We start from the raw sequence: 115,343 nt of genomic DNA on the forward strand, positions 1-115,343 counted from the left end.
GCCGGCTTCCAGATCGCGGTGTTCGCGTTTGTGGGAATTGAGCTGGTCGGAACGACCGCTGCGGAAACCAAAGATCCGGAGAAGTCCCTGCCGCGCGCCATCAACTCCATTCCGGTGCGTATCATCATGTTCTACGTCTTCGCGCTGATCGTCATTATGTCCGTGACGCCGTGGAGCTCGGTGGTGCCAAGCAAAAGCCCGTTCGTTGAGCTGTTCGTGCTGGTAGGCCTGCCTGCGGCAGCGAGCCTGATTAACTTCGTGGTGCTGACCTCTGCGGCCTCTTCCGCGAACAGCGGCGTGTTCTCAACCAGCCGTATGCTGTTTGGTCTGGCGCAGGAAGGCGTGGCGCCGAGCGCGTTCGCCAAGCTCTCTAAGCGTGCCGTACCGGCAAAAGGGCTGACCTTCTCCTGCATGTGCCTGCTGGGCGGCGTGGTGATGCTCTACGTGAACCCAAGCGTGATTGGCGCGTTCACCATGATCACCACGGTCTCAGCGATCCTGTTTATGTTCGTCTGGACCATCATCCTCTGTTCATATCTGGTGTACCGCAAGCAGCGCCCACATCTGCATGAGAAATCGATCTACAAGATGCCGCTGGGCAAGCTGATGTGCTGGGTGTGCATGGCGTTCTTCGTCTTCGTGCTGGTTCTGCTGACGCTGGAAGATGATACCCGTCAGGCACTCATCGTCACGCCGCTGTGGTTTATCGCGCTGGGGCTGGGCTGGGTGTTTATCGGTAAGAAACGTATGGCAGGCGTACGGTAAAAGCAAAACGGCAACTTCGGTTGCCGTTTTTAGTTTTTGCACCCTCTCCCGTGGCAGAGGGGCGGGGTGGGGGCATCAGGCCGCAGCGGCCTTTTTTATTCCCCCGCTAATGCCCGCGGGAACAGAACGTTGTTCTCGAGACTGATGTGTTCCATCAGGTCGTCAATCATCTCGTTAATGCCGTTGTACATCGCTTTCCACGTTGTGCACGCTTCTGCCGGCGGCGTAACGTTGTGGGTGGTGTGTTTGATCACTTCCAGCAGTTCGCCCGCGTCATCATGCTCGCTTTCCATCACGCTGATGGGCCCCATCGCCTGGCTTCCCATACCCTGTTTAATCATCGGGAAGAGGATCTGCTCTTCCTTCATCATGTGGCTTGAAAGCTCTTCGTGCAGCAGGGTCAGGTACTTTGCCAGACCGCGCGGTACGGTAGGTTTGTCGGCATGGACGCGCTCGACTTTGGTCGCCTGAAGAATCAGTTCCGGCAGTTGCTCACGGTGACGGTCATGATAACGCACGATGATATGGTCGATGATTTCCGCGAGCGGGGCGGTTCGCCAGTCTTTGTCGACGGGCTGCTCGGCCAGCTGCGCCAGCTCTGCTTCAATAACCTCAACGTCCAGCTCTTTGCGTGAAGCCGCCCGCTCCAGTGTTTGCTTACCGCCGCAGCAGTAGTCCATATCGTATTTACGGAACAGCGCAGAAGCGCGAGGAATGGAGAGCGCCAGCTCGCCAAGGGGTTGGTCGCGAAAGGCCATAGCAGTTACCTCGTCATCAATAATATAAGATGCATATTAAATACATCTTTTTGTCAGCGCTATAACCCTTTAGAGGGAAGGGGGAAAGTGAGATGTGGATCACAAAAAACTCACTTTTAACCCTCTGAATGGGCTCAGGAAAGTGGTTTCGAAACTTTTTAAAGGTGGAGGAACAGTAAACAACCCGCCGCGCCTGCCGATATATCCACGTCAGACAAACCTGCATATAACAAAGGCAACGCATGTTTAAACGTATAAAAGTCATTACCCTTCTGATTTCGGTGCTGCTTGTGCTCGGCATCATGCAAGTGATTTCCGCTGGTATCTTTATCAACGCCCTGAATAACGATAAAGACAACTTCACCGTGTCGCAGCTCTCCAGCAAGAACGTGGCGGAGTTTACCGATGCGTGGATCAGTCTGAACCAGGCTCGCGTCACCCTGAACCGCGGGATGCTGCGCCTGCAAAGCAGCATGGCCTCACAAATTAACGGCGGTCAGCTGAATGAGCTGGTGACCACGGCGAAAAATCTGCTGACTGAAGCGCAGGTTCATTACGATAAATACTATGCCCTGCCGAACACGCCAGGCCTGGATGAGAACCTGACCAACCAACTCGAAGAGCAGTACCGCATTTACTCTGCAACGCTGACGCAAATGAACGTTCTGCTGAGCCAGGGCAATCTGGAAGATATGTTCAAGCAGAATGCCGAACAGAAACAAAACGCGATGCAGACGGTATATCGTGAATGGCGCGAAGCGCAGGCAATGCTTACCGATAAAGGCATCCAGGACAATGAAAGCGACTACAAGCGCATCCTGTGGATCCTTTCTGCGGTTATGCTGCTGGTGATTGTGGTGATTATCTCCAGCTGGATCGCCATGCGCCGCGTGCTGCTGCTGCCTCTTGAAGAGGTGATTAACCATATTCGCGCTATTGCGGCAGGCGATCTCACCCAGCCGATTCAGGCAGACGGTAATAATGAAATGGCCACCCTGGCGCGCAACGTGCAGGAGATGCAAACCTCGCTGGCAAACACCGTGGGCGTGGTGCGTGAAGGCGCAGATACCATTTACACCGGTGCAGGCGAAATCTCCGCTGGCAGTAACGACCTCTCTTCCCGTACCGAGCAGCAGGCCGCGTCTCTGGAAGAGACGGCAGCCAGCATGGAACAGCTGACGGCGACCGTGAAGCAGAACGCTGATAACGCGCGTCAGGCTTCCCGTCTGGCACTGGATGCCTCCTCAACGGCGAAGAAGGGCGGTAACGTAGTTGAAGGCGTCGTGCGGACGATGGACGAAATCGCCACCAGCTCCAGCAAAATTGCGCAAATTACTAACGTGATCGACGGCATTGCCTTCCAGACGAATATCCTGGCGTTGAACGCGGCGGTGGAAGCCGCGCGTGCGGGCGAGCAGGGCCGTGGTTTTGCAGTTGTGGCAGGCGAAGTGCGTACTCTTGCCCAGCGTAGCGCCCAGGCGGCGAAAGAGATTAAAGCGCTGATCGACGATTCCGGTGAACGCGTGAACGCGGGCTCTCAGCTGGTTAACGAAGCCGGGGAGACGATGGCAGAGATCGTTAATGCGGTCACCCGCGTCACCGACATTATGGGCGAAATTGCTTCGGCCTCTGACGAGCAGAGCCGTGGTATCGACCAGGTGGGCCAGGCGGTAGCCGAGATGGACCGCGTGACCCAGCAGAACGCCTCGCTGGTGGAGGAGTCTGCGGCCGCGGCGGCGGCGCTGGAAGATCAGGCTGCACGCCTGAACGAAGCGGTGGCGGTGTTCAAAATTACCCGCAACCAGGCGGTAAAAGCGGCGCCGGTAAAAACCTATGTGCCAAAAGCGCAGCCTGTCGCGGCGGCGTCTGAAGGGAACTGGGAAACGTTTTAAGGGCTTGCCCGGTGGCGGCTACGCCTTACCGGGCCTACGGTTTTGTAGGCCCTGCAAGCGCAGCGCCGCCGGGCAATACTCACATCTCCGATGCCGGAACAACCCTCGGTTTTTCCGGCTTCGCTCTCACCGCCATCACTACCCCCACCACCAACAGCACGATCCCACAGGTCGTGAACAGCGGCGGTACGCTCTGGCGCATCAGAAAGGTATAAAGCAGTCCGGCCAGGGTTTCGAAGACAATCAGCGGCCCTAATATCACCGTCGGCAGCTTCTGGCTGGCAATATTCCAGCACAGCGCGCCCACCCATGAACACAGCACGGCGATCGCAACCATCAGCCCAATAAATACCCACGGTCTTGGCCCGAAGGGCTGGGCGAAGTCCGGCTGCTGATGGCCCAGCCAGAGGCATGCGCCGAGATATCCTACGACGGATACGGGCAACGTGACCAGCGCCTGCGCCGTCGCCCACATCATCGGATGTTTGTCCGGATTCTCCCGCAGCCAGCGCGCGTTGCGCAGGGCATACCATGCCCAGCACGCCACGGAAATGAACGCCAGCAGAATGCCAGAACCGTAACGCCACAGGTCAACATTCGCCTGGCCATGACGCAGCTCGGCAATATTGACGCATACCAGCCCCAGGGCGGTGCATATGAGCGCCGGCGCCATTTTAGACCACGCCAGTTTGCCATCGCGCTGGCTGTAGAGCAGGTTAGCAAAGACGGGGATGACGACCGGCAGCGTGCCGATAATCATGGTCGATACCGGCGCACCGGTACGCTGAATGGCGCTCGCCAGGCAAACGTAATAGATAAGATTGCCCATCATGGTCAGCGCCAGCGCGGTGGCCCAGTCCTGACGGCTGAGCTGACGCAAGCGCGCGCGTCCCAGCCACGCCAGAGGCAGGGCAATCAGCCCCAGCGCCAGATAACGTCCGGTCGACTGCAATATTGCCGGATACTCGGGCACGATCAGCGGGCCGACGAAAATCAGACCCCACATCATCCCGGCCAGCAGGGCATACAACACTCCACTAATCATTTTTCCATCCACAGGTATTTACGCTGTATGCAGTGTAGGAGGGGAAAATACGCGCGTATTGTATGAGATTGCGCATTAGCGCCGGATGACTTGCTTCTGGTAGCGCACGGGCGTAATGCCGTAGCGGCGGGTAAACGCGCGGGTGAGATGCGACTGATCGGTCAGCCCGGTTGCGGCGGCGACCTCTGCGGCGGGCATGCCGTGCGTGAGGAATGCTTTGGCGCGCCAGAGGCGAATGGCCATCAGCATCTGATGCGGCGTCACGTGAAAATGGGCTTTGAACTGGCGCTGAAAATGATACGGGCTGAGTGAAACGACGCTGGCCAGCTCGTCAAGCGTCAGGGGGTGCATGTAGTTGTCGTGCAGGTACTCGCGTACGCGTTCGAAGCGGTGCGCGCCCTCCTGAATCACCGGCGCGTGATGGGCCAGAGGCTGGAAGGTCTCAATCAGATCCAGCAGTAATCCTTTTTGCGCAAGCGGATCGTCCGTGTGCCACAGGCCGTAAATCAGCCTGCCGATTTGCTGTGAGCGCAACGGGTCATGGCGGGTCACGTCGCTAAACCACCAGTGCCTGAGGCCGGTCACCTCTTCAAGCAGATCGGGTTCGATATAGACCATCCGGTAGCGCCAGCCGCCCTCGGTGGCGGATTCACCGGTGTGGATCTCGTCCGGGTTCATGGTGACGACGGATTTTTCCGCCGCGAGATGCTGGCTACCGCGATAGCGAAAGCGTTCGGCACCGGTTTCAATCGTGCCGATCCCGAAGGCTTCATGGGTGTGAGGCTCAAAGGCGTAGTCAGAAATATGGGCATGATAAAGCTCCAGGCCCGGCAGCTGCGCCAGATGGCGAAAGCGCGCGCTGTCTCTTTCATCATTAAACTGTTCCGGTACGCCTTGCACGTTGAACCTCCTCGTGGTCATCTTTTCATTATCAGAGATGACCGGCGTTTATGCACTAAACATCTTTGCCCGGACGGTCTTACGGTAATCCCCCGGTGAAACCGTTGTTTTATGCTTAAACTGGCGATTAAAGTGCGCAATATCCTGATATCCCACCGCATTGGCGATCTCCTGAATGCACAGATTGGTGGATTGCAGCATTGTCATGGCGGATTCAATTCTGGCGGTTAATAAATACTGCAGGGGGGATATGTCGGTGGCATTTTTAAAGCGACGGTTGAAGTTGCGCAAACTCATGCCAGCCATATCGGCAAGATTCTGCATGGATATATCCGAGGCGCAGTTGGCTTTTATCCAGGTTTGAATTTGAACAATATCTTCATCCGGATGCGGTTTGTTTTCTTCACTGTAACACTGGCGATCGAACTGACTACGAATTTCATGGAAAAATGTCCGTTGTGTATGTGTGGCCACACGTTTCCCGTATATCGTTTCGATAAAATGAATCGTCAGATCTGACAGGGCCTTAACGCTGGCGGCACAGTAAATATTTTCGGCCTGCGTGAGAAAATGTTTGGTTTGTAATTTTACGCTGGGGTAGTCGCGCGAGAATTGTTTGAAGTAGTGCCAGTGGGTGGTGGCGGGCTTTCCGTTGAGCAATCCCGACTCCGCCAGAAAACAGCAGCCCGTTCCGACGGCGGCGATACGGGTTCCTCGCTCAGCCTGCTCGGTCAACCATTTCAGAAGTTCAGGCTTTTGTCTGACCACTGCTCGAGGGTTGCGCCACAGGGCAGGAAGATAGATAACGTCATAGTGCCTGTCTGCGGCAAGCGTGGTATCGGCGGTAATGCTAAAGCCACTTTGCGTCAGGATGGGCTCGTTATTTATGCCAATAGTATGAACTTTCAGTATATTCTCCGGACGACAGAGCCTGAACGCAGATGTCTCCGTTTTGTGCGTGTCTGCGTGGGATGTTGTTTTTTGCTCGGCTAAATAGCTGCTGGCTGCGGCTTTCCACATTTCAATCGGCAGACTGAGACCGGAACTTAGCATGCGTTCACATAACACAAATCCAATTTGTGTATTTGTCATTTTCGATTAATACCTGTTTTGACTATTATTTTTGGTGACTCATCGTTGCCCTGGCCAAAAAAGTCAGCATTTTGGCTGGATTTTCATATTAGCTTTTGTCGGTAATTTGTAAACTAATATCTGAAATTATCGCACTTGCACAAAATAAATCTACGACCACTACAGGATGAATTATGGTGAAATTACCCGTAATAACGGCTTTTGGCGGCTATAGTCCAGCTGGTCGTAGTTCTTTTCATCATGCATTTCGCCGAATGATTATTGATTCATTATCGGAAGAGGAAAGGCAGGAGGCGTTATTATCGTTAGCTATTCTGATGGGCGTGCTTAAATATGATGAAGGTGGGTATTGCGACATTTCAGGTAAAAGATTTACGCCCGCTCAGGCTGCCGCGCAGATAAAAGACGAGACGCTGGAAGGAACCCTTATCAGAATAATTACGCGCGACTATTTTGATGTCGATGCTATCACCAGCCATGCAAAATTGAATATGGTTTCTGGCGAAGAAGGATTCAGCTTTAATATCTCAGCCAGACAATTACCGCATCCCTTACCGGCGGGATGGCAGGTTGAGGAATTAGCGGATCGGCGCGTGCGTTTTACCGTTCAGGGAGAGATGGACTGTAAAATTGAGGCGTTGTTGCGCACGGAGGTTCAGGCTGCAGGTATGCTGCCGCAGGGATTCCGGCCGGGTGACCATTACAATTCGCAGTTCCATCCGCGGGCGTTACAAATGGCGATTGTCGGGGCATCGGACGCCATCAACGCTCTGGGGATCCCGTGGCGCGAGATACAGGCAGCGATCGCGCCGGATCAGCTCGGGGTCTATTCGGGCAATATCATGGGACAGCTCGACGATTATGGCTTTGGCGGTATGCTCCAGTCGCGCCTGAAAGGCCAGCGCGTCAGCGCCAAACAGTGTCCGCTGGGCCTGAACAGCATGTGCGCTGATTTCCTCAATGCGTATGTGCTGGGTAGCGTTGGCCATACCAGCGCCACGCTGGGGGCGTGCGCCACGTTTCTGTATAACCTCAATGCGGCAGTCGAAGATATCAAAGCGGGGCGCATTCGCGTGGCCGTTGTGGGCAGCGCCGAAGCGCCGGTCACCTCCGAAGTGATTGAAGGATTCGACGCCATGGGCGCCCTGGCAACGGAGAGCAAGCTTAAGCATATTGATGAAACGGAAACGCCCGACTGGCGCAGCAGCAGCCGTCCTTTTGGCAACAGCTGTGGTTTTGTGATCGCAGAATCCAGCCAGTATGTCGTGTTAATGGACGACGAGCTGGCGCTGCAGCTTGGGGCTGAGATCCACGGTTCGGTAGGGAATGTCTTCATCAACGCTGACGGCTTTAAGCGGTCTATTGCTTCACCGGGACCGGGGAACTACATCACCATGGCGAAAGCCGTGGCTTCGGCAGTGTCGATGGTCGGAATGGAGGCGGTGCAAAAGGGATCGTTTATTCAGGCGCACGGTTCAAGCACGCCGAAGAATTGCGTCTCCGAAGCGGATATTTTTGACCGCGTTGCGCAAGCCTTTGCGATCCGCGACTGGCCGGTGACGGCGGTGAAATCGTATCTCGGTCACTCCCTGGGACCCGCTAGCGGCGACCAGCTCATCAGCTGCCTCGGCGTCTTCCGCTATGGCATTTTACCGGGAATTAAAAGCGTAACCCAGATCGCGCCGCAGGTGAATAACGCACGCTTATCCATTCCTCTTCAGGACTACAAATTAGAGGAAGGCCAGGGGCAAATTGCCTTTATTAATTCAAAAGGCTTTGGCGGTAATAATGCCACGGGGGTGGTTTACTCGCCAAAGCTTACCCATCAATGGTTGCGCAAACGCTACGGGGACGCGGTATTTGCGGATTATCAGCAGCGTAACCGCGAGGTGCAACATCAGGCGAACGCGTACGACGAGTCGGCTTCGCAGGGTGAACTCAACGTCATTTATCTGTTTGGCCAGCAGGGGATAAATGAGGAAGATATTGAGATTGCCAGGGATGGCATCACCATTCCCGGATTTGAAAAACCGATAACGTACGCGACGGAAAAAGAATACCCGGATTTTTAATTGTTATATCTGATTTTATTATTAATATATTTGAGCGGGCCGGGTAAGGGGAATCACCCGGCCGCGGGAGAAAACGGTCAGACCGTTACAGGATGGCTTTAATGCTCTGCGCCAGCGGTGTCGTTGCGCGCCCGATCAGTTTGCTCAGCGTATGGCTGTCGTCAAAGAGTCCGCCTTTGGAGGCCCCGACATCGGAATCCGCCAGCATATCGGCCAGACCGGCAGGCAGGCCGACGCTCTTCAGCGCGGCGGCAAAATCCGCTTCACTGAGATTCTGGTAGCTGACCGGCTTCCCGCTCTGTTTGCTGAGTTCAGCTGCCAGTTCGCTCAGCGTCCAGCCGTGGTCGCCCGCCAGTTCATACACCTTGCCCGCATGGCCCTCTTCAGCAATCACTTTGGCTGCCGCCGCGGCATAGTCTGCGCGGGTGGCAGAGGCAATTTTGCCTTCGCCTGCCGCACCAATAAACACGCCGTGTTCCAGCGCAGGCGGCGCGCTCGCCAGGTAGTTTTCGGTATACCAGCCGTTGCGCAGCAGGGCATAAGGAATCCCGGACGCCGCCAGCGCTTTTTCAGTGGCAACGTGTTCAACGTGCAGGCCGAGCGGTGATGTATCCGCATGCAGCAGGCTGGTGTAGGCGATAAATTTCACCCCAGCCGTTTTGGCGGCGTTAATCACGTTCTGGTGCTGGGTCGCGCGCTGGCCGACTTCGCTGGAAGAGATCAGCAGAAGCTTATCCACGCCGCTCAGCGCGGCGGCGAAGGCGGCTTCATCCGTGTAGTCAGCCTGACGAACCACAATCCCCTGCTGGCTTAAGGCTTGCGCTTTCGCCGGGTTACGTACGATGGCCACAATCTGGCTGGCCGGTACGGTTTTCAGCAGCTGTTCGATAACGAGATGGCCAAGCTGGCCGGTAGCGCCGGTAATCGCGATCATGATGAATCTCCTTCGTGTTTGTCTGGTGTTGTGGCACACTAGCACCATAGCTAACTTTTAGTAAGTACGTACAAAAAGGTAAGTATGAAAACAACGATACCGACGCTCAGCGAGCAAATGCGCGATGGCAATCTTTTCGCGGAACAGTGCCCTTCACGAGAGGTGCTCAAACACGTTACCAGCCGCTGGGGGGTACTGATTCTGCTGGCGCTGCGCCAGGGAACGCATCGCTTTAGCGATCTGCGCCGTAAAATGGGCGGGGTGAGCGAAAAGATGCTCTCCCAGTCGCTTCAGGCGCTGGAGCAGGACGGGTTTGTCGATCGCGTATCGTATCCGGTCGTGCCGCCGCACGTAGAGTATAGCCTGACGCCGATGGGTATTGAGGTCAGCGAGAAAGTTGCCGCGCTGGCTGACTGGATTGAGGTGAATACGCCGAAGGTGATGGCGAACAGGGACGATCGCGCGGCGTAAAAGCCGGGTGGCGGCTTCGCCTTACCCGGCCTACCCGTACTCTTTCATCCCGTAGGCCGGGTAAGCGAAGCGCCACCCGGCACAATCGCCGCTACTTGCTTAAATCCACCTGATAAATCGCGAACCCAATATCATCCGTCGCGACCTGTTTCATTGGATACTGCGCCTTCTCCTTGATAAACGTGGCTGCCTTGTCGGATGGCGACGTTTCAAAGCGAATATCCAGTTTCGTATCGCTGTGGATCGGTGCCAGACGCCAGTTGTTATCCACCGCAGGATGAATTTCGCCCGCCTTCTTCGACTCCGCGCTGATCCACGCCGCAAGCACCGAGCGGTTCTCGTCCGGCGAGGCAAAGGCGATATGGCTATCTCCCGTACCGGCAAACTTACCGCCGTAGGCACGGTAGTTATTGGTCGCCACCAGGAAGGTGGCATTCGGGTCGATCGCCTTGCCGTTGAAGGTCAGGTTTTTGATGCGATCCGCCTGCGGGTTAACCGCCTGGCACTCGCCGTCATATTTCGCCGGCTGGGTGACGTCAATCTGGTAGTTAACGCCGTCGATCACGTCGAAGTTATAGGTACGGAAGCCGTCCCAGTTAATCAGCGACTGCGGCTTACTGCTGTGCGGGTCAATCTGGTTAAACTGTCCGGCAGAACACTCCAGCCACTCTTTTACCTCTTTCCCGGTGGCTTTAACCACCACCAGCGTGTTCGGGTAGAGATAGAGGTCGGCGGCGTTACGGAAGGTCAGCTGGCCCTTTTCGACTTCAACATAGCTGGCCGGGTCATTCTTACGCCCGCCCACTTTGAATGGCGCAGCGGCTGACAGGACCGGCAGTTTTGCCAGATCCGGATCGCCCTGCACAAAGTGTTCGGCATAGGCTTTCTGCGCCATGTTGACGACCTGAACGGTCGGGTCGTCCTGCACTAGCGCGAGGAAGCTGTACATGTTATCGGCGGATTTGCCGATCGGCTTGCTGACGAATTCGCGCGTGGCGTCGTGATCGTGCTTCAGCACGTTGACCAGTTTTTTATCTTCAGCCGCCAGAGATTTTTTCGCTGCAGCGTCGTAGATCGGGCGCGCTTCGGCTTTTGACTGCGTCACCTTCCAGCTGCCACCGTCGTTATTCAGCACCAGATCCACTACGCCAAGATGGTCGCCCCACATACCTGGCATCACCGACGGCACGCCGTTGAGCGTCCCTTTCTCAATGTCAGCCCCTTTGATGCTGACGAAATCTTTACCCGGGAAGACCGCGTGGGCATGGCCGAACAGGATCGCGTCGACGCCAGGGACTTCACTCAGATAGTAAACGGAGTTTTCTGCCATGGCCTGATACGGATCGGCAGAGAGACCCGAGTGGGCGACAACGACCACCAGATCGGCGCCTTTTTTGCGCATTTCCGGCACGTATTTACGCGCGGTTTCGGTGATATCGTTGACGGTCACCTTACCGTCGAGGTTGGCCTTATCCCACGTCATGATCTGCGGCGGGACAAAACCGATATAGCCGATTTTGAGCGTTTGTTTTTTCCCGTCCCGATCGACAACCTCGGTATTTTTAATCAGGTATGGGGTAAAGAGCGGCTTTTGCGTTTTAACGTCGATGATATTGGCGTTAACGTACGGGAATTTCGCGCCAGCGAGCGCATCGTGCAGGTATGTCAAACCGTAGTTGAATTCGTGGTTGCCGAGGTTGCCGACGGTGTAATCCAGGGTGTTCATCGCTTTATAAACAGGATGGATCTCGCCTTTTTTCAACCCCCTGGTCGCCATGTAGTCCCCAAGCGGGCTGCCCTGAATGAGATCGCCATTGTCGACCAGCACGCTGTTTTTCACTTCGCCACGCGCCGCATCGATCAGGCTTGCCGTGCGTACCAGGCCGAATTTTTCCGTCGGGGTATCTTTGTAGTAATCGAAGTCCATCATGTTGCTGTGCAGATCGGTCGTTTCCAGAATACGCAGATCTACCGTCGCCGCCTGCACGCTCGCTGCAATCAGCGTCGCCAGAAGCGTTGCACTAAACTTAATCATCAGAGGAGTCCTTTTTTCGATGCAGACTACAAAAGAGTATGTATCTATAGCTTGTTGCTTACAGAAATGTGAATCCTGACAGAAAAAAGTAACCTGAAACCGGAATTGCTTCACAGATAGCGGAATTGTTCACATTACGATATAACTAAAACAAAGAGTTAACCTCACTGCGTTAACAAAGAGGTGGAAAATGCTAGAAAAAATTTGTCAGCTCGCACGGGATGCGGGAGATGCCATCATGCAGGTGTATGACGGTATTAAACCTATGGAGGTTGTCAGCAAAGCCGACGATTCTCCGGTCACGGCGGCGGATATTGCCGCGCATAAGGTGATCCTCAAAGGGTTACAGGCCTTAACGCCGGACATCCCCGTCCTGTCAGAAGAAGCGCCGCAAAGCTGGGACGAGCGCCAGCACTGGCAGCGCTACTGGCTGGTCGATCCGCTGGACGGGACAAAAGAGTTCATCAAGCGCAACGGTGAATTCACCGTCAATATCGCCCTGATTGAGAAAGGGAAAGCGGTGCTGGGTGTGGTTTACGCGCCGGTAATGAAGGTGATGTACAGCGCCGCAGAAGGGAAGGCGTGGAAGGAAGAGTGCGGCGTGCGCAAGCAGATCCAGGTGCGCGATGCGCGTCCGCCGCTGGTGGTAATTAGCCGCTCGCACAGCGACAGCGAACTGCAGGAGTACCTGCAGCAGCTGGGTGAACACCAGACCACCTCGATCGGCTCGTCGCTGAAATTCTGCCTGGTGGCGGAAGGCCATGCGCAGCTGTATCCTCGCTTTGGGCCAACCAATATCTGGGATACCGCCGCCGGGCATGCCGTTGCTGCGGCCGCCGGGGCGCATGTTCATGACTGGCAGGGCAAACCGCTGGACTACACCCCGCGCGAATCCTTCCTTAACCCCGGCTTCCGCGTCTCTATTTATTGAGCCAGCAGCTTATGCAGCAGGTCGACAACCTGCTGCACCTCTTCCTGGGTTAACGCGCCGTCTTTCGCCCACTGCACGCGACCTTCCTTATCCAACACAATAATCGCTGAGCTTTCTTCCTCCAGCTGCCAGGCCTTACGGGTTACGCCGTTGCTGTCGACGATAAACTGCGACCACGGATAGAGCTTTTTATTGCTCTCAAGGCTTGAGCGCACAAACATCCCGGAGCCCGGAATGGCGTCATCGGTATTAACAATAGTGGTCGTCTGGTAGCGGTCGTGCGGGAATTTCGCGGCCTTGATCGCTTCCACCAGGTTGGCATTTTTCTCTTTTGCGGATGTACGACCGGCAATATGTTGTACAACTCTCACTTTGCCCGCGAGCTGCGCGCTATTCCAGGGTTTGTAGCTAAACTTATCATTGTCGAGAATCAATTCTCCCCGGTCAGCAATGCCGACTGGCGGTACACGTTGTCCTTTTTCAATGTTGTGAGCACAAGCCCACAGAGGCAGCAGCAGGCAGGCTGCTGCAAGGATATTACGTAGGGTCATAGCGTTTCCTTATTGTTTGCAGGTGATCCGACCACTTGGTCTTACGCTTTAATCATAAGTGCGATCAATGTGGTTTTCCCGCAATCCCGATGCCAGTTTGCGGGTGAACGCACATATCCATGAAAAAACGACGGCTTATACTGCGCCCGGTCACGCTTTGCAAAGATTATTCTGAATAATTGTAATCAAACGGTAAATAAACTTATGCACACTGGGTAACACCGTAGTTCTGGTCTATAGTCATTGGGCATTAAAATTTGCGCTCAGGACAGTCGGGCCGATTGTGGCACCGCAAGAGCGTATGATTCGCAGGAGATACAAGAATGAAAATTTTCCAACGCTACAACCCGCTTCAGGTGGCGAAGTACGTGAAGATCCTGTTCCGTGGACGGTTGTATATCAAGGATGTTGGCGCTTTTGAGTTTGATAAGGGCAAGATCCTTGTCCCAAAAGTGAAGGACAAACAGCACCTGTCTGTGATGTCCGAAGTCAACCGTCAGGTTATGCGTCTGCAAACTGAGATGGCTTAACCAACGTGCTATGCAGTAGTTAAAAAAACGGCTCCCAATGGGAGCCGTTGATGTTTGTGGAGGCTGGAACCTTACGCCGATACCTTCTCTTCCGCATCCGGCAGCTTCGGAACCAGTACGGTCGGTTTGTTGTCGATGCGCGTCACCAGCAGCTGGTCGATGCGGTAGTTATCAATATCCACCACCTCAAACTTGTAGCCGGAGAACTTCACCGAGTCGGTACGTTTCGGGATTTTACGCAGCATAAACATCATAAAGCCGCCGATGGTCTCGTAGTTACCGGACTGCGGGAACTCGTCGATATCCAGCACGCGCATCACGTCTTCAATCGGCGTGCCGCCATCAATCAGCCATGAATTATCGTCACGCTGAACAATCTGCTCTTCCAGCCCCTGGCCAACCAGGTCGCCCATCAGCGTGGTCATCACGTCGTTCAGGGTGATAATACCCACCACCAGGGCGTATTCGTTCATGATAACCGCGAAGTCTTCCCCGGCGGTTTTGAAACTTTCCAGCGCTTCTGAGAGCGTCAGAGTGTCCGGCACAATCAGGGTATTGCGGATCTGCACGCCGCTGTTGAGCGCCAGGCTCTGGTTTGCCAGTACGCGGTTCAGCAGGTCTTTGGAGTCGACGTAACCGATGATGTGGTCGATATCTTCATTACAGACAAGGAACTTAGAGTGTGGATGCTGCGCCACTTTGTTCTTCAGGCTCTGCTCATCTTCATGTAAATCGAACCAGATAATGCTTTCACGGCCCGTCATGGAAGACGGTACGGTACGAGATTCTAGTTCGAACACGTTCTCAATCAGCTCGTGTTCCTGCTTGCGCAGCACCCCGGCCAGCGCGCCGGCTTCCACTACCGCATAGATGTCGTCAGACGTGATGTCGTCTTTACGCACCATAGGCAGCTTAAAGATGCGGAAAATCACGTTCGCCAGGCCGTTGAAGAACCACACCAGTGGACGAAACACGTACAGACAGAAGCGCATCGGGTTGATGATACGCAAAGCCACAGCTTCTGGCGCAATCATACCGATGCGTTTCGGGGTCAGGTCTGCAAAGAGGATGAACAGGCCGGTTACCAGCGAGAAGGAGAGGATAAAGCTGAGCTGTTCGGCCAGTTCAACGGACATGTACTTAACAAACAGGCTATAAAACGCCGGAGAAAACGCCGCATCACCCACGATACCGCCGAGTATAGCGACCGCGTTGAGGCCAATCTGCACTACGGTGAAGAACATGCCGGGGTTTTCCTGCATTTTCAGGATGCGGGTGGCATTGATGTTGCCTTCATCGGCAAGCAGCTTCAGTTTGATTTTACGGGACGCGGCCAGCGAGATCTCAGATATCGAGAAAAATGCGCTGACGGCAATCAGACAAAGTATTACTAAAATACTGTTTAACATAGTTTATCCGGCTTCTCGCCAGATCCTCAGAAGGGGAGTTGATACCATTTGTGTGAAAACACATTGAACATCAGCTCGTAGCGTTGAGCCGATTATTTCAGCGGGTAGTATAGCGTAAAGAGATGTAAATCTGCCAGAGGTCACATTTTGACGAAGATAGCCGGAGGGAGCGGCCAACGCGTGGTGGTTAGGTTATGAGACAACGCTGTCGCTGCCGTGTGCGCCACGCTGCTCGCGTGGCGCTGGAACGGAAATCAGGCCAGCTGTGGCGGCAGGCAGACGCCGATGCCCCCGATACCGCAATAGCCGTACGGGTTTTTATGCAGATACTGCTGGTGATCGTCTTCCGCATAGTAGAATGGTTTCGCGGTTGTGATTTCCGTCGTCACCTCGCGCGTGTCGCCCGCTTCACGCATGGCCTGCTGGAAACGCTCAAGGCTGGCGCGCGCGGCGGCATCTTGCTCCGGCGTGAGCGGATAAATGGCCGAGCGATACTGTGTGCCGTGGTCGTTGCCCTGACGCATGCCCTGCGCCGGGTCGTGGTTCTCCCAGAAGACCTGCAGCAGCTGTTCGTAGCTGATTACCGCAGGGTCATAGACCACGCGCACCGCTTCCGCATGCCCGGTTTCGCCGGAGCAGACTTCGCGATAGGTAGGATTCGGCGTGTAACCGCCCGTGTAGCCAGCCGCCGTGCTGTAAACGCCGGGGAGTTGCCAGAAGAGGCGCTCAACGCCCCAGAAGCAGCCCATGGCGAACAGGGCGATTTCCATTCCCTCCGGCACGTTGGTCATGGAGTGGTTATTGACGGCGTGTAAGGTCGCCACAGGCATAGGGGTGTTGCGTCCCGGTAATGCATCAGCTTGTGAAACCAGATGCTTTTTGTCGAATAAACTCACGATGGGGCCTCCCGGGGTGCGATGTTTCAGTTAAGGTTGTCACGAAGCGTTTAATTGAACACAATAAATGCGCTGAATCAGTCTAGATTTAATCATAAGAAATATTTGGGTGTTACACCCATTTTCAACCCGCGATTCGGGTTTTTGGCCACAGGCCGTATTTTGCCGCGGAGCGGCACTTCATTTGCTTCCAGGGTGGAAACAGGGATATTCAGGAGAAAACGTGACAAAAATCCGCCAGTTATGTTTAGTCAGTGTGTTGCTGACAAGCGGGATTGCCAGCGCGGCGAATGTCCGTTTGCAGGTTGAGGGGTTATCCGGGGCGCTACAAAAAAACGTGCGTGCGCAGTTGTCGACCATCCAGAGTGATGAGGTGACGCCGGACCGGCGTTTTCGCGCGCGCGTAGATGATGCGATCCGTGAAGGGCTGAAAGCGCTGGGGTATTACGAACCCACCATTGATTTTGACCTCCGTCCGCCGCCAAAGAAGGGGCGCCAGGTCCTTATTGCCCGCGTTTCGCCGGGTGAGCCGGTACTGATTGGCGGTACGAACGTCATCCTGCGCGGCGGGGCGCGTACCGACCGGGATTATCTGGACCTGCTCAGCACGCGGCCGAAAATCGGTACCGTGCTTAACCACGGTGACTACGACCATTTCAAAAAAGAGCTGACGAATGTTTCCCTGCGTAAGGGCTACTTTGACAGCCAGTTCAATAAAAGCCAGCTGGGGATTGCGCTGGAGAGACGTCAGGCCTTCTGGGATATCGACTACGACAGTGGAGAACGCTACCGCTTTGGCGACGTGACGTTTGAAGGTTCGCAAATTCGCGAAGAGTACCTGCAAAATCTCGTGCCGTTCAAAAAAGGGGATTACTACCAGTCGAGCGATCTCGGAGAGCTGAACCGACGCCTCTCCGCTACCGGCTGGTTTAACTCCGTAGTTGTCGCACCGGAATTTGAGAAGTCTCGCAAAACCAAGGTGTTGCCGCTGCATGGCGTTGTCTCGCCGCGCACCGAGAACACCATTGAGACCGGTGTTGGCTACTCGACGGATGTCGGACCACGCGTGAAAACCTCGTGGAAAAAACCGTGGATGAACTCTTACGGCCACAGCCTGACCACCAGCCTGAGCCTCTCTGCGCCCGAGCAGCAGCTGGATTTCAGCTACAAAATGCCGCTGCTGAAAAATCCGCTTGAGCAATATTACCTTCTGCAGGGCGGTTTTAAGCGCACCGATTTAAACGACACAAAGCAGGACTCTACGACGCTTGCGGTCTCCCGCTTCTGGGATCTCTCCAGCGGCTGGCAGCGCGCCATTAACCTGCGCTGGAGCCTGGACCACTTTACCCAGGCCAACGTCACCAATACCACCATGCTGCTTTATCCGGGCGTAATGATCAGCCGAACCCGCTCGCGCGGGGGGCTGATGCCGACTTGGGGCGACTCACAGCGCTACTCGATCGATTATTCCAACTCCGCCTGGGGCTCCGACGTGGATTTCTCGGTGATTCAGGCGCAAAACGTTTGGATCCGCACGCTGTACGACAAACACCGCTTTGTGATGCGCGGCAATCTCGGCTGGATTGAAACGGGAGACTTCGAGCGCGTTCCGCCGGATCTGCGCTTCTTCGCCGGGGGCGACCGCAGCATTCGTGGGTATAAGTACAAATCGATCTCGCCTGAGAACGAAAAGGGCCAGTTGACCGGTGCGTCAAAACTGGCGACGGGATCGCTGGAGTATCAGTACAACGTCAGCGGAAAGTGGTGGGGCGCCATGTTTGTTGACGGCGGTGAAGCGGTGAACGATATCCGCCGCAGCGACTTTAAAACCGGCGCGGGCGTGGGCGTACGCTGGCAGTCGCCAGTCGGACCCATCAAGCTCGACTTCGCCGTGCCTGTCGGCGACAAAGATGAACACGGATTACAGTTTTACATCGGTCTGGGGCCTGAATTATGAGTTTATGGAAGAAAATAAGCCTCGGGGTGCTGATTTTTATCGTGCTGCTGCTCGGTACGGTGGCGTTTCTGGTTGGAACGACGACCGGGCTGCATCTGCTGTTTAACGCCGCGAACCGCTGGGTGCCGGGGCTGGAGATTGGTCAGGTGACGGGCGGCTGGCGCGATCTGCGTCTGAAGAATATCCGCTACGAGCAGCCGGGCGTGGCGGTGAACGCCGGGGAGTTTCATCTCGCGGTGAAGCTGGGCTGTCTGCGTGACAGTAAGCTCTGCGTCAACGACCTGTCGCTTAAAGACGTCAACGTGGCGATAGATTCGAAAAAAATGCCGAAGTCTGCGCCGGTCGAGGAAGAGGACAGCGGCCCGCTGAATCTCTCCACGCCGTACCCGATCGCGCTCTATCGGGTGGCGCTCGATAACGTCAATATCAAAATCGACGACACCACCGTGTCCGTGATGGATTTCACCTCCGGCCTGCGCTGGCAGGAGAAAAACCTCACCCTGACGCCCACGTCGTTGCAGGGCTTGCTGATCGCGCTGCCGAAAGTGGCCGACGTGGCGCAGGAAGAGATCGTCGAGCCGAAGATCCAGAACCCGCAGCCGGAAGAGAAGCCGCTGGGCGAAACGCTGAAAGATCTCTTCTCGAAGCCTGTCCTGCCGGAAATGACCGACGTTCACCTGCCGCTGAACCTCAATATTGAAGAGTTCAAAGGCGAACAGCTGCGTCTGACGGGCGATACCGATCTGACGGTCTACAATATGCTGCTGAAAGTCAGCAGCATTGACGGCAACATGAAGCTCGACGCGCTGGATATCGACACCAACCAGGGCTCGGTGAATGCGTCAGGCAATGCCCTGCTGCGCGATAACTGGCCGGTGGACATCACGCTTAACAGTGCCCTCAACATCGATCCGCTGAAAGGCGAAAAGGTGAAGGTCAAGGTGGGCGGGGCGCTGCGCGATAAGCTCGATGTTGGCGTGAATCTCTCCGGCCCGGTGGACATGGTCCTGCGCGCGCAAACCCAGCTGGCGGAAGCCGGGCTGCCGCTCAATCTTGAGGTGGTCAGCAAGCAGCTTTCCTGGCCATTCACCGGCGAAAAGCAGTTCCAGGCCGATGACCTGAAGCTGAAGCTGAGCGGCAAGATGACCGACTACATGCTCTCGTTCCGCACCGCGGTGAAGGGACAGGGCGTTCCGCCCGCGAACATTACGCTGGATGCGAAGGGCAACGAACAGCAGGTCAACCTCGACAAGCTGACCGTCGCGGCGCTTGAAGGCAAAACCGAGCTGACCGCGCTGCTCGACTGGCAGCAGGCGATCAGCTGGCGCGGAGAGCTGAAGCTGACGGGCATTAACACCGCCAAAGAGGTGCCGGACTGGCCGTCGAAGCTGGATGGCCTGATTAAAACCCGCGGCAGCCTGTACGGCGGTACGTGGCAGATGGACGTGCCGGAAATTAAGCTCACCGGGAACGTGAAGCAGAACAAGGTTAACGTTGAAGGCTCGGTGAAAGGCAACAGCTATCTGCAGTGGGTTATCCCGGGGCTGCACGTGGCGCTGGGCCGCAACACGGCGGATATCAAAGGCGAGCTGGGGGTGAAAGATCTCAATCTGGATGCCACCATCGACGCGCCGAATCTGGATAACGCCCTGCCGGGGCTTGGCGGCACGGCGAAAGGACTCGTGAAGGTGCGCGGCACGGTAGACGCGCCGCAGCTGCTGGCGGACATTACCGCCAATAACCTGCGCTGGCAGGAGCTGAGCGTTGCCCGAGTACGTGTGGAAGGGGATGTGAAATCCACCGATCAGATCGGCGGTAACCTGAACCTGCGCGTGGAGCGCATTTCTCAGCCGGACGTGAACATTAGCCTGGTCACCCTGGATGCCAAAGGGAACGAGAAGCAGCACGATCTCCAGCTGCGCGTGCAGGGCGAGCCGGTCTCCGGCCAGCTTCACCTCACCGGCAGCTTTGACCGCAAAGAGGAGCGCTGGAAAGGTACGCTGGATAACACCCGTTTCAATACGCCGGTCGGGCCGCTGGCGCTCTCGCGCTCCATCGCCCTGGACTACCGCAACGCCGAGCAGAAGATCAGCATTGGGCCACACTGCTGGACCAACCCGAATGCGGAGCTGTGCGTGCCGCAGACCATCGATGCGGGCGCGGAAGGGCGGGCGCAGATCAACCTCAACCGCTTCGATCTGGCGATGCTAAAGCCGTTTATGCCGGATACAACACAGGCGAGCGGCGTCTTCAGCGGAAAAGCCGATGTTGCCTGGGATACCACCAAAGAGGGGCTGCCGCAGGGCAGCGTCACGCTGTCCGGGCGTAACGTTAAGGTGACGCAGGAGGTCAACAACGCGCCCCTTCCGGTGGCGTTCGATACTCTGAACCTGAGTGCCGATCTGCATAACAATCGCGCACAGCTGGGGTGGACAATCCGCCTGACCAACAACGGCCAGTTGGATGGGCAGGTCCAGATTACCGATCCGCAGGGACGGCGTAATCTGGGCGGTAACGTCAACATCCGTAACTTCAACCTGGCGATGGTGAACCCGATTTTCGCCCGCGGGGAAAAAGCCGAGGGCATGCTGAACGCTAACCTGCGCCTGGCCGGCAACGCGCAAAGTCCGCAGCTGTTCGGTCAGATGCGGCTTAGCGGCGTGGATATTGACGGCAACTTTATGCCGTTTGACATGCAGCCCAGCCAGATCGCGATGAACTTCAACGGCATGAGCTCGACGCTGAGCGGCTCGGTACTGACGCAGCAAGGGCAAATCAACCTGAGCGGCGACGCGGACTGGAGCCAGCTCGATAACTGGCGCGCGCGTATTGCCGCGAAAGGCAGCAAGGTGCGCATCACCGTACCGCCGATGGTACGCCTGGACGTCTCGCCTGATGTGGTCTTTGAAGCCACGCCAAGCCTCTTCACGCTTGACGGACGCGTCGACGTGCCGTGGGCGCGCATCGTGGTTCACGACGTGCCGGAAAGCGCGGTCGGCGTCTCAAGTGATGAAGTTATGCTCAATGAAAATCTGAAACCTGTCGAACAGAAGAGCGCGGGCATACCGATTAATAGTAATCTTATCGTGCACGTGGGGAATAACGTGCGGTTGAATGCGTTTGGGCTGAAGGCGAGGCTCACGGGCGACCTGAAGGTGGCGCAGGATAAACAAGGGCTTGGCCTGAACGGGCAAATTAATATTCCTGAAGGGCGTTTCCATGCGTATGGTCAGGATCTGATCGTCCGTAAAGGCGAGCTGCTGTTCTCCGGTCCACCGGATCAGCCTCTGTTGAACATCGAAGCGATTCGTAACCCTGAAGCGACGGAAAACGACGTTATTGCTGGCGTACGCGTTACCGGTTCCGCCGACGAACCGAAGGCGGAGATCTTCTCTGACCCGGCGATGTCGCAGCAGGAAGCCCTCTCTTATCTGCTGCGTGGACAAGGTCTGGACAGCGGTCAGAGCGACAGCGCGGCGATGACCTCGATGTTAGTGGGTCTGGGGGTTGCACAAAGTGGGCAGGTTGTGGGTAAAATCGGCGAGACGTTCGGCGTAAGCAATCTGGCGCTGGACACCCAGGGCGTGGGTGACTCCTCGCAGGTGGTGGTCAGCGGCTATGTACTGCCGGGTCTGCAGGTAAAATATGGTGTGGGGATCTTTGACTCACTGGCAACACTCACGTTACGCTATCGCCTGATGCCTAAGCTATATCTGGAAGCAGTGTCCGGCGTAGACCAGGCACTTGATCTGCTCTATCAGTTTGAGTTTTAGCAATGCGAATATTTGTCTACGGCAGTTTACGAACCAGGCAAGGCAACAGTCACTGGATGACCAATGCCCAGCTACTGGGGAATTACGATATCGAGAACTACCAGTTGTACAGCCTGGGCCACTATCCAGGCGCGGTTCCGGGCGAAGGAACAGTACAGGGTGAAGTTTATCGTATTGATAACGCGACGCTTGCCGAACTTGATGCCTTGCGCACCAGGGGCGGTGAATACGCACGCCAGTTGATCCAGACGCCGTACGGAAGCGCGTGGATGTATGTCTACCAGCGTCCGGTCGAAGGGTTAACGCGGATTGTAAGCGGTAACTGGTTAGACAGAGACCAGTACTGAAAAAAAACAGCGCCACCGTGAGGTGGCGTTGTTTTTTTACGCCTCTTGCCGGGTGGCGCTACGCTTACCCGGCCTACATGTTCACTGTAGGCCCAGCTGCGCGCCCGCCACAAAAAAAGCCCCGACGTGCGGGGCTTTCATCAATCGGCAGTAAGAATTACTTCTTAGCAGCGCGTTCGAAAGAGGAGATGATTTCCGCTTTCGCTGCTTCTGCGTTGTCCCAGCCGTCAACTTTAACCCACTTGCCTTTTTCGAGATCTTTGTAGTGCTCGAAGAAGTGAGTGATCTGCGCTTTCAGCAGCTCTGGCAGGTCGTTCACATCTTTGATGTGATCGTACTCTTTGCTCAGCTTGGTGTGCGGTACCGCAACCAGCTTCGCATCTTCACCGGATTCGTCGGTCATTTTCAGCACGCCAACTGGACGGCAGCGAATGACGGAGCCTGGCTCCAGTGGGTATGGCGTTGGGACCAGCACGTCAACCGGGTCACCGTCCAGAGACAGGGTATGGTTGATGTAACCGTAGTTGCACGGATAGAACATCGCGGTAGACATGAAACGGTCTACGAACAGGGCGCCGCTCTCTTTGTCCACTTCGTATTTGATCGGATCTGCGTTAGCCGGGATTTCGATAACTACGTAGATGTCTTCTGGCAGTTCTTTACCCGCTGGGACGTTGAGTAAGCTCATGTCGGTGTCCTTTAAAATGGATGGTAAACAAGTGGCAGGTATTATAGCCAACTCGCGCTGAATGTCTCCGCCTGTTTTCGCCTTCTCTCAGCGTTCTTCCCACTTTTCAGACCGATTCCATGACAGAAAAATCCATAAACTCAGCCGCATTTTTCATGGAGAAATGAAAGCGATTACAAACTTGTGATTAACGTTTTATTCACTTTTCTGAAGTGTGATGTAACGCAATTCGTTACATATTTCATGGGCTATAGTCATTCCGCAGAACATCTTTTAACCAACAATAACTCACCCTACGAGGACGTTCATATGTGGAAGCGCTTACTCCTGGTCACAGCAGTTTCGGCAGCCATGTCGTCTATGGCGATGGCCGCTCCCTTAACCGTAGGTTTTTCGCAGGTCGGCTCTGAATCTGGCTGGCGAGCGGCAGAAACCAACGTGGCGAAAAGCGAAGCTCAGAAACGCGGTATTACCCTGAAAATCGCCGATGGTCAGCAAAAACAAGAGAATCAGATCAAAGCCGTGCGCTCCTTTATCGCCCAGGGCGTGGATGCCATCTTTATTGCACCCGTCGTGGCAACCGGCTGGGAACCCGTCCTGAAGGAAGCGAAAGACGCTGAGATCCCGGTCTTCCTGCTCGACCGTTCCATCGACGTCAAAGAAAAATCCCTTTATATGACAACCGTCACCGCTAACAACGTGCTTGAAGGGCAGTTGATTGGCGACTGGCTGGTGAAACAGGTCGACGGCAAGCCGTGTAACGTCGTTGAGCTGCAGGGCACCGTCGGCGCGAGCGTGGCCATCGACCGTAAAAAAGGCTTTGCTGAAGCCATCGCGAAAGCGCCAAACATCAAGATCATCCGCTCTCAGTCCGGCGACTTTACCCGTAGTAAAGGTAAAGAGGTCATGGAGAGCTTCATTAAGGCTGAAAACAACGGCAAGAATATCTGCATGGTTTACGCCCACAACGATGACATGGTAATCGGCGCGATTCAGGCAATTAAAGAAGCGGGCCTGAAGCCGGGCAAAGATATCCTCACCGGCTCTATCGACGGCGTGCCGGATATCTACAAAGCGATGATTGACGGCGAAGCCAACGCCAGCGTGGAGCTGACGCCAAACATGGCGGGCCCGGCATTCGACGCGCTGGAGAAATTCAAGAAAGACGGCACGATGCCGGAGAAAGTGACGGTTACCAAATCCACGCTCTACCTGCCTGACACGGCGAAAGAAGAGTTAGAGAAGAAGAAAAATATGGGCTACTAAGCCTGTCTGAACATGCCGGGTGGCGCTGCGCCATCCGGCTTGATGCAGGGGGAAACCATGACCACTGAACAACACCAGGAAATCCTCCGCACAGAGGGCTTGAGCAAATTCTTCCCCGGCGTAAAAGCGCTGGATAACGTTGATTTTAGCCTGCGGCGTGGGGAGATCATGGCGCTGCTGGGCGAGAACGGCGCGGGAAAATCGACGCTGATTAAATCCCTGACCGGCGTTTATCACGCCGACCGCGGCACCATCTGGCTGGAAGGCAACGCCATTTCGCCAAAAAATACCGCCCATGCCCAACAGCTGGGGATCGGGACGGTCTATCAGGAAGTGAACCTGCTGCCGAATATGTCGGTGGCGGATAATCTGTTTATTGGCCGTGAGCCGCGACGCTTTGGCCTGCTGCGCCGCAAAGAGATGGAGGCGCGGGCGACAAAGCTGATGGAATCCTACGGCTTCTCCCTCGACGTCCGCGAGCCGCTGAACCGCTTTTCCGTGGCGATGCAGCAGATCGTTGCCATCTGTCGCGCGATCGATCTCTCCGCGAAGGTACTCATCCTGGACGAACCCACCGCCAGCCTCGATACCCAGGAAGTGGAGATGCTCTTTACCCTGATGCGCCAGCTGCGCGATCAGGGCGTAAGCCTGATCTTCGTTACCCACTTCCTCGATCAGGTATATGAGGTGAGCGATCGCATTACGGTGCTGCGCAACGGCAGCTTTGTTGGCTGCCGCGAAACCCGCGAGCTGCCGCAGATCGAGCTGGTGAAAATGATGCTGGGTCGTGAGCTGGAAACCAACGCCCTCCAGCGCGCAGGGCGCACGCTGCTGAGCGAGAAACCGGTCGCCGCGTTCAGCGATTACGGCAAAAAAGGAGTGATATCGCCGTTTAACCTTGAGGTGCGGCCGGGCGAAATTGTCGGGCTGGCGGGCCTGCTAGGCTCGGGCCGAACCGAAACCGCCGAGGTGATCTTCGGGATCAAGCCCGCGGACAGCGGCAGCGCGCTGATCAAGGGCAAACCGCAAACCCTGCGATCGCCGCATCAGGCCTCCTGTCTGGGCGTCGGCTTCTGCCCGGAAGATCGGAAAACGGACGGTATCATTGCCGCGGCCTCGGTGCGGGAGAATATCATTCTGGCGCTGCAGGCCCAGCGCGGCTGGCTGCGCCCGATCCCCCGTAAAGAGCAAAATGCCATAGCCGAGCGCTTTATCCGCCAGCTCGGCATCCGCACCCCGAGCGCGGAACAGCCGATCGAGTTCCTCTCCGGCGGCAACCAGCAGAAGGTGCTGTTGTCGCGCTGGCTGCTGACCAAACCGCAGTTCCTGATCCTCGACGAACCGACCCGCGGCATTGACGTGGGGGCGCACGCCGAAATTATCCGGCTTATCGAAACCCTGTGTGCAGACGGTCTGGCCCTGCTCGTCATTTCGTCCGAGCTGGAGGAGCTGGTAGGTTATGCCGATCGCGTCATTATCATGCGCGATCGCAAGCAGGTGGCAGAGATCCCGCTGGATAAGCTGTCCGTTCCGGCGATCATGAATGCCATTGCGGCATAAGGAGTGAATCGTGATGTCCCGTTCGCTTTCGCAAACCGGTGAGTCAAAGCGCCGCTTCAACTGGCCAACCGGCACGCCGCAAATCGCGGCGCTGCTGGTGGTACTGCTGGTTGACAGCCTTGTCGCACCGCATTTCTTCCAGATTATCGTGCAGGATGGTCGCCTGTTTGGCAGCCCGATAGACATCCTGAACCGTGCTGCGCCCGTAGCGCTGCTGGCCATCGGGATGACGCTGGTCATTGCCACCGGCGGGATTGATCTCTCCGTCGGCGCGGTGATGGCTATCGCCGGGGCCACTGCAGCCGCCATGACCGTGGCCGGACACAGCCTGCCGGTGGTACTGCTGGCGGCGTTAGGCACCGGCGTGCTGGCCGGATTATGGAACGGTATTCTGGTGGCGGTGCTGAAAATTCAGCCCTTTGTCGCCACGCTTATCTTAATGGTGGCCGGGCGTGGGGTGGCGCAGCTGATTACCTCCGGCCAGATTGTCACTTTTAACTCCCCGAGCCTGGCGTGGCTTGGTAGCGGCAACCTTCTGTTCTTCCCGACGCCGGTGATTATTGCCCTGGCCACGCTGGTTGTCTTTTGGCTCTTCACCCGTAAAACGGCGCTCGGCATGTTCATTGAAGCCGTCGGGATCAACATTCGCGCCGCGCGCAACGCCGGGGTCAACACGCGGCTGATGGTGATGCTGACCTACGTGCTGAGCGGTATCTGCGCCGCCATCGCAGGGGTGATCGTCGCGGCGGATATCCGCGGAGCCGATGCCAACAACGCCGGGCTCTGGCTGGAGCTGGACGCAATCCTGGCGGTGGTCATCGGCGGCGGGTCGCTGATGGGCGGGCGCTTTAACCTGCTGCTCTCGGTGATCGGCGCGCTGATCATTCAGGGCATGAACACCGGGATCCTGCTTTCGGGATTCCAGCCGGAACTCAATCAGGTGGTGAAAGCGGTGGTCGTGCTCTGCGTTCTGATCGTCCAGTCGCCGCGCTTTGTCAGCATCATTAAGGGGATCCGTGGCCATGATAAAACGTAATTTGCCGTTGATGATCACGCTGGGCGTGTTTGTGCTGGGGTATCTCTACTGCCTCACCCAGTTTCCCGGTTTCGCCTCCACGCGTGTGATCTGCAATATACTGACCGATAACGCTTTTTTAGGCATCATCGCCGTCGGGATGACCTTTGTGATCCTCTCCGGCGGGATCGATCTCTCCGTCGGCTCGGTGATCGCGTTTACGGGCGTGTTCCTCGCGAAGGCGATCGGCTTCTGGGGGATCTCTCCCCTGGTGGCGTTTCCGCTGGTACTGGCGATGGGCTGCGCGTTTGGTGCCTTTATGGGGCTGCTGATCGACGCGCTAAAAATCCCGGCGTTTATCATTACCCTCGCGGGGATGTTCTTCCTCCGTGGGGTCAGCTACCTGGTGTCGGAAGAGTCGATTCCCATTAACCATCCGGTGTACGACACGCTCTCCAGCCTGGCGTGGAAAATTCCCGGCGGCGGTCGTCTGAGCGCGATGGGGCTGCTGATGCTGGGCGTTGTGGTGATCGGCATCTTCCTCGCCCACCGTACCCGGTTTGGCAATCAGGTTTACGCCATCGGCGGTAACGCTACGTCGGCAAACCTGATGGGGATCTCGACCCGCAGCACTACCATCCGCATCTATATGCTCTCGACAGGCCTGGCGACGCTGGCGGGTATCGTCTTCTCGGTGTATACCCAAGCGGGCTATGCCCTTGCAGGCGTTGGCGTTGAGCTGGATGCGATTGCTTCTGTGGTCATCGGCGGTACGCTGCTTAGCGGCGGCGTGGGTACGGTGCTGGGGACGCTGTTCGGCGTGGCGATTCAGGGACTGATACAAACCTATATCAACTTTGACGGCACGCTCAGCTCGTGGTGGACGAAGATCGCCATCGGCATTCTGCTGTTTATTTTTATTGCCCTGCAGCGCGGCCTGACGGTGCTCTGGGAGAACCGTCAAAGCTCACCTGTTACCCGCGTAAACACATCGGTAACAGAGCGATAACACGCTGAATTTGCTTAAAGTCTAAACATTTTCCGGTAGCGGCCGATACTCTTTTTTTATGCCCAGAAATATCTCGCTACCGGAAATAATATCATGCTTAAAACGCTATCGATTCGTACCGGCTTGCTCTCTTTACTGGCCGTTATGACCCTTCTGCTGCTGATTGTCAGCGGCATTGGCATTTATGCCCTCACACAGAGTTCTTCTTCGCTGCAGCGCATTAATCACCTTCAGGGTGAGCAGATGGTGCAGCTCAATTCAGGCTATACGCTGATCCTGCGCGCGCGCAATGAAGCGGGCCAGGCCGTCCGCATGATGGAAATCGGCATGCTGGACGATGCGGCCAAAGCGGTAAAAAACATCAATCAGGAAGTTGCCCTGGCCCAGAAAACGCTGAAAGGCGTGATCGACGGCGGCGTGGCTGACGAGCAGGGACAACAGCTGCTCGACAAAGTGTCAGCCAGCCTGGCGACGTATAGCCAGAAGGGGATCAACCCGATGTTGAAAACCCTGAACGACCAGAGCGCGGACGGGTATTACGATCTGCTGGAGAAGACGCTGATCCCGGTGGCAAAACAGTTTGATAACGATATGCAGGCGTTTCAGAAATGGAGCGAAGCGCGTGGTCAGGCGGAAGTGAGTGCCGTACAGTCGAGTAAAACCCGCGTGCTGATCCTGATTATCGTCGCCGCGCTGCTGACGGCGGGCATTATCGTGCTCGCGTGGCTGGTGCTGCGCCATATGCTGCTCCAGCCGCTCTCGGCCTCCATTGCTCAGCTGGAGAACGTGGCGGCGGGGGATTTAACCCATACGCTTGCCGCGCCCGCGAGTCAGGAGTTTAACCGCCTCAACGCGGTGATAGAGGAAATGCGACAGTCGCTGATGAACTCGGTAATGCGGGTACGCGATGCCAGCTCGCAAATTGACACCGGCAGCCGCGAACTGACCCTGGGAAACCGCGATCTTGCCGAGCGTACGGAATCCACCGCCACGTCGCTGGAGCAGACGGCGGCCAGCATGGAACAAATCACCGCGACGGTGAAACTCAACGCGGATAACGCCGAGCAGGCGCACCAGCTGGCGAAGTCGGTGTCCGATACGGCCGATCACGGCAGCGAAATGGTCTGCTACGTGATTGAAAAAATGCGCGATATCTCCGGCAGCTCGGCGCGCATCGCCGACATCCTGAGCGTGATCGACGGTATTGCCTTCCAGACCAATATTCTGGCGCTTAACGCCTCCGTGGAAGCGGCGCGCGCGGGCGAGCAAGGGCGTGGTTTTGCCGTCGTCGCGGGCGAGGTGCGAAACCTTGCCAGCCGCAGCGCCGACGCGGCGAAAGAGATCCGATCGCTTATCAGTGATTCGCAGACCCACGTTAACGAGGGCAGCGAGCTGGCTCAGCAGGCTGGCGAAACGATGGATGAGATCGCAACAGAAGTGCTGCGCATGACCAAACTGATGCGCGAGATTGCGACCGCGTCCCAGGAGCAGAGCCGCGGCATTGAGCAGGTGAATATTGCGGTGAATCAGATGGACGAAACCGCGCAGCAGAATGCGGCGCTGGTGCAGCAATCCTCCGCTGCGACCCGCTCCCTTGAGGAGCAGTCGCGTCAGCTGATGGAAGCGATGTCATCATTCAAAGTGACGACTCAGACCGCTGCATAATATTACTCAACCCCGGTACGTTCTGTGCCGGGGTTTTATTTTTCCCGGAATTAATTGCCGCAATATTATCGTGAATTTCACCCATTAATATTTCCAGCGAGCTGGTTAAGGCTAACGCTTTTTCCGTCGGTTCAAGATATAAACCTTTTCGGAAAAATAATGGTTCATCAAAGAGTTGATTAAAACGCTTTAAGGCCAGACTTACCGCGGGGCGTGACATCTCCAGACGCAAAGAGGCTTTTGCCATGCTGCCGCAGCGGACGATTTCAATAAATACAGGGATAAGATTTAAATCAATGCCGGTATTAGCACGGGAATAATTGTTCATTGCGATTCTGCTCCACGAAATATCTGTCAAACTGTTATGGAAATAATGCAGGAGCATTGGTGAATATTAAAGCATGTTTTTTATAAACACTTATACGGTAAAATATATAAATGACAGGGGAGCCAGAACGGCTCCCCTGAAGAGAGATATTACGCGTCCGGGTACTCACGGATAAAACGTTCAACGTCTTCAACCATGTGGTTGTTGCCGACGAAGAATGAACGGCGCTGGTGAAGACTTTCCGGCACGATATCCAGAATACGCTCTTTACCGTCGCTCGCCTTGCCGCCCGCCTGTTCGGCGAGGAATGCCATCGGGTTGCACTCGTACAGCAGACGCAGTTTCCCGTCCGGATGGCTGGCGGTGCTTGGGTAGAGATAGATACCGCCTTTCAGCAGGTTACGGTGGAAATCAGCGACCAGAGAGCCAATATAGCGGGACGTGTAAGGGCGCTGGGTCGCTTTATCTTCTTCCTGGCAGAATTTAATGTACTTCTTCACGCCGTTCGGGAATCGGATGTAGTTGCCTTCGTTGATGGAGTAGGTGTTGCCCTTTTCCGGGAAGCGCATGCGTTCCTGGCTCAGGCAGAAAACGCCCAGTGAAGGATCGTACGTAAAGGCGTGAACCCCGCATCCGGTGGTATACACCAGCATGGTGGAGGAGCCATAAACGACGTAACCGGCAGCAACCTGATTAATGCCAGGCTGCAGGAAATCTTCTTCGGTCACCGGCGTGCCAACAGGCGTGACGCGGCGATAGATGGAGAAAATGGTACCGACAGAAACGTTAACGTCGATGTTTGAGGAACCGTCGAGCGGATCCATCAGAACAACGTATTTAGCGTGTTCACACCCTTCGAAAACAACAATTTCATCTTCTTCTTCAGAGGCGATACCCGCAACGATGTCGCGCGCGCGCAGTGCAGCTTTCAGTTTTTCATTTGCGAACAGATCGAGTTTCTGTTGAACCTCGCCCTGAACGTTCTCGGCACCGCTGGCACCCAGGATATCGACCAGACCGGCCTTGTTGATATCGCGGTGGATGATCTTAGCGCCCAGCTTTATTGCCGACAGCAAAGCAGTGAGTTCACCGGTAGCATGAGAGAACTCGTGCTGCTTTTCGACAATAAATTCACCTAACGTTTTCATAACACTTTCCCTGCATCTTTGTGAGTAGAGCGATTGTATGTTCACTAAAACGACTAAAGCCCAACAATCTTAACAAATATTCAAATAGTAGCGCAGAGGTGAATCGCGCCAGCAACATACGGATTTACCTGAAATGCGTTTCACAGCCGCTAACATGTGAGTAAAATGTGCGCCACATTGAAGAAGGATAGTGACGTATGCGCATTCATATATTGGGGATTTGTGGCACTTTCATGGGCGGACTGGCAATGCTGGCGCGCTCGCTGGGCCATGAAGTGACAGGTTCGGACGCCAATGTGTATCCGCCAATGAGCACACTTCTGGAAAAACAGGGCATCTCTTTAATTCAGGGTTACGATGCCAGCCAGCTGGATCCCGAGCCGGACCTGGTGATCGTTGGTAACGCGATGACCCGCGGCAATCCTTGCGTCGAGGCGGTACTGGAACGCAATATTCCGTTCATGTCCGGCCCGCAGTGGCTGCATGACTTCGTCCTGCGCGACCGCTGGGTGGTTGCCGTTGCCGGTACTCATGGCAAAACCACGACCGCGGGCATGGCAACCTGGATCCTCGAAGCCTGCGGCTATAAGCCGGGCTTCGTGATCGGCGGCGTACCGGGTAATTTCGACGTTTCTGCGCGTCTGGGTGACAGCCCGTTCTTCGTGATCGAAGCCGACGAATACGACTGCGCGTTCTTCGACAAGCGCTCCAAGTTCGTGCATTACTGCCCGCGCACCCTGATCCTCAACAACCTTGAGTTCGACCACGCGGATATTTTTGACGATCTGAAAGCGATTCAGAAACAGTTCCACCATCTGGTGCGCATTGTTCCAGGTCAGGGGCGCATCATCCTGCCGGAGAACGATATCAACCTGAAGCAGACTCTGGCGATGGGCTGCTGGAGCGAGCAGGAGCTGGTGGGCGAGCAGGGCCACTGGCAGGCGAAGAAACTCAACGCCGATGCCTCCGAGTGGGAAGTGCTGCTCGACGGTGAAAAAGTGGGTGAGGTGAAGTGGGGCCTGGTGGGCGAGCACAACATGCACAACGGCCTGATGGCCATTGCTGCGGCGCGTCATGTCGGCGTTCTGCCTGCGGATGCAGCCAACGCGCTGGGCTCGTTTATCAATGCCCGCCGCCGTCTGGAACTGCGCGGTGAAGCCCACGGCGTTACCGTGTATGACGATTTCGCGCACCACCCAACGGCCATTCTGGCAACGCTTGCCGCCCTGCGTGGCAAGGTCGGCGGTACCGCGCGCATTCTGGCGGTGCTGGAACCGCGTTCGAATACCATGAAGATGGGCATCTGCAAAGACGATCTGGCGCCGTCGTTAGGGCGTGCCGATGAAGTCTTCCTGCTGCAGCCGCAGCATATTCCGTGGCAGGTGGCTGAAGTAGCCGACGCCTGCATTCAGCCTGCGCACTGGAGTGCGGATGTGGATGCGCTCGCGGATATGGTGGTGAAAGCCGCTCAGCCCGGCGACCATATTCTGGTGATGAGTAACGGCGGGTTCGGTGGGATCCATCAGAAGCTGCTGGACGGTCTGGCGAAGAAAGCGGAAGCGGCAGCCGACGCGTAAAAAAAAGCCCGGTGGCGCTCGCGCTTACCGGGCCTACGTTCTTTTCTCCCTCGCCCCTCCGGGGTGAGGGGAACGAATTACTCTTCGTTCTCAGACAGCTCGCGCAGATACTGGAAAATCAGGCGCGCGGACTTCGGCGGCTTATTCCCTTCTTTCTCTTTCTTCGCGTTGCGGATCAAGGAACGCAGCTGCTGGCGGTCGGCATCCGGCCACAGGTTCAGCACTTCCGGCACGGCATCATCACCCTGTTCAATCAGACGATCGCGGATCTGCTCCAGCTTATGAAACAGCGCAACCTGCTGGTTGTGGCGGTTTTTCAGCTTGTCCAGCGCCTGGCGGATCGGATCGACGTCGCGCTGACGCAGCATTTTCCCGATAAGCTGAAGCTGGCGACGACGGCCTTCTTTTTTGATTTTCTGTGCCAGTTCAATGGCATCGCGCAGATCCTGGTCGAGCGGGATCTTGTCCAGCGCGTTTTTGCCCAGCTCTACCATTTCCGCGCCAAGCTGTTTTAACTCTTCGGCGTCACGTTTAATTTCACTTTTACTGACCCAGATGATCTCATCATCTTCGTCTTCGATGTCATCACCGGGAACGTCGTCGAGCCAGTCTTCGGGCTGCTTAGTCATGTCAGGCTCCTTAAAAAAAGAGGCTAATGTTACCAGTTAAGACGCGCACTGAAAAACGGTTCTCTGTTAGACTTCAGATAACTCTCTCTTACAGTATGGCATTTGCGATGAAAGTAACCTCACAAGTTGAAGCGCAGCGTAAGATTCTTGAAGAAGCCGTCTCCACCGCGCTGATGCTTGCTTCAGAAAAATCAGATGGCGCCGAAGTGGCGGTCAGCAAAACCACCGGCATCAGCGTGAGTACCCGCTATGGTGAAGTGGAGAATGTAGAATTCAACAGCGATGGCGCGCTTGGGATCACGGTGTATCACCAGAATCGCAAAGGCAGCGCGTCATCCACCGATCTCAGCCCGGATGCCATCGCCCGTACGGTGCAGGCCGCGCTGGATATCGCCCGCTACACCTCGCCGGATCCTTACGCCGGCGTGGCGGATAAAGATCTGCTGGCGTTTGACGCGCCGGATCTCGATCTGTTCCACCCTGCGGAAGTGACCCCGGACGAAGCGATCGAGCTGGCCGCGCGCGCGGAGCAGGCTTCCCTGCAGGCGGATAAGCGCATCACCAATACCGAAGGCGGCAGCTTCAACAGCCACTACGGCATCAAAGTCTTCGGCAACAGCCACGGCATGCTGCAGGGCTACTGCTCTACCCGCCACTCGCTCTCCAGCTGCGTCATCGCCGAAGAAAACGGTGACATGGAGCGTGACTACGCCTACACCATTGGCCGCGCGCTGGGGGATTTGCAGTCTCCTGAGTGGGTGGGTAAAGAGTGCGCCGAACGCACGCTGTCTCGCCTGTCGCCGCGTAAACTCTCCACCATGAAAGCGCCGGTTATCTTTGCCAACGAAGTGGCGACCGGTCTGTTTGGCCATCTGGTGGGCGCTATCGCGGGCGGCTCCGTTTACCGTAAATCGACCTTCCTGCTCGACTCGCTGGGCAAGCAGATCCTGCCGGAATGGCTGACCATCGAAGAGCATCCGCACCTGCTGAAAGGCCTGGCCTCCACGCCGTTCGACAGCGAAGGCGTGCGCACGGAGCGTCGTGACATAGTGAAGGACGGCATTCTGACCCAGTGGCTTCTGACCAACTACTCCGCGCGCAAGCTGGGGCTGAAAAGCACCGGGCACGCGGGCGGTATTCACAACTGGCGCATTGCCGGGCAGGGCCTCAACTTTGAGCAGATGCTGAAAGAGATGGGCACCGGTCTGGTGGTGACCGAGCTGATGGGTCAGGGCGTCAGCGGCATCACCGGAGACTACTCGCGCGGCGCGGCGGGCTTCTGGGTGGAAAACGGCGAAATCCAGTATCCGGTGAGCGAAATTACTATCGCCGGCAACCTGAAGGATATGTGGCGCAATATCGTTACGGTCGGTAACGATATTGAAACACGCAGCAATATACAGTGTGGTTCTGTATTACTCCCGGAAATGAAAATCGCCGGACAATAGAGATAGCGTTTTGTTAATAATAAAAAAGGAAGTGAGCAATGCGTAAACATCTGTTAGCGATCGTCGCGGCTTCAACGCTGGTTCTTGGCTCTTCTGCGTTTGCTGCCGATCTTGAAGACGACATGGGCATCCTCGGTCAAAACCTGAAGGTGGTGCAGAAAACCGACAATGCGGCGGAAATGAAAGACGCGCTGACCAAAATGCGTGAAGCGGCGCTGGACGCACAAAAAGCGACGCCTCCGAAGCTGGAAAGCAAAGCGGCAGACAGCGCAGAGATGAAAGACTACCGCCACGGCTTTGACGTGCTGGTCGGCCAGATCGACGGCGCGCTGAAGCTGGCTAACGAAGGCAAAGTGAAGGAAGCCCAGGCGGCAGCCGAGCAGTTTGTGACGACCCGTAACACGTATCACAAGAAATACCGTTAACCGATCGCGCATCTGACAAACAACCAGCGGGGGCCAGCGGCCCCCGTTTTTTTTACGCGGTAATAAGTAAACCCTATCGCCATCACATTTTTGCGTCACCACGCCTGAACGTTTCGTTTCCCCGATGCGCGTTTTGCCGCTGGAATACGTGATATTCATCACGCAAATACCGTCATTAATTCAGATTCACCGCATTTATGTGGCACAGATCACTGCTGCGGCTCGCCTTTCCACTTCGAAGTGGAAAACAACTCGCTACAAACAATTCCCCCCCAACGTTAGTTTTATTCCAGAGCCATTAACGGGGTAAGACCAGTGATTAACGGAGCGGTAATGAACGACGTTGGGGAACAGGCGGAGCAAACAGAACAGCTCGCGAACACCATGCTGCAGCAGGTTTATGCCCTGCTGTCCCGGAACAACATCATCCCCAATGCGGTACAGGAGCAGATGCTCACCTCCCACGTGCGCGCCATGGCGCACCGGTCCGTGACCGGCGAGCCGCTGCCGGAGGTTGAAGCAGAGCTGTTTGACGAAATTTCACCGGATTCAATGCGGCTCGCCCGTGAAGTGGTCGCGCAGTTTGGCAATCTTCCTGATGAAGAAGCCTGGCTGCTCTCCGTTCACTTTGAAGTCGCGAAAGACAACCTTTAAGGAGCAACACATGGAACAGATTACAGTCGTGATTGGCGATCGCCTGGGTAAAGGTCAGAAAGTGGCTGCCGGTGTGGAAAAAGCAGGTGGACGCGCGGTTGTCGTACCGGGCATGGCGGCAGACATGAAGCTCGGCGACATGATGAAAGCGGAAAACGCCACCTTCGGTATTTCCTTTTGCGGCAGCGGCGGCGCGGGTGCCATCACCGCCCAGACCAAATACGGCTACAAGGCCAAATACGGCATGCGTTCCGTGGAAGAGGGCGTGACCGCCATCAACGAAGGCTGCAACGTGCTGGGCTTTGGCTTTATGGATAAAGAAGAGCTGGGCGAGCGTCTGGTACAGGCGTGGCAGAAGAAATACGGCGCATAAGCATGAAAGAACAGTTCACAACCACGGTGAGAGTGAAGGGGAAGGGCGACGCCAAAGCGCGCGCCTTTGCCGACGCGCTCAACCACGTTCAGGCCGCGGTGATGAAAGCCTCACCGCATATCTTACTGCGTATTGAGCCACAGGATGTGCAGGTCGTTCAGGCGCAAGAAGCGGTGCGTAAAGAAGCGTTTCTGTTCTTCTTTCTGCGCCGGGAAAGACGCACCTACAGCGTGGAGCTGGATGTGACCGTCAACGTGACCGCTATCAATCTTGACCAGGTGGATTTCGTCACGCAACGCTGATTATTCATAAAAGGGCAGACTGATGTTCTTAATTATATTAATAAAATCGCTCATCATTGGCGGCCTGGTTGGCGTCGGTGTCGGAGCCGGGGCTGCACGCATGTTTCATGCGCCTACCACTCAGGGTATGGGCGCGTTTCGTACGTTGGGGGAACTGAACTCCTGTGAAGGGGATCCGGCGTCCCACTTCTCCTTTGGGTTAGGTTTCTTCTTTAACGCCTGGGCCTCTTCCGTGGCCGCAGGTGCCTTCACACAGGACGTTGACCACCGCATCATCCCGAACTGGGGTGCTGCTGCACTGATGATCAAAAACCGTAACGTCGGCGAAACGCTGCACGACCCGCGCAAAATGGCGATTGCCTGCGGCCTGATCGGCATGATTGTCGTGACCTTCCTTAACCTTACCGCCTCCTCCGTGCCGGCTGCCCTTCAGGTCACCGCCGTGAAGGTGCTGGTGCCGGCGGCAAACCTGCTGGTGAACACCGTGATGCCGGTGATCTTCTGGCTGGCGGCTATCGATGCGGGTAAAAAATCGGGCTTCTGGGCCACCATTTTTGGCGGCGCGGCGCAGCTGATTATGGGGAACGCCGTACCGGGCCTGGTGCTGGGGATCCTGATCGGTAAAGGCGTAGAAGAGAGCGGCTGGAACCACGTCACCAAAGTGATGATGGCGGCTATCGTCCTGCTCTTCGTGCTGAGCGGCTTCTTCCGCGGCTTCGACATGAAGATGATTGAATCCTTCCATCTGACCGTGCCGAACTGGCTCGACATGATCCACAACTCGCTCAGCGGTAAATAACAGGAGCCTCTAAATGGAACAGAATAAAGGTTTTTGGTATGCCGACTGGTCGTTCCCGATCTTCGTTGGCCTGCTCTCCTCCGGCGTGTTTGCCGGGACGCACATGTACTACCTCTACGGCATCGGCGCGTTTAACGAAGTGGCCTTCGTGGCGATGCTGAAAGCGGGCATTGATACCGGCGTTTACGGCGCGGTGGCGGCGTTTGGCGCGAGCTTCCTGTTCGCCCGTATTATCGAAGGGTCGCTGGTTGGTATTCTCGACATCGGCGGCGCGATCCAGACCGGCGTGGGCCTTGGCGTTCCGGCGCTGCTGCTGGGCGCGGGGATCATGTTCCCGGTGACCAACTTCATTGCTTCGCTGATCACCGGCCTGGTGATTGGCCTGGCGATTGGCTACGTCATCATCCTGGCGCGTAAGTTCACTATCAACCAGAGCAACTCCACCTACGGCGCAGACGTGATGATGGGGGCTGGCAACGCCTCCGGCCGCTTCCTCGGGCCGTTGATTATTCTCAGCGCCATGACCGCCTCCATTCCAATCGGCGTCGGTTCGCTGGTGGGTGCGCTGCTGTTCTACATCTGGCAGAAGCCGATTACCGGTGGCGCTATCCTCGGCGCGATGATTCTGGGCTGGCTGTTCCCGGTCGCCCTTTAATACCCGCGGGCGCTCCGACGCCCGCCTTTTCAGGAGATCCTCATGTTTGATTTACTCCTGCGCCGCGTGCGCCGCGTGCGCCTCGCCGACGATACCCTGACCGATATCGCGATTCAGGACGGGAAGATTGCCGCGACGGGCGACATTGACGCTCCCGCTCGCAAGACGGTTGATCTTAACGGTGAAGTGTTCGTCAGCGCAGGCTGGATTGACTCCCACGTACACTGCTATCCGAATTCCCCGATTTACCACGACGAGCCGGACAGCGTGGGCATTGCCACCGGCGTCACCACCGTAGTGGACGCGGGCAGTACCGGGGCCGACGACGTGGACGATTTCTATGCGATCACCCGCAGGGCCTCCACCGAGGTCTTTGCCCTGCTGAACATCTCCCGCGTGGGGCTGATTGCCCAGAACGAGCTGGCCAACATGGCCAATATTGACGCCGACGCGGTGAAGCAGGCGGTGACGCGCCACCCTGATTTTATCGTCGGCCTGAAGGCGCGCATGAGCAGCAGCGTGGTCGGTGAAAACGGCATCACGCCGCTGGAGCGTGCCAAAGCCATTCAGAAAGAGAACGGCGACCTGCCGCTGATGGTTCACATTGGCAACAACCCGCCGAACCTCGACGAAATTGCCGAGCTGCTGAGCTCCGGCGACATTATCACCCACTGCTACAACGGCAAGCCTAACCGCATTCTTACGCCGTCCGGCGAGCTGCGCGCCTCCATTTCCTCCGCCCTGAAGCGCGGCGTGCGTCTGGATGTCGGCCACGGTACGGCGAGCTTTAGCTTTGAGGTGGCGAAACGCGCCATCGCGATGGGCATCCTGCCGCACACCATCAGCTCGGACATCTACTGCCGCAACCGCATCAACGGCCCGGTGGGCTCGCTGGCAAGCGTGATGTCGAAGTTTCTCGCCATCGGCATGTCCTTACCGCAGGTGATTGACTGCGTCACCGCGAACGCCGCCGACGGCCTGTGCCTGGCGCGCAAGGGCCGCATTCAGCCGGGTCTCGACGCCGATCTGACGCTATTCACCCTCAAACATCAGCCGACGGTGCTGACGGATGCCGAAAACGACAGCCTGCAGGCTGAATACATTCTGGTGCCGCTTGCCGCGATCCGCGCGGGCAAGGGCTACATGACCGAACAAGGGAGCACGGAACATGCCTTCGATTTATGAGAAGTACAACTTAAAGCAGGTGATCAACACCTCTGGCCGCATGACGGCGCTCGGCGTCTCCACGCCGCGCCCGGAAGTCGTGCAGGCGGCGATGGACGGCATGAATCACTATTTCGAGATGAAGGATCTGGTCAACAAAACCGGGGAATACATCGCGAAGCTGCTGGACGTGGAAGGGGCGACGGTGGTTTCCTGCGCGTCGGCGGGCATTGCCCAGTCCGTGGCGGCGGTGCTGGTAAAAGACAGCGACTGGCTGCTGGAAAACCTGCACGTCACCCCGATTGAGAACAACGAGATCGTCCTGCCGAAAGGCCACAACGTGAACTTCGGCGCGCCGGTGGGCACCATGGTGGCGCTGGGCGGCGGCAGGCTGGTGGAGGCGGGCTACGCCAATGAATGTTCCGCCGATCAGCTGGCGGCGGCGATCACCCCGCGTACGGCGGCGATCATGTACATCAAATCTCACCACTGCGTGCAGAAAAGCATGCTCAGCGTCGAGCAGGCGGCGGTTGTCGCACGTAAACACGACTTGCCGCTCATCGTGGATGCCGCGGCGGAAGAGGATCTGCACGCGTACTACCGTTCCGGCGCGGACCTGGTGATCTACAGCGGCGCGAAGGCGATCGAAGGCCCAACCAGCGGTCTGGTGATCGGCAAAACCCGGTACGTTGAGTGGGTTAAGCGCCAGACGGCGGGCATTGGCCGCGCGATGAAGGTCGGCAAAGAGGGCATTCTCGGCCTGACCTGCGCCATCGAACACTACCTGACGGCCACTAAAGAGAGCGGCGCCGAGATGGTGGCGAAAATGACGCCGTTTATCGACGCGCTCAATACCCTGAACGGCGTGACCGCGCGCGTGGTCTGGGACAGCGCCGGTCGCGATATTGCCCGCACCGAGATTAAGTTTGACGAAGTCACGACCGGCGTCGGCACGGGCGATCTGGTGGCGAAGCTCAAGCAGGGCGAGTACGCCATTTACTTCCGTGGCTACAAGGCCAACGAAGGGATTATTGAGGCGGACGTGCGCAGCGTAAACGCTGACCAGCTGAACATCGTGTACCGCCGCATTAGTGAAGTATTAGGACAGGAGAAAAACGCATGAAACTGACCCCCAACTTTTACCGTGACCGCGTCTGCCTGAACGTGCTGGCTGGCTCAAAGGCCAACGCCAGCGCCATCTACGAGGCGGCGGAAGGCCACGTGCTGGTGGGCGTGCTCTCCAAAAACTACCCGGACGTGGCGAGCGCTGTTGCCGATATGCGCGAATACGCGAAGCTGATTGATAACGCGCTGTCTGTTGGGCTGGGCGCGGGCGACCCGAACCAGTCGGCGATGGTGAGTGAAATCTCCCGTCAGGTACAGCCGCAGCACGTTAACCAGGTTTTCACCGGCGTGGCCACCAGCCGCGCGCTGCTGGGGCAGAATGAGTCCGTAGTCAACGGTCTGGTCTCTCCGACCGGCACCGTTGGCATGGTAAAAATCTCCACCGGCCCGCTGAGCAGCAAAGCGCCGGACGGTATCGTGCCGGTTGAAACCGCGATTGCCCTGCTGAAAGATTTCGGCGGCAGCTCCATCAAATACTTCCCGATGGGCGGCCTCAAGTGCCGTGACGAGTACAAGGCGGTAGCGGAAGTCTGCGCCCGCCACGACTTCTGGCTGGAGCCGACCGGGGGTATCGATCTGGAAAACTATGAGGAGATCCTGCAGATCGCCCTCGACGCGGGCGTGAGCAAAATCATCCCGCATATCTACAGCTCGATTATCGACAAAGCCAGCGGCGATACGCGTCCGGAAGACGTGCGTACGCTGCTGGCGATGACGAAGAAGCTGGTTAAATAAAACAAAACTAAACCGCACATACCTGAAGGAGCCACCATGCACACCCGTACCCTGCTTGTCGCTTCACTCTCAATGTTCGCCACCGCCGCTGTCGCCCAGACGCAATACGCCTGGGTGGGTACCTATAATCCGAACGGTGAAGGGCTGTACCGTTTTACTGTTAACCCGCAAACCGGCGCGCTGAAAGATAAAACGCTGGTGAGCAAACTGCCGAATGCGGCGCAGTTGACCCTTTCACGGGACGGCAGAACGCTGTATCTGGCAAGTGAAGTAGAGCAGGGCGTGGTGCAGGCGCTGCGCGTCGGCGATAACGGTGAGCTGAGCGAGCTGAATAAGGTGGCCTCCGGCGGTGCGGGGCCGGTGTATCTCTCCCTGACGCCGAACGGCAAGCATCTTCTGGTGGCGAACTACGTCAGCGGATCGATTGCCATTTTACCCGTCAACGCAGACGGCAGCCTGGGTGTAGCCACGGACAAACGTCAGGATCAAGGCGAACCGGGCGCGGCGAAGCCGGAAGCTGCCGTCGAGGGCAGTTTCGCGATCAGCGATCATAACGGCCCGCATGCGCACATGATCGCCGCCGATCCGAGCGGGAAATACGTGTTTTCGACCGATCTTGGGCTGGATCGCATCTATCAGTACCGCTTTGACGATCGGACAGGAAAGCTGACGCCGAACGATCCGCCGTTTATCAGCGCCTCCTCAAAAGGGGCCGGGCCGCGCCACTTTGTCTTTACGCCAAAGGGCGATGCCCTGTGGCTGATTAACGAAGAGGCGTCTACGCTCACCCGGTATACCGTGAACGCCAACGGCACCTTAAAAGAGGGCAAAACGCTTTCAGCCCTGCCTGAAGGTTACAAAGGCACCAGCTTTGCTGCCGGTCTGGCGTTAAGCGCAGACGGCAAACAGCTGTATGTGGCTAACCGTTTGCATAACAGCATCGGGCACTTTACCGTAACGGCGGAGGGCACGCTGACGCATCAGGATGACGTGTGGACGCGTGGTGATTACCCGCGCACCCTGACGCTCGATAAGCAGGGACGCTGGCTGTACGTCATGAACCAGCGCAGCGACAACATTACCCGTTTCCGCGTGGCGCAGGACGGGAAATTGAGCTTCGAACCGGACTATACCCCGGTCGGCAGCCCATCCCAGATGGTCATTTCACCTTAAGCCGTAAGAGGACAACGACGTGCGATTTCCGAACCAACGTTTAGCGCAACTTTTCGAACTGTTGCAAAACGAGACGCTGCCGCAGGACGAACTGGCGCAGCGGCTGTCGGTTTCCACGCGAACCGTCCGTGCCGATATCACCGCCCTGAACGCGCTGCTGGCAAGCCACGGCGCGCAGTTTATCTTGAGCCGGGGCAACGGCTACCAGCTCAAAATTGACGATGCGGCGCGGTATCAAGAGCTGCAGGCCTCCCACCCGCGCGCGCTGCGTATCCCCCGCACCGGGCCGGAGCGCGTGCATTATCTGGTGGTGCGTTTTCTGACCTCGGCATTTTCTCTTAAGCTGGAGGATCTGGCGGACGAGTGGTTTGTCAGCCGCGCCACGCTGCAAAGCGACATGGCCGAAGTCCGCGAGTGGTTTCATCGCTATAACCTGACGCTGGAAACGCGTCCGCGCCACGGCATGAAGCTGTTTGGCAGCGAGATGTCGACCCGCGCGTGCCTGACCGATCTGCTCTGGGAGCTGGCCCAGCAGGACAGCCTGAACCCGCTGGTGACCGACGTGGCGCTGAATGCGGGCGTGGCGGAGCAGATGGTGCCGGTGCTGCACGACGCCCTGACGCGTCACCACATTCGCCTGACCGATGAAGGCGAGCTGTTCCTGCGCCTGTACTGCGCGGTGTCGGTACGGCGCATCAGCGAGGGCTATCCGCTGCCGGAATTCCACGCCGAAGACGTGGAAGAGAACGTGCGCGAGGCGGCTAAGGATATCGCCGTCACCATCCAGCAGCTGGCGGGCAAGGCGCTTTCGCCATCAGAGGAGAGCTGGCTGTGCGTGCACATTGCGGCGCGGCAGATTCAGGAGATCGCGCCTAGCGCCATTAACGCTGACGACGACGAGGCGCTGGTCAACTACATCCTGCGCTATATCAACACTCACTATAACTACAACCTGCTCAGCGACGCGCAGCTGCACGCGGATCTGCTCACGCACATCAAAACCATGATCACCCGCGTGCGGTATCAAATCATGATCCCCAATCCGCTGCTGGATAACATCAAGCAGCACTACCCGATGGCGTGGGATATGACGCTGGCGGCGGTGTCGAGCTGGGGCAAATACACGCCGTATGCGATCAGCGAAAACGAGATTGGCTTCCTGGTGCTGCACATTGGCGTCGGGCTGGAGCGCCACTACAACATCGGCTACCAGCGCCAGCCGCGCGTGCTGCTGGTATGCGACGCCGGTAACGCGATGGTCCGCATGATTGAGGCGGTGCTGCAGCGTAAATATCCGCAGATTGAGGTGACGCGCACGCTCACCCTGCGCGAGTACGAGGTTGCGGAAACCATTGGCGAAGACTTTGTGATAGCCACCGCACGCGTCAGCGAAAAGTCGAAACCGGTAGTAACGATCGCCCCGTTCCCGACCGACTATCAGTTAGAACAGATTGGCAAACTGGTGCTCGTGGACCGCACCCGCCCGTGGATGCTGGATAAATACTTCGATGCAGCCCATTTCCGCATTATCGACAAGCCAATCGATCAGCAGACGCTCTTCCGCGAGCTGTGTGAACAGCTTGAGGCAGAAGGCTTTGTCGGCGCGGAGTTTCTGGATTCGGTTGTTGAGCGTGAAGCCATCGTCAGCACCATGCTCGGCGACGGCATTGCGCTCCCGCACTCCCTCGGCCTGCTGGCGCAGAAAACGGTGGTCTACACCGTGCTCGCCCCGCAAGGCGTTCAGTGGGGCGACGAAACCGCGCACGTTATCTTCCTGCTCGCCATCAGCAAAAGCGAGTACGAAGAGGCGATGGCGATTTACGATATCTTCGTCACCTTCCTGCGCGAGCGGGCGATGTCGCGGCTCTCTAGCTGCGGAGATTTTGCCGGGTTTAAGGCGGTGGCTATGGAGAGTTTGAGTCGGTTTTGAGGTAAGGGCGGACGGATAACATCCGCCTTTGCTCAACGCAGATGATGCACTACCTGGTTACTGCTGCCGCGCCAGATCAAAGACGGGTCTTTTAAATCCTGCACGAACTTGCCGTCGACCAGCACGTTAATCAGATCCACCACTTCCATCTGCTGCGCATTCAGTTCATCCAGCCTGTAGCCTGTCCAGACCCAGATATCTTTTCCCGCACACTCTGCACGAATGCGCTTCACCAGCTTCAGAATATCCGGCACGTTTTGCGGGTGCAGCGGATCGCCGCCGGAGAGTGAAATCCCCTGGCGTTTGATGCGCGTGTCGTTCAGATCGCGGATGATTTTATCTTCCATCTCCGCGGTGAACGGCATGCCGGAGTTCAGACGCCAGGTGCTTTTGTTGTAACAGCCGGGGCATTCGTGGACGCAGCCTGAAACGAACAGGGTGCAGCGGGTGCCGGGGCCGTTGACGATGTCGACAGGGTAGTACTGGTGATAGTTCATAGCGAATAACTACACCGGGTGGCGCTGCGCTTACCCGGCCTACAAAAGAGAGCGGTCCGTAGGCCCGGTAAGCGCAGCGCCACCGGGCATTAACGTGGCAGAGGATTAACCGATCTGCCCATTCCCCAAATGCTTGACGCGACGCTTCACCTCTTCCTGCTTGCCGGCGTTAAACGGACGCGCGTCCGGGCTACCGAGATAGCCGCATACGCGACGGGTCACGGATACGCGAGCCGCATCGTGGTTGCCGCATTTCGGGCAGGTAAAGCCTTTACTCGTACACTCGAACTCACCGGTAAAGCCGCATTCGTAGCACTCGTCGATAGGCGTGTTGGTCCCGTAATACGGCACGTGCTGGTAGCTGTAATCCCACACGTCCTCCAGCGCCTTAAGGTTGTGCTGAATGTTCGGGTACTCGCCGTAGCAGATGAAGCCGCCGCTGGCGATCGGCGGATACGCCGCTTCGAAGTCGATCTTGTCGTACGGGTTCACCTTTTTCTCCACGTCGAGGTGGAAGCTGTTGGTGTAGTACCCTTTGTCGGTCACGCCTTCCACAATCCCGAACTCGGCGGTGTCCAGACGGCAGAAGCGGTCGCACAGGTTCTCACTCGGCGTGCTGTAGAGGCTAAACCCGTAGCCAGTTTCCTCTTTCCACTGGTCTACCGCGTCGCGCAGGCGCTGAACGATGGCGATCCCTTTTTCGCGCAGGGCTTCGCTGTCGTACATGTGCGTGTCGCCAAACAGCGCGTTGATGGTTTCGTGAATACCGATGTAGCCCAGCGAAATGGACGCGCGACCGTTTTTGAAGATCTCGGATACGTCATCGTCCGCCTTCAGGCGCACGCCGCAGGCCCCTTCCATATAGAGGATCGGCGCGACGCGGGCTTTGACCCCTTCAAGACGCGCAATGCGGGTCATCAGCGCTTTGCGCGCCAGCTGCAGACGTTCATCCAGCAGTTTCCAGAACTCAGCTTCATTACCTTTCGCTTCCAGCGCGATGCGCGGCAGGTTCAGGCTGATGACGCCCAGGTTGTTGCGCCCGTCGTGGATCTGCTCGCCGTTTTCATCTTCATACACGCCGAGGAAGCTGCGGCAGCCCATTGGCGTTTTAAACGAACCGGTGACTTTCACAACCTGGTCGTAGTTCAGGATGTCCGGATACATGCGCTTGCTCGCGCACTCCAGCGCCAGCTGTTTGATGTCGTAGTTCGGATCGCCAAACTTGTGGTTCAGGCCGTCGCGAATGGCAAACACCAGTTTTGGGAACACCGCGGTTTTGCGGTTTTTACCGAGGCCAGAAATACGGTTGCGAAGGATCGACTGCTGGATCAGGCGTGATTCCCAGCTGGTGCCCAGGCCAAAGCCGAAGGTCACAAACGGCGTCTGGCCGTTGGCGGTGTGCAGCGTGTTCACCTCATATTCCAGCGACTGGAAGGCATCGTAGCACTCTTTCTCGGTACGGGAGTGCGCGTAGCCGTCAGCGTCCGGGATCTGCCACTCTTCGGCCGTTTTACGGTGCTTGTTGAAGCTTGCCGTCACGAACGGGGCCAGCACTTCATCAATGCGGTTAATGGTGGTGCCGCCATAAATATGGCTGGCGACCTGGGCGATAATCTGCGCCGTGACCGCGGTGGCCGTGGAGATCGACTTAGGCGGTTCAATCTCCGCGTTACCCATTTTAAAACCGTGGGTCAGCATGCCTTTCAGGTCGATCAGCATGCAGTTGAACATCGGGAAGAACGGCGAATAGTCGAGATCGTGGTAGTGAATTTCGCCGCGCTCGTGCGCCGAGACTACGTCGCGCGGCAGCAGATGCTGACGGGCATAGTGTTTGGCGACGATGCCGGCCAGCAGGTCGCGCTGGGTCGGGATCACTTTACTGTCTTTGTTGGCGTTTTCATTGAGCAGGGCAGAGTTGGTCTGCTCTACCAGACCACGGATCTCCTGGTTCAGACGCCCGCGCTTCTCACGCTGCACATCACGATCGTGACGGTACTCAATGTAGGCGCGCGCCAGCTGCTTGTAGGGCCCCGCCATCAGCTGGTTTTCAACCGCGGTCTGGATCTCATTGATATCGACCTGGCTGCGTTCGTTCATCTGGCTGCTAACGACTTCTGCGACGGTGGCGCAGTAATCTGCGTCATCGACTCCCGCTGCTTTAGCTGCACGCAGAATGGCTTCCTGGATGCGCTCTGATTTAAACGGCACTTTACAGCCATCACGTTTCATCACATGCGGTGTCATGATCACTCCATTTTTGAAAACAGGTTATCCACAGAGGTGGAGAAGTCTTCTCCGGGCGTATTCCCCGCCAGGCCAAAGACTTCCCGCGTTCCCAGCTCGTGTTATCCACAATTCCGGCCAGCGTAAGCGCCGTCTTGTTGTTGGAATAGTAGACGATAAATACAAGATGTTGGGTTGGCGTGCATTTTAAGTGCTACATATAGTGATTTGCATCAAACATGTTTGCGATTTATTTGATGCAGAACAAAGTAAAAAAACGAGAGTACAAACGACGGGCGCTTCAGCGATTGTAAAGGCGCGAGAGAAAAATCTGATTAATTACTCAACAAAAACAGTTAAGTAAGCCGGGTGCTGAGCCGCACCCGGCAGGGAATGCTACTGCTGCAACCACCAGACGGCTTCAAACGGACGCAGCGACGTCGTTTGCGGTGTCGGGTAGTTACTCATCAGCACCTGCAACTTACCGCTGAGAAGGTCTGTCTGCCATTCCTGAGGCGTATTACTCAGGTTTGCCGCAACAATCAAGGTCTGTCCCTGCCACTGGCGGCGATAGCACCACAGAGAAGGATGCTCCGGCAGGAGATCTTCATAATCTCCCCACGTCAGCACCGGCAGGGTTTTACGCAGGCCGATCAGCGACTGGTAGGTGTAGAACACCGAATCCGGGTCGTCGAGCGCCGAGCGGGCGTTCACGGTTTCGTAATTATCGCAGACGCCAATCCACGGTTCGCCCTCGCTAAAGCCCGCGTTGTGCGACGCGTCCCACTGCATTGGCGTGCGGCCATTATCCCGGGACTTACTCGCCAGAATCGCCAGTAATTCATCCGGATCGCGGCCGTTGGCGCGCAGTTCCGCGAACATGTTCAGGCTTTCCACGTCGCGGTAATCGGTGATGCGGCTGAAGTGCGGGTTGGTCATCCCCAGCTCCTCACCCTGATAAATATACGGCGTGCCCTGCATGCCGTGCAGTACCATGCCGAGCATCTTCGCGGCGTGAACCCGGTATTCCCCTTCGTCGCCAAAGCGCGACACAATGCGCGGCTGATCGTGGTTACACCAGAACAGCGCGTTCCAGGCTTTGTTGTGCATCCCCTGCTGCCAGTGGCGGAAGAGGGTTTTGAGCGCCACGAAGTCCGGCTTCGCCAGCGTCCATTTTTCGCCGCCCGGGTAGTCCACCTTCAGGTGGTGGAAGTTAAAGGTCATCGACAGCTCGCGCCCGTCGAGCGACGCGTACTGCTGGCAGTTCTCCAGCGAGGTTGACGACATCTCGCCCACCGTCATCAGGTTGCGCGGGGTGAAGACGTCGCGGCTCATCTCCTGGAGATATTCGTGGATGCGCGGCCCGTCAGTGTAGAAGCGGCGACCGTCGCCAATGGTGTCGTCCGGGAAATCCTGATCTTTCGAAATCAGGTTAATGACGTCGAGGCGCAAGCCGTCCACGCCGCGATCGGCCCAGAATTCGCACACCTTTTTCAGCTCGGCGCGCACCGCCGGGTTTTCCCAGTTGAGATCGGCCTGCTCCGGCGCGAAAAGGTGCAGGTAATACTGCTCGCTCTCCGCGTGCCAGCGCCAGGCGTTGCCGCCAAACTTGGAGCGCCAGTTGTTGGGAAGCTGCTCCGGCGTGCCGTCTCGCCAGATGTAGAACTGGCGGTACGGGCTCGCTTTGTTCAGCGACTCGCGGAACCAGGCGTGCTGCGTGGAGGTGTGGTTAAACACCATGTCCAGCACGATGCGAATGCCGCGCGCGTGCGCCTCAGCGACCAGCTCGTCGAAATCATCCAGCGTGCCGTAGGCCGGGTCGATGGCGGTGTAGTTTGCCACGTCGTAGCCGTTGTCCACCTGCGGAGAGATATAAAACGGCGTCAGCCAGATGGCGTCGATGCCGAGGGTTTTCAGGTAGTCCAGACGCTGCGTCACGCCGCGCAGATCGCCGGTGCCGCTGCCGGTGGTGTCCTGGAAACTCTTGGGGTAAATCTGGTAGATAACGCCGTTTTGCCACCAGTGAGGAAGGGTATTCATAGTGTGTTCCTGCAAATGCGAAGGGGCGCAACTGCGCCCCGAAAGAGAGAGATTAAACAATCTGCAGCGAGCCCTGACGGAACTTACGCTGGTAAACCACGGTGGTGAGCGCCATTGGGACGATAATCGCGATGGCCATCGCCAGGGCAAACACCTGCCAGTAAGCGGGCTGGATGGAGAGGATGCCCGGCAGGCCGCCGACGCCAATCCCGTTTGCCATTACGCCGTTCAGTCCGCACACCAGGCCCGCCAGACCGGAACCGATCATCGCGCAGAGCATCGGGAAGCGGTATTTCAGGTTGATACCGTACATCGCCGGTTCGGTGACGCCGAGGTAGGCGGAGATGGCCGCCGGAACGGAGATCTCGCGTTCGTTGTGCTTGCGGCTGACGATGATGATGCCGGTCACCGCGGACGCCTGAGCAATGTTAGACAGGGCGATAATCGGCCAGACCGGCGTGCCGCCGAGGCTCTGGATCATCTGCATATCAATGGCCAGCGTGGTCTGGTGCACGCCGGTGATCACCAGCGGGGCGTACAGGAAGCCAAACAGCGCGGCGCCAATCGGGGCGAAGCTGCCGGTCATCAGGTGACGCACCGCGAAGGCCACGCCGTCACCAATCATGCGGCCAAACGGACCGATAAAGGCGTGCGCCAGGAACACCGCCAGGATCAGCGAGCACACCGGCACCACCACCAGATAAAGGTAATCCGGCACGATGCGCTTCAGTCGTGTTTCAATAAAGCCCAGCGCCAGACCCGCCAGCAGGGCCGGAATGACCTGCGCCTGATAGCCCACTTTGGCGATGGTAAACAGGCCGAAGTTCCACACCTCAGGCACCTGCTGACCAAGTAAGTAAGCGTTCATTAACTGTGGAGAGACCAGCGTGACGCCCAGCACGATTCCGAGAATCGGCGTGCCGCCCATTTTACGCACCGCGGACCAGCAAATCCCGACCGGCAGATAGAAGAAGATCGCCTCGCCAATCAGCCACAGGAAATCGTAAACGGTTTTCAGCGCCGGATACATCTGCGCCAGGGTTTTACCGTCGCTCATCGGCACATCGCCGATGACGTTACGGAAGCCTAAGATCAAGCCCCCACTGATCAGCGCGGGCAGCAGCGGGAAGAAAATCTCCGCGAAGTGGGAAATCAGCTGCTCGTGCCACTTCATATTCTGGCGCGCGGCCTTCTTCGCCTGCTCTTTATCGGCGGAGGAGTGCCCGGTTGTCGCCAGCAGAGCCTGATAGTAATCGCCCACTTCGGTACCAATAACGACCTGGAACTGACCGGCGTTGGTGAAGCAGCCTTTAACCATGGAGAGTTCTTCAATGGCCTTCGGGTTGGCTTTGGCCGGATCGTTCAGCACGAAGCGCAGGCGGGTAATGCAATGGCTGACGGTGGCGATGTTTTCGCGGCCGCCGACCAGGACGATCAGCCGATCGATATCTGCTTGTTTGACTTTACTCATCATGAAACCTCATGACAGATGGTGAGGGGGGTAATGACCTGAGCGCAAGCCTACTCCTTCAGCGTGGCGGCGAAAATGGGAACGTTCCCGAAATCGGGCGAAGATCACAATAATCTGTTTTATGGCGATTACGAAAGGTGAGCGGGAATGACGATCTGACGCGGCTCAGCGCGCCCGTTTATCTGCTCGATCAGCTGCGCGGCGGCCTGTCTGCCGGATTCGGCGTAGCCCGGGTCGACGGTGATGATCTCCGGGTGCAGGAACTTCATCAGCGGCGTGCTGCCGACGCTCGCCACCTGCAGGTTATCGATACGCTGCTCCTGCAGATATTTGCTGGCACCCAGTGCAAGGGTATCCGTGGCGCACACCAGCGCGGTGGTCTGCGGCGTCAGTACGCTGGCGACCTGCTCGTAGCCCTGCTTCATGCCCAGACCCGGCAGGGAGGCCACGGCGGAAAGATTGTGCTTTTTGCAAAAGGCCAGGTAGGCCTCATGACGACGCTTGCCGGTGGTGACGTCCGCGTGCGGGACGCCGAGGAAGCTGATGTGGCGATGGCCTTCGTCAAACAGGCGCTGCATCAGGGTGATAATCGCGCCCTCGTCGTCATAGCAGACGGAGGCAAACCCGTGGGCATCGCGCGCCAGCAGCACCAGCGACGGCTGCCAGGGTTTTAGCATCTCGTCTTTGATGCCGGTAAAGCCGAACAGCACCACGCCGTCAATGTTGCGCCGCTGGAGCATGCCCAGATGCTCTTCCACCAGCTGTGGCGAGAACTGGCTCTCCATCATGATCGGATCATATCCCTGCTCGTAGAAGGCGGGCAGCATGGTCTGCACGGCGAGGTTTTCAGACAGAGAGTCCAGACGCGAGACAATGATGGCGACCACTTTATCGCTTTGCCCGCGCATGGCTCGTGCGGAGCGGGAAGGGGAAAAGCCGTGCTGATTCATAACCGCCTCGACGCGCTCGCGGGTGCGTTCGCTGACGCCGCTTTCGTTATTCAGCACGCGTGAGACGGTCGATTTCCCCACGCCGCTTAAACGCGCGATGTCTTTAATCGTAAGGCGGTTCTGCATGCTGTATTCCCTGTAACAACGACGATGTAATGAATTGAGCCTAATGCTATAGCGCGATTTCGCTATGGGCAAAGTCTGGTTTACGTTCGGTTTATTTGCAGGGGGGTATAATACCGCCCGAATCGTCATAAAGGGTATGCCTAAATCCCTGGACTGCGCGGCGACACCCTGTTTTTTTACTTACCGGAGGCTTCATGGATCCCGATCCCACACCTCTCCTGAACGGGAGAATGCGTTCTTTCCGGTAAGCCAGCTTTTGCTGTCTCACCGGTGATGTGAGGCAGCAACGTCCCAAACGTTCCTGCTTGAAAAATTGAGTGCCTCTCAGGTACGGCTTTGCCACGCCTGAAGGAATTGCTGCGTCCGCATTCGCGGATGCGGAGGAATGGCTATGTTTAAAAATTTCACCCGGCAGCTGCAGGCGCTGCTGAGCCGCCACCTGCCACACCGTCTTGTTCAGCGCGACCCGCTGCCTAATGCCAAAAACATGGCGGGGGCGGCGATCCCCGCGTCCCTGACCGAACGCTGCCTGAACGTGGCGGCGATGGATGAAAACGAAGTCTGGCGCGCCTTTGGCGGACACCCGGAAGGGCTGAACGCGGCAGAAGTGGAAAAAATCCGCGCCGTGCATGGCGATAACCTCATTCCGGCGCAAAAGCCGTCTCCGTGGTGGGTGCACCTGTGGCTCTGCTACCGCAACCCGTTCAACCTGCTGCTGACCGTGCTCGGCCTCATCTCCTACGCGACGGAAGATCTGTTTGCCGCAGGCGTCATTGCCCTTATGGTCGGTATCTCCACGCTTCTGAACTTTATTCAGGAAGCCCGCTCTACCAAAGCGGCTGACGCCCTGAAGGCGATGGTCAGCAACACCGCGACCGTCTCGCGGGTGATTAACGATCTCGGCGAAAACGCCTGGGTGGAGCTGCCTATCGACCAGCTGGTGCCGGGGGATCTGGTGAAGCTGGCGGCGGGAGACATGATCCCGGCGGATTTACGCATCATCCAGGCGCGCGATCTTTTCGTCGCGCAGGCCTCCCTTACCGGGGAATCCCTGCCCGTTGAAAAGGTGGCGCGCAGCCGCGACCCGCAGCAGATGAATCCGCTCGAGTGCGATACCCTGTGCTTTATGGGCACCACGGTGGTCAGCGGTACCGCGCAGGCGATTGTCACCGCCACCGGGGGCAACACCTGGTTTGGTCAGCTTGCCGGACGCGTCAGCGAGCAGGAGAGCGAGCCAAACGCCTTCCAGAAAGGGATTGGCCGCGTCAGCATGCTGCTGATCCGCTTTATGATGGTGATGACGCCGATCGTGCTGCTGATCAACGGCTACACCAAAGGAGACTGGTGGGAAGCGGCGCTGTTTGCGCTCTCCGTGGCGGTCGGCTTAACGCCGGAAATGCTGCCGATGATCGTCACCTCCACGCTGGCGCGCGGTGCGGTGAAGCTCTCTAAACAAAAAGTGATCGTTAAACACCTCGATGCCATTCAGAACTTTGGCGCGATGGACATCCTTTGTACCGATAAAACCGGCACCCTGACGCAGGACAAAATCGTGCTGGAGAACCACACCGATATCTCCGGCAAAACCAGCGAGCGCGTCCTTCACAGCGCGTGGCTGAACAGCCATTATCAGACCGGGTTGAAAAACCTGCTCGACGTTGCGGTGCTGGAAGGGGTGGATGAAGAGTCCGCCCGCACGCTCTCCGGCCGCTGGCAGAAGGTGGATGAGATCCCGTTCGACTTCGAGCGCCGCCGCATGTCGGTGGTGGTGAGCGAGCAGACGGACGTGCATCAGCTGATCTGCAAAGGCGCGCTGCAGGAGATCCTCAACGTGTCTACGCAGGTGCGCTATAATGGCGACATCGTGCCGCTGGACGACACCATGCTGCGCCGCATCAAGCGCGTCACCGACAACCTGAACCGTCAGGGGCTGCGCGTGGTGGCGGTCGCGAGCAAGTTCCTGCCCGCGCGCGAGGGGGACTATCAGCGTATCGACGAATCCGATCTGATCCTTGAGGGCTACATCGCCTTCCTCGACCCGCCGAAAGAGACCACCGCACCGGCGCTGAAGGCGCTGAAGGCGAGCGGTATTACCGTCAAAATTCTCACCGGCGACAGCGAGCTGGTGGCGGCGAAAGTGTGCCATGAAGTGGGGCTGGACGCGGGCGACGTGGTGGTGGGGAGCGATATTGAACATCTCTCTGATGACGAGCTGGCGAAGCTTGCCCAGCGTACCACGCTGTTTGCCCGCCTGACGCCGATGCACAAAGAGCGCATCGTCACCCTGCTCAAGCGCGAAGGGCACGTGGTGGGCTTTATGGGCGACGGCATTAACGACGCGCCCGCGCTGCGTGCGGCGGATATCGGTATTTCCGTCGACGGGGCGGTGGATATCGCCCGCGAAGCGGCGGATATCATTCTGCTGGAAAAAAGCCTGATGGTGCTGGAGGAGGGCGTGATTGAAGGGCGCCGTACCTTTGCCAATATGCTCAAGTACATCAAGATGACCGCCAGCTCCAACTTCGGTAACGTCTTCAGCGTGCTGGTGGCGAGCGCGTTTCTACCGTTCCTTCCGATGCTGCCGCTGCACCTGCTGATCCAGAACCTGATGTACGACGTGTCTCAGGTGGCGATTCCGTTTGATAACGTGGACGACGAGCAGATCCAGAAGCCGCAGCACTGGAACCCGGCAGATCTCGGGCGCTTCATGCTGTTCTTTGGCCCGATCAGCTCCATCTTCGACATCCTGACCTTCTGCCTGATGTGGTTTGTGTTCCATGCCAACACCCCGGAACATCAGACGCTGTTCCAGTCCGGCTGGTTCGTGGTAGGCCTGCTGTCGCAGACGCTAATTGTGCATATGATCCGCACCCGCCGCATTCCGTTCATCCAGAGCCGTGCCGCGTGGCCGCTGATTGTGATGACGGGGATTGTGATGGCGCTCGGCATCGCGCTGCCGTTCTCACCGCTGGCAAGCTACCTGCAGCTGCAGGCGCTGCCGCTGAGCTACTTCCCTTGGCTGGTGGCGATCCTCGCCGGTTATATGGTGCTGACCCAGATGGTGAAAGGGTTCTATGCGCGTCGGTATGGGTGGCAGTAAGTTATGTTTGCCGGGTAAGGCGAAGCCGCCACCCGGCAATAGCTTTCCTCCCAAATTCAACAACCTGTGATCTCCGTCGGCGCATTCGCTTGACGACAAATTGAGCGCATGTTAACAGAATGTTTTGCCTTTATTTGGCCCGTCAGATAAGGAACATTCATGTTACGGTACAGTCTCTTAACCGCCGGGCTGATGCTCGGCGCCTCTGCCTTTGCCGCCCCGGCAGGGGATCTCCCCTTAATGCCCTGGCCTGCGAAGGTCGAACGCCCGACGACCCAGGGTGCGCTGGTGCTCAGCAACAACGTATCCATTAGCGTCAGCGGCGACGATCTCGGTGACGCCGTCAACCGCCTGCGCCAGCGCATCGCCCTGCAAACCGGCTGGACGCTGCAGCCGCAGGCTGAAAAGCCGGACAAACCGACTATCCGCATCGCGATTGCCAAAAAGGTCAAGCCGCAGCCGCTGCCGGACAGCGATGAAACCTATAAGCTCACGGTGGACGCCAACGGGGTGAATATCTCCGCCAACACCCGTTTCGGTGCCTTGCGCGCCATGGAAACCCTGCTCCAGCTGATGCAGAACGGGACGGAAAACACCTCTCTGCCGTGGGTTACCATTGAAGATTCGCCGCGCTTCCCGTGGCGCGGGCTGCTGCTCGATTCGGCACGCCACTTTATCCCGCTGCCGGATATCAAACGCCAGATCGACGGCATGGCTGCGGCGAAGCTCAACGTGCTGCACTGGCACTTAACCGACGATCAGGGCTGGCGCTTCAGCTCGAAGCGCTACCCTAAGCTGACGCAGCTTGCCAGCGACGGGCTGTTCTACACCCCAGATCAGATGCGCGAGGTGGTGCGTTACGCCGCCGAACGCGGTATCCGCGTGGTGCCGGAGATCGATATGCCGGGTCACGCCTCGGCGATTGCCGTGGCCTACCCGGAGCTGATGAGCGCCCCGGGGCCGTACGCCATGGAGCGCCACTGGGGCGTGCTGAAGCCGGTGCTGGATCCCACAAAAGACGCAACTTACGCTTTTGCCGACGCGATGGTCAGCGAACTGGCGGCGATCTTCCCCGATCCGTATCTGCACATCGGCGGTGATGAGGTGGACGATAGCCAGTGGAAAGCGAACCCGGCCATCCAGCAGTTTATGCGCGACAACAGGCTGGCGGACAGCCACGCGCTGCAGGCCTATTTTAACCGCAGGCTGGAAACGATCCTCGAGAAGCATCACCGCCAGATGGTCGGCTGGGATGAGATCTACCATCCCGATCTGCCGAAAAGCATTCTGATCCAGTCCTGGCAGGGGCAGGACGCGCTGGGGCAGGTGGCGCAGAACGGCTACAGGGGCATTCTGTCGACCGGCTTTTATCTCGACCAGCCCCAGTCCACCGCCTATCACTACCGCAACGAGATCGTCCCGCAGGGGCTGAACGGCGTGGACGTGATAGCCGACACCGACAGCGTCCAGAGCTGGGCCTTTTCCATGCCGCGCCTGAAGGGCAAGCCGGTGGAGGGGAGCTTCACCCTGGTGAAAGGGGATGCCGGCTGGCGCGGGTTTATTGATTTTGCCGGGAAATCGCGCCGTGCGGTGCAGAACATTGAGTGGCGCGATGACAGCCAGGTCACGTTTACCGTCGATACGTGGATGGGCGAAACGCGCCCGGTCGTCACCGTCGATAACGACAAACTCGCCGGTTATTTCCTCGTCGGGAATACGCGCTACCCGATTAGCGGCACGCGTCTGGACGACGTGCCGAAAGGCGTTCCGCCGGTCGTGCCGGACGTGGCGAATCAGGCCAACCTGCTCGGCGGTGAAGCCGCTCTGTGGGCGGAAAACGTGGTGGCGCCGGTGCTGGATATCCGCCTGTGGCCGCGCACCTTCGCGGTGGCGGAGCGGCTGTGGTCCGCGCAGGATGTTAACGACGTCGATAACATGTACACCCGCCTGCAGGCGATGGACAGCTGGTCGACGGTGTCGGTCGGGCTGCAGCAGCATACCCAGCAGCAGGTGCAGTTCACGCGCCTTGCCGGTAATGCCGACACGCTGCCGCTGCAGATCCTCGCTCAGGCGGTAGAGCCCGCGCAGTATTACACCCGCCAGCACCTGAAGTTCCAGGCCGGAAACTATCATCAGTTTGAGCCGCTCAACCGCTTCGCCGATGCGCTGAACGCCGAAAGCGCCACCGTGCGCCAGATGCACAAATGGGCGGACCGTCTGGTGAGCGATGCGGAAGACACGGAAAGCGCTGACGCCCTGCGCCACGTCTTTAACCGCTGGCAGAGCAACACCAGCGACGCGCTGGCGCTAAGCGAAAACAGCTATCAGCTCAAGGCGATGAAGCCGGTGATCCAGGAGGTGGATAAGCTGGCCACGATTGGCCTGAGGCTGACGGATCTGGTGGCGCGCCAGGGCACGCTGGATGATAAAGAGATCGCGTCGATTCAGAGCGAGCTGGATAACGCGGCGAAGGTTCAGGACGAAGTGGTGATTGCGGCGGTCTATCCGCTGGAGACGCTGCTCAGGGCGACGCGGAATCAGTAGCAAGCAACAAAAAAGGCAGCCTGGGCTGCCTTTTTTATCGCCAAAGCGAATTAACGACGAACGGCAATCGCTTCGATTTCAATTTTCACATCTTTTGGCAGACGGGCCACTTCCACGCAGGAGCGCGCCGGGAAGGTGGCGTTGTGCTCGGTGAAGAACGCTTCGTAGGTGGCGTTAACGGTCGCGAAATCGTTCAGATCTTTCACGAAAACGGTAGTTTTCACGATATCACCCACTTTCAGACCGGCAGATTCAACGATAGCCCGCACGTTTTCCAGCGACTGACGCGCCTGTGCCGCGACGTCTTCCGGCACCGCGCCGGTTTTTGGGTTCACCGGGATCTGCCCGGAAGTGATGATCATGCTACCCAGATCAACGCCCTGAACGTAAGGGCCGATAGCCGCTGGTGCATTTTCCGTCGCGAGTACTTTGCTCATGTTTTCTCCAGAATTACAGCGTTAAGAATGTTCCCGGCCATTATAACAGCCGGGATTTCATTACCAACCTCAATTAGTTGGCCAGCACCACATAATGAGAAAACTCTTTTTCGCAGTATTTGCATTTGAGCGCGATGTCATCGGCGCGTTTTTTCACTGCAAAGCTGGAAGAAACCGGCTCAGCATGACTGATGCAGTTGCTGTTCGGGCAGATCAGCACGCTTTCAATGCGATCCGGCAGGCTCGGGCGGGATTTACCGACCACTTCATACTCGTCGATGCGGTTGACGGTGGCGTCCGGCGCGTACAGCGACAGCTGGTTGACCTGCTCGTCGGTCAGGAAGGTGTTCTCGATTTTAATCAGGTCTTTGCGGCCCATCTCGCCCGACGGCAGGTTCAGGCCTATGGTGATGCGCTGGTCGGTTTCGGTCAGTTTGAACAGCGTCAGCAGCTTAAAGCCTACCTGCGCAGGGATATGGTCAATCACGGTGCCACGCTTGATGGCTTCAACCTGGAGTTTGTTATCGTGTGTCATGGTCGTCTCCCCTTACAGAGCTAATTCGCGATTCAGAACCAGTGCCAGTAACGCCTGGCGGGCGAAGATGCCGTTTCCTGCCTGCTGGAAGTACCAGGCGTGCGGCGTTTTGTCCACGTCTGTGGTGATCTCATCGATGCGCGGCAGCGGATGCAGGACCTTCATGTTGTCGCGCGCGCCCTCGAGGTCGCTGGCGCGCAGCACGAACTGCGCCTTCACGTTGGCGTATTCGGACGGGTCCAGACGCTCTTTCTGCACGCGGGTCATGTAGAGAATATCCACGTGGCTCATCACCTCTTCGATGCTGGCATGCAGGCTCCACTGAATGCCTTTCTCGTCCAGCATGTCGAGAATGTACTGCGGCATCGCCAGTGCGTCCGGGGCGATGAAGAAGAAGCGGTTGCCGTTAAATTTCGCCAGCGCCTGGGTCAGGGAGTGAACGGTGCGGCCGTATTTAAGGTCGCCAACCATGGCGATGTTCAGGTTCTCAAGTTTGCCCTGCGTCTCCTGAATGGTGAACAGGTCCAGCAGCGTCTGCGTTGGGTGCTGGTTGGCACCGTCGCCGGCGTTCAGCACCGGAATGCCGCCGGAGAACTCGGTCGCGAGGCGCGCCGCGCCCTCCTGTGGATGACGCATCACAATTGCGTCGACGTAGGTGCTAATCACTGAAATGGTATCCGCCAGGGTCTCGCCTTTTTTACCCAGCGACGTGTTGCTGCTGTCCGAGAAGCCCACCACGCTCGCGCCCAGGCGGTGCATGGAGGTCTCAAAGGAGAGGCGGGTGCGGGTCGAGGCTTCGAAGAAGCAGCTCGCAATCACCTTGTGTTTCAGCAGCTCCGGTTGCGGATTGGCCTTCAGTTTTGCCGCGGTTTCCAGAACCAGTTCCAGCTCTTCGCGGCTGAGGTCGTTTATGGAAATGATGTGTTTTTGATAAAGCGGATTCATGTTTATCTCCTGACGCCGGGCAAAAAAAAGCCCCTCAAATGAGGGGCTCTGGGAATAGGTTTAGCAACGGGAAGAAAAACGGCAGGCCAGCGTCTGATTTCAGACGCGGTAAGACGTTATGTCGTACACGCTTGACCATGCTTCCTCCCGGCAAATTGTCGGGCATTATACGCAGCTCGCTTTTGGGATCAAGCGATTTAATGCACGCTTTACTCAATGCAAACGGTTCTTTGTGAATATTAATGCGTTCTGAGTAAATAATTAATTTGCTTATGCACCAGCGCGGTGCGCTTCACCACCCGGGGGGCGACCCAGACAATACTGCTGCCGGCCACCACGCCTAATATTTCCGGAAGCTGGTGATAATCCAGAATACGCGCCACCGCGCGGCCATATCCGGCGACGGTATGGACAAGGATAAACTCGCTATTATGCTCGACGCTGACCACCATTTCGGACACGGTACGCGCGGCGTCGGGGGCAGGGCGCAGCTGGGGATTCAGCGAATAAATCTTTAGCCCTTTGGCATTTCGAATTTTTATGACTCCGAGCAACTTCAGCAATCGCGAAACGGTCGACTGGCTGATGCTGTCAAACCCTCTCTCCTGCAGGTCGCGGCGAATCTCTTCCTGCGAAAGATAACTCTTTTCGGCGATCAAACGCTGGCACACCGTGAGTTGCAGTTGTTCTTTGGGAGAGTACTCTTCGTAATCCATCATAGTTCCCATATCAGTTCCCGAAATAACCGGTGGCACCGCACCGATCCGTAGGCCGGATAAGCGCAGCGCCATCCGGCAAATTACAACAACGCCCCCAGACTTAACGCCACCATAATCACCACCGTCAGGATCGCCAGCAGTGGCGCCACCCATTTCAGATAGCGTACGTAAGGCACCCGGGCGATAGCCAGCCCGCCCATCACGACGGCTGAGGTGGGCGTGACGAGGTTAACGATGCCGGAGGCCGACTGGTAAGCCGTCACCACCAGGTCGCGGTTGACGTTAGCGAAATCGGCAAGCGGCGCCATGATCGGCATCGTCAGAACGGCCAGGCCGGATGAAGAAGGCACAAGAAACGACAGCACGACCTCCAGCCAGTACATCACGTTGATAAACGCTACCGTGGACAACCCGCTGACCAGCCCTTCCGCGCTGTGCAAAATGGTGTGGGTAATCATGCCCTTATCCATGATGACTACGATACCGCGCGCGATGCCGATAATCAGCGCGACGCCCAGCAAATCTCGCGCGCCGTTGATAAACGTCGACGTCAGTTCCTCTTCGCTCATGCGGGCAATCAGGCCGACAATAATCGCGCTGGCGAGAAACACCGCGGAGATCTCCGCCATCCACCAGCCCAGTACCGCCACGCCGTAAATCATCACCGCGAAGGCGAGGGCAAAAATCACCAGGATGATTTTGCGCACCGGGGTGAATTCCAGCGACTGTTCGCCCTTGTTGCCAAGGAAATGGGCGCGGTTCTCTTCCTGTTTATCCGCGACGATCGACAGCGACGGATCCTGGCGGACTTTGCGGGCATAGCGCATCACCCACGCCACGCAGATGATCCAGCCGATGACCAGCAGCGCCACGCGCAGGGCGATGCCGTTGGTAAAGGGGATCCCGGCGGCGTTGGCGGCGATGACCGTGGCAAACGGGTTGATGGTGGAACCCAGCGTGCCGATCCCCGCCCCGAGCAGCACGGTGGAGGCGGCGACAACCGGATCGAACCGCGCGGCCAGCATCACCGGCACCAGTAAGGTATAGAAGGGCAGTGACTCTTCGGCCATGCCGTAAATCGTGCCGCCCGCGGCGAACAGCGCCATCAGGATCGGGATCATCCACTCCTCGCGTCCGCGCAGCCGGGTGGTCACACGCTCGATCCCGGCGTCAATCGCCCCGGTTTTGGTGACGATCCCGAGAAATCCCCCGATGATCAGAATAAACAGCGCCACGTCGATCGCCCCGGCCTGGCCGGAAACCGGATCGTACAGCCCGGCAATCGGCGCCATCAGCACCGAAACCAGCCCCTGCGGATGCGCCGCGACGTGCGCGTAGGTGCCGGCAATCGGGACTTCTTTACCGAGGGTTTCGTTCATCGCCATCTGGTATTGACCGGCGGGGACGACCCAGCTCAGCGCCGCCACAACGGCAATCAGGAAAAAGAGAATGGTGTAAGCGGAGGGAAACTTGAACTTGCCCATGATGTTCTCCTTAAACCCGGCGCACCCGCGGCGCGCCGGGCGGTGATTAGTCGCCGAGTGTCGCCACCATGACCGCTTTGATGGTGTGCATGCGGTTCTCTGCTTCGTCAAAGACGATGGAATTCGGCGATTCGAAGACCTCTTCCGTCACTTCCAGCCCCTTCAGGCCGTACGCCATCTCGATCTCGCGGCCCACTTTGGTGTGTTCGTTGTGGAACGCCGGCAGGCAGTGCATGAATTTGACGTTCGGGTTGCCGGTGGCCTTCATCACCTGGGCGTTAATTTGATATGGCTTCATCAGACTGACGCGCTCGGCCCAGGCTTCCTTCGGCTCACCCATGGAGACCCACACGTCGGTGTAGAGGAAATCGGTCCCCTGCACGCCTTCTTTCACGTCGTCGGTGAGGGTGATGCGCGCGCCCGTCTCTTTCGCGATGGCGCGGCACTGTTCAACCAGCCCCGCTTCCGGCCAGAAGGATTTCGGCGCGACGAGGCGGATATCCATCCCCATCTTGGCCGCGCCTACCATCAGGGAATTGCCCATGTTGTTGCGCGCGTCGCCGAGATAGGCAAAGCTAAGCTCAGGCAGGGTTTTGCCCGGCGCGTGCTCCAGCATGGTCATCAGATCGGCGAGAATTTGCGTTGGGTGGAACTCGTCGGTCAGGCCGTTCCACACAGGCACGCCCGCGTACTCGCCCAGCTCTTCGACGATGGCCTGGCCGTAGCCGCGGTATTCGATGCCGTCGTACATGCGGCCCAGCACGCGGGCGGTGTCTTTCATCGACTCTTTATGGCCAATCTGCGAGCCGCTTGGGCCGAGATAGGTGACCTGCGCGCCTTGGTCGAACGCGCCCACTTCGAAGGCGCAGCGGGTGCGGGTGGAGGTTTTTTCAAAGATCAGGGCGATGTTTTTCCCGACAAGGGTTTGCTTCTCGCGCCCGGCTTTTTTGGCGGCCTTGAGCTCGATGGCGAGGTCAATCAGGTACTGGATCTCCGCCGGGGTATAGTCCAGCAGTTTCAGGAAGTTGCGGTTTTTCAGGTTGATGGTCATGGGTAAATCCTTTTTAAAATGAGTGTTCAGTTACGAATCAACGTGCCTTTCTCGCCCGCGAGGATCTCCGCGCCGTCGGCCAGCGCGCCGATCCCGGCAATGCCGTTACAGGCTTCAACGAACTCGCGGCAGGCGGCCACTTTCGGCCCCATCGATCCGGCGTCGAACTGCATGCCCCTGAGCAGTTCCGGCGTCACCTGCGCCAGCGGACGCTGGGTTGGTTTGCCCCAGTCGAGGTACACCGCGTCGGTATCGGTGAGGATCAGCAGGGCGTCGGCCTCGATCTGGCGCGCCAGCAGGGCGGCGGAGAGGTCTTTGTCGATCACCGCCTCGATCCCGCGATAGCCGTTGGCCTGTTCCACCACCGGCACCCCGCCGCCGCCGTTGCAGATCACCAGATGGTCGCGCTGGATCAGCGCCGTGATGGCGTCGCTCTCAACGATGCGCTTCGGCTGCGGAGAGGGCACCACGCGGCGGACGTAGCTGCCGTCGGCCTTAAACACCCAGCCTTTCTCCGCGGCCAGCGTTTTTGCCTGGGCTTCGCTGTACACCGGGCCGATGTATTTGGTCGGGTTGCTGAAGGCCGGGTCGGCGGCGTCCACTTCTACCTGGGTGAGCAGAACGCTCACCTCCCGCTGCGGCAGGCTGTTTTTCAGCGCCTGCTGGAGCATGTAGCCGATCATTCCCTGGCTTTCGGCGCCGAGAACGTCCAGCGGGTAGGGCGTCACTTTGTCGTAGGCGCTGTTCTGCAGCGCCAGCAGTCCGACCTGCGGCCCGTTGCCGTGTACCAGCACCACGCGCCACTGCGCCGTCAGCCCGGCGATGGTGCGGGCGGCCTGCTCGATGTTCTGGCGCTGGATCTCCGCTTCCAGCGGCTCGCCGCGCTTGAGCAGCGCGTTGCCGCCCAGGGCCACAACCAAAGTGGGTTTTCGTTCCATGATGGCTCCTTTAAATTCCGTCGCGTTCCAGCGGGCAGCTCATGCAGCGCGCGCCGCCGCGGCCGCGTCCGAGTTCGTCGCCCGGAATGGGCAGCACGGTGATACCCGCTTTGTCGTACTTCTCGTTGGTCCATACGTTGCGCTCGTAGCCGATCACCACGCCGGGGCGGATGGTCAGGACGTTATTGGCGTCGTTCCACTGCTCGCGTTCGGCCTCAAAGGCGTCGCCGCCGGTGGTGATCAGACGCACCTGGTTAATGCCGAGCGCTTTCTCGATGGCGTGCAGCAGGTCGGTTTCCTGGGTGCGCAGCAGGCCGCCGCGTCCGTCCGGGGTGAGCGTCCAGCACTGGGCGTCCTTGCGCACCACTTCCGGGTAGACGGAGAAGGTGTCCACGTCGATGTGGGTCATGACGGTGTCGAGGTGCATGCAGGAGCGGTGTTTTGGCAGCTCAACGGCGATCACGCGCTCGGCCTGGCGGTGTTTGAACAGGCTGTTGGCGAGGAACTCCACGCCCTGCGGGGTGGTGCGTTCAGACATGCCGATCAGGACCGCGCCGCGGCCAATGACTAATACGTCGCCGCCTTCTAAAGTGGCGTGGTCGTAATTAATATTCTCGTCGCCGAAATACTTAATAAAATCGCCGTCGGCGAACGCCGGGTGCCAGCGATATATTGCCCGCAGGTTATTGGTTTCGCGCTGACGGGCCGGTTTGGCCATTGGGTTAATAGAGACGCCGTTATAAATCCAGCACGAGGTATCGCGGGTAAATAAATGGTTTGGCAGCGGCTTCATAATAAAATCATTCGCCGTGTGGGTATCCACCACCATATTTTTAATGGCTGCCGGAATTTCACCGTAGGTTAATCCGCCGCTCAGCCTGCGCGCCAGTTCGCGGTGCGGCATATCCGCCAGCCAGCCGCGAACGTCGCCGGCAAAGGTGGGGCCGAGACGATAGTCGGAGATTTGCGTATCCAGCAGCCAGGCCTTCGCCTCTGCAATATCAAGGGTTTGTGTCAGAAGGTCGGTCAACAGCAGGACTTCCACACCCTGCTCGCGCAGCGTGTTTGCGAAGATGTCATGCTCCTCACCCGCCCGCTCAACCGAGAGCACGTCATCGAAAAGCAGCTCCTGGCAATTCGATGGCGTTAAGCGTTTCAGACTTAAATTTGGGCGGTGCAGCATAACGCTACGCAATTGACCAATTTCAGAACCGACGTAATGCTTTTCCATAATTATTCCTTTAACTGTTTTTCAGAATAAAAAGGGCATGCGCCATGTAACGTATTTAATTTCATGGCGGCTAAGCTCAATTGATTTCGTGATTCATACTAGGCAGTTAAATAATCTGTATTGTGATGTTGCTCACGCGAAAATGGATATTAAGGGGTTTGTTTTCATTTGCATGATTCGCATCAGATAATGGTTAATTTCATATTATTGATGGGTGAATAGCTAAGCAGGATTCGGTGGCATTATTTGAGGTTGTTATTGTTTTGTAGATTTTAATATTTTGACATATATTGTTATGTGACTGATTTTAAACGATAAGAATCATGGGTAAGAATGGCTATGCAATTAACGTAATTAACTATTTTTGACTTAAGAAAAATCAATAAATAATTATGGTTTTTTAGAGCAAATTATCAAAACAGTAAAGTGTGAGGCGGCATGGGGTTTTGTTAATTAGAGAGCATGATCAAGAGGTTAGAACAGCCGTGCGATAAGCGCCGATCGAGGTTATGCATAACCCCTGCATAATTGCCTGGGCAGGATTAACAGCAAATTAACACCATTCCCGATAAACATGCGCTCGCGCAAACCTCGTCCAAAAAGGGCTGGTATGGCAGCCGGGATTCTCGTATAAAAGGTAAAAATGAAACGTTGTTTTATATCGAGGATTTTCTCATGATTATCGGCAACATCCACCATCTGCAGTCCTGGCTGCCTGACGATCTGCGCCAGGCGATTGAGCATGTTAAAGCCCACGTCACCGACGCGACGCCGCTCGGCAAGCACGACGTCAACGGCAACAGCCTGTTTTATCTGGTCTCTGAAGATACAACCCAGCCGTTCGCCGAACGTCGCGCCGAGTACCACGCGCGCTATCTGGATATTCAGATCGTGATGAAGGGTCAGGAGGGGATGACCTTCAGCACCCTGCCGCACGGTGCGCCGGACACCGACTGGCTGGCGGACAAAGACATCGCGTTCCTGCCGGAAGGCGAGCAGGAGAAAACGGTGGTGCTGAGCGAAGGGGATTTTGTGGTGTTCTGGCCGGGTGAGGTGCATAAGCCGCTGTGCGCGGTGGGGGCACCGGCGAAGGTGCGAAAAGTTGTGGTGAAGATGCTTGTAGAGTAAGAACCCCCTCACCCCGAACCTCTCTCTACAGGGGAGAGGTTCGGGGTGAGGGGCAATATGTGATCCAGCTTAAGTTTCCCGCACTCCCTCTTCATCTCTCATTTACCTGCGCTTTTCCTGCGTCATAGTATGATCGTTAATTTAATGAACGATGTTCTATAATGTAGAACAAAATAATTCAGCAAGGAGATCTCATGCCGCAGTCCGCGTTGTTTACGGGAATCATTCCCCCTGTCTCCACCATTTTTTCCGCCGATGGCCAGCTCGATAAGCAGGGCACCGCCGCGCTGATCGACGATCTGATCGCGGCAGGCGTTGACGGCCTGTTCTTCCTGGGCAGCGGCGGCGAGTTCTCCCAGCTCAGCGCCGAAGAGCGTAAAACCATTGCCCAATTTGCTATCGATCGCGTCGATCGTCGCGTACCGGTGCTGATCGGCACCGGCGGCACCAACGCCCGGGAAACCATTGCGCTCAGCCAGCACGCGCAGCAGGCGGGGGCGGACGGCATCGTGGTGATCAACCCTTATTACTGGAAAGTGTCGGAAGCGAACCTGATCCGCTATTTCGAGCAGGTGGCGGACAGCGTCACGCTGCCGGTAATGCTCTATAACTTCCCGGCGCTGACCGGGCAGGATCTGACCCCGGCGCTGGTCAAAACCCTGGCCGACTCGCGCAGCAACATTATCGGCATCAAAGACACCATCGACTCCGTCGCCCACCTGCGCAGCATGATCCACACCGTTAAAGCCGCCCATCCGCACTTCACCGTGCTGTGCGGCTACGACGATCATCTGTTTAATACCCTGCTGCTCGGCGGTGACGGGGCGATCTCGGCCAGCGGCAACTTTGCCCCACAGGTGTCGGTGAATCTTCTGAAAGCCTGGCGGGATAAAGACGTGGCGAAAGCGGCTGAGTATCATCAGACCCTGCTGCAAATCCCGCAGATGTATCAGCTGGATACGCCGTTTGTGAACGTCATTAAAGAGGCGATAGCGCTCTGCGGTCGCCCGATCTCCACGCACGTGCTGCCGCCCGCCTCGCCGCTGGACGAGCCGCGCAAGGCGCAGCTGAAAACCCTGCTGCAACAGCTCAAGCTCTGCTGAGCCGGACGATAACCATGGCCATCGAGAAAATTTTCACCCCACAGGACGATGCGTTTTATGCGGTGATCACCCATGCCGCGGGGCCGCAGGGCGCGCTGCCGCTGACTCCGCAGATGCTGATGGAATCCCCCAGCGGCAACCTGTTTGGCATGACGCAGAACGCAGGAATGGGCTGGGACGCCAACAGGCTGACCGGGAAAGAGGTGCTGATTATCGGTACCCAGGGGGGCATTCGCGCCGGGGACGGACGCCCGGTTGCGCTGGGCTACCATACCGGGCACTGGGAAATCGGTATGCAGATGCAGGCGGCGGCGAAGGAGATCACGCGCAACGGCGGGATCCCGTTTGCTGCCTTCGTCAGCGATCCGTGCGACGGACGTTCGCAGGGCACGCACGGCATGTTCGACTCCCTGCCGTACCGTAACGATGCGGCGATCGTATTTCGTCGTCTGATTCGCTCCCTGCCCACGCGCCGGGCGGTGATTGGCGTGGCGACCTGCGATAAAGGGCTGCCCGCCACCATGATTGCGCTGGCCTCGATGCACGACCTGCCGACCATTCTGGTGCCGGGCGGGGCGACGCTGCCGCCGACCGTGGGGGAAGACGCGGGCAAGGTGCAGACCATCGGCGCGCGCTTTGCCAACCACGAACTCTCCCTGCAGGAGGCCGCCGAGCTGGGCTGTCGCGCCTGCGCGTCGCCGGGCGGTGGGTGTCAGTTCCTCGGCACGGCGGGTACCTCGCAGGTGGTCGCGGAAGCGCTGGGGCTGGCGCTGCCGCACTCCGCGCTGGCGCCGTCCGGGCAGGCGGTGTGGCTGGAAATTGCCCGCCAGTCGGCGCGGGCGGTGAGCGAGCTGGATAACCGCGGCATCACCACGCGCGATATCCTCACCGACAAAGCCATCGAAAACGCCATGGTGATCCACGCGGCGTTCGGCGGCTCCACCAATTTACTGCTGCACATTCCGGCCATCGCCCACGCGGCGGGCTGCACGATCCCGGATGTTGAACACTGGACGCGCGTTAACCGCAGGGTGCCGCGCCTGGTCAGCGTGCTGCCCAACGGCCCGGACTATCACCCGACCGTGCGCGCCTTCCTGGCGGGCGGCGTGCCGGAGGTGATGCTCCATCTGCGCGATCTCGGCCTGCTGCATCTGGACGCCATGACCGTGACCGGCCAGACGGTGGGCGAAAACCTCGACTGGTGGCAGGCGTCCGAACGCCGGGCGCGCTTCCGCCAGTGCCTGCGCGAGCAGGACGGCGTGGATCCGGATGACGTGATCCTGCCGCCGGAGAAGGCAAAGTCGAGAGGGTTGACCTCGACGGTTTGCTTCCCGACGGGCAACATCGCGCCGGAAGGCTCGGTGATCAAGGCCACGGCGATCGACCCGTCGGTCGTCGGTGAAGATGGCGTTTACCGCCACACCGGCCGGGCGAGGGTGTTTGTCTCGGAAGCGCAGGCAATCAAGGCTATCAAGCGGGAAGAGATCAAGCAGGGCGATATCATGGTGGTGATCGGCGGCGGGCCGTCCGGCACCGGCATGGAAGAGACCTACCAGCTTACCTCCGCGCTGAAGCATATCTCGTGGGGCAAGACGGTATCGTTAATCACCGATGCGCGCTTCTCGGGCGTGTCGACAGGCGCCTGCTTCGGCCACGTGTCGCCGGAGGCGCTGGCGGGCGGGCCGATTGGCAAGCTGCGCAATAATGACATTATCGAGATAGCCGTCGACCGACTGACATTAACAGGTAGCGTGAACTTTATCGGCACGGTGGACAACCCGCTGACGCCGGAGGAGGGCGCGCGCGAGCTGGCAATGCGGCAGACGCACCCGAACCTGCACGCCCACGACTTTTTGCCGGACGACACCCGGCTGTGGGCAGCATTACAGTCGGTCAGCGGCGGCACCTGGAAAGGCTGTATTTATGACACCGATAAAATTATCGAGGTAATTAACGCCGGTAAAAAAGCGCTCGGTATTTAATTATTTTTCACGCGATTGTCGTCTACGGAATATATTCCGTGGACGGCTTTTGCTTGTCTTTATTTTATTAATTTAAACAATAACTTGTGATATATCGCTGGCGTCACAAAAGCAAAATAACGTAATTCAGAAATAAGATATGACCATTGCTGGTTAATTGAACAGCTCATTACACTCCATTAACACGATGTTGTAATTCAGCACACTACATAAGGGTGTAATTCTGATGACGCAATTAACCATGAAAGACAAAATTGGCTACGGGCTGGGTGACACCGCCTGCGGCTTCGTCTGGCAGGCCACGATGTTCCTGCTGGCCTACTTCTACACCGACGTCTTCGGCCTGTCGGCGGGCATTATGGGGACGCTGTTTTTAATCTCCCGCGTGCTCGACGCCGTCACCGACCCGCTGATGGGGCTGCTGGTAGACCGCACCCGCACGCGGCACGGCCAGTTCCGCCCGTTCCTGCTGTGGGGTGCCATCCCGTTCGGCATCGTCTGCGTGCTGACCTTCTACACGCCGGACTTCTCCGCGCAGGGCAAGATCATCTACGCCTGCGTGACCTACATTCTCCTGACCCTGGTCTACACCTTCGTTAACGTGCCGTACTGTGCCATGCCGGGCGTCATTACAGCTGACCCTAAAGAGCGTCACGCTCTGCAGTCCTGGCGCTTCTTCCTTGCCGCCGCTGGTTCGCTCGCCATCAGCGGCATCGCCCTGCCGCTGGTGAGCATCATCGGCAAAGGGAACGAGCAGGTGGGCTATTTCGGCGCCATGTGCGTGCTGGGCCTGATCGGCGTGGTGCTGCTCTACGTCTGCTTCTTTACCACCAAAGAGCGCTACACCTTTGACGTGCAGCCGGGCTCGTCGGTATCCAAAGATCTCAAGCTGCTGCTCGGCAATAGCCAGTGGCGCATCATGTGCGCGTTCAAGATGATGGCCACCTGTTCCAACGTGGTGCGCGGCGGGGCGACGCTCTACTTCGTCAAATACGTGATGGATCACCCGGAGATGGCGACCCAGTTCTTACTCTACGGCAGCCTCGCCACCATGTTTGGCTCGCTCTGTTCGTCCCGTCTGCTGGGACGCTTCGACCGCGTCACCGCCTTCAAGTGGATCATCGTCGCCTACTCGCTCATCAGCCTGCTGATTTTCGTCACCCCGGCGGAGCATATCGCCCTGATTTTTGCCCTCAACATCCTGTTCCTGTTCGTCTTCAACACCACCACGCCGCTGCAGTGGCTGATGGCCTCTGACGTGGTGGATTACGAAGAGAGCCGCAGCGGTCGCCGCCTCGACGGGCTGGTGTTCTCCACCTACCTGTTCAGCCTGAAGATTGGCCTGGCGATTGGCGGGGCGGTGGTGGGCTGGATCCTGGCGTACGTCAACTACTCCGCCAGCAGCAGCGTGCAGCCGGTCGAGGTGCTGACCACCATCAAAATCCTGTTCTGCGTGGTGCCGGTGGTGCTCTACGCGGGCATGTTCATCATGCTGTCGTTCTACAAGCTCACCGACGCCCGCGTGGAGGCCATCAGCCAGCAGCTGATCAAGCATCGCGCGGCGCAGGGCGAGGCCGTTCCCGACGCCGCGACAGCCGCATCCCATTAACCGGAGGCACTATGCAAATCACTAACCCTATTCTGACCGGCTTCAACCCGGATCCTTCCCTGTGCCGTCAGGGCGAGGATTACTACATCGCCACCTCGACCTTCGAGTGGTTCCCGGGCGTGCGCATCTACCACTCCCGCGACCTGAAAAACTGGTCGCTGGTCAGTACCCCGCTGGACCGCGTGTCGATGCTGGACATGAAGGGCAACCCGGACTCCGGCGGCATCTGGGCGCCGTGCCTGAGCTATGCCGACGGCAAATTCTGGCTGCTCTACACCGACGTGAAGATTGTCGACTCGCCGTGGAAAAACGGCCGCAACTTCCTCGTCACCGCGCCGTCCATTGAGGGGCCGTGGAGCGAGCCGATCCCCATGGGCAACGGCGGGTTTGACCCGTCCCTGTTCCACGACGACGATGGCCGCAAATATTACCTCTACCGCCCGTGGGGGCCGCGCCACCACAGCAACCCGCACAACACCATCGTAATGCAGGAGTTTGATCCGCAGACCGGCACGCTCTCGCCCGAGCGCAAAACCCTGTTTACCGGCACGCCGCTCTGCTACACCGAGGGCGCGCACCTTTATCGCCACGCGGGATGGTACTACCTGATGGTTGCCGAGGGCGGCACTAGCTACGAGCACGCGGTTGTGGTGCTGCGTTCCAAAAACATCGACGGGCCGTACGAGTTGCACCCGGACGTGACGATGATGACCAGCTGGCATCTGCCGGAGAATCCGCTGCAGAAGAGCGGCCACGGCTCGCTGCTACAGACCCACACCGGAGAATGGTACATGGCCTACCTCACCAGCCGCCCGCTGCGCCTGCCCGGCGTGCCGCTGCTGGCCTCCGGCGGGCGCGGCTACTGCCCGCTGGGGCGCGAGACCGGCATCGCCCGCATTGAGTGGCGCGACGGCTGGCCGTACGTGGAAGGCGGCAAGCACGCGCAGCTGACCGTGAAAGGCCCGCAGGTGGCGGAGCAGCCTGCAGCCGTTCAGGGCAGCTGGCGGGAGGATTTCGACGCCAGTTCGCTTGACCCGGAGCTGCAGACCCTGCGCATCCCGTTCGACGACACCCTCGGCTCGCTCACCGCGCGCCCGGGCTACTTGCGGCTCTATGGCAACGACTCGCTCAACTCGACCTTTACCCAGTCGACCGTGGCGCGCCGCTGGCAGCACTTCGCTTTCCGCTCAGAAACGCGGATGCAGTTCTCGCCGGTCCACTTCCAGCAGAGCGCGGGGCTGACCTGCTACTACAATAGTAAAAACTGGAGCTACTGCTTTGTGGACTACGAGGAGGGGAAGGGGAGAACCATTAAGGTGATCCAGCTCGACCACAACGTGCCGTCGTGGCCGCTGCACGAGCAGTCGATTCCGGTGCCGGAATATGCGGAGAGCGTATGGCTGCGCGTGGACGTGGATACGCTGGTCTACCGCTACAGCTACTCGTTTGACGGCGAGACGTGGCACGCCGTGCCGGTGACGTATGAGGCGTGGAAGCTGTCGGACGACTACATCGGCGGGCGCGGCTTCTTTACCGGCGCGTTTGTGGGGCTGCACTGCGAGGACATCAGCGGCGACGGCTGCCACGCGGACTTCGACTACTTTACCTACGAGCCGGTTTAACGGTTCAGGCCGGGTAGCCCAGCGCGCGTGACAGCGCGAGCCCGGCCTGCTGAAGCTGCTCGCGGAAATCAGCCAGCTCTGCGTCGTCCACGCGGGAGGTCAGCGTCGACAGGCTCAGGGCGGCGATGACGCGGGACTCGTGGTTCCACACCGGCACCGCCACGCAGCGCACGCCCTGCTCGTTCTCTTCGCTATCCAGGGCATAGCCCTGCTCGCGGGTCTGCGCCAGGGCGCTCATTAAGGCTTCACGAGAGGCGAGGGTGGAAGGGGTATAGGTGGTGTACTGATAGCCCTCCAGCAGGGCGTTCAGCTCGGGCTCGCCCAGCCAGGCAATCAACACCTTGCCGATGGCGGTGGCGTGAACTGGCAGGCGGCGGCCGATGCGCGAATAGGCGATGGCGGCCAGCTTGCCTTCAATCTTCTCGATATAAACCCCTTCACGCCCGTCCAGGATCCCCAGATGGGTGGTCTGCCCGGTACGTTGGGACAGCTCCGTCAGCCAGCCTTTCGCCTTCTGACGAATATCGATGGAGCCCACGACAAAATGGCCGCGCTCGACCAGCTTCATGCCGAGGCGATATTTGCCGTTCTCCGGGTTCTGATCGATATAGCCGTGAAGCTGCAGGGTTTTCAGCAGCGAGTGGAGGGTACTCTTGCTCAGCCCCATCAGTTTGCTGATGTCGGTGATCTTAAGCTCGGTGGCCTGCTCGTTGAACAGGTCGAGGATCTGCAACGCACGTTCAACAGACTGAATAATCGGCATAATGCTGGTATGTCCACGCTGGAATTAAGGCGAAAACGTACCTTTTTCAGGGTGAAAAATCAATGAAATGGAGCCGGTGTTCTCCCTCTCCCTGTGGGAGAGGGCCGGGGTGAGGGCACCAGACCGCAGAGGAGTCAATCACTCCCCAAGCGTCGCCACCATCACCGCCTTAATCGTATGCATCCGGTTTTCCGCCTGGTCGAACACGATGCTCGCCGCCGACTCAAATACCTCGTCCGTCACTTCCATTCCGCCGTGCAGATCGAACTCCTTCGCCATCTGCTTGCCGAGCGTGGTCTGATCGTCATGGAACGCCGGCAGACAGTGCAGGAACTTCACGTCCGGGTTGCCGGTCAGCGCCATCATCTGCGCGTTCACCTGATACCCGCGCAGCAGCGCGATACGCTCCGCCCACTTCTCTTTGGCTTCGCCCATCGACACCCACACGTCGGTATAGATAAAGTCCGCGCCCTTCACGCCCGCCGCCACGTCTTCCGTCAGGGTAATTTTCCCGCCGTGCTTCTCCGCCAGCGCGCTGCACTCCGCCACCAGGCTCTCTTCCGGCCAGCAGGCTTTCGGGGCCACCAGGCGTAGATCCAGCCCGGTCAGCGCCGCCGCTTCCAGCATCGAGTTGCCCATGTTGTTGCGCGCGTCGCCCGCGTAGACCAGCGTCATCTCGTTAAACGCCTTGCCCGGCAGGTGCTCCTGCATGGTCAGCAGGTCCGCCAGCAGCTGGGTCGGGTGGAACTCGTTGGTCAGCCCGTTCCACACCGGCACGCCCGCATGCTGCGCCAGCGTCTCGACCACTTCCTGGCCGTGGCCGCGATACTGAATGCCGTCGTACATCCGCCCGAGCACGCGCGCGGTGTCCTTAATTGACTCTTTATGCCCAATCTGGCTGCCGCTCGGCCCTAAATAGGTAACGCGCGCGCCCTGGTCAAATGCGGCAACTTCGAAAGAGCAACGGGTACGGGTCGAGTCTTTTTCGAAGATGAGCGCGATGTTTTTACCGGTAAGTTTCTGTACTTCCTTGCCCTTTTTTTTATCGGCTTTGAGCTGTGCGGCAAGGGTCAGCAGAGAAGTGAACTGTGCAGGGGTAAAGTCGAGCAATTTCAGAAAGTGTTTCTTGTACAAATCAGACATTTTATCCTCACATGGCGAACGCCACTTATTGAATTAAAATTCACTTTATATGTGTAATTATTCATTTGCAACCCCGTTTCACAAATCTTTCCAACAAAGGTGGAGGCAAACCCGTCCGTGTGTGAAAATAGAAGTATCTGCCGCACTTTAAAGAGGATTGAGCCATGGCAAACCCGGAATTACTGGAAGAGCAACGCGAAGAGACGCGTCTGATTATTGAAGAGCTGCTGGAAGACGGTAGCGATCCGGACGCGCTGTACACCATCGAGCACCATTTCTCTGCGGATGATTTCGACGCGCTGGAAAAAATGGCGGTAGAAGCCTTCAAGCTGGGTTACGAAGTGACCGAGCCGGAAGAGCTGGAAGTGGAAGAGGGCGACACCGTCATCTGCTGCGACATCCTGAGCGAAGGCGCGCTGAAGGCGGAGCTAATTGATGCACAGGTCGAACAGCTGATGAACCTGGCCGAGAAGTTTGACGTGGAATACGACGGCTGGGGAACCTACTTCGAAGATCCGAACGGTGAAGACGGCGAAGAAGGCGACGACGAAGATTATATCGACGAAGACGACGACGGCGTGCGTCACTAAGCGTTTCAGGCGGTGGCCCGCGCCACCGCTTTTTCAAGGCAGAACCATGGATTACCCGCAGATACTCGCCCCCGTACTCAACTTCCTCCAGTGCCCGACCCCGCAAGCATGGATTGATAAAGCCCGCGACCCGGCGAACCTGCCGCTGCTGCTCACCGACCACATGGTGTGCGAGCTCAAGGCCGCCCAGACCGCGCTGCTGCTGGTGCGTAAATACGTCGCCGACGAAAGCGGTGCCGACGCGCTGCTCGAGTGGCTCAAGCCCTACGAGCAGTTCACTTTCCGCGACGGCCCGGAGCCGGACTTCATCGCCCTGCACAGGCAGATTGGCAAAAGCGTGATGCCCAAAACCGATGACCCGTGGGGCCAGGCGCTTATCGACAGCATGGTGCTGCTGATTAAAGAGGAGCTGCACCATTTCTGGCAGGTGCGCGAGGCGATGCTGGCCCGCGACATTCCGTACGTCAAAATCACCGCCAGCCGCTACGCCAAAGGGATGCTGAAGGAAGTGCGTACCCACGAACCGCTGACGCTGATCGACAAGCTCATCTGCGGCGCCTACATCGAAGCCCGCTCCTGCGAACGCTTCGCCGCGCTGGCCCCGTACCTCGACGACGACCTGCAGAAGTTCTATCTCTCGCTGCTGCGCTCGGAAGCGCGCCACTATCAGGACTATCTGACGCTGGCCCAGCAGGTAAGCGACGACGATATCTCACCGCGCATACAGCTTTTTGGTGAAATTGAAGCCACACTTATCTCGACACCGGACACCGAGTTTCGCTTCCACAGCGGCGTGCCGGTGTAAACCGGCATAGCGAAAGGATAAGGATGCGAGATGAATAAAACGTGGACCCGTATTGTGATTGTCGTCATTGCGGCTGCAGCCGTGGCGTTCTGGGTATTCTTCGATAAGCAGCGCGCCCCCGAACACCAGATTGATACCACCCTCAACGCGATGCCCGCCTGGCAGGTGATAAAGGAGCAGGAGCCTGCGCTGCATCAGCGCATCCTCGACCAGATGGCCGCCCTGCAAAAAGCGGGCGAGCCGGAGCAGCAGATTATCGACACCATCCAGCCGCAGATCCTGCATTTGCAGATGTCGCGCCTGCAAAACGCCCCGGACGCCAACGTGGTGAACTACATGACCATCAACATGGAGCAGACCGCCGCCATCCAGAAGGTGAGCGATGACGCCTGCTTCCGCTTCCTCTACCCGATGGTGAAGGGCGGCGTAAACCCGATGCGCATGCTGGATAAAGACCTGATGACGCGGCGCATGCAGGCCGATGCCGACATGATGCGCGCGGCCTACGGCAAAAACCGCCACACCGTGACCCCGGCCGAACGCGAGGCGGCTGTCGCGGATGTGCGGCCGATTATGAAGGCGCTTGCCGATAAGTACGGCGAGGACATCCAGCTGCTGCAGATGCCGGATAAGGCGGCGGGCAAAGAGAAGCTCTCTTGCGATATGGTGCAGGAGATGTGGGCGAAGGTGCTGGCGCTGCCTGAGCAGAAGGCGGCGAGAGTGATTCGGCTGGCGGTGTCTGAGCTGGAGTGACGAAGAACGCTGGTTTTTTGGGCACTTAGCGCGGGTTTAGCGCGTCGTCGCTTGCATGGCGGCGCGCGACAGGTATAATCCACAACGTTTCCGCATCCCCTTCAGTGCCGAAGTGGCGAAATCGGTAGACGCAGTTGATTCAAAATCAACCGTAGAAATACGTGCCGGTTCGAGTCCGGCCTTCGGCACCAAGTCACAAATTCCTTACAATACAGTTAATTAGATAATAAAGCCTATCCTTTTGCCTGCAAGAAATATTTCGTTATGTCCCTTGAAAAAGCCGCTGTGGTTGATAGTGGTAATTGGGATGTTAACTCATAGCGGCGTGTAGTTCCAGGCGTCAAACACGTACCGATTGAACACTGACTGAACTCGAATGCTATGACGTTGCAGGGAATAAACAGGTTTATGGTGGTGTTCGTACCTGCACACGAAATGCAGGCTCTGCCAGCGATTCGGCCTCGCTCCTTCGGGTACATGGTCATCCTGATAAACTTCACTATCTGACACTCCCTGGTGAAGTTGCTTAACGGCTCCGCGCGTTGTCTTACCACCAACGGCATGAGACTTGTATTGTCTAAAATCAGTGAGGAGGGGAAAGGCTGGATCTCTCCAGCCTTTGACGGTCATCTCACCTTTTTAAAGATCAGTAGGATGAGTGGCACGCAGATCGCAAAGCCAAAAAAGGCGACAGTAAAAACGCCATCAGTGGCTTGCATGATCGAGTCTATAGAAGCTTGGTACTCTTTTAATGGGATTGGGCCAGAAAACTGCATACTTTCACTCTCGCTGAATGCGGAAAAAGAGAAGGTAGATAGCACCAGTGCGATAAAGTAGCATAGCGATACAATGACAATCCCACCCCATCGGAAAACGGTTTTAGTTCTATTCGTCATCGCCATATGATCCCCCTAATACGCCACCTACAGTGCCGCCGGAAAACGGAGACAATGAATCGCCAGTGGCAGCACCTTCCGCAGCAACATGCTGAACTACCCCGCCGGTAGTTTCCTGGAATGGTTGTAAGTTATCTGAATTAGGGTATTGCTCTTTGAATAATTCTGTCATCTCAACGACAAGCATTGAGGACATGTCTCCACCCTTCGCGATGAGAAATCTTTGCAGCGATACCGGAACGGTGAAATCTTCCTCGGCTTCAATAGGTAGTTGGGTCGTCGTAGATGTGTAACCGTGCTCAAATACCGTAGAGCCAGCATACTTAATCCCCGCAACTGAATGTGTTGTGCAGTTGCTGCCAGTAACGTCATACTCATCAATGGTATGGCCTCTCCTTCTTGTTGTCTCTGGCATTTTTGATGTGTGTATAGCTGGCTTACTGCTGTTCCATAAGTCTTCGAAGAATGCTCTTGTCTTCACCGGGTCAGCATCGTCTATGCGGAAAACACGAGCACCCATCTCATAGAGTTCAGAACGATAGTAAACCCTTGCATCTTCATCTTGCAGGAAGTTAAGAACACCATCTCCCGTAAAGCCTCCACGATTGGTTCTGCCATAGCGACCATACGTGTAGAGATAGACATTGTTATTCTCGTGTACCGAAACGAAAGCGTGACCTGCATTTTTGGTTTCAGTCCAGATGTAAACACCGTTCAATAACGGGTTATCCTCTGGCTTGCAGGTGTCAGTAACGCTGTTCTGCTTCTTCACTGCCTGGGCGTGCTGCACTGGCTCTACAGGCGCTGTCGCCCAGGAAGGGGTATTAACCTCAACTGTGCCAGGAGCGATAAGAAAATTAGTACCCTGGGGACAACCGCAAAGGATTTCCGCACCATCCACGGCGACTGCGGCGCTATTGGAACAGCGAGGATCACCGCTCACAATTACCCCCACTTTCCCGCATTTCGGGCAAGGAGTGGTCTTATCGCCGATGTAGAGTTTCCACAAGCCCATAACAGACATACCAGGGCGGGCGGCAATACATTGTGCGCCTGTAGAAGTTTTATCTCCGTGTAGACCAACGTTCTTACCGTGAACCGTGCAACCCCTGTTAACCGATGCCATAGTGACCGCCTTATTTCAGAAAGTTTTCTGGCAACGATTCCCCGGCTCGGACTACTCTTCTTCCGGCATTTTGTGGGCAGCTAATAATTTCATCGCCGTTATCCAGCGAGCTACCAACAAGGGCAATAGATTCGCCTGGTGTGTTTCCCACACCATTGGAGATCTTCGCGGACGTTCCATCTGGGTAACGCACTTCATCGCCAACTCGAGACACGTTTAGCATTGTGCCGTCATCAAGTTTGATCTGCCGTCCGTTATATTCACTAAAAACTTTCCCACCATTACGTGTCAAGCTGCCCTCTGTAGCGATCAGATAAGCTGCTGTAACGGGATGAGCGAGATTGTAGGCGTTTTGTTTTTCGATGAGAGAACGGGATTCATCGGTCATTGCGGCGAGTTGTTCGGCTGTGAATGGTGATTCGTCAAAAGCTGCCAGCATTTCAGGTGTAAGTTCGTTGGTGTACTGCTTCATAGGTCCCTCTACTTGCTATGGAAATAATTTCAGCGGCTATTTTACAAACAATAACCACATTAACAATAAGTATTAGGCTTAAGCGAAACTGTGTTTCGTAACAACCCGTAAAGGGGGTTAGTCCTCCTTGAATGTCCTGGTGTATTTGCACTGTTCGGACGGTCTGATCGTCACAGTCTCCGTAAGGTTGGCGTTGCTGTAGATACACACCTTCGCGTTGCCTATCTCCTGTTCGTCTGTCTGATCCCTGTGGAGGCGTGGGCTGGCAGTAGAGCCAGCGTCAGCACAAACAAGCATTTCATGTTAATCACCCCAATATGTTTGCAAAGGCAGCGCCCACGCTCTTAGCGTCAATCTTCAAATAGTTCATGGTCACTTTAGGGTCAGAAGAGTTAAGCGCTTTCATAGCTAAGGCAAGGTTGCAATTGGATTTCTCCATACCTGCGTTGCAGAAAACCTGCGAAAAGAATGACACCCTATGGTTCCTTTTATTCCCACACAGGAGCTAAAACTAAGTAACGATCTCGCTTGTAAATCATGTTAACCCCAGTAATTTTGTCAGGGCTTTTGCACTTGATTTTGAACAGTGTGAAATGTCGACGTTATTACCTGTTTTTGCATTTTATTCAGAGTATTAGAGGAACTTGCCAGACAAGCGGACGACCGTAGAAATACGTGTCGGTTCGAGTCCGGCCGTCGTTCCGTTAGTACTTCCAAGACCATCTGAGAAAGTCCAATTACCCTTAAAAATGAATGTACACAGTGATTTTACATCCTAAGTCTTCCATGGATGCCCGTTGAAATGCGGATAACATAGGGGGCATTTTAACTTCGATATGAACTGTGCCCCCAAATAAAGCTGAATGGTAGCCTGATCTAAATCTACACTAAAAAAACAAAATCTATAAAATGGCTGATGCGATGGTTTGTATCTGAAGGCTCTTGAAGGAAGATAATAAAGTTTATTTAAATCAGAGCATTATGCGTATCTCTTTTGTAAATCATAACCGAGTATCTGGAACTTAATAGCGTTACCTCACTGTGATGCATAAATTTAAAAGGCTACCTTAGTAGCCTCATATAATTAAGAGTATTGATCCCAATCTCTGGGGATAAACCAGTTGGGTGTCCAGCTAACAAACTCTTGCGGGTGAAAATTTTGAGCGATTACCACTAGAGATTTAATAGCTTCAGGCCTCAAACTGAGAACATGATTTTTTTTATCACTTTCGTAATCCCAAAAATGAAACCTGTCACTTTTATCATGTGCTCTACGGCTAGGGCCGAAGTCCATAGGAGCGGTTAATCTCGTGATTGTCGCGTTATCTTCTTTTGAATAAAAAGTTAACATGATTTTAGAGCGACTATGAATCGCATCAATAAATTTATCGCGCATATACTCTCCTTTGTAGTTACTTAGATAATATTCACGATTAGTAGGTTATTGTGTGTGATCGACGCAGCATTTAAACAAACATTGCGAAGTCAAAACTTATTTTTAATTATTGTTATCTGGATGCCCCCACCACGCCTGCGCAGCATGCGCATGAATAGCCTTCAGGCCTATCTATTGTGGTGCTGACGATGAATTTTGTGTCGGTAAATCGCAAGCTAATCCATGCAAGTTATGCATGCATGGATTTTTAAGGAAAAGTGGAGAGATTTTTAGGGTTAGTTGGGCGGTCTACTGCGCCGTCGGTTTTGCGCACTGCCGTGTGCAATTCAGATTCTGCGGAGGCGTGAATTTTTCACTTGTGGCTTGGTCGACATATAGCTCCCCAAGAATATACCGACCGAGTAGTGTATGGCTTAAATATAAATGGCGGGTTATTGCCCTGAATAATTAATCTCGTAGGTTGTAAGAGCTGTGACAGGCTCCGTACCGTAAGACCCCAGTTACGGATGCGATGCCCTGAGGTTCTCTAGAGAGTTAATATAACGGAAAAGTGTGTAATTATGGCATATGTTTGATGCTTTCTGGCACTGCTATATGCAAAGTAAGGCGCTCAACACGCCTTACTTTGCAGGGATTGCAGTACTTTGAAGGACTTTTCACGTCTCTTTTACAACTTATTTCTCTGTATCCCATTGCGTGAAATAGCGCTTCAATTTTTCTACAGTAAAACGCCATTTGGGAGTCGTTGGCTTACAGACCGTGTTTTGGTTGCCAAAGAAACCTACCTCATTCACCGCTTCGAGTTCGGATCGGGTTTCCAGCCATTTCACAGGAACAAAATATTCTGATTTGTCGGGATCGTCTGCATTCTGGCGATACAGATCGCTGTATTTAAGAACATCTATTGCAGGCATTTCGCCGTGTTCCGTTTTGATCGTAAAGCTGCTGGCTGGTTCAACTGCGCTCTGAACAATACCAACTCCAACGTAACCCGTTGCTGGGATTTTTACCCAAACGCGGTCGCCCGGCTGAAGCTGTTTTAAAGTCTGACTATACCAGCTTCCACCCCCCGCACTGATAAAGCCATATCGACGTGCCTCTTCCCAGACGCGGCTTTGCGGATCGCCGAAAGAGACATAAAACTCGCCATTCCAGGGTTCCTTAGCATTGGCACTTGTTCCGGCAGTGGCCTGCGCGGCATTGGTTTGCGTTTCGCTCGGATCGATAAGCCAGGCACGACTTAAGAACTGTTCGTCACCGTGCTGGAATACTTTAAAGAACAGAACGTTAATCGAGATGCCATTCTTGCTCAGATAATCGACAATACGCTCGGTGGAGGGATCCAGCTCCGCCGCCACGATAATGATTTGATGCGACTGATTGAGCGACTCTTCTTCCAGTTCGGCATTAAAGCGTTGCTTAAATGCCTCCCCAAGATTTCCGCCATCTGAGAATTTTTCATAAATCTGCGACAGGCGATCGGCGGTTAAGTCATCCACCCAGGAGGCGTAATCCAGCGCCTGAGCAACCACTTCACGCGGCGTGCGGTCGCGTTTCAGTTCAATCAGGATCAGTGACGCATCCGGTGCGATAGCCAGCAGATCGATACGCCCTTTATCGAACGTATATTCCTGATGTCCGATGATCATCCACTGGTCAGAAAGGATAGTGGGGTCGTTTAAAATCATCTTCTCCAGCAGTTGCTCACTGGCGAGCTTGCTGATGGTTAGCGGATGAGGGTTCTCCCCCACCCGCCAGATAGCATGATGAACCGGCATCGTTTGTTCCTTAGTTTAATGCTGCGTCGGTGAGCGCATCCGCCAGATAGAGCTGGGTTTGCCGGGCGGATTGCAGGCGGGATTTGAGTTGGTCACATACTTTGAAAAAGTCTTCAATCGTGGATATTACCTTCCATTGAATTGCCGCAGGAGGAAGTGCCACTGGTGCTGACCTCAAATTTTCTTGAGATATATTCATTTGGCTTTCAGCCATACCAGATTTCGATGCTTCCAAATAATCAGCTGTCACCCCACAGTTAAGGCATAATGAAATATATTTTGCTGATATATCATTTGAAATTAAATGAAATCTGATGATTTTGTCCGATATCATTAGCCTAGGCCGTGTTTTTTCAACTAAACACGAAATACCGACTCTGTTTTTTGGCCCCGCTCTTGTTACTAAGATATCACCATCCTGAACCTCATATTGAGGTCGGGGCAGTTTACTACTTGGCAAGGTTTTATTTTCCTGTTGTCTATACTCCAAACGCTGCACTGCAGTAGTTTTTAATACTCCCCAAACATTTCCATTGGGGGATGATTCAGGAGAACAAGCTGGACTCCAGCCAGCATCCATATTTGCAATGATTTCACCAATGCGACACCATTCCCATCCCATTGGTAGCACATAAGTTTTTTCCTCATCACTCACTGGCGGCAACGGCTTTTGCTTTTTAATTTTGCCTTCTTTCACCAGCTGTGCTTTTTCCTGCTCAATACGTTTAAGCAGTTCAGACGCAGGTTCGTCGTTAGGATCTTGCGGCACCAGCTTACCCATTACCGCCAGTTGCAGAATGGTTTGCTTAAGCGCGTCGATACTCGCTTCGGTAGTAAACAGTGTGTCGAAATGCTGGCTGACTCGCGCCCAGTTTTCGGCGAGTTTTTCGGCATTTTGGCTGTTGGTCAGCGTTGCCAGCAGGGTTTCAACCAGTTGCTGATGTGCGTCCAGACTGGAAAGGGATTGCTGCTCCAGTTGGTCACAGAGGGACATGAGCTCTTTAACCCTCGCTACGACTTTTTTTTGTTCAAGCATTGGTGGCAATATTACTGGAATCTCTTTGAGTTTTGCAGCCTTAATACCCGTAGCTGTCATCCCCGTAGATTGATCATTAAGCTGCGATTGGAACGGTTTTGCTAAAATTTGAATAAGCATAAATGGACTTATTTCTGGAATATGCCATTGAAAACATATAGAGCGTTGTGCAAGAGCAAATTTATCATCCAAATCAATAATTGCTGCATTACCTAGAGGAGCTTCTGTGGTGAATAAAATATCACCATTTTTAGGAAAACCTCTTGTCATCCATGATTGGTAATCTTGTTCAGCAATGAACTCTTCCGGATTAAGATCGATAAAACCTTTTTTAATATTTTTAGCTGTTATGAGCCTGATGCCAGACTCTGTCTTTTTTGGAGTTTTACCACGATAATCGATAAACTTTGCTAAATTTCCCAGTCTTATCCATGACCAATTTTTAGGTGTCTCAAGGTAATAATCGGCGACATTGATATTACCGTTTGCAGCGGTTTTCATGCTGCCATCTTTTGCTAATTCTTGCTTTCTTTTTTCATTAGATCTCAATAACTCCGATGCAGGCTCATTATTCGGGTCCTGCGGCACCAGTTTGCCGCGCACCGCCAGTTCCAGAATCAGCTCTCGCAGTTTCTTAATACCATAGAGGTCGATTTTGCCATTGCTACCACGCCCGGCAGTGGAGCGGGCTTGCAGCGCAGAGGACCAGATATCGATATGGTCGGTGATCAGCTTCTCTACGGTCATCAGTTCGCCCCCTTGTTGCCTGCCAGAGCTGCACCAAGAATATCGCGCAGCTGGTTACGCAGCTCGCTGATGTCTGTCTGCTGTTTCTGGTACTTCGCCAGCAGCTCATCCGGATCGTGGCTGATGGTTTCACCCTGGTACGGGTTCTTGATATCAAGGTTGAAGTTGCGGGCGATGATGTCGTCGATGCCCACTTTCCACGCCTGATTGTTCTCTTCACGGCTGGCAAAACCATCGGCCTCATTGCCCCACCAGTCGATTTCCGCCTGGAACTCTTCAAACTTCATCGGTTTGGTTTTGCTGTAGTTCTTCACGCCGTCCGGGTACGGATGTTCGTAGAACCACACTTGTTTTGTTGGCTGGCCTTTGGTGAAGAACAGAATATTGGTTTTGATACCGGTGTACGGGTTAAACACGCCGTTCGGCAAGCGCACAATGGTATGCAAGTTGCACTCTTCGGTGAGCAGCTTTTTGATTTTGGTTTTTACACCTTCACCAAACAGCGTGCCGTCTGGCAATACCACCGCCGCGCGGCCTTTGTCTGCCAGCACTTCGATAATCAGCTGCAGGAACAGGTCGGCGGTTTCGCGGGTCTGCATCTCTGCCGGGAAGTTCTTCTCAATGCCGTCTTCTTCAGTGCCGCCAAACGGTGGGTTGGTGACAATAACATCAATCTGCTCATCCCAGGAAGAGAGAGGCTTGTTGAGCGTGTTGTCATGACGGATTTGCACCGGTACTTCAATGCCGTGCAGCAGCATATTTGTGGTACACAGCAGGTGTGGAAGCTGTTTTTTCTCGACACCGTGAATTTGCTGTTGCAGGGTTTTATGATCTTCGGTGGTTTTGACGTAATTGTCTTTGACATGATCGAACGCGCAGGCAAGGAAACCGCCGGTTCCGCAAGCCGGGTCCATAATCGACTCGCCGAGTTTCGGGTCTATACGGTTGACCATAAAGCGCGTCACGGCCCGCGGGGTATAGAATTCACCCGCATTCCCGGCGCTTTGCAGGTCGCGCAGAATCTGTTCGTAGATATCGCCAAACAGGTGGCGTTCCTGGCTGCTGCTGAAGTCGATTTCGTTAAGTTTGTTGATCACCTGACGCAGTAGCGTACCGTTCTTCATGTAGTTGTAGGCATCGCTGAACGCCTGTTTGACCACAAAGCCACGTGGGTTCTTATCGATCGGCGCGGTGATGTTTTTCAGCGTCGGGAACAGGTCATCGTTCACAAATTCCAGCAACGCATCACCGGTGATGCCTTCGCTGTTTGCCGCCCAGCTACGCCATAAATAACGCTGCGGGATCGGGAACTGGTAGTCATCCTGCTCCAGTTCCAGCTCTTCTTCTTGGGTATCAAAAATCTTCAAAAATAGCAGCCATGAAAGCTGCCCCAGACGCTGGGCATCGCCGTCCACACCGGCGTCTTTACGCATAATGTCCTGAAGAGATTTAATGACTGAACTAATCGACATGTTTTCTTTCCATACTTAAAAAGGATGCCACCGGTCGCAGTTGCGGCCAGTGGCAATAAATTTACGTGTTATCAGGCTGAGCGCGGCGGAAGCTGGTAGATTTCGTTTTCCAGTTCGTTAACGGCTTGCTCATACGCCTTTTTGTCGCCAAATCGGGTTTTGATGATCTCAATTGGGCGACCCAGTGCATCGAACGGCTTCAGTTTTAGCACCTGAACATCCTCGATTTCCTGCACGCCTTCATCGGCGTATTTGTCCAGCAGGGTATTGAGAACCTGCTGAGCCGGTTCGGCGTATTTCGTAAAATAGTTGCGCTTACGTACGTTGGCCGCGCGCTCCTGCCGGGTTAACGGCGGCTGACCGTACACCACATGGCAGAGCAAATCAAACGGGTCGAGATCTTTACCCACCTCTTCGGCCAGCACGTCCCACAGAATTCCCAGCTGCGCCAGTTCTTCAATAATCGCCTGCTTGCGAGGTGCCTCCTGCCATTTGCGCACGAAGCTATCCAGCGAGGCGTACTCGCTGTCTTTCAGCATCGTTTTGCGGGTGTAATCCTGGAAGGATTCAGTGACCAACTTGCCGTCAGAATCGTAATACTGAACGCGCTTCGCCAGGACTTTCACCGCCACACCATTCACATAGAATTTGCGGACTTTGTCTGCATCATCGCTATGAAATTCACCGTTTCCGGAATGGTTGTCGCGTTTAACGTGATACTCAGCAGCGTCTTCTCGCACTTCACTGGCAGGTTTATCGACATCATCATTAAGGGTTTCTTCTTCCAGCCGCTCATTGAAGTCGGAGCTTTCATCGGAGATATCGTCGGGTTTAACCACCAGTACTTTTTCCGGCAAACCGTCAAAGCGTGGGTCGGCAAACAGCTCGGTCGCTTTTTTGAAGTCGAGTATGGTGAACCACAGCTTGCCGTGCTTTTCGTTGATACGTGTGCCGCGCCCGATGATCTGTTTAAATTTAGTCATCGACTGGATGTTCTGATCCAGTACGACCAGCTTGCAGGTCTGCGCATCAACGCCGGTTGTCATCAGCTCTGATGTTGTCGCGATAACGGGGTAGGCTTTCTTAGGATTAATAAAGTTATCGAGTTGTGCCTTGCCGATGTCATCGTCGCCGGTGATTTTCATCACGTACTTTTCGTTCTTCAACACCTGCTCAGGGTTGAGCACCACCAGCGCGTGGCGCATGCGGTCGGCGTGATCGATGTCGTTGCAGAAAACAATGGTTTTATCCATCGGATTGGTGCGTTTCAGGTAATCGGTGATGGTCTGCGCAACCAGCATGGTGCGTTCATCAATGACCAGTTTGCGGTCAAAATCTTTCAGGTTATAGATTCGGTCTTCAATCTCTTCGCCGTATTTATCCAGCTGGCCTTTGACGGGCCGCCAGCCCTGAACATCAACATCGATGTCAACGCGCACGACTTTATAGGGGGCGAGAAAACCGTCTTCAATACCCTCTTTGAGAGAATAGGTGTAAACCGGCTCACCGAAGTAATCGATATTGGAGACGTCTTCCGTTTCTTTTGGCGTCGCCGTCAGGCCAACCTGTGTGGCACTGCCGAAATATTCCAGAATCTCTCGCCAGGCTGAATCTTCAGACGCGCTGCCACGGTGGCATTCGTCAATCACAATTAGGTCGAAGAAATTTGGATCTACCTGTTTATAGGCTTTCTGATGTTCTTCCGGTCCGGTAATAGCCTGGTATAACGCAAGATGGACCTCGTACGCCGGATCAATGGTACGTCCGGTAACTTTGGTCATTGCCGTACCGAAAGGCTGGAAATCGTTGTTTTTCGTTTGATCGACCAGAATATTGCGGTCCGCAAGGAACAGGATGCGTTTTTTATTTTTTGCCTTCCACAGCCGCCAGATAATCTGGAACGCGGTATAGGTTTTGCCTGTACCGGTTGCCATCACCAGTAGAATGCGATTCTTTCCTGCCGACACGGCATCTACCGTTCGGTTGATCGCCTGCATCTGATAGTAACGAGGAGATTTGCCGCTACCGTCATCGTAATAATCCTGACTAATAACGGGCAATTGCTCCTGAGTGAACCCTTTCCAGGTACAGTATTTTTGCCAGAGCTGCTCAGGTGTTGGGAAGTCGCTGAGGGCAATTTCGGATTCGAGCTGCTGCGGATTGGTTTTATCGTGGAAGATAAAACCATCACCATTGGAGGCAAACACAAAAGGCACATCAAGCAAGCTGGCGTAGTCCAGGCCCTGCTGCATTCCTTTGCTGATGGCGTGCTTATTGGCCTTGGCTTCGATGACTGCCAACGGCAAGTTCGGCTTGTGGTACAGCACGATATCGGCAGATTTCACTTTGATACGTGAGGCCAGTTTGCCACGGACTACAATTTTGCCATCGCGCAGTTTTACTTCCTGACGAATCTGCGCCAAATCATCCCAGCCAGCATCTTTCACTGCAGGCAGGATAAATTTGCTAATGATATCCGTTTCAGTCAGGAGCGTTTTGTTCACGCCAGCCATAGCAGAGTACTCCACGATATTGGGTTAGCTCTGATTTTACACAGAATAGTGTCTGACGTAATGACCTGAAACGAGGTTTTGGGTTGTTAGCGTTAAAATCTGTTCTTGGCAAGGCAATTTCTGAGCTTTTCTACCATAGATTTTCATCTTTAATAATGTCTGAAGTTAACTACATAAACGAAATATGGACTTAATTGTCTGTCAAATCAGTGGTTATTCAAATCGTACACCAGCTTTTCCCATTAATTTGAACTGGATCAACTCATCTAATTAAATGTACTTTATAAGTAATGGTAGGATTGATAGATAGCTTGGAGGAGGGGATCTTAATGGATAAAGCTTTCTGTACTATTGATGAAAAAGAATGGAGTGCAGATGCATTTTTCGCATTACCTCCTGCTGAGATCCAACTGAAGAGACGGAGTTTGCTTTGTACAGAATGCAAGGGGGATGCATGGTTCAGGCGTGCAAGTTACGGAAATGACTCACCTCATTTTTGCGCCCATCACCTAGAAAACTGCTCACTAGGGACCTCATACGAAGCTGTAGGGGAAGGTGATGAAAATAGGGGATTACCTGCTTCAGATGCTGACAGCGGCATAGTACTTGATTTGAGATTAATGCAAGGCTACGACATTAATGTCAAAACAGCAGCGGATAACTCTGACACTACACCTCAGGGACAAAAATTCACGGGTGAAAAAATGGTTGGTGGTGGGAATCATAAATATCCTGCACACCACACTTTAAAAAACCTGCTTTACAAGTTAGTACAGTCTAAAGGATCATGCTACGCAGATAAAAAGGTAGGGTTCACAGAACAATCCTTTAATGATTTACCGGACCGTGGGGGAGAACTATTTGTCGAATTCATTAACGTTGCACCATGGATGGACGGTGCACGTAGAATTTTTTGGGGTTTTATTAGTGATGTTGGGCAAACAAGAGATGGAAAAATTTGGTTAAATGCAGGTAACATTAAGTCTGGCTTAAGCGTTTGTATCAATCGCGAAATTGCAAGTGAATTTAAAGAGCAGTTTAAAGTCAAAAACAGTCTTGATGAATTAGATGGATGTCATGCACTAATTATTGGTACATGCACATATGCAACAACAGGCAAACCAATACTATGGTGTGGTGATCTGAGTTATATCGTACTGAGAAGATATAAATTAGACCAGGATTTATAAAATCAGCTTGCTTTGCAAAAAGCATATGAATATATATTTCCAACTAATATAAATGGAAAGTACGCTAATTTTACGAAGGTAATAGACTGTACGTGCAAAATAATTTCCCACTCCATGTGTTCAATGAACTATAAAATAACATGGCTAGATATAAGCCTTCCTACAACGGATAATTTCTTTCACAAACTGAAACGCAATTTTCTTCTCTGCAAAAAATTAAAGCAATCGACTGATAACCCCGCTACCATCTAACACTTGGGGTATCGTTACCCACATACTTTCATCCAGCCAAATCGATCCCTTCTCAAACGGCTTATAATGAATCGCACATAATGCTAGTTTGTTCGGGATCTCATCTGACCGCTATACTGCCTCTACTTCACGTGATTCATGTCAGTAATATTTTACAAATTGATTTGGAAAGACTCGTTCGACATGAGCCAATTGCTCTTGCCATCCCATAAAATCAATTTCGTATGTAAGCGATACTACCTCATCAAACGTCTCACCGAGATTGTTGGAGCATTTTACGGACTCTCTGCACATAGAATCGTAAATCTTTATCAAAGTTGGAAACGAAAGATAATCCTTGAACCGAGTCTGAGCCTCTTCGAGGGTCTGCCAGAGTGGAATGCCGTACTGATGTTTATCGTAAGGTACTGTTGCCATAAAACGCACCTCACGATCTCTAAGATAATGAAACAAAAGTGCCGGATCTATAATCGGCACATCATTTAATGGAAAGCCAGCATGAAATTGACCGTTGATGATTACTAGTGGGATTACCTCTATTTTCTCTGTTCCTGATAAATGGGGATAATAATCCCGACAAAAATGCTCAAGATGCTCCCTAACAAAGGTAGCTTTTCTAATTGCTTGGTTGGTTTTGTGCATCAGTCCGTTAGAGTCGAAAAGTTCATTATCATAATCTAGCGGAGTTATGGATGTTTTACGGCTACGAGCTTCTACAACAATTAGTAAATTTCCGAAAGAAAAAGAAAGATCTATCTCTTCGCTATGCCCATGATAGCTTGGTTCAATTGCATTCGTATAGTGCAAATGTTCTTTCATTACCTGATTTCCATTTCGGCACTCTTCCAATACTCTGAGCAAATCTTTCTCAAATAAACTTCCACGGCGAGTATCTTTGGGATCTATTTTGGCCATCCAGCAATCAATATTGCGGGTGAGACTTGCAGTCAGAAATGCGCTGATCGGGAAAATATAATTATCCTCAATAGAAACCAGAGGTTGCACCCATAAGTCTTCCTGTGGTGATTTCCCTTTCCAGGTCAATAAATCTAAAGCCGCGATGATTTCAGCTTTACTATATTCACAACATTGTATTAGTAACTCAATAATAATAGAGCGCTCAAACTGAGGAGCAAGATGAAGTAATGTTGACCAGTCGTTTATTGACACGTTTGTATGTAGTTTTTCATCAATTTGAACAGCTAGCACGGATAGATGAACCCATACATCTAAAACACTTTGTAAAGTGCGTTCAATACAGGGGAGTGATTTCCTTGTTAATAACGCTTTAAGATGGTCATCAAGCTGAATAAGAGCCGATAAAGGCTGAAATCTGGCTATCATTTGAGCCCGTTGAGATAATGTTTGCCATGGTACTATGCTCAAAGCTTTACCAGGTTCAAAATGTAAATAAGTTGAAAAAAGATGGATGTTATTAAATTTGTCCATTATGGTTCGAGCTTCAGTAATCGAGGTGGCTAAAAAATGATCTCGACGAAATTCGGCAATCGTTTTCATGCGGTGATAATCAGAATGACATTGCATGAAAAAGACTCTTTTGTGCTGATAAGTGAATATTGCACGGCCATAAAGCAAGTCTTGCCAAAGTGAAGAAAAATTATGAAAATGCTGAGACATCTTCATTTCTGAGAGATAAAGATCAAGTTTTGACAACTTTATTGGACGATCATCAGGAAATAATATATGCATGCGATCCTTATATTTAAATAGCTCGAATAATGGGCCTCTAAGACTGTCAAGTCTATGCATATTTACACTATTAACACTTACTGGATCGCTTTTTCCTACCTTCGAGGTTTTTGAAGTAATAAACTGTTCTATAGCTGTATTGCTTATGTCGTCAAACTTCTCGTCCTGTTCGTCACATACTTGCCAAAAAGCATAATTAGCGCTGGCTATATGCGCCCTAATCATTTCGTGATATTCAGGTTTGCAACCTGTTAAGAAGCAAATTTGCTTCCGAGTGTTCTCTACGCATTGGAAATGAAAATTAAGCCAATTAGCTCCTGAAATGTATGCAGAGGCTTCTGCAGTTAACGGACCTATTTCATTCATGAATTTAATCCAGTGCTCTGGTTTGAATTCATTCAACTGAGCGGGATGTGGCAATTTCTTATCTCTTGCCGCTTTGATAAGGGGATGGATGGGTCGCATATTTCCTCTCTACATGAGCGTATACCAAATGACACTATAACTCTTTGGATACATCAAGATAAAGAGTATATAACAAAGAAAAAATGAAACTTTGATCACAATGTGAGCATGGTTTTGTGGCGTGGAAAAGACATAGATCTTATATCTATTTAATTCATAACTGGCGATCAAAGTTGCCTGCTTGATGAAAATATTGTGTTCATAAGGAACATTTCTTTTTTGTAAGATTATTAATGTATGAGTATGGGTATATCTAATTATATATTGCATCGATATAATTCTATTAGGTATGAAATTCTGGTCCAGTCTTCGAATTCACTCTCTAAACACCTCTCTCCGATGCCACTCAACAAACCCTTCCCCTGGATAATTCCCTTTCACCACCGGCAGCGTAATTTGCTTACCAGCAAAATCCCAGAACAACCGCCCAACAATCCCGCCCCCATTCACCGCCTCAGACACGAGAACCCGCATACTCTCATCCAATCCAATCGATCCCTTATCAAACGCCTTATGATGAATCGCGCACAGCGCCAGTCCGTTCGGGATCTCACACGGTCCGCCAAACTGCTTCCACTTGATATGCGCGGCTTCAAGTCCGACAGAGGCGTTATCATGCCGCATGTTGAATCCGCAGATTGCACATTCATAGTTATAAGCACGCAGTACCTGCTGGCGGAATAGCGGATCGCGAACCTTACGAATCTGCTGGATATCAAAACCCATCTCATCCGCGATCTCTTCCTGAATACTTTCCGGAAAATGCGCTTCAAGAATCTGCTGCGCAAGCGAGCCGATCCGGTTTTTGTTCTTACTCAGCAGCGCAAAGTGTTCTTCATCAAACCCGCCTGCGACGTTATGTTCTACAAGTTCTTTAACAGGCGGTTGCTTACTGCCAATGGTCGAACAGAACTCAGTATTCTTCAGATCCCAAAACCCGTCCCCCTTGAGCCGCCAGAAAGGCATATTCGGGTAATGCGCCTTCCTCTGTGGGCCAAAGCGTTCTAACAGGCCAAGTAGCTGCTCGTGGACCTCGGTTCCGTAATCAAACAGTCGCGCATGCCCCTGCTGATAGTTCGCCAGCACGTACAGAAGCAATAAAGGCTTATGCGGCGCACGCTGTTCACCTTTGCGCCAGATGGTGATGTCGGCAATTGCCTGTTCGAGAGTTTTGCTGGAAGCCATCGCGTTACGCAAGAAGGTAAATAATTGCGATGATGCTCGCAAAACTCAAACCGATCAACCCATAATCAACAAAAACATGACCTTACCGCACCCAGCTCTATTTCCTGAACCCCCCTCGCAAATTCCAAATTTACCCCACACCAAACCGCTGTATTTATATTCAGCCCTGTATAATGAGCACCAGAAATTACGCCGAACGGCAAAGGAAATATTGAAGAATATTTAAAGAAGAATTCGCGATATGAAGGTGCTGCAACACCCCCATACCGCTAACCACAACCAACTATAGAGGAGTTGAAAATGGCTGCGACGAATTTTAAGCCAGAGTTTACTGTTTGCAAAACAGAATCAGACGCTTTCACCGGCGTGATTGAAAACCGCGAGCTGGTACGCAAAAACAGCGCCCGCCGTCTGCACGGCAACCCGCCCAACGCGGCGCCAGTTCATCCCCGCGCGGAAACGCCGCAGGATAGTGCCGCCTGCTGCGAATTGTATGCGCGCATAGACATGAAATATCTTCTGCTGGGTGGCGACTGGTTAACCCGTGCGGGCTTTATCAACGGCATGCCCGTGAAAATCCGCGCCATGAAAGACTGCATTGTGATTACGCCACAACATACAAGAGAATTATGGGGATGCCTCGAAGGGATGAGTGTGGTGAATATCAATAAACAGAAAGTCGCGCAGTGGTTAAAAACATTTCCGGGCGCGTTAAATGATACCGGCGATATTCCGGTGATTAAGCGCAACGCCTGATAAATATCCCGGCCCTGCGCCGGGATTATTCTTTATATCGCTCTCAAAACACCGGCACCCCCAGCCCCACCTTCACCTCCCTCAACGTCTCCTGCGTCACCCCCTGCGCCCGTTCGGTCCCGCGCTTCAGCATCGTCATCAGCTCACCTTTATCCTGCATATACATCGCCCTCCGCTCCCGCATCGGCGCAATCAGCTCCTGCAGGCACGCTTCCAGCTCGTTCTTGCACGCCCGGTCGCCCAGCCCGCCCGCCTGATAGTGCGCCTTCATCGCCGCCACTTTCTCCTTGTCCGGATGAAACGCGTCGAGGTAGGTAAACACCACGTTCCCCTCAATCTGCCCAGGGTCGCTCACCTTCAGGTGGTTCGGGTCGGTGTACATGGCGCTGACCGCACGGTGGATCGTCTCTTCGCTGGGAGAAAGGTGCAGCGTGTTGCCCAGCGATTTCGACATCTTGGCGCTGCCGTCGATGCCGGGCAGGCGGCTGGTGTCGCTCAGCATCGCCTTGCAGTGGCGCAGCACCGGGGCGGGCAGCAGGCTGTTCATCTTGTGCACAATCTCGTTGGTCTGCTCAATCATCGGCAGCTGGTCGTCGCCGACGGGCACGCACTCGGCCTTGAACGCGGTGATGTCCGCCGCCTGGCTGATGGGGTAGGCCATAAACCCGACCGGCAGCGAGCGGGCAAAGCCCTTCTGCGCAATCTCGTTTTTCACGGTCGGGTTACGCTCCACGCGGGCGACGGTGACGATGTTCATATACAGCATCGTCAGCTCGGCGAGGGCGGGCAGGGCGGACTGCAGGCAGATCGTGGTCAGGTTCGGGTCGATGCCGGCGGCGAGGTAGTCGGCCAGCACTTCGGGGATGTTGTCGCGGATTTTTTGCGGGTTGCTGCCGTTGTCGGTCAGCCCCTGCAGGTCGGCAATCAGCACAAACTGGCTGTGCGTCTGCTGGAGCGCCACGCGCTGGCGCAGCGATCCGACGAAGTGGCCGAGGTGCAGCGGGCCGGTTGGGCGATCGCCGGTGAGGATAGTTGGTGCGTTCATAAAGACTCCTTAATGGGCAGTTGCCGAAAGGGGTCTTAGATGTGAGAAAGCCGCCTTTCGGCGGCTATCTGAAAATGGGGAAAACTACTCCGTGCCGCCTTTAAGAAGGCAGCCACCAGCGGTTTACGGTGAGGACGGCGTGGTTTATGTTCATCTCTTTACCGTACCACGTCCGGCGCGAAAAACAAAAGGGCACGTCATGCTGCAATCACTCAACCACCTGACCCTCGCGGTCAGCGACCTGCAAAAAAGCGTTACCTTCTGGCACGAGCTGCTGGGGCTTGCGCTGCACGCCCGCTGGAATACCGGGGCCTATCTCACCTGCGGCGATCTGTGGGTCTGCCTGTCGTACGACGAGGCGCGCCGGTACGTGCCGCCGCAGGAGAACGACTATACCCACTACGCGTTTACCGTCGCGGAGGCAGATTTTGAACCGTTCTCGCAAAGGCTGGAGCAGGCGGGCGTCACCGTCTGGAAGCAGAATAAAAGCGAGGGAGCGTCGTTCTATTTTCTCGACCCGGACGGGCACAAGCTGGAGCTGCACGTGGGCAGCCTCGCCGCGCGGCTGGCGGCGTGTCGCGAGAAACCCTACGCGGGCATGGTGTTTACCTCAGACGAGGCTTGAGGCGCGCACCTTCAGCCTGCAGGTCCTGTCTCAGCAATCACTGGCTACGTGCCGCTGGCGGAGCGAAAGCGCCGGGTGGCGGCTGCGCCTTACCCGGCCTGGAAAAAATTACAGCGACTTCACAAACGCCAGCAGGTCTTCGTTGAGCTGGTCCTGGTGGGTCAGCGCGAAGCCGTGCGGCGCGTTGTCGTACACCTTCAGCGTGGCGTTTTTGATCATCTCTGCCGCCAGCTTGCCGGTGCTTTCAAACGGCACGATCTGGTCGTTGCTGCCGTGGATCACCAGCGTCGGCACGTCGATTTTCGCCATATCCGGGCGGAAGTCGGTTTCGCCGAACGCGGTCACGCAGTCGATGGTGCCCTTCAGCGACGCCAGGAGGGCGATGTTCAGCGTCTGGGTCAGGGCACCGGCGGAAACGGTCTGCCCGGCGTTGGTGCCGTAGAACGGCGTGGCGAAGTCGCTGATAAACTGGGCGCGATCTTTACGCAGTCCGTCGCGAATGCCGTCGAACACGCTCTGATCCACACCCTGCGGGAAGGAGTCGGATTTGCCGAAGATTGGCGTCACAGCGCCCAGCAGCGCCAGACCGGCCACGCGCGCGCTGCCGTAGTTGTTGATGTAGCGGGTTACGTCGCCGCCGCCCATGGAGAAGCCCACCAGCGTCACTTCGCGCAGGTCCAGGGTGGTGATCAGGTCGTTGATGTCGGACGCAAAGGTGTCGTAGTCGTAGCCGTTCCACGGCTGATCCGAGCGGCCAAACCCGCGACGGTCAAAGGCGATGGCGCGGAAGCCGCGCTCGGCCAGGTAGTTCAGCTGGCTGTCCCACATGTCGCCGTCCAGCGGCCAGCCGTGGCTGAAGAGAATCGGTTTGCCCGCGCCGCCTTCTTTGTAGTAAATCTGCGTGCCGTCTTTTGCCTTAAACGTTGCCATAGTGTGTTCCTGTGCAGGTGATGGTTATGGTTATACCGGCGCGACCAGATAACGAATTGCCGGCGATGTTGTGCCCTGATGAAAAGCCAGAACGCGGCTTTGCAGCAGGAGGTCATTCATGGTGTGGCGCTCCTGCTGGCGCAGATGCTCTATCCACGAGCCCATCAGGAAGGTCTCAATAAACAGGCCGGGGCGCTCAATATCCTCATATACCGCCCAGCTCATCGCTCCTGCGCGGCGTCGCACCCTGCGCAGCTCGTGTACCGCCTCCAGGAAGGCTTTCGCGTTGTGCGGGTCAATGATGTACTCGTGCGAGACCAGCACCGGGCCGCGCTCGTTCGGCAGGTCAATCTCCACGCCGTCCAGAGGCTGACCGCTCAGGTCGAGGTTCAATTCCGGGTCTTTCTCCAGCTTCCAGCGGAACACGGTGGCGCTTGCCAGCACCATCCCCAGCGTGGCGACAACCAGCGCGGTCGGGGTGCCGAACCGGGAGGCAATCTGCCCCCAGATGGCGCTGCCCGCGGTCATCGAGCCGAAGAACACCGTCAGGTAGACCGCCAGCGCCCGGGCTTTCACCCAGCGGGCAGCGCTGCGCTGGGCGCCGAGGTTCAGCGTCGAGAGCACCGCAATCCACGCGAAGCCGGTGAAGAACTCAAACAGGTTGAGCAGCCAGACGTGGCGCACGAACGCCAGCGCCAGCATGGTGAGGGCAAAGGTCAGGCTCGCGGCCACCATCAGCCGGTCGGCGTTCAGCCGCTGGCGCAGGCGCGGCAGCAGGATGGCCCCGGCAATGGCCCCCAGGCCAATGCACGCCAGCATCACGCCGTAGCCCGCCGGGCCTAAACCCAGCTCGCGGCGCGCCACCAGCGGCAGCAGCGCCCAGCCCGCGCTGCCGAAAACGAAGAACGCTACCGTGCGCACCAGCACGTTGCGCAGCACCGGCGCGGCGTGCACGTAGCGAATCCCGGAGCGCACCGCGGAGAAGAAGTGCTCCGGCGGCAGACGCTGTATGGACGGGGCCGGACGCCAGCGCCACAGCACCCACGCCACGCCGACCACGGAGAGCGCGTTGAGGGCAAACACCATCCACGGCCCGGCGAGCGACAGCAGAAAACCGCCCAGCGCGGGGCCAATCGCCCGGCTGATGTTCACCCCGAGCGAGTTCAGCGCCACGGCGGCGCCCAGCTCCGGCTTGCTCACCAGATCGGGCACCACGGCCTGGAACGGCGGCGAGCTCATCGCCGCCCCCACGCTCAGCAGAAACGTCGCCACCAGTAGAACGGCAGGGGTGACGTGTCCGGTGAAGGAGAGCACCGTCAGCCCGGCGGCGGCGATGAACACCCACAGCTGGGAGAAGAGCAGGTATTTACGCCGGTCAACGATGTCCGCCATCACCCCGGACGGCAGGGCGAAGAGGAACATCGGCAGGCTGCTGGCCGCCTGCACCAGCGCGATATCCAGCGGGTCGGCGCTCAGGGTCAGCATGCTCCAGTTGATGCCGACGTCGCTCATCCATGAGCCGACGTTAGAGACCACCGTGGCGATCCACAGCATGCGGAACACCGGCTGGCTCAGCGGCTGCCAGGGCGAAACCGTCGGTGCGGGCGTCGTCTCGACGTGTGCGTCGCGAACGTCGTTAACCTGGGTCATGCGAATCTCTCCGCTGTCTTACGCTGCAGTCGCCACTGGCCCGGCCCGGTGAGGGCTAGGGTGGTGAAGATAATCAGCAGCAGCCAGCCAAACTGCCCTTCGGCAATCGACCAGTTCGGGTGAACCGCCAGCATCGCCACCAGCAGCACGGCGATAATCGGCAGGCACGCCAGGCGGGTGTACACGCCCGCAATGATCAACAGCGGGCAAATCACCTCGGCGACAATCGCCGGGATCAGGCTCGCCCAGGGCCCGAAGCCGAACGGATCTTCAATGCGCGTCAGCTCTTCGCTGAAGTGCAGCACCTTCGGCAGGCCGTGCACGTAGAGCAGCAGCAGGCTGCCGGTCAGGCGCAGGAAGAACAGCCCCAGGTCGACCCGGGGCGGGGTAAAGGTGTTTTTCATCAGAATGCAAAGCAGCTGCAGCCCAGCGCCCCCCAGAAAGCGTTATCGTCTGACACCGGCATCGCTGACGTGCGGGCGAAATCATGCTGGTGGCTGTGAACTCCGCACGGGCCGCTGCAGTGGTGGACAGCGCTCATGCCCACGCGTGCGGCCTGCGGCGGCGCGCTGCGGTAGTGGCCCGGCACCTTGACCACCGGGGACCACTCGGGCAGAACCGGAATGGCCGGCGGCGCAAGCGGGCCAAAGCTGCCCGCGGCGTAGACGATGTCGCCGTTGACCACCGTGAGAACGGACTCAATGCCCTTGATCTCCTCTTCCGGCACGCGGAAGTAGTCTTTGCTGAGCACCGCCAGGTCGGCGAGCTGGCCGACCTTGATCTGCCCCTTCTGGTTCTGCTCGCTGGAGAACCACGCGCTGCCCTGGGTCCAGAGCATCAGGGCGGTATCGCGATCCAGTCGGGCGCTGTGGTCGTACATCTGCATCCCGCCAACGGTACGACCGGAGACCAGCCAGTAGAGCGCGGTCCACGGGTTGTAGCTCGCCACGCGGGTGGCGTCCGTTCCTAAGCCCACCGGCACGCCGGTCTCCAGCATTTTCGCCACCGGCGGCGTGTGGCGGGTGGCTTCGATGCCGTAACGCTCAGCAAAGTACTCCCCCTGGAAGGCCATGCGGTGCTGCACGGCAATGCCGCCGCCGAGCGCTTTGATGCGGTCGATGTTGGCCTGGGTGACGGTTTCCGCATGGTCGAAGAACCAGTGCAGGCCGTTGAACGGAATGTCGCGGTTCACCTTCTCGAAGACGTCCAGCATGCGGCTGATGGATTCGTTATAGGTGGCGTGCAGGCGGAACGGCCAGCGGTGCTCCACCAGATGGCGCACCACGCGCTCCAGCTCGTCCTCCATGCCCGGCGCGAGGTCCGGGCGCGGTTCGAGGAAATCTTCAAAATCGGCGGCAGAGAAGACCAGCATCTCGCCCGCGCCGTTGTGGCGGAAGAAGTCGCTGCCCTGGCCCGGCGTGAGCATGTCGGTCCATTTTTCAAAGTCTTCCAGCTCGTGGCCCGGACGCTGGGTAAACAGGTTGTAGGCGATGCGGATGGTCATCTGCTTTTTCTCGTGCAGCTCGGCGATCACCTCGTAATCTTCCGGGTAGTTCTGGAAGCCGCCGCCCGCGTCGATGGCGCTGGTCAGCCCCAGACGGTTCAGCTCACGCATGAACTGGCGGGTGGAGTTCACCTGCTGCTCCAGCGGCAGCTTCGGCCCTTTGGCCAGCGTGGCGTAGAGGATCATGGCGTTCGGACGGGCAATCAGCATCCCGGTCGGGTTGCCGTTGGCGTCGCGCTGGATCTCCCCGCCCGGCGGGTTTGGCGTGTCTTTGGTGTAGCCGACCACCTTCAGCGCGGCGCGGTTGAGCAGGGCGCGGTCGTACAGGTGCAGGATGAAGACCGGGGTATCCGGCGCGGCGTCGTTAATTTCGTCCAGCGTCGGCATGCGGCGCTCGGCAAACTGGAACTCGGTCCAGCCGCCGACCACGCGCACCCACTGGGGCGACGGCGTGCGCAGGGCCTGCTCTTTCAGCATCCGCAGGGCGTCGGCCAGGGAGGGCACGCCTTCCCAGCGCAGCTCAAGGTTGTAGTTCAGCCCGCCGCGAATGAGGTGCAGGTGCGAGTCGTTCAGGCCGGGGATGGCGGTGTGGCCTTTTAAGTCGACCACCTTGGTGCCGTCGCAGTGGTGTTGCATCACCTCGGCGACGGTACCCACTTCCAGAAATTTTCCGTCGCGCACGGCAACGGCTTCCGCGACGGGGTTCTCGCGATCGACGGTGTGAAACTGGCCGTTAACCAGAATGAGATCGGCTTTACCGAGGGTAACCATAACTGCTCCTGACTGAGAGGGGAATGGTCAGGATTATGGGAACCGGTTTCGGCAAAGATCCAGTTATACAATAGGATAGGTATACCAAAGTATAACTATACCTAAGGTTAACTATACGAAGAGATAATTACGCGCGGAGACGGAAAACCGCAGGATGAGGGTGACTTTATCGTCGCGGCGCTTGCGGCGATTTCTACCCTTAACCACTGGAAAATGCTATGACCTCTTCAAAGCTCGAAGTGTTAACCCCTGCGAACTGTCAGGTAATCTTTATCGATCACCAGCCTCAGATGGCGTTTGGCGTGCAGTCTATTGACCGCCAGGTGCTGAAAAACAACACCGTGGCGCTGGCGAAAGCGGCTAAGGTGTTCAACATCCCGACCATCATCACCACCGTAGAGACCGAAAGCTTCTCCGGCAATACCTATCCTGAGCTGCTGGACGTGTTCCCGGGCCAGGACATTCTGGAGCGTACCTCCATGAACTCCTGGGACGATCAGAAGGTGCGCGACGCGCTGAAGGCCAACGGCAAGAAGAAGGTGGTGGTTGCCGGTCTGTGGACCGAAGTGTGCAATAACAGCTTCGCCCTCTGCGCGATGCTCGAAGGCGACTACGAAATTTATATGGTGGCGGACGCGTCCGGCGGCACCTCCAAAGAAGCCCACGACTACGCGATGCAGCGCATGATCCAGGCGGGCGTGATCCCGGTGACCTGGCAGCAGGTGATGCTGGAGTGGCAGCGCGACTGGGCGCGTAAAGAGACCTATACCGCGGTAATGGACATCGTGCGCGAGCACTCCGGCGCGTACGGCATGGGCGTGGATTACGCCTACACCATGGTGCATAAAGCGCCGTCTCGCCAGAAGAGCGAGCACCGCACCTTAGCGCCGGTCCCGGCTCGCTAAGTTCCGCTGGCGGGCTGGTCCCTCATCCGGCTCGCCGCTGCCTCTTTCTCTGGAGTTCACGATGAGTACTGGGCTGATATCCCTTGCGGCAGGCGTGTTGATTGGCCTGATGTATGCCGTGCTGAAGGTGCGCTCCCCCGCGCCGCCCGCGCTGGCGTTGATTGGCCTGCTGGGGATGCTGGCGGGTGAACAGGCGACGCGCCATCTGTTATCCCGGGACGGCGCGCCTCCTCCTCAGGTGACCGTGCCGCAGGCTAAATCGCAGACGGGAGCGTCCTCATGAAGGCATGGATAATTTCGCTGGTGTGCGGCGTGGTTGCTGGGGTAATTTACGCCCTGCTCGACGTTCATTCCCCGGCACCGCCGGTTGTCGCCCTGCTTGGCCTGTTCGGCATGCTGGTGGGCGAACAGCTCATCCCGGTGGGACGACGTTTACTGAGTCGCGAACCGCTCACCCTCGCCTGGTTTCGTCACGAATGCGTACCGAAAATCAGCGGCTCGGCGCCCCCTGCGCCCGCGAAGGACGATCGCGACGTATAATGATTTTTTAGAGGAAAGACAGCATGACGCTGCCGTGGCGCATTGCCATCATTGATGACGAACGTTCCGTCCGCAGCGGGCTGAGTAATCTCCTGGAGTCGGAAGGGTATTCGACCGATACGTTTGATTCGGCAGAGGTATTTCTGAGCCATCCGCTTGCCCTGTCCGGCGCGGCGCTGGTGATCACCGACATCAAGCTGCGGGGCATGAGCGGCCTGGAGCTGTTTGAAAAGCTGCGCCTGCTGGCCGTACCGCCTCCGCCCGTGCTCTTTATCTCCGGTCATGCTGATGAAAATATGCAGCGGTACGCTCTCGGTCTGGGCGCCGCTGCATTTTTGCGTAAGCCCATTAACATCGATATTCTGCTGGATCATATTCAGCGGGAGCTGGCCCGCCGACAATAAGGATCGCGGATGAACGAAAACGAGCAGCCTGCATTCTGGCCCGCCCAGGGGAATCTTCACCAGGGGCGGGTTTTTGTCCTTAAAGAGGATGTGATTTTTACCGTGCTGGCGCAGGAGGGCGGAATCGCCTGGATGCACGCGCGACATCCTCATTCCGGCGGCTCATTTATTATCGCCACCGCGGTCAGCGACGAAGAGGAAGAGCGTGCCACCCGGCTGCTGAAAAACGAGTTTGCGCTGCGTGACGCGCTGCAGGACAGCTGGGCCATTCGCGCCGTCGCGTCCACCCAGTACCGGGGACGCTTCGCGCTGGTGTACGCCCCGTTTTCGTTTGAGCTGCTGGCGCGGCGCGCGGGCAGGGCGATCTCGGGTATCACGCGCTTTATCGAGATGGCGATTCAGATCTGCGTTCCCCTGCGCCAGATGCATCTGCAAAACCTGATCCACGGCGATATCAAGCCCGGCACGATTTTTGTTCATCACGATGCCACCTGCCGTCTGGGCAGCTTTGGCCTCTCCTGTAGCCTATCCGGAGCCTTCACCCAGACCCGGCTTGCCGTGTCCGGCGGCACTCCCGCCTATATGTCTCCAGAGCATACCACCCGCACCCAGCGCCCCGTCGACAGCCGCAGCGATCTCTACAGCCTCGGCATGGTGCTGTATGAACTCCTGACCGGACGCCTGCCGTTTGAACTGGGAGAGGACGAGCAGACCAACTGGGCGCACTACCATATTGCCTCGGCGCCGCTGGCCCCGGATGCGATCCGCCCGGACGTGCCGGGAATGCTGTCGACCATCATCCTGAAGCTGCTGGAAAAGAACCCTGATAACCGCTACCAGACGGTCGACGGGCTGATTGCCGACCTCCGCCGCTGTCAGGCGACGTTAACCTGCGAGGGCGAGATCGTCGCCTTTACCCCCGGTCAGCAGGATCGCACTCCGGCGATCCATCTGGCAGACTCCCTGTTCGCGACGCATCCGCAGGCGAATGATGTCGTTGCCGCGTTTGAGCGGGTGGGGCAGAGCCTGGTCCCGGAGCTGGTGACGATCGGCGGGCCGTCCGGGATCGGCAAATCCTCCATTATCGCGACGGCGCTTAAAACGCTGCAGCAGCGTACGGTGCTGCTGGCGGTGGGCAAAGTCGATCAGTTTTCACCGTCGTTGCCTTACGGCGTATTAAGCTCTGCGTTCCGCGCCCTGACGCTGCACCTGCTGGGGCTGCCCGCAAACGACGTGGCGAAGTGGAAAATCCGCCTGTCTCGCGCCCTGGAGGGACACGAGGCGCTGGCCGTCAGCCTGGTGCCCGAGCTGGGACTGCTGCTTGAGAGCAAGCCGCGCTTCTCGACGGATACGTTTTCCATTGATGCCCGGGCGCGCTTCAGCCATATGGTGCTGGCACTGGTGAAGACCTTTGCCTCGCAGGGCTGCCCGCTGGTGCTGGTGCTCGACGATCTCCAGTGGAGCGACGCTGCCAGCCTGCACACGCTCAAATATCTGCTGATGAACTGCGGCGCTATCCCGCTGCTGGTGGTCGCGGCCCACCGGGATATCGGCTCTGTGACCGACGCCTCCCTGCAGGCGCTGCTGGCAGGCCTGCCGGAGGCGGCGCAAAACGCGAGCGAGATTGTTCCGCAGGCGCTTTCCGTGAAAGCGGTGGCGCGCTGGCTGGCGACGGTATTTCGCACCCGCAGCGCGGCGACGACCGACCTCGCCACGCTGATCCACGAGAAGACGGGCGGCAACCCGCTCTTTGTGCACGAGTTTTTCCGCCGCATCGTTGATGACGGCCTGGTGGTGCACAACAAATATCAGGACAAGTGGCATTACGATCTGCAGGCGATCCGCGCCCGGCATTACACTGAAAACGTGGTCACCCTGGTGCTGGAGCAGCTCGAAGAACTGCCCGACGAGACGTGTCGCCTGCTGGGCAGCATCGCCTGCCTTGGCGGCACGGGCGAGATGGAGATGGTCTGCCGCGTGGTCGGCATGTCGATGGCAGAAATGCGCTATGCGCTGCACCCGGCGGTGATGGCCCAGCTCATCGTGCTGACGGAAAAAGCGTATTCCTTCACCCACGACCGGGTACAGGAGGCCGCTTTCGCGCTGCTGGATCGGCATGAGAAAAGCCATATTCACCTGACGACTGCCAGCCTGCTGGCCGACGCCGCGCGCCAGGCGGCCGGGAACGAACTGCTGTTCCGCGCCGTTCACCACGTCACGGCCGCGCTGGACAGCATTCAGCCCGCGCCGCAGCGCCAGATGTTCCGCGAGCTGAGCCTGCTGGCCGCGCGGCGCGCGAAGCGCTCGGGAGATTACCCGTCGGCACTCAGCTATATTCAGACCGCCAGAGCGCTGGGCAACGCCGGGACGGTGTCGGACTTTATGCTCGATATCGAAGAGGCGGGCTGCGAGTTTGCGCTGGGGCACCTGGAGCGGACCCGCGAGCTGTGTGACGCGATCCTCGGCTGCCCCGGCGGGCTGACCGAAAAGGCGCTGGCGGCCAACCTGCTGGTGGAAGTCTACATTCGCCAGTCGGACAGCCGTCTGGCGCTGGAGGCGGCGCTCTGCTGGCTGGGGGGGTTTGGCATCCAGATTGGCCGCTATCCGGAAGATGCCGACTGCGACGAGGCCTGGGAACGCTTTTGCAACCGCGCAAATGACGCGCCGCAAAACCTGTTTGCCCAGCTCTCGCGGATGGATAACACGGAAACCGAAGCGGTGATGAACCTGCTCTACAGCGCCAGCATTTGCGCCAGCTTCATCTGCCCGCGCCTGCACTTTTTACTGCTCTGCCGCATGATGCACCTGACCCTCGACCACGGTATTACCGGCGCCTCCACCACGGCGATGGCCTGGTTTGGCGTGCTGATGGGCCACCGCTACGCCGAGTATCGCCTCGGGTTTCGGTACGGCACCCTGGCCCGCGAGCTGGTGAATCGCCACGGCTACGATGCGTTCGAAGCCAAAACCCTGCTGCCGCTCGACCAGCTCAGCGTCTGGACCCAGCCTTTGTCGTTCACCATCGAGTGCGCGAAAGCCTGTTTTACCTCAGCGGTGACCCACGGGGATATGACGATGGCCTGCTTTGCGGCCTGCCACCAGGTGATTAACTTCCTCTCGCGGGGCGATCACCTGGACGGGGTGCTGACCAGCATCGATCGCGGCCTGGCGTTTGTGCGTAAAACCCACTTCCAGGACGTGGAGACCATTTTGATGGTTCAGCGCGGGTACGTTGAGTTCCTGCGCACGCCGGTCATCAGCACCTGGACCGCGTCGCAGGTGCTGCCGGAGGCGCTGCTTCCCGCGTCGCCGGAGCAGGCCCCGGAGCAGACCTCCACCATGCTGTTCTGGTATTGGCTCTACCGCGGTATGGCCCACTTTACCTGCGGGGAGTATGCCGACGCGCAGGCGGATCTGGAGATGGCGGGGTGGTACGCGTGGTCTGCGCCGGGGCACATCCATCTGCTGGATTACCATCTTTACAGCGCGCTGGCGCTTTCCCGCCAGCTGACGCCGGAGACCTTCTCGGCGAACCACCGTCGCAGCATTCACGCCCACTATGACAAAATCGCCCTCTGGGCGCGCGTTAATCCCGGCACGTTCGCGGATAAAGAGGCGCTGATCTACGCCGAAATCGTGCGTCTGGACGGGATGAACAGCATTGCGCTTGAGCAGTATGAGAAGGCGGTGCGGCTCTCCCGCGAGGGCGGCTTTAATCCGATCAACGCCCTGGCCCACGAGCTGGCGGGGCGCTTTGCGCTGGCCTGCGGCTATCCGACCGCCTCGGACGCCCACTTCCGCGGCTCTATTGCCGCCTGGGGGCGCGCGGGCGCGCAGGCCAAGGTGCGCCAGCTGGAGCAGGATTTCCCGCACCTGCTGGCCTCCGGGCAGGCCAGCGCCTACGACACGGTGGCGTTCGCCCAGAACGAGACCATCCGCGATCTCCAGAGCGTGATCAAAGCATCCCGCGCGCTGTCGGAAGAGATTAATCTTGAGCGCCTGATCGAAAACCTGATGACTATCCTGCTCGAACGCGCCGGGGCGCAGCGTGGCCTGCTGCTGCGCGTGAGCGATAACCTTATTCCTGAGATCGAGGCCAGCGCCTGGACCAGCACCGAGGGCGTGCGGGTGCGGATCCTGAAAGACGTGCCGACGGCGACCGACATGCCGCTGTCGGTGCTGGCGGCGGTGATCCGCACCGGGCAGGAGATCCGCACCGGCAGGCCGGAGGAGTTCCATCCCTTCAGCCAGGACCCTTATCTTGTGACCTCGGGGGCGGCGGTTATGTGCGTTCCGATGTTCAAACAGGCGCGGCTGGTGGGCGTGCTCTATCTCGAAAACCGCCTGATGCCGGAGGTCTTCACCGCCGAGCACTCGCGCGTGGTGAGCCTGCTGGGCGCGCAGGCAGCGGTATCCCTGGAGACGGCGCGGCTGTACGCCGAGCTGCTGGCGGAGAACATCCAGCGCCGCCGGGTGGAGAAAGAGCTGCGATCCAGCCAGACCTCGCTGATGCTGGGCGAGCAGATCAGCCACACCGGCAGCTGGCGCTGGGAACTGGAGCAGGATCTGATGTATGTCTCGGAAGAGTACTCCCGGATTCTCGGCCTGCCCGAGCAGCAAAAGATGATCTCCATGGCAGAGTTTTTGACCTTCGTCCATGAGGACGATTACGCCCGCATCAGCGCCATCGTCACCCAAAGCGTGCGCGAAGGTCTCTCCATGCGCGCGGAGTTTCGCGTCAAGCGTCCCGATGGCTCGACGCGCTACATCCTCGGAATTGGCGATCCGGTGGGCGTGGGCAGCGAGGTGAACGAGTACTACGGCATCATCACCGATATCACCAGCCAGCGCGCCGCGGAGGATGCCATGCGGGTGGCGCAGGCGGATCTGGCTCGGGTGTCCCGGGCCACCACCGTCGGACAGCTGACCTCCTCCATCGCCCACGAGATCAACCAGCCGCTGATGTCGATCGTCTCGAACGCCGGAGCGAGCCTGCGCTGGCTCAGCCGCGAGCCCGCCCGGCTGGATAAAGTGCGGGAAGGGCTGGAGGAGATCGCCGCGGAAGGCGCGCGGGCGGGGGAGATCATTCGCAGCATTCAGTCCCTGACGCGCAAGCAGGATCCCACCTTCTCGCGCATCGATCTGCACTATCTGATCCACCATATCATCGCGCTTTCGCGCAGCGAGCTGGAGCAGCGACACATAAGCGTTGATTATCTGTTGAACGCCAGCGACAGCTTTATCACCGGCGATAGCGTGCAGATCCAGCAGGTGCTGTTGAATCTGGTGATGAACGCGGTAGAGGCGATGGCCGAGGTGAAGGATCGCGCCAGCACCATTACCCTTAGCACCGCCAACGCGGACGGGAAAGCGATCGTCGAGATTGCCGATACCGGCAGCGGCATTGAGCCCGAGCGGCTGGAGCAGATTTTTGACTCGTTCTATTCCACCAAGCCACAGGGAATGGGGATGGGGCTGACCATCAGCGCCAGCATCATTGAGCGCCACTGCGGGAAGCTGAGCGCGCGCCGCCGGGAGCCGTACGGCACTGTGTTTGCGTTTGCGCTGCCGCTGGCGGCGCAGGAAGGGTAAACGTTACTCCGCAGGCTGGCTTTTGGTCAGGCGCTCAACGGCCCTGACCAGCTCTGCCACAGAGCGCACCTGCATTTTCTCCATCACGCGGCGGCGGTGCACCTTCACCGTGATCTCGCTAACGCCCAGCTCGGCGGCAATTTGCTTGTTCAGCATGCCGCTTATCGCCAGCGTCAGCACCTCGTGTTCGCGCGGGGTGAGGGACATATGGCGCTGCTTCAGGGCGTAGTGCTCTTTATTGCGCACGGCGTTGTGTTCCGCCAGCTGAAGCGCGGATTCAATGGCGTCGATAAGCGCGTTAGATTCGACGGGCTTGGTGAGGAATTCATACGCGCCGCCTTTAATGGCGCGCACCGACATCGGGATGGTGCCGTGGCCGGTGAGAAAAATAATCGGGATCTCGCGCCCGCTATCCTTAAGGGCGTCAGCCACCTCAAAACCCGAGATGGTGGGCATTTGCATATCAAGAACCACGCACGACGGGAGCTCTTCAAAGCGGTACTGAAGAAACGCTTCTGCCGATGAAAAGCCGACGGCGTTTAGGTCTGCCGATTCCAGCAGCCCAATCACGGACTGCCTGACTGCGTCATCGTCATCTACAACATACACAATGTGTTCCATTCACCGCCCCGGTGCTGATTGACATGTCGAGGATGCAAACAATCACTACGGCGACGTAAGAGACTGTTTATGCTGACTTTCATCTTAACACATTAACTATCATTATCATTTAACAATATGATAACCGTATGAAGTATAGCGAGCCGGGGCGGGAGTGGTGAAGGAACGAAACGCGTGCAACATGGGCAGTATGCCTCAGCGCCCTCGTTATTTGTCGGTGAGGACTTTGATCGGTAAAACAGGCTACACTCTGGTTTTGAGCGCTAAATGCTGAGGACATAACAATGCACTACACACTGAAAGAGAGCGACAAGGATAAAGCGGAAGGGTCAAACGGCGCGGGCGCTCTGCAGCAAAAACTGCTGGAGTCTCGTTCGATTGTAATCTCCGGTGAGATCAATCAGGAGCTGGCGCAGAAAGTGATCACCCAGATGATCCTGCTGCAAAGCGTCAGCAACGATCCGATCAAGCTGTACATCAACAGCCAGGGCGGCCACGTGGAAGCGGGCGACACCATCCACGACTTCATCAAATTCATTCGCCCGGAAGTGCACGTGATCGGCACCGGCTGGGTGGCGAGCGCCGGGATCACCATCTTCCTTGCCGCGAAAAAAGAGCACCGCTACTCGCTGCCAAATACCCGCTTTATGATCCACCAGCCGCTGGGCGGCGTGCGCGGTCAGGCAACGGATATTGAGATCGAAGCGCGCGAGATCATCCGCATGCTGGATCGCGTGAACAAGCTGATCGCTGACGCCACCGGCCAGCCGCTGGAAAAAGTGAAAAAAGACACCGACCGCAACTTCTGGATGTCTCCGGCAGAAGCGCTGGACTACGGCATCGTGGGTAAACTGATCACCCATTATGACGAGCTGAAGCTGGATTAAGTTTTCGCGGCGTGTTTGTGTCGGGTGACGGCTTCGCCTTACCCGACCTACGCCGGACCTAGCGTACCTCGAACACCACCACCATCCAGTTCGTTCGCGTGCCTGGCGGAAACGCCGGGTAAGGATCGAGCCGTGTGCATGCCCCCGCCCAGATGTATGTATCCTCATCAATGCGATACCAGTGCGCGTTGCCTTCCACCGCATCCCCCATCACCGCAGCCTGCACCGTCAGTTGGCTTCCCGCAGAGAGTTCACACGCCACGGGCGAGAATACCGAGGGGCTCTGTTTACGCGTGTAGACCGCTGTTGTGGTCTTAACAGAGCCAGTGACCGGCAGTTCAGTGAAATCGCTCATTTTAGACCTCATGACAGTTCTCTCTTAACGTAACGATATAAGCCGCTGTAAATATGGCGATCACGATAAAGCGTGAAACTGTCAGAATGTGTCATGCGGAAGTCTGAAAGGCACCCGTTGAGCGGGTGCCTGGAGGGTTACTTAATTCTGGGCTGCGATGCTGATAAGTTCGTAGATTTTTTTTGCCCCGGCATTTGATTGAGTCAGTTCAATATTATGTTTCTGGCCATTCTTCATATGCAGGACAATTTTTTTATTAATGGATCCTTTTATGACTACGCTACTGACTTCTCTGAAGCGGGCGTAGAAAGTTTCATACAATTTTCCCAACACGCAATAAACACCGTCATCAGTTAATACCACACCACGATCCCCTTGGCCGAAAACCGTTTCGTCGTAGTAGAACAGGATCGCATCTTCCGTGAGAGGAGGCAGCGATTGACAATGACTGGCCGCCTGGACGAAATTGCTTATTTTTTTCGCGTTGAGATTGTCGTAGCGGTAAAAATTGTGGTCTTTGTTCGTCGCATACTGTGTTAATTCACCCCCGGCTGGTTTGTGCTCCAGCGCTGGCAAGGTTTGCTGTGGCTGTTGTGGTGTTGTTATCGTTGCCTCCGATACGGAACCAACCATAGAGGCACCAACAGCTCCCATCCCCGGAAGTGTCTGGGAGGTCACGCTATGTTGAATGGTGGTCACAGTTCGGGTGTAAGCGTTGACATGGCTCCCGCCTCGCATATGCGCTGATACGTTTTGCGGGGTTTTGACCACGGTCTGCACCGGGGTCAGCACGGTTCTGAATGCCGCGCGTAGGGATGCCACAATCGAGACGATCAGAAGTGCGATAAGTGGGACCGAAAGCCACATAATTGAAAAATAGAAAATACTTTGCTTAGTGTTGGTTGCCAGCTGCGTTAACCTGGAACAATAAAGCCCTGCAGTTATCACGTACACGACACCACAAGCGATAGTGGCAGCCATGTTGCTCTCCCCGTCCATTGCCATTTCCTGGATAACGGGAAAGAGCAAACATCCATAGAGAACAGCGCTAAAGAGCGCATCGGGAAGTAATGTTTTTATCGTCTCAAAGGCTTTTGCAATATTGTAGAAGATCCACAGAAGTAACAATATCCAGCCAATGACAGGAATAGCTGCGGCGATAGCCATAAGTATCATGCTGACGATCATACTGCCAAGAATATTGCCTAAATGCCCTTCCGAAATAAGATACCAGATAAAATACAGGAAGGAACCGGCGAGAACGGCCGGGAAGGCGACCACAACGCTTGCAGGTATAAAGAAAACGAACCCGCCAAAGATAAGTAATAACAAAAAGCAAAGGCCAGGCCCATTATTGTCAGGTGTTGAGTTTGCTTCAGCGTCTATAGACATATTAGTGATCTGCCTGCGGGTTAATGATAGGGAATGGAATAAATGGCCTTGGTGTAAGCAAACTGAGAGGTAAAGGCTGTTTGGTCTTTCCGTTAACTAACGCCAGTGACGTCAGGCGCAGCGTGAGATTGCTTTCGCAATAATGCTCGCCTTCGGCGAAAGCCGTTTGGTATCGCGTGGCATCAGAATCGCCGAATGGCTCTACCTGCAAAGTATCATGAGCTACAAGGTTATTTTTTGCATCAACGAGGTCAAAGCCTATCTCTAACGAACCAACGCTTTCCATGCCACTGTCCAGCGTGAAAGTGGCGCTGCACATCCCTTGATTTGCCCAGACGGTGTTTGAGTGCCAGATCTCAATCGCATGAGATGGAGCAGCGAATAAAAGACATGCGAATACTGTGCTACAGTGTAAGTAACGGCTCATCATATTTTACCATCCTGAAAATGATGTATTAATCAACATAACCGTATGTTGCATCATCACCGGTGTCCGCTTCTTTTACGAGGCCTTGACCGCGATATTCATTAGGTAAAAACCCCCCATTAGTGCACTCTTTTTTCATGATGAGCTTTTGGTTTTTATATACTTTCAGGCCGGTATAATCCCATCCTTTTCCCGTACCGCTATAAACAACATAGCTGTAGTTGCCATTGATGAAACGATAATAATAAGCGCCTCCACCCGAGAACGTCATTTCACCCAGGCGAACCTGCGTTTTGTCTCCCTCATTTTGGGGGAGAGTCATTTCTACTTTTTCAAGTGAGCCGTAATAATAAGTAGGAACATCGTGATCCAGACGGACGATAACGTATTTTCCGTTCGTGAGTTCACAGTTGAAAATAAGCTCAGGCTCAGGCGGTGCAGCATGAACGCTTGGAATTGTCGCCAGAAGGGTCAATAATCCAGCAGAGAGTAATTGAGATTTCAACATTATTTTTCCTTAGCAGGTAAAGCAGCCGGTAACCCGGCTGCTATTTTATTATTGTGAAGCCAGTGTTTCTTGTAATTCATTCAGCTGTCCCTGCAGCTTCTGCAGTTCCATCTGTTTTTGCAATTCGGAAGCGCTTGGTTTGTTTTGCGCCTCCTTCATATTTTTTTCCAGGTCTGCAACTTGCTTTTGAGCATCAGCCCGGCCAGCTGTTTTTTTCTTCAACTGGGCGAGCAGATTGTTCATCGACTTTTGCAGTTCTTGCTGCGATTTTTGTTTACTGGCTACGTTGGCATTGCTCAGTGCTTTCTCTTTTTCAATCGCATCATTCACCGCTTTGAACTCTTTATTCAGTTCCTGATCGTATTGCAGCGTTTTTTGTTTATCTTCAACGCGCTTATCCCAGGTGCCGGAGTAGTTGCAGTTAAATTTGGTAATAATGCTGACATCACCGGTTGTCGGGTCACAATCTCGCGCGTTAGTGGCACAGCCGGCTAATATGAGGGCGCTGAGTGCAAGAAAAATATAACGCATTGCTATTCCCCTCAACCGACTTTCAGCGCGGTGCGCTGGGTATAGAGGCTATCGAGCTCGCCCTGCAGAGAGCCAATTTTGTCGCGCATCAACGCAATCTCGCTATCCAGATTTTGGGTATCACTGCCGGATTTGCTCATGTCTGCAGAAACGTCCTGCCACTGCTTCTCATGTTTTTTCATGTCGGTGATGGTGCCACGAAGGTAAGCAATGTTGGCATCCACTCCTTTAATTTGCTTCTGTACGGCGTCTTTTTTCACCGTGTTTGCAGCCATATCTTTTTCTATTTGAGCGAGGGTCTTTTTATCAGAGTCGATAACCGATTTTGCAACGCTGGTTGCGTTCTGAATGCGTTTGTTTTCGGCTTCAACATCCTTAATCGTTGCGTTTAACTGCAGCTCTTTGGAGGCGTATTTTTTGCGCTGATTATCCAGATAGGCGTTAGCCCCCATACCCACACCGCAACCGGCGATAGCGGCGGCGGCCATACATACTGCTTTGTTGCTGGAGTTACTGACAGCGCAGGCCAGTGCGCCGATTACCGCGCCGCCAGCACAGGCCTGCCAGCCTGATTTATTGAAAAACTCAACATCCTGATTATTGGCAAGGCGCGGGTCGACGCCGCCACTACTTCCCGTACTGCCATTCTGGCACCCCGCCAGAAATACCATCATTCCTGCTATCACTGCTGTGCGAATAACCTTTAACATTCCAATCTCCTGAACTATTTAATTATTTTTTTTACATGAACTAAGCCACGCCTCGCGCGCAACTTTTCCATCTTTCCAGTACCCCTGAAGGTTCTTCCAGTAGGTATCGAGATAACCGTTAAGGTTGGTTTTTCCGCGTGCAGCCATCTGTTGCAATACGACAGCGACCTGCGGTTCGATGAGGGGTTTGTCATAGGTTGTGCCCATGTCTACCAGTGTGTCAGCGTAATAACTGGTAATAAAATCAAGGGCTTTTTGATGTTGACCAAGCTGTTCCTGACGGCGGGAGCAATTAGCATCAAGCTGGCTGCCTGCGGCACAGGTTTTGGTGAAGAGCTGGTTGAGACGATCGTAAAACTCGCCGTCATCTTTCATTTTTGTGCACAAAAAGGCGCCCAACTGTAACGATGTGCGTATTGCCTGATCCCGTTGTTCATCCCGAAGCTGGCTATTTGCGCGCAGCTCACCGCGCAGTTGCTCAAGTTGTTTCTTCAGTGCGTCATCCTGGACTTTTGCCGAGATAGCATTCAGGTTTTTTAGAGAATCATCAGCTTTGCCTGCAGGTGTTTCCTTTTTACCCGTGCCTAATGATTGCCACTCTTTTTCAATCTCTTTCACCCGCTCGCGTGATGTCAGGGTTGTGGAAACTAAAACCAGACGAACACCGGTGCTTTTGGTTGTATTCTCGCCTGCATTGGCATAGTACGGCTCCTCTCCACGCAGTGAACTGCGGATATCCGCCTGAGGAGTCATATAACTGCCCCCCCGAACGACATAGCCCCCAGCCTTACCATGCAGGCGATCGAGCTTGTTCAGGCGGAACGGGTCAAACATCATCTCTGCTGCGTTGCCCAGTATGTCGTGCAATCCGAGCGGGTTAGGTTTCAGCAGGCCGGTAAGCTGAAGTTTTCCATTTGCAGACTGTGCCCCCGCAAACCAGACATAACCGTTTAATCCTTCAGGCATCGGGAAGTGGCGATCGCGGAACTCTGCGGGGGAAACCGCGAGCCCGCCGCGTGCGGCAAACTCCCACTCGGTTTCTGTCGGAAGCCGTAAAAATCCCGCCTGACCATCATCTTCAGGCAGTGCAGAAAGTTTTTCTTTTCGTAACCACAGGTTGTATTGATTTGCGAATACCATGGCATCCATCCAGCCAATACTCACCTTCGGTAAACGTCCTTTCATATCCGTCGTCGGGCATTCCCCAGAAAGCGCGCGATACTGCAGGTCGCTCAGTTCATATTTGGCCATCAGGTAATAACGGCCCTTACCACCCTTCTCCGGGAAACTGCCTGCAATGTGTTCCTGGCGAGATTGTTCAACGTATCCCCAGTCGTCGCCTTCTTGCCCCAGCGTGATGTTGTAATCTTCCAGCGGTTTATTCAGCGGGATAGCGACTTTGCGAAATGCCATGGCACCGTCGCACGGCATAGGCAATATCACGTCATCGGCCAGAGGTTTTGGGTTCCAGAACTTTTCATCCCAGGTGGCATTAGCCGCGCAGGCGTACCCGAGTCCAATGATAGCCAGGCTCATCGCCAGTTTAGATTTCACGTAAACTCTCCGCAGGTTCGATTTTCAGTGCGCGCAGTGCTCCGATAGCGGCCACGCCTAACGCCACGGCAAGGACACAGAGCAATGCTGCGATAAAATGAAGGGGGTCAAGGTGACAGACGAATGCCTGGTCCGGTAAAGAACTGCCCAACACATGGTTGAACAATGCACTGCCCAGCAGGTAGATGATCACACCCAGTCCGTATGAGACGCCGGTCAAACACAGCGCCTGAATAATAATAAAAAGCGCCACAGAGCGACGGCGAAAACCCAGAAGGCGCAGCACGGCCATATCTTTGCGCTTACGATCAATGTTGGCGATGAAGGCACCGACTAACGAGGCGATGCACCCTGATGCAGAGATCCAGGCAATCACGCCAAAGATAATACCCAGCACTCGGTCGATGGCACGCACAGACTCAATTTGAGCTGACTGAGTGATAGCCTCAATGTTTTGCGTCTCCAGCCACCGCGCGAGGAGTGAAACGTCATCTATCGAACTGGCATAGATACGTGCTCTTGAATAGCGGGTTCTCTCTCTGAACGGCTTGCCATCGCTGACCCCCAGCAAGGGAACCTGAAAGCCATCGCGGTAGTCTTCCAGAGCAACAAGCAAAGGCAATGTAATAAAGGCACCTTGACGTGAAAATTTTGCGTCATCCAGCACGCCGGTAACGGTTAAAGCGAACGTGGCGCGTTGGTTTTTCCCTTCGCTTTTTCGGCTCACCATCAGGCGCAGGATATCTCCTGTCTGCACGCCAAGGCGGCGTGCCGCACTGGCGCTGAGTACGGTATCGCTGTCTTTGACCGGTGCTCTGACATCCTGCAAAAGAGGATCGCCTTTGGCCGTCGGGATCACTTCAGCACCCGGGACAAAGTGTTGCCCGTCTCGGACCAGATCGGCCTGAGTGTTCAGCGAACGAGTCAACGGAATCGAAAATCCGACTTCTGAACGGCGGGCGAGCTTATCAAGCCAGGCAAAATCATAATTACCATTACCCGTCATACGTACTTCCCGGGTGCGAGGGTCGTCGAGAAGCTGATGGCGAAGCTGGCTGACAATGCCATTCTTCAATCCGAACAGCAGCAATAACGGTGCGATAACGGCAATCAAAGAGAAGATGATGCACAGCGCGACCTTGCGATCGTGAATGAGATCGCGCAGAGCCATACGGCACAGCAGGGTGCCTGACGCTGGCATATCAGCTGGGTAAGAAGACACTTTTTCCCTCTCCGGTCACGGCCTGATATCGGTCAATCCCAAAATGCGTCACGCGCTGCCAGTCGTGGCTCACAATAATGGCTGCCATATCCAGTGAGCGCACCAAACCGATCATCAGGTCAAACAGCCGGTCTGCATTATCAGGATCCAGCGCCGCAGTCGGTTCATCGGCAAGGAGTAAGCGTGGCTGGTGGGCAATCGCACGGATGAAGGCAACGCGCTGGCGCTCGCCGATAGAAAGCCGGGAAGGCATTCTTGTCAGCAGCGGCCGCACGCCCAGGGTGTCGATGGCCTTATCGAGCCAGGCTGACTGTAGGCTAAGTCCTGCCAGCCTGCGAACCAGAGTGATGTTTTCTATCAC

101 protein-coding genes, 1 tRNA gene and 1 pseudogene (2 of these 103 cut by a window edge) are annotated in these 115,343 nt (G+C 56.2%); 48 read left to right on the top strand and 55 right to left on the bottom strand.

Translation table 11 applies throughout. The features are described 5' to 3' along the window. Positions 1-765: the 3' portion of a D-serine/D-alanine/glycine transporter gene (gene cycA / locus ELK40_RS02915; RefSeq protein WP_127729359.1), read on the top strand. Its footprint begins 645 nt before the window's first position; only the last 765 of its 1,410 coding nucleotides appear in the window; its start codon lies off the left edge, out of view; its stop codon occupies positions 763-765. Between the two features lie 95 nt (positions 766-860). On the opposite strand, the gene ytfE is transcribed toward cycA, so the two are convergent. Continuing rightward, on the bottom strand, positions 861-1,523 hold the full coding sequence (ytfE, locus tag ELK40_RS02920) for an iron-sulfur cluster repair protein YtfE (protein ID WP_127729361.1): 663 nt from the start codon (positions 1,521-1,523) through the stop codon (positions 861-863). Positions 1,524-1,765: 242 nt separating this feature from the next. Here ytfE and ELK40_RS02925 point away from each other — a divergent pair, with 242 nt between their 5' ends. Beyond that, positions 1,766-3,415 carry a methyl-accepting chemotaxis protein gene (locus ELK40_RS02925; protein ID WP_127729363.1) on the top strand — a complete coding sequence of 550 codons (1,650 nt, stop codon included), beginning with the start codon at positions 1,766-1,768 and terminating at the stop codon, positions 3,413-3,415. A 79-nt stretch (positions 3,416-3,494) separates the two neighbouring features. Here the strand turns inward: ELK40_RS02925 and ELK40_RS02930 are convergent, their stop codons facing one another. The 3 genes from ELK40_RS02930 to ELK40_RS02940 all read right to left on the bottom strand — a co-directional run bounded on the left by ELK40_RS02930 (position 3,495) and on the right by ELK40_RS02940 (position 6,452). Then, a complete protein-coding gene (locus tag ELK40_RS02930) occupies positions 3,495-4,460 on the bottom strand; it encodes a DMT family transporter (RefSeq protein ID WP_127729365.1) in 966 nt (321 codons plus the stop codon). Between the two features lie 75 nt (positions 4,461-4,535). Next, a complete protein-coding gene (locus tag ELK40_RS02935) occupies positions 4,536-5,360 on the bottom strand; it encodes an AraC family transcriptional regulator (protein WP_127729367.1) in 825 nt (274 codons plus the stop codon). A gap of 48 nt (positions 5,361-5,408) precedes the next feature. Then, entirely contained in the window at positions 5,409-6,452 is a 1,044-nt protein-coding gene (locus ELK40_RS02940) for a helix-turn-helix domain-containing protein (RefSeq protein ID WP_244599399.1), read from the bottom strand. 254 nt (positions 6,453-6,706) lie between these two features. On the opposite strand from ELK40_RS02940, the gene ELK40_RS02945 reads away from it, so the two are divergent. Beyond that, positions 6,707-8,524 carry a beta-ketoacyl synthase gene (locus ELK40_RS02945; RefSeq protein ID WP_244599400.1) on the top strand — a complete coding sequence of 606 codons (1,818 nt, stop codon included), beginning with the start codon at positions 6,707-6,709 and terminating at the stop codon, positions 8,522-8,524. An 85-nt stretch (positions 8,525-8,609) separates the two neighbouring features. Here ELK40_RS02945 and ELK40_RS02950 read toward each other — a convergent pair whose 3' ends face one another. Then, entirely contained in the window at positions 8,610-9,458 is an 849-nt protein-coding gene (locus ELK40_RS02950; RefSeq protein WP_127729371.1) for an SDR family oxidoreductase, read from the bottom strand. 84 nt (positions 9,459-9,542) lie between these two features. Here ELK40_RS02950 and ELK40_RS02955 point away from each other — a divergent pair, with 84 nt between their 5' ends. Continuing rightward, positions 9,543-9,929: a helix-turn-helix domain-containing protein gene (locus ELK40_RS02955; RefSeq protein ID WP_023331869.1), complete on the top strand. Its 387-nt coding sequence runs from the start codon at positions 9,543-9,545 to the stop codon at positions 9,927-9,929. Positions 9,930-10,020: 91 nt separating this feature from the next. Here ELK40_RS02955 and ELK40_RS02960 read toward each other — a convergent pair whose 3' ends face one another. Further along, positions 10,021-11,964, bottom strand: a complete 1,944-nt coding sequence (locus ELK40_RS02960; protein WP_127729373.1) for a bifunctional 2',3'-cyclic-nucleotide 2'-phosphodiesterase/3'-nucleotidase — start codon at positions 11,962-11,964, stop codon at positions 10,021-10,023. Positions 11,965-12,154: 190 nt separating this feature from the next. Here ELK40_RS02960 and cysQ point away from each other — a divergent pair, with 190 nt between their 5' ends. Further along, a complete protein-coding gene (cysQ, locus tag ELK40_RS02965) occupies positions 12,155-12,895 on the top strand; it encodes a 3'(2'),5'-bisphosphate nucleotidase CysQ (protein WP_111965373.1) in 741 nt (246 codons plus the stop codon). On the opposite strand, the gene ELK40_RS02970 is transcribed toward cysQ, so the two are convergent. Beyond that, entirely contained in the window at positions 12,889-13,446 is a 558-nt protein-coding gene (locus tag ELK40_RS02970) for a YtfJ family protein (RefSeq protein ID WP_127729375.1), read from the bottom strand. The genes cysQ and ELK40_RS02970 overlap by 7 nt on opposite strands. A gap of 323 nt (positions 13,447-13,769) precedes the next feature. On the opposite strand from ELK40_RS02970, the gene ELK40_RS02975 reads away from it, so the two are divergent. Further along, positions 13,770-13,976, top strand: a complete 207-nt coding sequence (locus ELK40_RS02975; protein WP_008501430.1) for a DUF1107 domain-containing protein — start codon at positions 13,770-13,772, stop codon at positions 13,974-13,976. A gap of 71 nt (positions 13,977-14,047) precedes the next feature. Here the strand turns inward: ELK40_RS02975 and ELK40_RS02980 are convergent, their stop codons facing one another. Beyond that, complete coding sequence (locus ELK40_RS02980) at positions 14,048-15,385, bottom strand: hemolysin family protein (protein WP_023310162.1); 1,338 nt, start codon at positions 15,383-15,385, stop codon at positions 14,048-14,050. A gap of 254 nt (positions 15,386-15,639) precedes the next feature. Then, complete coding sequence (gene msrA, locus ELK40_RS02985; protein WP_023310171.1) at positions 15,640-16,281, bottom strand: peptide-methionine (S)-S-oxide reductase MsrA; 642 nt, start codon at positions 16,279-16,281, stop codon at positions 15,640-15,642. A 223-nt stretch (positions 16,282-16,504) separates the two neighbouring features. On the opposite strand from msrA, the gene tamA reads away from it, so the two are divergent. From tamA to ELK40_RS03000, 3 genes are read left to right on the top strand one after another with little or no spacing between them, the layout of a single operon-like run. Beyond that, a complete protein-coding gene (gene tamA / locus ELK40_RS02990; protein WP_127729377.1) occupies positions 16,505-18,238 on the top strand; it encodes an autotransporter assembly complex protein TamA in 1,734 nt (577 codons plus the stop codon). Further along, on the top strand, positions 18,235-22,011 hold the full coding sequence (gene tamB / locus ELK40_RS02995) for an autotransporter assembly complex protein TamB (protein WP_127729378.1): 3,777 nt from the start codon (positions 18,235-18,237) through the stop codon (positions 22,009-22,011). Before tamA ends, tamB begins: the two co-directional genes overlap by 4 nt. Before the next feature lie 2 nt (positions 22,012-22,013). Further along, positions 22,014-22,358, top strand: coding sequence for a gamma-glutamylcyclotransferase (locus ELK40_RS03000; RefSeq protein ID WP_111965369.1), 345 nt, complete (start codon positions 22,014-22,016; stop codon positions 22,356-22,358). A gap of 157 nt (positions 22,359-22,515) precedes the next feature. Here the strand turns inward: ELK40_RS03000 and ppa are convergent, their stop codons facing one another. Beyond that, entirely contained in the window at positions 22,516-23,046 is a 531-nt protein-coding gene (gene ppa, locus ELK40_RS03005; RefSeq protein ID WP_111965368.1) for an inorganic diphosphatase, read from the bottom strand. A gap of 309 nt (positions 23,047-23,355) precedes the next feature. Here ppa and ytfQ point away from each other — a divergent pair, with 309 nt between their 5' ends. The 5 genes from ytfQ to ELK40_RS03030 all read left to right on the top strand — a co-directional run bounded on the left by ytfQ (position 23,356) and on the right by ELK40_RS03030 (position 29,561). Then, positions 23,356-24,312 carry a galactofuranose ABC transporter substrate-binding protein YtfQ gene (ytfQ, locus tag ELK40_RS03010; protein WP_127729380.1) on the top strand — a complete coding sequence of 319 codons (957 nt, stop codon included), beginning with the start codon at positions 23,356-23,358 and terminating at the stop codon, positions 24,310-24,312. 57 nt (positions 24,313-24,369) lie between these two features. Continuing rightward, complete coding sequence (ytfR, locus tag ELK40_RS03015; protein ID WP_008501421.1) at positions 24,370-25,872, top strand: galactofuranose ABC transporter, ATP-binding protein YtfR; 1,503 nt, start codon at positions 24,370-24,372, stop codon at positions 25,870-25,872. Positions 25,873-25,882: 10 nt separating this feature from the next. Further along, entirely contained in the window at positions 25,883-26,908 is a 1,026-nt protein-coding gene (gene ytfT / locus ELK40_RS03020) for a galactofuranose ABC transporter, ATP-binding protein YtfT (protein ID WP_164850613.1), read from the top strand. Beyond that, positions 26,895-27,896 (top strand): galactofuranose ABC transporter, permease protein YjfF, encoded by a 1,002-nt coding sequence (yjfF, locus tag ELK40_RS03025; protein WP_023293434.1) that lies wholly within the window; start codon positions 26,895-26,897, stop codon positions 27,894-27,896. The genes ytfT and yjfF overlap by 14 nt, the downstream gene beginning before the upstream one ends. 93 nt (positions 27,897-27,989) lie before the next feature. After that, positions 27,990-29,561, top strand: coding sequence for a methyl-accepting chemotaxis protein (locus tag ELK40_RS03030; protein ID WP_127729384.1), 1,572 nt, complete (start codon positions 27,990-27,992; stop codon positions 29,559-29,561). Here the strand turns inward: ELK40_RS03030 and ELK40_RS03035 are convergent. Both ELK40_RS03035 and fbp read right to left on the bottom strand, forming a co-directional pair. Then, positions 29,533-29,889, bottom strand: coding sequence for a LysR family transcriptional regulator (locus ELK40_RS03035; RefSeq protein WP_127729386.1), 357 nt, complete (start codon positions 29,887-29,889; stop codon positions 29,533-29,535). The genes ELK40_RS03030 and ELK40_RS03035 overlap by 29 nt on opposite strands. 149 nt (positions 29,890-30,038) lie before the next feature. Then, positions 30,039-31,037: a class 1 fructose-bisphosphatase gene (fbp, locus tag ELK40_RS03040; RefSeq protein ID WP_023310178.1), complete on the bottom strand. Its 999-nt coding sequence runs from the start codon at positions 31,035-31,037 to the stop codon at positions 30,039-30,041. Positions 31,038-31,234: 197 nt separating this feature from the next. Between fbp and mpl the strand changes: the two genes are divergently transcribed. Next, on the top strand, positions 31,235-32,614 hold the full coding sequence (gene mpl, locus ELK40_RS03045; protein WP_111965364.1) for a UDP-N-acetylmuramate:L-alanyl-gamma-D-glutamyl-meso-diaminopimelate ligase: 1,380 nt from the start codon (positions 31,235-31,237) through the stop codon (positions 32,612-32,614). Between the two features lie 77 nt (positions 32,615-32,691). Here the strand turns inward: mpl and yjgA are convergent, their stop codons facing one another. Beyond that, complete coding sequence (yjgA, locus tag ELK40_RS03050) at positions 32,692-33,243, bottom strand: ribosome biogenesis factor YjgA (protein ID WP_008501414.1); 552 nt, start codon at positions 33,241-33,243, stop codon at positions 32,692-32,694. 95 nt (positions 33,244-33,338) lie between these two features. On the opposite strand from yjgA, the gene pmbA reads away from it, so the two are divergent. The 12 genes from pmbA (at position 33,339) to ELK40_RS03110 (ending at position 44,026) form a co-directional block, all read left to right on the top strand. Next, on the top strand, positions 33,339-34,691 hold the full coding sequence (gene pmbA, locus ELK40_RS03055) for a metalloprotease PmbA (RefSeq protein WP_008501413.1): 1,353 nt from the start codon (positions 33,339-33,341) through the stop codon (positions 34,689-34,691). A 38-nt stretch (positions 34,692-34,729) separates the two neighbouring features. After that, positions 34,730-35,116: a cytochrome b562 gene (gene cybC, locus ELK40_RS03060; RefSeq protein ID WP_008501412.1), complete on the top strand. Its 387-nt coding sequence runs from the start codon at positions 34,730-34,732 to the stop codon at positions 35,114-35,116. Positions 35,117-35,431: 315 nt separating this feature from the next. Continuing rightward, positions 35,432-35,770 carry a glycine dehydrogenase gene (locus ELK40_RS03065; RefSeq protein ID WP_115876605.1) on the top strand — a complete coding sequence of 113 codons (339 nt, stop codon included), beginning with the start codon at positions 35,432-35,434 and terminating at the stop codon, positions 35,768-35,770. 10 nt (positions 35,771-35,780) lie between these two features. After that, positions 35,781-36,143 (top strand): SFCGS family glycine-rich protein, encoded by a 363-nt coding sequence (locus ELK40_RS03070; RefSeq protein ID WP_010427372.1) that lies wholly within the window; start codon positions 35,781-35,783, stop codon positions 36,141-36,143. A gap of 2 nt (positions 36,144-36,145) precedes the next feature. Continuing rightward, positions 36,146-36,445 carry a DUF4312 family protein gene (locus ELK40_RS03075; RefSeq protein WP_006810338.1) on the top strand — a complete coding sequence of 100 codons (300 nt, stop codon included), beginning with the start codon at positions 36,146-36,148 and terminating at the stop codon, positions 36,443-36,445. Positions 36,446-36,467: 22 nt separating this feature from the next. Continuing rightward, positions 36,468-37,244, top strand: coding sequence for a DUF4311 domain-containing protein (locus ELK40_RS03080; RefSeq protein ID WP_024907277.1), 777 nt, complete (start codon positions 36,468-36,470; stop codon positions 37,242-37,244). Between the two features lie 13 nt (positions 37,245-37,257). After that, on the top strand, positions 37,258-37,899 hold the full coding sequence (locus ELK40_RS03085) for a DUF4310 family protein (protein WP_003856081.1): 642 nt from the start codon (positions 37,258-37,260) through the stop codon (positions 37,897-37,899). Positions 37,900-37,941: 42 nt separating this feature from the next. Continuing rightward, a complete protein-coding gene (locus tag ELK40_RS03090; RefSeq protein WP_127729388.1) occupies positions 37,942-39,084 on the top strand; it encodes an amidohydrolase/deacetylase family metallohydrolase in 1,143 nt (380 codons plus the stop codon). After that, on the top strand, positions 39,068-40,186 hold the full coding sequence (locus ELK40_RS03095) for a DgaE family pyridoxal phosphate-dependent ammonia lyase (protein WP_115876603.1): 1,119 nt from the start codon (positions 39,068-39,070) through the stop codon (positions 40,184-40,186). Before ELK40_RS03090 ends, ELK40_RS03095 begins: the two co-directional genes overlap by 17 nt. Beyond that, positions 40,183-40,923: a KDGP aldolase family protein gene (locus tag ELK40_RS03100; RefSeq protein WP_127729390.1), complete on the top strand. Its 741-nt coding sequence runs from the start codon at positions 40,183-40,185 to the stop codon at positions 40,921-40,923. Before ELK40_RS03095 ends, ELK40_RS03100 begins: the two co-directional genes overlap by 4 nt. 36 nt (positions 40,924-40,959) lie before the next feature. Continuing rightward, positions 40,960-42,096 carry a lactonase family protein gene (locus tag ELK40_RS03105; RefSeq protein WP_127729392.1) on the top strand — a complete coding sequence of 379 codons (1,137 nt, stop codon included), beginning with the start codon at positions 40,960-40,962 and terminating at the stop codon, positions 42,094-42,096. 19 nt (positions 42,097-42,115) lie between these two features. Further along, entirely contained in the window at positions 42,116-44,026 is a 1,911-nt protein-coding gene (locus ELK40_RS03110) for a PRD domain-containing protein (RefSeq protein ID WP_127729394.1), read from the top strand. A gap of 32 nt (positions 44,027-44,058) precedes the next feature. On the opposite strand, the gene nrdG is transcribed toward ELK40_RS03110, so the two are convergent. From nrdG to treR, 5 genes are all read right to left on the bottom strand, one after another. Then, a complete protein-coding gene (nrdG, locus tag ELK40_RS03115; RefSeq protein ID WP_127729396.1) occupies positions 44,059-44,523 on the bottom strand; it encodes an anaerobic ribonucleoside-triphosphate reductase-activating protein in 465 nt (154 codons plus the stop codon). 105 nt (positions 44,524-44,628) lie between these two features. Continuing rightward, the gene (gene nrdD / locus ELK40_RS03120; RefSeq protein ID WP_008501397.1) at positions 44,629-46,767 is read right to left on the bottom strand and encodes an anaerobic ribonucleoside-triphosphate reductase; all 2,139 of its coding nucleotides are present in this window, start codon (positions 46,765-46,767) and stop codon (positions 44,629-44,631) included. Between the two features lie 375 nt (positions 46,768-47,142). Beyond that, on the bottom strand, positions 47,143-48,786 hold the full coding sequence (gene treC, locus ELK40_RS03125) for an alpha,alpha-phosphotrehalase (RefSeq protein ID WP_115876598.1): 1,644 nt from the start codon (positions 48,784-48,786) through the stop codon (positions 47,143-47,145). Positions 48,787-48,838: 52 nt separating this feature from the next. Further along, entirely contained in the window at positions 48,839-50,257 is a 1,419-nt protein-coding gene (gene treB, locus ELK40_RS03130; protein ID WP_029739268.1) for a PTS trehalose transporter subunit IIBC, read from the bottom strand. A 128-nt stretch (positions 50,258-50,385) separates the two neighbouring features. After that, complete coding sequence (gene treR / locus ELK40_RS03135; protein WP_032651468.1) at positions 50,386-51,333, bottom strand: trehalose operon repressor TreR; 948 nt, start codon at positions 51,331-51,333, stop codon at positions 50,386-50,388. A 391-nt stretch (positions 51,334-51,724) separates the two neighbouring features. Between treR and mgtA the strand changes: the two genes are divergently transcribed. Next, complete coding sequence (gene mgtA, locus ELK40_RS03140) at positions 51,725-54,433, top strand: magnesium-translocating P-type ATPase (RefSeq protein WP_127729398.1); 2,709 nt, start codon at positions 51,725-51,727, stop codon at positions 54,431-54,433. Positions 54,434-54,592: 159 nt separating this feature from the next. Next, on the top strand, positions 54,593-56,977 hold the full coding sequence (locus tag ELK40_RS03145) for a family 20 glycosylhydrolase (RefSeq protein ID WP_127729400.1): 2,385 nt from the start codon (positions 54,593-54,595) through the stop codon (positions 56,975-56,977). A 50-nt stretch (positions 56,978-57,027) separates the two neighbouring features. On the opposite strand, the gene ridA is transcribed toward ELK40_RS03145, so the two are convergent. The 4 genes from ridA to ELK40_RS03165 all read right to left on the bottom strand — a co-directional run bounded on the left by ridA (position 57,028) and on the right by ELK40_RS03165 (position 59,033). Then, positions 57,028-57,414, bottom strand: a complete 387-nt coding sequence (gene ridA, locus ELK40_RS03150; protein ID WP_127729402.1) for a 2-iminobutanoate/2-iminopropanoate deaminase — start codon at positions 57,412-57,414, stop codon at positions 57,028-57,030. Positions 57,415-57,487: 73 nt separating this feature from the next. Then, positions 57,488-57,949, bottom strand: a complete 462-nt coding sequence (pyrI, locus tag ELK40_RS03155) for an aspartate carbamoyltransferase regulatory subunit (RefSeq protein WP_115876596.1) — start codon at positions 57,947-57,949, stop codon at positions 57,488-57,490. Positions 57,950-57,961: 12 nt separating this feature from the next. After that, positions 57,962-58,894 carry an aspartate carbamoyltransferase gene (pyrB, locus tag ELK40_RS03160; RefSeq protein WP_023310198.1) on the bottom strand — a complete coding sequence of 311 codons (933 nt, stop codon included), beginning with the start codon at positions 58,892-58,894 and terminating at the stop codon, positions 57,962-57,964. Between the two features lie 34 nt (positions 58,895-58,928). Continuing rightward, the gene (locus tag ELK40_RS03165; protein ID WP_022646880.1) at positions 58,929-59,033 is read right to left on the bottom strand and encodes a pyrBI operon leader peptide; all 105 of its coding nucleotides are present in this window, start codon (positions 59,031-59,033) and stop codon (positions 58,929-58,931) included. Between ELK40_RS03165 and ELK40_RS03170 the strand changes: the two are divergent. Next, positions 59,013-59,130 (top strand): annotated as a pseudogene (locus ELK40_RS03170) (hypothetical protein). The gene ELK40_RS03165 and the pseudogene ELK40_RS03170 sit on opposite strands and share 21 nt — an antisense overlap. A gap of 3 nt (positions 59,131-59,133) precedes the next feature. Here the strand turns inward: ELK40_RS03170 and ELK40_RS03175 are convergent. From ELK40_RS03175 to arcA, 5 genes are all read right to left on the bottom strand, one after another. Next, positions 59,134-59,613 (bottom strand): ArgR family transcriptional regulator, encoded by a 480-nt coding sequence (locus tag ELK40_RS03175; protein WP_025912003.1) that lies wholly within the window; start codon positions 59,611-59,613, stop codon positions 59,134-59,136. Positions 59,614-59,693: 80 nt separating this feature from the next. Further along, positions 59,694-61,097, bottom strand: a complete 1,404-nt coding sequence (locus ELK40_RS03180; protein ID WP_127729404.1) for a YfcC family protein — start codon at positions 61,095-61,097, stop codon at positions 59,694-59,696. A gap of 46 nt (positions 61,098-61,143) precedes the next feature. Then, entirely contained in the window at positions 61,144-62,148 is a 1,005-nt protein-coding gene (gene argF, locus ELK40_RS03185; protein WP_127729406.1) for an ornithine carbamoyltransferase, read from the bottom strand. Between the two features lie 26 nt (positions 62,149-62,174). Beyond that, positions 62,175-63,086 carry a carbamate kinase gene (gene arcC, locus ELK40_RS03190; protein WP_127729408.1) on the bottom strand — a complete coding sequence of 304 codons (912 nt, stop codon included), beginning with the start codon at positions 63,084-63,086 and terminating at the stop codon, positions 62,175-62,177. Between the two features lie 10 nt (positions 63,087-63,096). After that, positions 63,097-64,317, bottom strand: coding sequence for an arginine deiminase (arcA, locus tag ELK40_RS03195; RefSeq protein WP_029739276.1), 1,221 nt, complete (start codon positions 64,315-64,317; stop codon positions 63,097-63,099). 675 nt (positions 64,318-64,992) lie between these two features. Between arcA and ELK40_RS03200 the strand changes: the two genes are divergently transcribed. The 5 genes from ELK40_RS03200 (at position 64,993) to ELK40_RS03220 (ending at position 71,761) form a co-directional block, all read left to right on the top strand. Continuing rightward, positions 64,993-65,445: a YhcH/YjgK/YiaL family protein gene (locus tag ELK40_RS03200; protein ID WP_127729410.1), complete on the top strand. Its 453-nt coding sequence runs from the start codon at positions 64,993-64,995 to the stop codon at positions 65,443-65,445. A gap of 194 nt (positions 65,446-65,639) precedes the next feature. Continuing rightward, entirely contained in the window at positions 65,640-66,548 is a 909-nt protein-coding gene (gene yagE / locus ELK40_RS03205) for a 2-keto-3-deoxygluconate aldolase (RefSeq protein WP_127729412.1), read from the top strand. Between the two features lie 14 nt (positions 66,549-66,562). Next, positions 66,563-68,530 carry a xylonate dehydratase YagF gene (yagF, locus tag ELK40_RS03210; protein ID WP_127729414.1) on the top strand — a complete coding sequence of 656 codons (1,968 nt, stop codon included), beginning with the start codon at positions 66,563-66,565 and terminating at the stop codon, positions 68,528-68,530. A gap of 226 nt (positions 68,531-68,756) precedes the next feature. Next, complete coding sequence (locus ELK40_RS03215; RefSeq protein ID WP_127729416.1) at positions 68,757-70,139, top strand: MFS transporter; 1,383 nt, start codon at positions 68,757-68,759, stop codon at positions 70,137-70,139. A gap of 11 nt (positions 70,140-70,150) precedes the next feature. After that, on the top strand, positions 70,151-71,761 hold the full coding sequence (locus ELK40_RS03220) for a glycoside hydrolase family 43 protein (RefSeq protein ID WP_127729419.1): 1,611 nt from the start codon (positions 70,151-70,153) through the stop codon (positions 71,759-71,761). 4 nt (positions 71,762-71,765) lie between these two features. Here ELK40_RS03220 and xynR read toward each other — a convergent pair whose 3' ends face one another. The 3 genes from xynR to ELK40_RS22840 form a co-directional block, all read right to left on the bottom strand. Continuing rightward, on the bottom strand, positions 71,766-72,524 hold the full coding sequence (xynR, locus tag ELK40_RS03225) for a DNA-binding transcriptional repressor XynR (protein ID WP_127729421.1): 759 nt from the start codon (positions 72,522-72,524) through the stop codon (positions 71,766-71,768). Positions 72,525-72,662: 138 nt separating this feature from the next. Then, positions 72,663-73,667, bottom strand: coding sequence for an ornithine carbamoyltransferase (gene argF, locus ELK40_RS03230; RefSeq protein ID WP_127729423.1), 1,005 nt, complete (start codon positions 73,665-73,667; stop codon positions 72,663-72,665). Next, the gene (locus tag ELK40_RS22840) at positions 73,637-73,732 is read right to left on the bottom strand and encodes a hypothetical protein (RefSeq protein WP_213014347.1); all 96 of its coding nucleotides are present in this window, start codon (positions 73,730-73,732) and stop codon (positions 73,637-73,639) included. The genes argF (ELK40_RS03230) and ELK40_RS22840 overlap by 31 nt, the downstream gene beginning before the upstream one ends. Positions 73,733-73,831: 99 nt before the next feature. Here ELK40_RS22840 and rraB point away from each other — a divergent pair, with 99 nt between their 5' ends. The 4 genes from rraB (at position 73,832) to ELK40_RS03250 (ending at position 76,006) form a co-directional block, all read left to right on the top strand. Continuing rightward, entirely contained in the window at positions 73,832-74,257 is a 426-nt protein-coding gene (gene rraB, locus ELK40_RS03235; protein ID WP_023324077.1) for a ribonuclease E inhibitor RraB, read from the top strand. 46 nt (positions 74,258-74,303) lie between these two features. Further along, on the top strand, positions 74,304-75,062 hold the full coding sequence (miaE, locus tag ELK40_RS03240; protein WP_127729425.1) for a tRNA isopentenyl-2-thiomethyl-A-37 hydroxylase MiaE: 759 nt from the start codon (positions 74,304-74,306) through the stop codon (positions 75,060-75,062). Positions 75,063-75,092: 30 nt separating this feature from the next. Beyond that, complete coding sequence (locus tag ELK40_RS03245; protein ID WP_127729427.1) at positions 75,093-75,815, top strand: topoisomerase II; 723 nt, start codon at positions 75,093-75,095, stop codon at positions 75,813-75,815. A gap of 106 nt (positions 75,816-75,921) precedes the next feature. Then, a tRNA-Leu gene (locus ELK40_RS03250) sits at positions 75,922-76,006 on the top strand. A 435-nt stretch (positions 76,007-76,441) separates the two neighbouring features. On the opposite strand, the gene ELK40_RS03255 is transcribed toward ELK40_RS03250, so the two are convergent. The 8 genes from ELK40_RS03255 to ELK40_RS03300 form a co-directional block, all read right to left on the bottom strand. Next, the gene (locus ELK40_RS03255; RefSeq protein WP_048990847.1) at positions 76,442-76,717 is read right to left on the bottom strand and encodes a hypothetical protein; all 276 of its coding nucleotides are present in this window, start codon (positions 76,715-76,717) and stop codon (positions 76,442-76,444) included. Next, on the bottom strand, positions 76,701-77,837 hold the full coding sequence (locus ELK40_RS03260) for a PAAR domain-containing protein (RefSeq protein WP_080350508.1): 1,137 nt from the start codon (positions 77,835-77,837) through the stop codon (positions 76,701-76,703). The genes ELK40_RS03255 and ELK40_RS03260 overlap by 17 nt, the downstream gene beginning before the upstream one ends. Before the next feature lie 10 nt (positions 77,838-77,847). Next, positions 77,848-78,309, bottom strand: a complete 462-nt coding sequence (locus ELK40_RS03265) for a hypothetical protein (RefSeq protein WP_206529374.1) — start codon at positions 78,307-78,309, stop codon at positions 77,848-77,850. Positions 78,310-79,393: 1,084 nt separating this feature from the next. Then, positions 79,394-79,705, bottom strand: a complete 312-nt coding sequence (locus tag ELK40_RS03280; RefSeq protein ID WP_048990848.1) for a hypothetical protein — start codon at positions 79,703-79,705, stop codon at positions 79,394-79,396. 674 nt (positions 79,706-80,379) lie between these two features. Next, on the bottom strand, positions 80,380-81,483 hold the full coding sequence (locus ELK40_RS03285; protein WP_127729429.1) for an endonuclease NucS domain-containing protein: 1,104 nt from the start codon (positions 81,481-81,483) through the stop codon (positions 80,380-80,382). Between the two features lie 10 nt (positions 81,484-81,493). After that, the gene (locus ELK40_RS03290) at positions 81,494-83,266 is read right to left on the bottom strand and encodes a restriction endonuclease subunit S (RefSeq protein WP_127729431.1); all 1,773 of its coding nucleotides are present in this window, start codon (positions 83,264-83,266) and stop codon (positions 81,494-81,496) included. Then, positions 83,266-84,738 carry an N-6 DNA methylase gene (locus ELK40_RS03295; RefSeq protein WP_127729433.1) on the bottom strand — a complete coding sequence of 491 codons (1,473 nt, stop codon included), beginning with the start codon at positions 84,736-84,738 and terminating at the stop codon, positions 83,266-83,268. Before ELK40_RS03295 ends, ELK40_RS03290 begins: the two co-directional genes overlap by 1 nt. A gap of 71 nt (positions 84,739-84,809) precedes the next feature. Continuing rightward, a complete protein-coding gene (locus tag ELK40_RS03300; RefSeq protein ID WP_127729435.1) occupies positions 84,810-87,251 on the bottom strand; it encodes a DEAD/DEAH box helicase family protein in 2,442 nt (813 codons plus the stop codon). 329 nt (positions 87,252-87,580) lie between these two features. On the opposite strand from ELK40_RS03300, the gene ELK40_RS03305 reads away from it, so the two are divergent. Continuing rightward, positions 87,581-88,441 carry a hypothetical protein gene (locus ELK40_RS03305; RefSeq protein ID WP_127729437.1) on the top strand — a complete coding sequence of 287 codons (861 nt, stop codon included), beginning with the start codon at positions 87,581-87,583 and terminating at the stop codon, positions 88,439-88,441. Between the two features lie 393 nt (positions 88,442-88,834). On the opposite strand, the gene ELK40_RS03310 is transcribed toward ELK40_RS03305, so the two are convergent. After that, on the bottom strand, positions 88,835-90,868 hold the full coding sequence (locus tag ELK40_RS03310) for a hypothetical protein (protein WP_127729439.1): 2,034 nt from the start codon (positions 90,866-90,868) through the stop codon (positions 88,835-88,837). Positions 90,869-91,183: 315 nt separating this feature from the next. Next, complete coding sequence (locus ELK40_RS03315) at positions 91,184-92,053, bottom strand: phosphorothioated DNA-binding restriction endonuclease (RefSeq protein WP_058683993.1); 870 nt, start codon at positions 92,051-92,053, stop codon at positions 91,184-91,186. Between the two features lie 300 nt (positions 92,054-92,353). On the opposite strand from ELK40_RS03315, the gene ELK40_RS03320 reads away from it, so the two are divergent. After that, positions 92,354-92,809, top strand: a complete 456-nt coding sequence (locus ELK40_RS03320) for a SymE family type I addiction module toxin (protein WP_127729441.1) — start codon at positions 92,354-92,356, stop codon at positions 92,807-92,809. Positions 92,810-92,852: 43 nt separating this feature from the next. Here ELK40_RS03320 and trpS read toward each other — a convergent pair whose 3' ends face one another. After that, the gene (gene trpS / locus ELK40_RS03325) at positions 92,853-93,854 is read right to left on the bottom strand and encodes a tryptophan--tRNA ligase (protein WP_127729443.1); all 1,002 of its coding nucleotides are present in this window, start codon (positions 93,852-93,854) and stop codon (positions 92,853-92,855) included. A gap of 199 nt (positions 93,855-94,053) precedes the next feature. Between trpS and fosA the strand changes: the two genes are divergently transcribed. Next, on the top strand, positions 94,054-94,479 hold the full coding sequence (gene fosA, locus ELK40_RS03330; RefSeq protein WP_127729444.1) for a FosA/FosA2 family fosfomycin resistance glutathione transferase: 426 nt from the start codon (positions 94,054-94,056) through the stop codon (positions 94,477-94,479). 108 nt (positions 94,480-94,587) lie between these two features. Here the strand turns inward: fosA and ELK40_RS03335 are convergent, their stop codons facing one another. From ELK40_RS03335 to ELK40_RS03350, 4 genes are read right to left on the bottom strand one after another with little or no spacing between them, the layout of a single operon-like run. After that, a complete protein-coding gene (locus ELK40_RS03335; RefSeq protein WP_127729446.1) occupies positions 94,588-95,409 on the bottom strand; it encodes an alpha/beta hydrolase in 822 nt (273 codons plus the stop codon). Positions 95,410-95,439: 30 nt separating this feature from the next. Next, positions 95,440-97,059, bottom strand: a complete 1,620-nt coding sequence (locus ELK40_RS03340) for an MFS transporter (RefSeq protein WP_127729448.1) — start codon at positions 97,057-97,059, stop codon at positions 95,440-95,442. After that, entirely contained in the window at positions 97,056-97,463 is a 408-nt protein-coding gene (locus ELK40_RS03345) for a DoxX family protein (protein ID WP_127729450.1), read from the bottom strand. Before ELK40_RS03345 ends, ELK40_RS03340 begins: the two co-directional genes overlap by 4 nt. Continuing rightward, the gene (locus ELK40_RS03350) at positions 97,463-99,334 is read right to left on the bottom strand and encodes an amidohydrolase (protein ID WP_127729452.1); all 1,872 of its coding nucleotides are present in this window, start codon (positions 99,332-99,334) and stop codon (positions 97,463-97,465) included. Before ELK40_RS03350 ends, ELK40_RS03345 begins: the two co-directional genes overlap by 1 nt. A gap of 218 nt (positions 99,335-99,552) precedes the next feature. On the opposite strand from ELK40_RS03350, the gene ELK40_RS03355 reads away from it, so the two are divergent. The 5 genes from ELK40_RS03355 to ELK40_RS03375 all read left to right on the top strand — a co-directional run bounded on the left by ELK40_RS03355 (position 99,553) and on the right by ELK40_RS03375 (position 106,775). Next, a complete protein-coding gene (locus ELK40_RS03355) occupies positions 99,553-100,239 on the top strand; it encodes a hydrolase (RefSeq protein WP_047059056.1) in 687 nt (228 codons plus the stop codon). A gap of 61 nt (positions 100,240-100,300) precedes the next feature. Continuing rightward, positions 100,301-100,522: a DUF1427 family protein gene (locus tag ELK40_RS03360; protein ID WP_032660957.1), complete on the top strand. Its 222-nt coding sequence runs from the start codon at positions 100,301-100,303 to the stop codon at positions 100,520-100,522. Then, positions 100,519-100,779: a XapX domain-containing protein gene (locus tag ELK40_RS03365; protein WP_111964146.1), complete on the top strand. Its 261-nt coding sequence runs from the start codon at positions 100,519-100,521 to the stop codon at positions 100,777-100,779. The genes ELK40_RS03360 and ELK40_RS03365 overlap by 4 nt, the downstream gene beginning before the upstream one ends. Before the next feature lie 23 nt (positions 100,780-100,802). Continuing rightward, positions 100,803-101,183: a response regulator gene (locus tag ELK40_RS03370; protein WP_111964145.1), complete on the top strand. Its 381-nt coding sequence runs from the start codon at positions 100,803-100,805 to the stop codon at positions 101,181-101,183. A gap of 9 nt (positions 101,184-101,192) precedes the next feature. Further along, a complete protein-coding gene (locus ELK40_RS03375; protein WP_127729454.1) occupies positions 101,193-106,775 on the top strand; it encodes an ATP-binding sensor histidine kinase in 5,583 nt (1,860 codons plus the stop codon). A 3-nt stretch (positions 106,776-106,778) separates the two neighbouring features. Here the strand turns inward: ELK40_RS03375 and ELK40_RS03380 are convergent, their stop codons facing one another. After that, positions 106,779-107,396 (bottom strand): response regulator, encoded by a 618-nt coding sequence (locus ELK40_RS03380; RefSeq protein ID WP_127729456.1) that lies wholly within the window; start codon positions 107,394-107,396, stop codon positions 106,779-106,781. Positions 107,397-107,680: 284 nt separating this feature from the next. Between ELK40_RS03380 and ELK40_RS03385 the strand changes: the two genes are divergently transcribed. Further along, positions 107,681-108,283 (top strand): ATP-dependent Clp protease proteolytic subunit, encoded by a 603-nt coding sequence (locus ELK40_RS03385; protein ID WP_008501342.1) that lies wholly within the window; start codon positions 107,681-107,683, stop codon positions 108,281-108,283. Positions 108,284-108,341: 58 nt separating this feature from the next. Here ELK40_RS03385 and ELK40_RS03390 read toward each other — a convergent pair whose 3' ends face one another. The 9 genes from ELK40_RS03390 to ELK40_RS03430 all read right to left on the bottom strand — a co-directional run. Then, positions 108,342-108,638 carry an SH3 domain-containing protein gene (locus ELK40_RS03390; protein ID WP_115876571.1) on the bottom strand — a complete coding sequence of 99 codons (297 nt, stop codon included), beginning with the start codon at positions 108,636-108,638 and terminating at the stop codon, positions 108,342-108,344. A 141-nt stretch (positions 108,639-108,779) separates the two neighbouring features. Next, positions 108,780-110,030: a hypothetical protein gene (locus ELK40_RS03395; protein ID WP_127729458.1), complete on the bottom strand. Its 1,251-nt coding sequence runs from the start codon at positions 110,028-110,030 to the stop codon at positions 108,780-108,782. A gap of 1 nt (position 110,031) precedes the next feature. After that, positions 110,032-110,460, bottom strand: coding sequence for an IrmA family protein (locus ELK40_RS03400; RefSeq protein ID WP_127729460.1), 429 nt, complete (start codon positions 110,458-110,460; stop codon positions 110,032-110,034). A 25-nt stretch (positions 110,461-110,485) separates the two neighbouring features. Beyond that, positions 110,486-110,965 (bottom strand): hypothetical protein, encoded by a 480-nt coding sequence (locus ELK40_RS03405; RefSeq protein WP_206529376.1) that lies wholly within the window; start codon positions 110,963-110,965, stop codon positions 110,486-110,488. Positions 110,966-111,013: 48 nt separating this feature from the next. Then, positions 111,014-111,496, bottom strand: a complete 483-nt coding sequence (locus tag ELK40_RS03410; RefSeq protein WP_115876568.1) for a hypothetical protein — start codon at positions 111,494-111,496, stop codon at positions 111,014-111,016. An 11-nt stretch (positions 111,497-111,507) separates the two neighbouring features. After that, positions 111,508-112,206 (bottom strand): hypothetical protein, encoded by a 699-nt coding sequence (locus ELK40_RS03415; RefSeq protein ID WP_133293703.1) that lies wholly within the window; start codon positions 112,204-112,206, stop codon positions 111,508-111,510. A gap of 18 nt (positions 112,207-112,224) precedes the next feature. Then, positions 112,225-113,760: an SUMF1/EgtB/PvdO family nonheme iron enzyme gene (locus tag ELK40_RS03420; RefSeq protein WP_083239558.1), complete on the bottom strand. Its 1,536-nt coding sequence runs from the start codon at positions 113,758-113,760 to the stop codon at positions 112,225-112,227. Further along, positions 113,750-114,931 (bottom strand): ABC transporter permease, encoded by a 1,182-nt coding sequence (locus tag ELK40_RS03425; protein WP_244599401.1) that lies wholly within the window; start codon positions 114,929-114,931, stop codon positions 113,750-113,752. The genes ELK40_RS03420 and ELK40_RS03425 overlap by 11 nt, the downstream gene beginning before the upstream one ends. A gap of 31 nt (positions 114,932-114,962) precedes the next feature. Continuing rightward, positions 114,963-115,343, bottom strand: partial view of an ATP-binding cassette domain-containing protein gene (locus ELK40_RS03430; protein WP_115876565.1) — the 3' portion only. 306 nt of this gene lie beyond the right edge of the window; only the last 381 of its 687 coding nucleotides appear in the window; its start codon lies off the right edge, out of view — the gene reads right to left on this strand; the stop codon is at positions 114,963-114,965.

The sequence above is a fragment of the Enterobacter sp. N18-03635 genome (assembly GCF_004006055.1).
Taxonomy (GTDB): Bacteria; Pseudomonadota; Gammaproteobacteria; order Enterobacterales; family Enterobacteriaceae; genus Enterobacter; species Enterobacter vonholyi.

What these genes read in the sequence shown, in the direction of transcription:
- arcA (WP_029739276.1), bottom strand. Translation starts at nt 64,317, where the DNA reads ATGGAAAAGCATTACGTCGGTTCTGAAATTGGTCAATTGCGTAGCGTT.
- ELK40_RS03425 (WP_244599401.1), bottom strand. Translation starts at nt 114,931, where the DNA reads ATGGCTCTGCGCGATCTCATTCACGATCGCAAGGTCGCGCTGTGCATC.
- ELK40_RS02950 (WP_127729371.1), bottom strand. Translation starts at nt 9,458, where the DNA reads ATGATCGCGATTACCGGCGCTACCGGCCAGCTTGGCCATCTCGTTATC.
- ELK40_RS03410 (WP_115876568.1), bottom strand. Translation starts at nt 111,496, where the DNA reads ATGCGTTATATTTTTCTTGCACTCAGCGCCCTCATATTAGCCGGCTGT.
- fbp (WP_023310178.1), bottom strand. Translation starts at nt 31,037, where the DNA reads ATGAAAACGTTAGGTGAATTTATTGTCGAAAAGCAGCACGAGTTCTCT.
- ELK40_RS03165 (WP_022646880.1), bottom strand. Translation starts at nt 59,033, where the DNA reads ATGGTCAAGCGTGTACGACATAACGTCTTACCGCGTCTGAAATCAGAC.
- rraB (WP_023324077.1), top strand. Translation starts at nt 73,832, where the DNA reads ATGGCAAACCCGGAATTACTGGAAGAGCAACGCGAAGAGACGCGTCTG.
- ELK40_RS03345 (WP_127729450.1), bottom strand. Translation starts at nt 97,463, where the DNA reads ATGAAAAACACCTTTACCCCGCCCCGGGTCGACCTGGGGCTGTTCTTC.
- pmbA (WP_008501413.1), top strand. Translation starts at nt 33,339, where the DNA reads ATGGCATTTGCGATGAAAGTAACCTCACAAGTTGAAGCGCAGCGTAAG.
- ELK40_RS03340 (WP_127729448.1), bottom strand. Translation starts at nt 97,059, where the DNA reads ATGACCCAGGTTAACGACGTTCGCGACGCACACGTCGAGACGACGCCC.
- ELK40_RS03105 (WP_127729392.1), top strand. Translation starts at nt 40,960, where the DNA reads ATGCACACCCGTACCCTGCTTGTCGCTTCACTCTCAATGTTCGCCACC.
- ELK40_RS03335 (WP_127729446.1), bottom strand. Translation starts at nt 95,409, where the DNA reads ATGGCAACGTTTAAGGCAAAAGACGGCACGCAGATTTACTACAAAGAA.
- miaE (WP_127729425.1), top strand. Translation starts at nt 74,304, where the DNA reads ATGGATTACCCGCAGATACTCGCCCCCGTACTCAACTTCCTCCAGTGC.
- ELK40_RS03175 (WP_025912003.1), bottom strand. Translation starts at nt 59,613, where the DNA reads ATGATGGATTACGAAGAGTACTCTCCCAAAGAACAACTGCAACTCACG.
- cybC (WP_008501412.1), top strand. Translation starts at nt 34,730, where the DNA reads ATGCGTAAACATCTGTTAGCGATCGTCGCGGCTTCAACGCTGGTTCTT.
- mgtA (WP_127729398.1), top strand. Translation starts at nt 51,725, where the DNA reads ATGTTTAAAAATTTCACCCGGCAGCTGCAGGCGCTGCTGAGCCGCCAC.
- ELK40_RS03220 (WP_127729419.1), top strand. Translation starts at nt 70,151, where the DNA reads ATGCAAATCACTAACCCTATTCTGACCGGCTTCAACCCGGATCCTTCC.
- argF (WP_127729406.1), bottom strand. Translation starts at nt 62,148, where the DNA reads ATGACCATCAACCTGAAAAACCGCAACTTCCTGAAACTGCTGGACTAT.
- ELK40_RS02940 (WP_244599399.1), bottom strand. Translation starts at nt 6,452, where the DNA reads ATGACAAATACACAAATTGGATTTGTGTTATGTGAACGCATGCTAAGT.
- ppa (WP_111965368.1), bottom strand. Translation starts at nt 23,046, where the DNA reads ATGAGCTTACTCAACGTCCCAGCGGGTAAAGAACTGCCAGAAGACATC.
- cysQ (WP_111965373.1), top strand. Translation starts at nt 12,155, where the DNA reads ATGCTAGAAAAAATTTGTCAGCTCGCACGGGATGCGGGAGATGCCATC.
- argF (WP_127729423.1), bottom strand. Translation starts at nt 73,667, where the DNA reads ATGTCTGATTTGTACAAGAAACACTTTCTGAAATTGCTCGACTTTACC.
- pyrI (WP_115876596.1), bottom strand. Translation starts at nt 57,949, where the DNA reads ATGACACACGATAACAAACTCCAGGTTGAAGCCATCAAGCGTGGCACC.
- ELK40_RS03300 (WP_127729435.1), bottom strand. Translation starts at nt 87,251, where the DNA reads ATGGCTGGCGTGAACAAAACGCTCCTGACTGAAACGGATATCATTAGC.
- nrdD (WP_008501397.1), bottom strand. Translation starts at nt 46,767, where the DNA reads ATGACACCGCATGTGATGAAACGTGATGGCTGTAAAGTGCCGTTTAAA.
- yjgA (WP_008501414.1), bottom strand. Translation starts at nt 33,243, where the DNA reads ATGACTAAGCAGCCCGAAGACTGGCTCGACGACGTTCCCGGTGATGAC.
- ELK40_RS03305 (WP_127729437.1), top strand. Translation starts at nt 87,581, where the DNA reads ATGGATAAAGCTTTCTGTACTATTGATGAAAAAGAATGGAGTGCAGAT.
- ELK40_RS02970 (WP_127729375.1), bottom strand. Translation starts at nt 13,446, where the DNA reads ATGACCCTACGTAATATCCTTGCAGCAGCCTGCCTGCTGCTGCCTCTG.
- ELK40_RS03095 (WP_115876603.1), top strand. Translation starts at nt 39,068, where the DNA reads ATGCCTTCGATTTATGAGAAGTACAACTTAAAGCAGGTGATCAACACC.
- ELK40_RS03370 (WP_111964145.1), top strand. Translation starts at nt 100,803, where the DNA reads ATGACGCTGCCGTGGCGCATTGCCATCATTGATGACGAACGTTCCGTC.
- ELK40_RS02930 (WP_127729365.1), bottom strand. Translation starts at nt 4,460, where the DNA reads ATGATTAGTGGAGTGTTGTATGCCCTGCTGGCCGGGATGATGTGGGGT.
- yagE (WP_127729412.1), top strand. Translation starts at nt 65,640, where the DNA reads ATGCCGCAGTCCGCGTTGTTTACGGGAATCATTCCCCCTGTCTCCACC.
- ELK40_RS03180 (WP_127729404.1), bottom strand. Translation starts at nt 61,097, where the DNA reads ATGGGCAAGTTCAAGTTTCCCTCCGCTTACACCATTCTCTTTTTCCTG.
- ELK40_RS03295 (WP_127729433.1), bottom strand. Translation starts at nt 84,738, where the DNA reads ATGTCGATTAGTTCAGTCATTAAATCTCTTCAGGACATTATGCGTAAA.
- ELK40_RS03075 (WP_006810338.1), top strand. Translation starts at nt 36,146, where the DNA reads ATGAAAGAACAGTTCACAACCACGGTGAGAGTGAAGGGGAAGGGCGAC.
- ELK40_RS03315 (WP_058683993.1), bottom strand. Translation starts at nt 92,053, where the DNA reads ATGGCTTCCAGCAAAACTCTCGAACAGGCAATTGCCGACATCACCATC.
- ELK40_RS03360 (WP_032660957.1), top strand. Translation starts at nt 100,301, where the DNA reads ATGAGTACTGGGCTGATATCCCTTGCGGCAGGCGTGTTGATTGGCCTG.
- ELK40_RS03100 (WP_127729390.1), top strand. Translation starts at nt 40,183, where the DNA reads ATGAAACTGACCCCCAACTTTTACCGTGACCGCGTCTGCCTGAACGTG.
- ELK40_RS03405 (WP_206529376.1), bottom strand. Translation starts at nt 110,965, where the DNA reads ATGTTGAAATCTCAATTACTCTCTGCTGGATTATTGACCCTTCTGGCG.
- mpl (WP_111965364.1), top strand. Translation starts at nt 31,235, where the DNA reads ATGCGCATTCATATATTGGGGATTTGTGGCACTTTCATGGGCGGACTG.
- yjfF (WP_023293434.1), top strand. Translation starts at nt 26,895, where the DNA reads ATGATAAAACGTAATTTGCCGTTGATGATCACGCTGGGCGTGTTTGTG.
- ELK40_RS03260 (WP_080350508.1), bottom strand. Translation starts at nt 77,837, where the DNA reads ATGGCATCGGTTAACAGGGGTTGCACGGTTCACGGTAAGAACGTTGGT.
- ELK40_RS02945 (WP_244599400.1), top strand. Translation starts at nt 6,707, where the DNA reads ATGATTATTGATTCATTATCGGAAGAGGAAAGGCAGGAGGCGTTATTA.
- ELK40_RS03375 (WP_127729454.1), top strand. Translation starts at nt 101,193, where the DNA reads ATGAACGAAAACGAGCAGCCTGCATTCTGGCCCGCCCAGGGGAATCTT.
- ELK40_RS22840 (WP_213014347.1), bottom strand. Translation starts at nt 73,732, where the DNA reads ATGAATAATTACACATATAAAGTGAATTTTAATTCAATAAGTGGCGTT.
- ELK40_RS03380 (WP_127729456.1), bottom strand. Translation starts at nt 107,396, where the DNA reads ATGGAACACATTGTGTATGTTGTAGATGACGATGACGCAGTCAGGCAG.
- xynR (WP_127729421.1), bottom strand. Translation starts at nt 72,524, where the DNA reads ATGCCGATTATTCAGTCTGTTGAACGTGCGTTGCAGATCCTCGACCTG.
- ELK40_RS03215 (WP_127729416.1), top strand. Translation starts at nt 68,757, where the DNA reads ATGACGCAATTAACCATGAAAGACAAAATTGGCTACGGGCTGGGTGAC.
- ELK40_RS03200 (WP_127729410.1), top strand. Translation starts at nt 64,993, where the DNA reads ATGATTATCGGCAACATCCACCATCTGCAGTCCTGGCTGCCTGACGAT.
- ytfR (WP_008501421.1), top strand. Translation starts at nt 24,370, where the DNA reads ATGACCACTGAACAACACCAGGAAATCCTCCGCACAGAGGGCTTGAGC.
- ELK40_RS03415 (WP_133293703.1), bottom strand. Translation starts at nt 112,206, where the DNA reads ATGTTAAAGGTTATTCGCACAGCAGTGATAGCAGGAATGATGGTATTT.
- ELK40_RS03400 (WP_127729460.1), bottom strand. Translation starts at nt 110,460, where the DNA reads ATGATGAGCCGTTACTTACACTGTAGCACAGTATTCGCATGTCTTTTA.
- fosA (WP_127729444.1), top strand. Translation starts at nt 94,054, where the DNA reads ATGCTGCAATCACTCAACCACCTGACCCTCGCGGTCAGCGACCTGCAA.
- treC (WP_115876598.1), bottom strand. Translation starts at nt 48,786, where the DNA reads ATGAATACCCTTCCTCACTGGTGGCAAAACGGCGTTATCTACCAGATT.
- ELK40_RS03245 (WP_127729427.1), top strand. Translation starts at nt 75,093, where the DNA reads ATGAATAAAACGTGGACCCGTATTGTGATTGTCGTCATTGCGGCTGCA.
- ELK40_RS03385 (WP_008501342.1), top strand. Translation starts at nt 107,681, where the DNA reads ATGCACTACACACTGAAAGAGAGCGACAAGGATAAAGCGGAAGGGTCA.
- tamB (WP_127729378.1), top strand. Translation starts at nt 18,235, where the DNA reads ATGAGTTTATGGAAGAAAATAAGCCTCGGGGTGCTGATTTTTATCGTG.
- ELK40_RS03355 (WP_047059056.1), top strand. Translation starts at nt 99,553, where the DNA reads ATGACCTCTTCAAAGCTCGAAGTGTTAACCCCTGCGAACTGTCAGGTA.
- ELK40_RS03280 (WP_048990848.1), bottom strand. Translation starts at nt 79,705, where the DNA reads ATGCGCGATAAATTTATTGATGCGATTCATAGTCGCTCTAAAATCATG.
- ELK40_RS03290 (WP_127729431.1), bottom strand. Translation starts at nt 83,266, where the DNA reads ATGACCGTAGAGAAGCTGATCACCGACCATATCGATATCTGGTCCTCT.
- ELK40_RS03390 (WP_115876571.1), bottom strand. Translation starts at nt 108,638, where the DNA reads ATGAGCGATTTCACTGAACTGCCGGTCACTGGCTCTGTTAAGACCACA.
- ELK40_RS03035 (WP_127729386.1), bottom strand. Translation starts at nt 29,889, where the DNA reads ATGAACAATTATTCCCGTGCTAATACCGGCATTGATTTAAATCTTATC.
- ELK40_RS03090 (WP_127729388.1), top strand. Translation starts at nt 37,942, where the DNA reads ATGTTTGATTTACTCCTGCGCCGCGTGCGCCGCGTGCGCCTCGCCGAC.
- ELK40_RS02960 (WP_127729373.1), bottom strand. Translation starts at nt 11,964, where the DNA reads ATGATTAAGTTTAGTGCAACGCTTCTGGCGACGCTGATTGCAGCGAGC.
- treR (WP_032651468.1), bottom strand. Translation starts at nt 51,333, where the DNA reads ATGCAGAACCGCCTTACGATTAAAGACATCGCGCGTTTAAGCGGCGTG.
- ELK40_RS03395 (WP_127729458.1), bottom strand. Translation starts at nt 110,030, where the DNA reads ATGTCTATAGACGCTGAAGCAAACTCAACACCTGACAATAATGGGCCT.
- ELK40_RS02955 (WP_023331869.1), top strand. Translation starts at nt 9,543, where the DNA reads ATGAAAACAACGATACCGACGCTCAGCGAGCAAATGCGCGATGGCAAT.
- ytfE (WP_127729361.1), bottom strand. Translation starts at nt 1,523, where the DNA reads ATGGCCTTTCGCGACCAACCCCTTGGCGAGCTGGCGCTCTCCATTCCT.
- treB (WP_029739268.1), bottom strand. Translation starts at nt 50,257, where the DNA reads ATGAGTAAAGTCAAACAAGCAGATATCGATCGGCTGATCGTCCTGGTC.
- ELK40_RS03255 (WP_048990847.1), bottom strand. Translation starts at nt 76,717, where the DNA reads ATGGCGATGACGAATAGAACTAAAACCGTTTTCCGATGGGGTGGGATT.
- ELK40_RS03285 (WP_127729429.1), bottom strand. Translation starts at nt 81,483, where the DNA reads ATGCCGGTTCATCATGCTATCTGGCGGGTGGGGGAGAACCCTCATCCG.
- nrdG (WP_127729396.1), bottom strand. Translation starts at nt 44,523, where the DNA reads ATGAACTATCACCAGTACTACCCTGTCGACATCGTCAACGGCCCCGGC.
- ELK40_RS03350 (WP_127729452.1), bottom strand. Translation starts at nt 99,334, where the DNA reads ATGGTTACCCTCGGTAAAGCCGATCTCATTCTGGTTAACGGCCAGTTT.
- ELK40_RS03265 (WP_206529374.1), bottom strand. Translation starts at nt 78,309, where the DNA reads ATGAAGCAGTACACCAACGAACTTACACCTGAAATGCTGGCAGCTTTT.
- arcC (WP_127729408.1), bottom strand. Translation starts at nt 63,086, where the DNA reads ATGGAACGAAAACCCACTTTGGTTGTGGCCCTGGGCGGCAACGCGCTG.
- ELK40_RS02975 (WP_008501430.1), top strand. Translation starts at nt 13,770, where the DNA reads ATGAAAATTTTCCAACGCTACAACCCGCTTCAGGTGGCGAAGTACGTG.
- trpS (WP_127729443.1), bottom strand. Translation starts at nt 93,854, where the DNA reads ATGAACGCACCAACTATCCTCACCGGCGATCGCCCAACCGGCCCGCTG.
- ELK40_RS03365 (WP_111964146.1), top strand. Translation starts at nt 100,519, where the DNA reads ATGAAGGCATGGATAATTTCGCTGGTGTGCGGCGTGGTTGCTGGGGTA.
- ELK40_RS03145 (WP_127729400.1), top strand. Translation starts at nt 54,593, where the DNA reads ATGTTACGGTACAGTCTCTTAACCGCCGGGCTGATGCTCGGCGCCTCT.
- ELK40_RS03320 (WP_127729441.1), top strand. Translation starts at nt 92,354, where the DNA reads ATGGCTGCGACGAATTTTAAGCCAGAGTTTACTGTTTGCAAAACAGAA.
- ridA (WP_127729402.1), bottom strand. Translation starts at nt 57,414, where the DNA reads ATGAGCAAAGTACTCGCGACGGAAAATGCACCAGCGGCTATCGGCCCT.
- pyrB (WP_023310198.1), bottom strand. Translation starts at nt 58,894, where the DNA reads ATGAATCCGCTTTATCAAAAACACATCATTTCCATAAACGACCTCAGC.
- ELK40_RS02925 (WP_127729363.1), top strand. Translation starts at nt 1,766, where the DNA reads ATGTTTAAACGTATAAAAGTCATTACCCTTCTGATTTCGGTGCTGCTT.
- ELK40_RS03030 (WP_127729384.1), top strand. Translation starts at nt 27,990, where the DNA reads ATGCTTAAAACGCTATCGATTCGTACCGGCTTGCTCTCTTTACTGGCC.
- ytfQ (WP_127729380.1), top strand. Translation starts at nt 23,356, where the DNA reads ATGTGGAAGCGCTTACTCCTGGTCACAGCAGTTTCGGCAGCCATGTCG.
- ELK40_RS03310 (WP_127729439.1), bottom strand. Translation starts at nt 90,868, where the DNA reads ATGCGACCCATCCATCCCCTTATCAAAGCGGCAAGAGATAAGAAATTG.
- ELK40_RS03000 (WP_111965369.1), top strand. Translation starts at nt 22,014, where the DNA reads ATGCGAATATTTGTCTACGGCAGTTTACGAACCAGGCAAGGCAACAGT.
- ELK40_RS03070 (WP_010427372.1), top strand. Translation starts at nt 35,781, where the DNA reads ATGGAACAGATTACAGTCGTGATTGGCGATCGCCTGGGTAAAGGTCAG.
- yagF (WP_127729414.1), top strand. Translation starts at nt 66,563, where the DNA reads ATGGCCATCGAGAAAATTTTCACCCCACAGGACGATGCGTTTTATGCG.
- ELK40_RS03085 (WP_003856081.1), top strand. Translation starts at nt 37,258, where the DNA reads ATGGAACAGAATAAAGGTTTTTGGTATGCCGACTGGTCGTTCCCGATC.
- ELK40_RS02980 (WP_023310162.1), bottom strand. Translation starts at nt 15,385, where the DNA reads ATGTTAAACAGTATTTTAGTAATACTTTGTCTGATTGCCGTCAGCGCA.
- ELK40_RS03080 (WP_024907277.1), top strand. Translation starts at nt 36,468, where the DNA reads ATGTTCTTAATTATATTAATAAAATCGCTCATCATTGGCGGCCTGGTT.